The organism is Streptomyces sp. NPDC055103 (assembly GCF_053607625.1).
The window spans coordinates 4,131-115,925 of record NZ_JBSGTX010000018.1; the positions used below are offsets into that span (position 1 = coordinate 4,131).

Genomic DNA, 111,795 nt, shown 5'->3' on the forward strand with positions numbered 1-111,795 from the left:
CCGGGTTCGGGGTCCGGGTTCGGGCGGTGGTCCGGGGCTGGTCCGGGTTCCGGGGTCGGTCCGGGTTCGGTCTCCGGTCCGGGTTCGGGGTCCGGGTTCGGGCGGTGGTCCGGGGCTGGTCCGGGTTCCGGGGTCGGTCCGGGTTCGGTCTCCGGTCCGGGTTCGGGGTCCGGATTCGGGCCAGTCCCAGAAGCCCGGGGCGGTAGCCGGTCTTCGGAGATCCGCACCTTCTCCTCGTGTGGCAGGGGACGGGCGACGCGTTGGTGGATCTGCCGCATCAGCACCCCGAAGGCGAGCATGCTGGCGGTGGGCGGGACAGCGGCGACGATGTAGTCCAGATGTGGCACCGGACCGGGCGTCGCGCCGCTGACGCCGAGGACGTTGAGAGCGATCGAGCCGACGGATCCGGTAGCGGTCACGCCGATCGCCCACCAGTCCGTCACCCGGCGCAGGCCCGCGCGGAACATCAGCAGCTCACCCGCCACGATGAAGGCGTCGAGGGTGGCCGGCCAGGCCCACTGCCGGATGGGCGAGCTGTCGAGGCCATGGCGCGCGGCCACTTCCGCCAGGTGCGCGTAGGAGAGCCAGAAGCCGGACCCCGTCAGCACCGCGATCACCATCACGGCTGCGGTCAAGGCGTATCGGTCCGCAGTCTCCTCGGTCAACAGGGTGCCTTTCGTTTGGTGGTGGAAGCGTGGATCGGGCGGATGGGGCGGCTCATGCCGCCTTCTGCAGGGCGTTGATCAGGTCGTCCGTCTGTGCCTGCCGGGGGACAGGGCAAAACGTTTCTTCCGTGGCGGCGGCCTCGTCGTCGTCCGGGTCCGCCGGCGTCCAGTAGCGGTCGCGGTCCGTGATGGCGTGGCCGGCGTCTCGCAGAAGGTCGCGGGCATGGTCGAGGTCGACGGCGAGGACGTAGGAGAGACGCTCGGGGGTCCACTTGCGGACGTAGGCGTGGCGGGCGACGGCGTCTCGTTCGGCGGCGGTGAGGAACACGTCCCGGCCCATGATCGCGGCGCGCACTCGGGCGTAGTCGAGGCGCTTGGCGACCTTGGCGTGCCACGGCCGGCGCTCGTCTCGGGTCAGTCCGCCCCACATGCCCCAGCGGATGTCGTTGTCGAGGGCGTGGGTGAAGCAGTCCTGGCGGACGGGGCACCGGTGGCAGAACGACTTCGCCTCGGCGATGTCGGAGAGGGCGCGCGGCGCCGAGAAGAACAGCCGGTCGGCCTCGTCGGCTTCCAGGTCCCGGCAGGCTCCGCGGGCGTGCCAGGAGATGTCGGCGATGCCTCGTACGGGCGGGGTCGGGCTGCTGGCGTTGGTGGTGATGTGGCGCATGGGTGTCTCCAGGGGATGCCGCCGGGCAGGCAGGAGCGGCGCGGCACGCGAAGGTGGTGGTCGGCGCGCGGCTGGGGCGGGCGGCGAGAAGCAGGTGAGGGGTTCCGGGGCCGTCAGGCGGCGGCGCGGAAGCGGCGGTCGGGGCCGCCGAGGTGGACCGGGGTGCACATGCCGGACAGGCGGGAGAGGACGCGGTCGCCGATCTTGTCGCGCAGGACAGGCTGGCGAGGGTCCATGTGCTCGGTGCGCACCGGCGGCAGGTTGGTCGTGATGATCGTCGGTCGGCGGTGCTCCGAGCGCCAGTTGAGCAGGCGGAAGGTGATCTCCTCCGTCCACTCGCTGCTCTTGGCGGCGCCGAGGTCGTCCAGCAGCAGCAGCGGTACGCGGACGATCCGGCGCAGCAGGTACTCGGGATCGAGCCCGTTCCGGGCCCGCATCGCGCCGTAGAGGTCCGCCGCGGTCGTCGCCTCCCACCGCACCCCGCACCCCGCAGCGGTCAGCGCGCGGATCGCCCCGTACGCCTCGTGGGTCTTGCCGGCGCCCGTGGGCCCCCACAGCAGCAGGCTGCGGCCGTGGGTGATCTCGCGCTGACCGGCCCGACCGACGTGGGGCGCAAGGGCGTTGGCGGCGTGGCCGACCGCCGCGTCGGCGATGGAGCGTACCCAGCGGGCGACGTCCGGATGTTCGGCCTGAGCGGCGCGGTACTCGTACGGGATGCGCTCCTGGGCGGCTTCCAGGGCCGGGTTCGGCTCAGGACGTTCGGCGAGCGGCGCAGTGACGTTCGGGTCGATGCCCCGCTCGGCGAGCTTGCGCTGCATCCAGGCCATCGCCGGGTTGTCGGCGGCCGTCTGAGGGTCGTCGAGGCGAGAGCGGATCACAGGGCGACTCCGAAGGTCCCGGTCGGGGCGGTGGGATTGAGGTACGGGGTGTAGGCGGCGGCGGCCCAAGGGCCCGCGCCGGAGGCGGAGGACGGCGCCGAGTTGACCACCTCGTTGACGAGGCTCGGCAGGACGCTCGGGTGCAGGCCCTTGGCCCGCAGGCGGTCGAGCGCGGGTCGCAGCGAGCCGGGCTCGAAGCCCTCGTCCAGCAGCTGGCGGATCTCCTTGCCCAGGTGGCCGAGGAACGTCTTCGGCGGACGGCGGCTGCATCCGCGGAGGTACTCCGCCATCAGCCGCTTCGCCGACCACTCGCCCGCCTCGGCGGACTCCAGCACCTGCTCCGAGGAGGGGACAGGCGCGGGCGCCTCGCGCCCCCTACGGGAAGATCCAGGATCCAAGATCCTAGATCCAGTACCGGAACCCTCAGTGAATGTGGCCTCCGTCACGTCATCAGATCCGGCGATATCGCTCTGACCTGCGACTTTTTCGGATCCTCGCCAGAGAGCAGGCCCTTCCGGCGAAGTGGCCTCCATCACGCGAGGGGCTGAGGGAGTGATGGGGGCCTCTTTGGCGCCAGGGGTCGGCGGATCGGCCAGCATGAGGTCGTCGTGAGGGCTCATGAAGGCGGGCGCCGCCAGGTCGCCCTCGCGGCGGCCGAGGTGGCCCTGCGCCGGGCACGCGCGGGTGCCGCATTCGCCGCACGGCTTCTTGGCCTCGTGGAGAGGGCAGCGCGGCAGCCGGGACACCGAAGGGCGGTTGATCTTCTGGTGACGATCCCACGTGACGATGTGCAGCCACGTCTTTCCGTCGCATCCGGTGTATCGGCAGATCAGGCCGCGTTCGGCCAGCTGCTCCAGGTCGTGGGCGACATGTGCTGGGGTGTGGTCGGGGCGCAGGGCCCACAGCCGCCCGGCGATCACGGCTGGCAGGTCGCGGTGCCGACCCGCGTCATCGGCCTGGGTGAGAAGGCCGATGAAGGTCAGTACGGCTGTCACTGGGACGGAGGCGAGGTCCTCCGACTCCCAAGCCTCTGGCTTGATCGTGCGGATGCGGGCCATCAGACCTCACCGCCGTGCCGGCGTGCCGGACGGTTCGTGACAGCCGCGACCGCGGTGGGCTCCACGGGCCCGGTCCCAGAGGACGGGGTTCCGCGCAGGGCCGTGCTCATGCAAGACTCTCCTTGTAGTACAAGCCGCTCCGGTGTTGCCCCGTAGGAAGGGCCGGTGCGGTGGTGATGGGTCGCCTGTCCGCCGTTGGCTCGGCGGAAAGGTAGGACTCTTCGCATTCCGGCGCCCGGGAGTTGGCTCTCCTGGGCGCCGCGGCGTTTCTAGGTGCTTGCTCGGATCCTCATATCGCTCTTTCGCCGGTCGCCGGGCTGCCCGGCGGGGGACGACGAACATACGTAGAGCGCCGGCGCAAGTCCATACTTTGCACTAGTTTTCGTCACTGTCCGTGTGGGGTGCGGTGCCCCGAGGTGAGGGGTCAGGGCCGCAGGAGCCCGCCTCCGTCTGCCGCTCAACGGAAATGATCTTCTTTCTCCTTGCCTCGACGGCGGGGTGATCGCGCCGCCTATCTGGTGATGTCCAGGATTTAAGCCCGCTCGGGATTCATCGTCAACGCCATCTCAAGCCGCATTTACGCGCGTAGAGGGTGGTGCTGGCGGGAGGCCCTGGGGAGTGATCTGGCCCCCAACTTGCCTTTCCTGCAAGGAGGGATGGGGGGAGGGTTTCCGTCGAGGGTTGGTCGTGAAGAGGACGTAAAGGTGCCAGGGGTGCGCGGAGAGAAAAAACCGGCAATTAATTGCCGGTTTTGGAACCGGAAAATCCTTGCCGGTCTATTGTCCGATTCGGGCGGATCGCATCTCTATTGCCCCTGGGGCTCTTCCCTACGTGAGCGTAGGTAGATGTGGGGCGCGTCACCCTCTGGAAGGAGGTGATCGTGGCCACCGAAAATGATCTCGTACTCTGGAGTAGAGGCAGGGGAGGGCCGGCGCATATCGCGCAAGGTCCCCCCTCTTTTTGTTGCCTCCGCTCGGGGAAGGTAGCCCTCAATGCGAGGGGAAGCACACGATGATCGAGGAGAGCGGATGGGCGCGACTGAGCCCCTCCACCCGGGCCCCGGGAGCGGCGGGGAAGGCGCGGAGCGGACGGCCGGCAGGGAGCGCGAAGGGCAGGAGACCCCGTGGGCCGGACAGGTCATGGGCTTCGCCGGCCAGCTCAAGACCTGGCGCAAGGCGGCCGGGCACCGTCGGGGGCGGAGAGTGACCCAAGAGGAGTGCGCGACCGCGGTCGGCAGGTCGGAGAGGTGGTGGCGAGCCCTCGAACGCGGTGATGGCCGTAATCGCCTCGACCGCTCCCAGTGCGACAGCCTCGCGGAACTACTCCAGCTGGATCGGGATGAGTACATCGCCCTGCTGCTCTACAACAACCTGACCATTGCCGCTGCTGACAGCGGGGCCACGGCAGATCCGCGAGTTCGCAGTGGCCTGCGCCTGCTAATCGACAAGCAGATGCCGGCTCCCACCTACCTGTGCGACGCCCACTGGAACATCATCGGATTCAACCCGGCGATGGCTCAGTGGTGGCCCTGGGTCCTTGAGCCTGGCGCCAATCTCATGAGGTGGGCGCTCACGTCAGGCGAGGCGCGCGTCCAGTATCACGACTGGGAACGGCATGCTCGCGAGTACGTCCGCATGCTGAAGTTCGCCCTCGCCCGCGGGAGCGACTCGGCCGAACTGATTGAACTGATCGGCGACGTCTGCAAGGACGAGGATGTACGGGGTATCTGGGAAACGACGAACGAGCTGACGGAGAACCGGGACGGGCACATCTTCCGGATGTCTATCCCGGCGATGGATTGGGAACCGATCGACGTCGTCTCCCACGTCTTGTATCCGGCAGCACTTCCCGACTGCCGCATGGTCGTAATCACCTGGTGGACAAACGAGGATGGCGAGGAGGAGGCGCGCGACGTGGACACCGCACTCGGCGCTGCAGGAGAAGGGTCGCAGGTTCAGCAGCCGGCTCCGCCGGCCGCCGCAGCTCGACGTCGGATCGCTCACGCGATTACTGGACGGATATCCGTTCCCACGGCAGAAGAAGCAGCCGCGCTGGCCGGGGCTGACGCCGTTCCCCTCCCGGTGCTCAGCCGGCTCATGGGTGACGGGTGCCAGCTCACCCTGTCCCCCTCTGCCCAGTCGGTCATCTGGGCGGTGAAGGAGGAGGACGGAGCCTGGAGCGTCTCGGAGGTCTCGGTCTACACCGCGATCGTGAAGCTTCCTCACGCTGCCACCGAACCCGAAGCCCGGGCGGAGATGAAGACCCTGGTCAGGGCCAATCTGCCGGCCGACCCCAAGGAGGCGTCGGGACGGATCCAGGAGCTGCTGCCCCAACTCCGGAACAGGATTCACTTCCTGGAGCAGATCGGGCGGGACCTGTACGAGCAGGACCCGACACTCCCGTACATCTGGGATCCGACCGACGAGATCTGAGCGGGCCCGTTGGACCGCCGGAGGTCAGCCACAGTCGGGGGGCGGCCTCCGGCGTTCTCCGGCCTTCGCGGACGCGAGTCCTCCTCAGGGACCACCAGCTCGGACCTGTCGTTGACAGGCGAAGTTGGGCGGTAGCGCGGGCCGGAACGGAGGGACTACACCTAGGGCTCACCAGTTGCTGGTCGGCCTCGGCGAGCTGGGACAGCCCCGGCTGCATGGCGGTGAGGGGGATCGCGCCAGCAGAGAGGCCACTTTGCCCCCTTGTGCACATCTGTTCGAAGCTGCATCGTCGCAGGGCAGCACTGTGCGTCATCAGCCCCTTCGTCGGAAGTGAGCGAGGACGATCATGGCAAGGCAGGAACATCCCACGAGCGACGCGGTCCCCGGGCTCCTGATCGCGGTCGAACAGCTGGCCCGCGTGCAGGACCGGTTCGACACGCAGGAGTCCGACCCGACCGGCACGTCCGCCGGCGACGACGGAGAGAACCGCGACGGCCTGAACCACCCCGAGGCGTAGGCCGCCGCCGCTTCCCGAACCTGGCCCGCCGCGCCGAGCGGCGGGCCCGGCCCGTCGTAAGACCCGGAGGATATGTGCAGCACCAGCTCGTTCACGCCATCGAGACCGCACTCGGCTGGGACGGCCCCGCCCCGATGGGCTCCGCCTTCGTCCGAGGCCGTATATCCGATTCCGCTCTCCTGCCGCGGCTGATGACTCCGGCCCGGCTCCTCGACACGGTCATGCGCCGCGGCCTGTCGAACCCCCAGTTCCGTGTGTTCCAGAACGGGCGCGAACTCCACCCCGGCGAGTACTTCACCGACACCGTCACCCGGCGCGGGCAGGGCATCCGCTTCACGAACATGACCCGACTCGGCGCCCTGATGGGCGAGGGCTGCACCCTGGTCCTCGACGAACTCGACTTCTTCGACCCCACCCTGGAGGTGGCGTGCCGGGCGCTGCAGTGGTGGTCCCACGAACTCGTCCAGGTGAACGCGTACCTGACGACGCAGGACGCCGCCGGCTTCGCGCTGCACTGGGACGACCACGACGTCGTGATCGTCCAGGTGGCCGGCGAGAAGTCGTGGGAGGTACGAGGAACGTCGCGGTCGGTACCGATGTACCGGGACGCCGAACCGAACAACACCCCGCCCGATGAGGCTGTCTGGAAGGGCACCCTGCGTGCCGGGGACGTCATGCACATCCCCCGAGGCCACTGGCACCAGGCCACCCGCACGGACCGCGCGGACGGCTACAGCCTGCACGTGACGTTCGGCTTCGTGAAGCGGACCGGGGTGAACTGGCTGGCCTGGCTGGCCGACCAGTGCCGCCGCGAAGAGGTCTTCCGCACCGACCTGGACCGCTGGGGCGCCTCCGAGGCGCAGGCCGAGCAGACCGCCGCGCTCACCTCCGCGACGGCCGGCCTGGCCGATCGATTCGGGCCCGCCGCCTTCCTCGCCGCCCGGGAGCAGGAACGCCCGGCCGCCCGGCATGTGCAGACCGCCGGCCTGTTCGGGCCGCCGACCGCCGTGGTGTGCGTGACGGAGTTCCCGCCGATCCTCGAGTCTGATGGCGACCACGTGGCCGTCACGGCAGCGGGCAAGCGCCACACCTTCCACGGCAAGGCCCTGCCCGCGCTGCGCCTGCTCCTCTCAGGCGCACCGGTGGACGTCAACCGGACGGCCATCGACACCGGCATCGATGCGGGGGAACTCGCCGACATCCTGCTCCGGGAGGGGCTGTGCGCGGAGCTGACCGACGAATTGCGCTCGGGCTATACCGGGCTGGTCCCACCCGCTCAGTCCTCGAACGCGCCCTAGAAGTCGGCGTCACCGCGGTCGATACGGCCTACAACTACGGCCGGTACCAGGGGCACCGGGCGCTCGTGGAGGCGGCGGGCGACCTGCTTGGCCGGTTCGAGGTCTCCACGAAGGTGGGGTACTTCCCCGGTGGACACGACCTCGCGCCGGCCCGGCTGCGGGCGGCGGTCGCAGAAGCCGGCGACGTACTGGGGCGAGCGCCGGACACCGTGTTCGTCCACAACCCGGAGCACGATCCCGATGCCTTGCCCGCCGCGTGCGAGGCGCTCGCCGCCTGCCAGGCCGACGGGCTGTGCCGGGCCTGGGGGGTCGCCACGTGGAACCCGCTGCCCCTGCTCCACGCCGCAGTCCTCGTCACGGTCCGGCCCGATGTGCTGATGGTGCGGGCCGGGCTCGCGGTGCCGGGCCCGGTACTCGACGCCGCTGAGCAGCTCGCCATCAAGATGGCCGCCGGAGAGGTCTGGGGTATGGCACCCTTTGCGGGCAACCCGTCAGACCCCGTCTGGTCCGGCCTCGACACCGGAGTGTTCCTGGAACCAGGGCAGGAACCGGTAGCGAGCGCGCAGGCCAGGCTCGCCGTAGCGTTCGCCATCCCCGCCGTCAGCAGGATCGCCGTGGGCACCACCCACCCGGACCACCTCGCCGAGCTCGCCGCCGCCATCAGCGTCGAGGTCAGCACCGACACGGTCCACGCCTACCGCCGGCTGCTGAGGGACCAGGCCGGCGGTCGCGGAAAGGAAGCCGCTCATGCCTCCCACAATGGATGACCTCTCCACGATCGACCACGAGGACGTCCTCGCCGAGGCGGAGAAGCGCACCGGCCACGTCCTGGACCGTAGCCGCGCCCACTACTCCCGGCACAACGGCACGGCCGGGTTCCCGACATCGGCAGGGACGTGGCTGCGCCTGGCGTGGGTGCGGCCCGGCGCGTTCAGTGCGCAGTCGTGGACTGGGCTGGAGGCGTCGGTCGCGCTCCACGACGTCCCCCGGCCGGGGTGGATCGCGGGCGCGACGTGGTACGACCACGGCCGCGAGGTCGTGTGGCGGGCCGACGAAATGAGTCGGGCCTCCGCTCCGGCGCTCTCGCCGAACGGGACCATCGACCGCGACCCCGGCCTCACGGACACGTGGTGGACCGACCTGCGCACCGCCCTCGGCACCCTGGCCCGGTACGAGACCGGCCGGGTGTGTGTCCAGCAGAGCCACCTCTCCCAGCGGATCGCCGAGGTCTACGGTGACCAGGTCGACACCACGGTCTCGGAGTGGGCTTGCGCGCACGGGGACGTCGGGTATGCCAACCTCACCGCGGCCCCGCTCACGATTCTGGACTGGGAGGACTGGGGGATGGCGCCCGTCGGCTGGGACGCGGCCTGCCTGTGGTCCGCCTCCTTGCCGGTGCCGACCCTGGCGGACCGTGTCCTCGCCGAATTCGCCGACGTCCTCGACACCCGCGCCGGCCGGCTCTCCCGTCTGCTGCTCTGCGCGAACGTGACTCGGGCCCACCGCAGGACGGGAAAGGCCGGGCCACTGACCCCCGCCATGGAGGCGACGGCACCCACGCTGCTGACGGCCCTTGCCTGAGGAGCCGTGGCAGAGTCACTGGGTGCGACCCACACCGCGCGCCTGGAGGAGCCCGTCGCCGCCGTCCTGCCTCTGAAACCCCGGCGACCAGCTTCCGGGGGGCTTGAGGGAGTTCGGCGTGTCCTCCGTGGCCGAGCGGTAGGGTTCGGCGTCCACGCTGGAGGTCGCTGTAGGGGAAGGGCGCGGTGATGCGGGAGGAACAAGCCGGGCGGGATTGGGAGCCCGCCGACTTAGCCGAAGTCGTCACCTTGTTCTCGAAGACGCCCCGCCCCTGGTGGGTTGCGGGCGGCTACGCCGTGGAACTTGCTGTGGGCCGACCGTTTCGAGAGCACGACGACATTGACGTCCTGCTGCTGCGCCAAGACCAACTCGCGGTTCAAGAGGTCCTCGCCGGATGGGAGTGGTGGGCTGCGGACCCGCCGGGCTCATTGCGCCGGTGGCTGTCCGGAGAGCTGCTGCCGGTCGGCGTGCACGACGTGTGGTGCCGGCCCGGTCCGGGTGCGCCGTGGCGGATCCAGGTGATGCTTGATGAGGCCGACGGCGAGACCTGGGTCTCCCGCCGCGACGCCCGGGTCCGCCGACCTGTGAAGCGACTCGGGTTAACAGCCGCTGACGGTACGCCGTTCCTGGCTCCGGAGGTTCAGCTGTTCTACAAGGCGAAGGCTCCCCGGCCGAAGGACGAGCAGGACTTCACCGAGGTCCTACCTCACCTCGACCACGAGGCGAGAGCGTGGCTGGGCGAGGCACTTTCTGTCGTGTACGGGCCACACCCCTGGATCGCTACCTTGCAGGACAGGAAGGGAAGTTGATGCCGCAGAAGACCACCCCGCCCGGCCGTTCCTACGCCGCGCACTACGCGGACGTGCATCTGCTCGTCCGCCGGGGGGACGAGCTCCTGATGAGTCGCCGCGTGGAGACGCAGCGCGTATTCCCGGGCATGTTCCAGGTGCCGGCCGGACTCTTGGAAGAGGGTGAGCCCGCTGCCGTGGCGGCTGCCCGCGAATTCGCCGAGGAGACCGGCGCCGCCGTCGACCCGGCCGACGTCCGGTTCGTGCACCTGATGCACCACGTATCGACGCACGCTGGTGACCAGCGGATCGCGTTCTTCTTCGAGACAGACCGGTGGCACGGCGAGATCGGCAACCCCGAACCGGACAAGTGCGAGGACTGGAGCTGGCACAAGATAGCGGCCTTGCCTGAACCGATGGCGCCCTACCTCGCGGTCGCGCTGCGGCACATCGCCACCGGTCTCCCCTACAGCGAGTACGCGTGGCCCTTGGTGTAGAGGCAGGTGGGACGGCCGCAGGGACCCGCTCCCCATGGGGGCGGCTCAGGCCGGTCCCGACTACATGGCGAGTAGGTCCCCGCGGTCGAGGGCCTGGCACAGCACCGCAGCGACCTCCCCGGGCAGCAGGTTCAGGTCGGCGATGGCCATGGAGGTGAGCGAGACTTCTTCGAGGATGTACTCGCCTCGGTCATTCCGGGCGAACTCCAGACCGGTCCGGTTCTCGAAGTCCCACGTGTCGACGTGGGCCAGGTAGAGGAACTCCTTCTCGCCCTTGGCGCCCTCCCAGGGATCAAGTCGTCCTGGAAGTAGGCGGGCAGAATCCGGACGCGCACTGCGTTGGTACTACTGCTGGTAGGTCCAGGCCCGGCCGGTCTGGCGGTACTCCTCGACAGGGATGGGAGCGACGCCCTTCCGCATTCGCGCGGTGTAGAGCAGGCCGTCCAGGTGATCGATCTCGTGGTGGATCAGTCGGGCGAGCCCGCGTTCGTAGGTGGTGGTCACCAGTTGGCCCTCCAGCGTGGTGGTCTCCACAGTGATCCGTAGTGGTCGGGGGACCAGGCCGCGGACGTCGAAGTACGAGAGGCAGCCCTCGTACTGCTCGTCCTCTTCGATGGACCTGTCGGTGATGCGGGGGTTCAGCAGGACGATCGGCGGAGCGGTGGGCTCGGGAGGCTGGACGACGGCGGCGGCCCGTCCGATCGCGATCTGAGGGGCCGCGAGTCCCATGCCCTTGGCGAACGGGTGTACCTGCCCGATCCGTTCCATGGCGGAGAACAACTGCTCGACGGTCTGCTCGGCTGGCTGGCGCTCGGCAGGCAGGTCGAAGAGATGGGCCGGCTCAGCGAGGACGGGGGCCCCGCGCTGTACGACTCCGAGGTCGCGCATCTGCTCGCTGGGCCGCACCTGGGTCACCTGAACTCCCCTTGCTTCATCTCACGTTCGGGTCGGGCCCGGAATTTCCATTCGAGACGGTACCGGGCGTGGAGGGCGGGTGTGGAGGTGCTCCAGGAGAAGATCCGCTTCCCGTTCTCCTCGTGCTGGACAGGTGCCGTCCTGAGCGGGGCGGCTTCGGAGGTCATGGAGGTTTCGGTTCCCCAGACAGCGGGGTCGAGGGTGGCGGGGAAGGCGAGTTCGACGGCCAGGTGCTCGGTGGGAAGGCGGACGGCGCGCTGGAACCAGCGGCCCCACTGTTCCTCGCCCACCGAGTAGGTGTACTCGATCCAGACCGACTCGCGCCTTCCTGCTTGGGCCCGAAGTCCTGCAGCCGCAGGGCGAACAGGGAACCTTCCGCCAGCAGCGCTACGTCGTCCGCCGATGGCCTGATCTGGTCAGCCTCGAAGATGGTCACGTCGGCACGGTACTGGTGCGCCGGCCAGCGTGACGATCAGTTTCGGGGAGGGGGACATTAGTCCGGCCGAGGCTCTTGCCGCATGGGCCTACCGACGACCTTCATGCGCTGCTCACGTCCCTTCAAGGGGTGGCACGCCGGCCTCATTGCCCAAAGCGATGAACTTCGCGGCCTTCTGGGCGAGCAGGGATTCGTAGAAGGCGGGCGCCTCGGTACCGAGCATCCGGTGCAGTGCGACCAAGCTGGTGATCGCGGTGTCGGCGACCTCCTCCTGGACGTGCTCCCAGGTGTGGCTATGTCCCTTCCGGGGATTGGTGGCCCAGGCGCCGATCACGGCCTGGGCCGACTCGCCCACCTCCTCGGTGAGTTTGAGGACCTGTAGGGTCCACTGCTGCTCAGCTGAAATCCCGCGCGCGGTATCGAGGCGAGTGAAGAGGTCGGCGAGTTGGCCGATGGTCTCCCACGGAGTGGTGTTCAAAGCAGACTCCTTGGTGTTGACGGAGGGGAGAACGAGTGTTTGTAGCTGGGGGTGTCGATGTACGTGATATCGGGCTCGTCACATGAGTCCCTGTCGCATCGCGTAGGCCACCGCGTGGGACCGGTTGCGCAGTTGCAGGCGGGTGATGATTTCGTGCAATACGTTCTTGATGGTGCGTTCGGAGTACGAGAGCTTCGCGGCGATGTCCGCCGTGTCGTAGCCCTCCGCCACCAGGCGCAGCACGTCCACCTCGCGCGCCGCGAGGCCGGTGAAGTGCAGTCCGCGCGGGCCGAGGACCTGCCCCTGGAGCCGGCCGACCTCCTCCAAGAGGCGCCCCACCAGGTCGGCAGGGAGGTGTCCGGCGCCCTTCGCGACCGTGCCGATGACATGCACCAGGTGATCGGGGGTCGCCTCCGCGCGCCGGATCACCCCGGCGACCCCGCACTCCGCCGCGCTCACGAGCTTCTGTTCGTCGATGCCCGTCGTCACGAGGACGGGACGGGCCGTGCTGGTGCGCCGGATGTGACGCAGCAGCCGCAGGACGTCCTCGTCGACGGTATCCACCACGAGTACGACGACTTCGGGCGCCGGGTCGGCATCCTCGTTCCAGTCGGCGATGGTGATCTCGGGGCGGGTTCGTAACTGACTCGTCACTCCGGCCTGTGAGATCGGGTCCGGGGCGCGTAGCGCGACGCTGATTCGGTTCGTGTTCACTGTGATCGTCAGATGGCTAGGTTCGGCCGCATGTCGGGCATGTGGTCGGGCGAGAGGCGGGTGAAGTACTCGGTCTGGATGAGTGGTTCACGGTCGACGGGCGCGAGGCGGGAGAGGATCCCGGGCAGGGGGCGTTCCCTGGTGACCTGGCTCCTGTGGGCAAGGATGGCCCGCCACTTCTGGCTGAGATGGCTGCCCACGTCGACCGCCGTGGTGACCTGCTCGTCCGGGACGCGCAGTGTCGTTTTGCCGACCCGCTTCATGATCGCGCTCAAAGTGCCGGCACCCGAGTGCGGGTGCGTGGCCGCGTACAGGGCATGGGGGCGCCAGGGCGGTCCCGCGTCCGGGTAGCGGTGTTCGAGTCCGGCTGCGTGGAAGGCGAGGAGGGTCGCCTGGTGGGTGCGGACGTGATCGGGATGCCCGGTCAGCTGACCGTACGCGTCGTGGGTGATCAGGATCTGCGGGCGTACCGCCCTGATGTGGGAGACGATCGCCTCGGTCAGCTCGTCGATCGGCGTATCGCACAGCCGAGGCCGTGCGGGGGCCGATTCGGGGACGCGCGCATCGGCGTAGCCGAGCATCCGCGGTTCCCCGGCGCCGAGAACAGCCAAGGCATCGGCCAGCTCTGCGGCTCGATGGGTATCAGAGGCCCACGTCGCCGTGACGACGGCCGTGTCCGCTCCCGCGGCGGCGTGCTGCGCCAGGACGCCCCCTGCCAGCAGTGCTTCGTCGTCGGGGTGGCCGAAGACGGCGAGGAGTGAAGGGCGCGATGGCTGGGCCATGGCAGGGCTCCTTTACTGAGGTGGTGGTGGCCGCCGGGCTAGGCGAGGCCGGTGTTGTAGGGCTGGAAGTCGGCTGGCGGGTGGTCGAGGGGGAGGTTCTGGTTCCACGCCGTCAGGCACTGGCTGGTGGGCTCGAAGAGGGGTTGGGGTAGTGCGTCGAGGTTCCAGAACCGCCACGCGCCGATGGTCTTCTCCAGCTCCCGGGGGGCGCCGGACCAACGGGTGACCAGCGCGGGCACGGTGAGCCGGAGGACGCCGCCCACATGGTCAAGAAGCGTGCCGAGCAGCTGCACATCGGCGGGTTCCGCGGTCAGCCCGGTTTCCTCAGCGAGCTCCCGGATCGCTGCTTCGATGAACGTCTCGCCGGGCTCCAACGATCCGCCGGGCAATTCCCACGTTCCGCGCCGGTGGCGCCCCAGCAGGACACCGTCCGGGCCGTGCACGATGATGCCGACCCCCAGCGCCGCGTGGGGCGCGGGCGGCGCCGACGTCCTGGGCCGGCTGCGGATCCGTTCCGGGCGGCGAGCCGCGTACAGCCGGTACGACAGCGGCTGGTCGGCCTGCGGGGAGTCGATCGTCGTGACCGCCTCCATGACAAGGCCGTGGTCGACGAGGAGGTCCTCCCACAGCTGCGGTTCGAGGACCCACATGTGCATCTGGTGCTCGATGTCCGAACCGGGCAGCCGCAGGATCTCCGGGCGGGCGGTGACGGAGTCGGACGGACCGTCGCCGCGGGAGCTGGTGTGCAGCGCGCTGAACACCAGCCGCCCCCCGGGCCTGAGGCTGTTGGCCAGGGCGGGCAGAAGGCGGTGCGGATCCAGGAACGGCACGCCGCTGACGGAGTAGATCAGGTCGTAGGGGTCGGCTTCCCGTAGGTGGTCGACGGCGTCGGCGCACACCAGGCGCAGGCCGGGGGTGTCGGGGTAGCGGGCGAGGGCGCGCTGGTGCTGGGTGGGGGAGGCGTCGACGGCGGTGACGTCGGCGCCGAGGGCGGCCAGGTGGGCGGCGTGTCGGCCGACTCCGGATCCCAGGTCCAGGACGCGCAGGCCGGCGACCTCGCCGAGCACGCTGATTCCGGGTCCGGCCTGCGCCATATCCCAGGCCCATTCGTCCAGCTCAGGCAGGTCGAACGTGCGGTCGAGCTGATGGCGGCCGTAGAGGGTCCAGATCTTGCCGATTTCCTTCTCGACGTCCAGCACGAGGGACTTCCTTCCGTTCGCGGGGCCGGGTGGTCAGGGGCGCAGGGCGTAGCAGCGCAGGACGTCGAGGTCGGTGGTCCGCGAGGCGGACCAGCCGGCCGTGAGCAGTTCGGCGTCTGCGGGCTGGATGCCGAGGCCGAGGAGGTTCGGGTCGGTGGTCGTGCGGCGGCCGGCGATCTCGGTGACGACCCAGAAGGTGCCGCCGGGCGTGAGCAGGCGGCGGACCCGGTTGAGGAAGCCGGGTTTGTCGTCCATCCACCGGTAGACCAGGCGGCAGGTGATGAGGGCGTAGGCCGGGTCCGGGAGCGTTGTGAGGTTGTCGGTGGCGATGTCCAGGCACTGCCACGTCGGTCCGGGCCCGGTGTCCTGGGCGGTGGCGAGGGTGATGGCGCTGGGGGAGCAGTCGATGCCGGTCGTGCGGTAGCCGAGTTCGTGGTGGAGGTGGCGGGCGAGGCCGCCGTCGCCGCTGCCGATGTCGAGGGCGGGGCGGCTCTCGCCGGGGCCGAGGTGCTCGGCCAGCAGCTGTTTCTCGGCCTGGCACAGCGGCCGGTAGCGGCGGCGGCTGTGCCAGAGCGGCTCCCAGTAGGCCGGGGTCGCGGTGGATGCGGTGGCGGTCACGAGGTTCCTTCTCGGGCGGGCGGCACGGCCGTGGGGATGGGCGGGGTGGGCATGGTTCGCAGAGCGCGTACGGGGGAGGCCAGCAGCAGGAGGACCGGCACGATCTGGAGCAGGGCACCGACGGCGAGGACGACCGGCACATCCAGGACGAGTGTGAGTGCGCCGGCGCTCGCGGCGGCCAGCGGACGGCTTCCGGCGGTCACGGTGGTGCTGACCGCCTGCATCCGACCCTGAAAGGCCGGGTCGCACAGGATCTGCCGCAAGGTGCGCTGGCTGACTCCCGCGGCCGTCGCCCAGAACAACTGGGCGGCGAGCGCCGCGGCCAGGACGATCTGCCAGCCGCGGCCGGGCCCGGCCAGAAGGATCGGCACCTGGGCGAGAGGGCTGACCGCGAACCCGATGATGATCACCGGGCCCACGCCGAACCGGTCCGTCATCCGTGAGGTGAGCAGCGCACCGGCCAGACTGCCCATGCCCCCGGCGCCCATGATCACCCCGAACGCGGTCGGGGAGACACCGAGCGTGGTGAGCAGGTAGTACGCCCAGAAGGTGTTCATCAGCGCGAGGCCGAAGGACAGCACGGCCAGGGCCGCGATCACCGTGCGGATCGTCGGCTGCCCGATCACGTAGCGCACGCCGGCGGCGATGTCCCGGGTGAGGCCGCGTGACTTCTCGGCCCCGACGGGGGACACGTGTGGCTCGGGCGCGCGGATGCGCCAGACCAGCCAGGCGGAGGCGAGGAAGGAGGCGGCGTCGACGAGGAGTGACCGTGCGGCGCCGACGGCGCCCACGAGCGCCGCACCGACGTTGCTGCCCGCGCTGTCGGCCACCGAGGAAGCTGCGCCCAGGCGGGAGTTGGCGTCGTGCAGCAGGTGCGGGGCGACGATGGCCGGCAGGAGACTGATGGCGGCGGCGTCGCGGACCACCTTGGCCGCGCCCACCGCGAGCGTCACCCCGCACAGCTGGCCGATGGTGAGCACCCCGGCCAGAGCGGCGGCCGGGATCGTGGTGAGCGCTGCGGCGGCCACCAGGTCCGAGACGAGGAGCTGGAAACGCTTGGCGTGCCGGTCCGACAAGGCCCCGGCCCAGAGAGCGAGCGTGCTGGGAAGCTGGCCGAGGAAGGCGAGCGTCGCCACCTGCCCGGTGGTGGCGCGCAGTTCCAGGACTGCGAGCGCGGGCAGAGCGACGGCGCTCACCCCCGACCCGGCCAGGGTCACGGCCTCGCTGCCGAGCAGGTACCGGTAGGCCGGCAGCGCCCAGGCGGTCGCCTTACGGGTCCCGGCGGCGACCGTCACCGGGGCTCACCCCCCACGGCCGGCTCAGGGGCGATCACGTTTGCGTACCGCTGCCCGGCGGCGTAGAAGCGGAGGATCTCGCGGGTGAAAGGGTGGCAGTCGTCGGGCGGGCTGGCGGGATCGACCCAGACGAGCTCGCTGTGGGTGGCCGGCTCCCTGTTGTGCGGCTCGCCCTCCCACTCCCTGGCCAGGAAGACGACGCCGGTCACCCGTTCCCCGTCCGCGGCGTGAAGGTGGACCAGCTGGCAGAACTCGAGACGGCCCGGGGTAATGAGGACGCCGGTCTCCTCGGCGAGCTCGCGTGCGGCGCCCGCGTCGAAGAACTCGTCGGCTTCGAGCCGGCCGCCGACGACGGTGAGCAGCCCGGGGGAGTGCCACGACCGCGGCTGGTGCCGGACGGTGAGAACCCGGCCGTCGGCCGGCTGGCGCAGCAGGACCATGACGTGCGTGATGCTGCGATGGACGTTGCTCACGGCCGGTCCTCCTTCATGAGCCGCTCCAGGGTCCGCCGGCCTCTGGCGGTGACCTCGGGGTGGCCGTTATCCGGGCCCCAGGCCAGGCAGTTGACCGCGTCCAGCGCGGTCAGGCAGCGCAGTGCATGCCGTTCGGCGCCGGTGAGGTCGCGCCCGTACGCCTGGAGGAACGCTCTCTCGCGGTCCGGGTGGTCGAGCCACTCGGTGACGGCGAGGACGACGAGGTCCTGCACGCGGGCGGCCGGGCGGGACCGCTTTGTTTCCGCAGAGACCGTGTCCCCCGCAGGTTGTGTCGCTTTACAGGGCGGCCGACGACGCGGTCGGTGTTGCGTAGCAGCAGCGCATCGTGTCGCTATCCCTACCCAATGGCGTGACGGATGCCACACGTTACTTGCTCGCTGGCCTCCACACGGCCAGAAGAGAGGGTGCCGGCCTGCGACGGTGCAGGAGTGAAAGCGGCCTCGGGGAAGACGGAACACCAGGCGCGAAGTACAAGCCACTCCGTGCAGCGGGAGGGTGTCTGCGTGAACGTTGGACAACATGAGGGTGCGTGCCGGGCACCGGCACGCACCCTCATGTCTGTCTCGGTCAGGTCAGCAGTGGAACCGGTGTCGCAGAGCGGGATCAGCAGGTGGCTGGCGTCCCGCTCCGCGAGCGAGGCAGGCCCGGCCTTGGCAGGGGCGTTATCGGCAGTCGCGCACGGGGTTGTCCTGAGTCATTGCACATGCCATGCGCTGTCCCCGGACGCTGCCGTAGCGCGCGATGAGGGCGCTGTGGAATCCGGCCCACTGGGAGCGGGTGTCGGCGATGGCCGCCTGGACGGCAGCGCTGAAGTTGTCAGCGATCTGCCCCCTGGGGGTGGTCGGGGATGTGGCCTCCCCAGTGGCGGCGTCGATGGTTCCGTTGTCCTTGTTCAGCACGCCATGGGTGATTCGGTTGCCGCAGCCCCACGGACTGAGGCTGAAGCAACCCGTCGTGAGGTCGCCGGGGATGTCGGAGGCCGACGGTGCCGCGGCGGCCATCTGGAGGAAGGGCGCTGCGCCGGTACGGGCCAGGCCGGGCGGGTTGTTGATGCCGATAACGGAGCTGCTGTCCGACTGGTCCGCCCAGTTGCTGTGCGAGTAGAAGTCCTGCGTTCCGTGCATCGCCCGCCCGAAGCCCTCGATGGCGTTGCACTTGCCGCGGCCCTGCACCCCCAGCACGAAGGTGCAGTCGGAGGAGAGGTCGGTGTCGGGGGTGCTGACGGTGCCCGTGGTGTTCACGAGCGCGTCCGCCTGGTCCACGCCGCGGTTGAACTGACCTTTGAGGTGCGAGATGCAGGCTTGTAGCACCGATGTGGCCTGCGCCCGTGTCCGGGGGTAGCCGGCCACGTTCAGGTAGTCGGCGCCGTCGCAGTGCGCTGCTTCGGTGAATATCTGGTCCATGTCCGGTGCGCCGATGGCACCCATCGTCCCGTTCGCTCCGGCCAATTGGCTCAGGGAGTTGGGCTGGAAGCATGTGCCGGCAGCGCCGGGGTCGTCGCCGGGTGCGCAGGCCAGGGCCGCGCGGGTGATCCGCTCGTGCTCGGCGTTCTGTCCGAAGGTGTTGATGGTGCCGAAGTACATGATCGGCGGTACCTTGCGTCCGGGCTTTACCTTGGACGCCGAGGCGTAGGGCTCGGGCTTCAGCCCAGTCGTCGCCGGACTCGGGAGTGGAGCGGCGCCGGCCGTCGTGGCGAGCCCCAGTATGAGGGCGGTGGCTGCGATTCCGGTCGACAGCGCCGACAGCAGCGGCCTGCCCTGACGGTATGTCATTGTCATGTCGTATTCCCTTAGTTGCGGCTCGTGCACCCCTCCCGGGTGGGGCGGGGCCGGTCGAAATGTGACTATTTTCAGTAGAAAGCAGGGCACCACGCCTCGTGTCCGCACGTGGCCGGCGCGGGCTCGGGAGCGCGCGCCCGGGGTCTGTCAGGCGATGGCGCCGCGCAGCAGGATCGTGGTGATGAAGTCGGGGGCCTGGCGGGGGCCCATGTGGCGTTCGAGTGTCAGCTCCCATGCGGTCTCGGCAAGGCCGCAGAAGGTCGAGGCGAGCCAGGTGGCCAGCATGTCCTTGCGCAGCAGGCCCGCCGTCTGGGCGCGTTCGACGCATGAGACGGTCCGGGCGAAGACCGTCTCGGCCCGGGCGCTGGCCTCGGGTACACCCTGGACGTCCGGTTCGACGTAGACCGGTTCCATAGCTGGGCGAACGGTTGCCGAACCGGTCGGGGGCGGGGTCATGTCCCCGCCGAGGCGGGCGGCGGGGACGGTGGTGTGGTGTATCTCGTCAGCCGGCGATTTCCTTGGCGGCGCTGATACCCGAGAGGTAGGCGCCGTGGACGGTGGCGGAGGATTTGCGGCTGGTCGCCTCGCCGGCGAAGTAGACGCGGTCGGCGATGCTGGCCGCGAGCTGGTCGCGCATCGCGGGGTTGGAGCCGACCTTGTAGTAGGAGTAGGAGCCGCGGGCGTAGGGGTCGGAGGCCCAGCGGGTGATCTGGTGGTCGACCGGGGCGGGGATGTCCTGCCCGAAGATGGTCTTCAGGGTTTGCATGGCGCTGTTGACGATCTCCGTGTCGCTCCAGCCTTCGATGGTGCGGCCGAAGTCTGCGGCGTTGAATCCGAGTAGCACCGGTTCTCCGTTGGCGCGCGTGACGTTGATCCACTGGGCCCACTGGCCGTACTTGTCCACGGGCGGTACGTAGTTCAGCCAGTCGGTGTCGGGCCAGAACTTCCTGGGGAAGCGCAGGTAGCACTTGTTGAGCACGCCCATACCCAGTTTGTCGATCGCGGTGCGCTTGGCAGCGGGGAGACCGGGTGCGAAGGTGACCGTGCCGCTCTGCAGAACGCCGAGGGGCAGGGTGACGACGACCTGGTCGGCCTGGAAGGTGCCCTTGTCCGTGCGGACGGTGACGCCGCCGGATTTCCAGTCGATGTGCTTGACGCGCTGACCGAGGCGGATGGCGAGGCCGTCGGCGAGGTAGTCGGTGATCTGCCCGTATCCCTTGGGGAAGAGCACGTCGTCGCCGTTGAGGGAGTCGTCGCTGTCGAAGTAGAGCGTGGACATCTGGGTCGTGCTGCCGGAGTACTCGTGCTCGTAGTCGTTGAGGGCGTTGTTGACCAGGGCCTTGTCGCCGTCGGGCAGGGTGGAGAAGCGCAGGGTGCGTTCGACGACGCTGCGCATGGGCGCGTCACGGTCCTGCTCGGCCTGGTAGTCGGCGAGGGCGTCGGCGGTCTTGTCCTGCCAGTTCTCAAGGGCCCGGGCCTGGGCGCCTTCGGCTTCCTGGCCGTCGGGAAGGTAGTCGGTGGTGCTTTCCAGGTCGGTCACGACCGTTTTCGCCTTGGCCTTCGCGGCCAGGTCGGTGATGGGGTTCTTGTCGATGCCGTGGATCCACGAGGCGCCGAGGTCGACGGGTGCGCCGTCCCAGTCGTCGCTGGTCCAGATGCGGCCGCCGATGCGATCGCGGGCCTCCAGAACAAGGACGTCCTCTCCTTGGTCTACGAGGTGGCGGGCTGCGGCCAGGCCGCTGATGCCTGCGCCGATGACGATGACCCTTGTGCGCGCCGCGGCGGTGGGCGCGCTGGTGGCTTCGAGGTCGTCCGCCCGGCAGGCGGAGAGCAGGCCCGCGGCGGGCAGGCCGAGGCCGAGACCCGCGAGGACTCGTCGACGGTGAATGGTCACATTTGTGCCGATCTGTGTTCTGGGTGAGGGTGTGGCGGATCAGAAGGGGGCGCCACGGGTCAGGCAGCCGGTTCGGGGCATGTGGCAGTGGAGGGCCGTGCGGGTCGGCGCCTGCGTGGCCACAGGCAGGGGGCGGCCTGATTCGTGCTCCCGGCTGCTACGGAGCTTGGACGCTGCCGCGGTGGGTGTTTATGGATCGCCGCCGGGTGTCGGTTGTGTTCCGCCGTGCCGTTTCCTTCGTCGAACGGGCGTAAGGGGGCGGCCTCCTGCGCAGGGACATGCCCGCCCCGCCGGCGCTCATGACGCCTCCGGAGACGGCCTCAGTTCCACGGGGGTCCCGCGCAGCACGACGTACCCCACTGAGAAGGCGACGATTGCCTCCGCCCACAGAAACGCCGTGTAGTCCAGCAGGCATCCGATCGGCGGCGTACCCGGTGCCGTGTTGCGGAACGCTGCCAGGGCGAAGAGAGTCGCCGCCATCCAGCCCATCGCCGGCCAGACCAGTCCTCTGCGGGTCCCGCCGATCACGAGTGCGCCGACCGCGACGGCGAGCGCCAGGGTCCACATCACGATGAACATCAGGCTCACCATGGCGAACGTGCCGCGGCTTCGGGCAAGCGTGACGTCGAAGCTGGGCTCCAGCCCGTCGCTTCCCGTGGCGCGCAGTGTGAACAGCGGATCGGCCTCGTCCAGCCTCAGTTCGACCGGCACCGGGCGACCGGCCGCTGTAGCGGAGAAGTAGAGTGAGGTCGTGTAGCGGTCGAACGGATAGTTGGCGAACTCGCCACTGGCCAGTTCCACTACCAGATCATGGGCCCCCATGCGCTGGCCGGCCGGGAACACGAGGGAGCGGCCTGTCAGCCCGGGCGTCATCACCTCGATCTCCCGGGCGGGGGTCTCGCCTCGCGAGGACGCCAGCGCACCGTGCGGCTCCACCCACACCCGCACATCCAGGTCATCCCGGTCCGGGTGCACCCGCTGCACTGAGACCTCGATGGACACCCTGTCCTTTGCGCCCACCGCTCCTGTAACCACAGCCCCCGGCTGGCTCTCGAAATCGGCAGCGAAGGCCGCAAGGCCGATGCCACACGCCACAGCCACAACAAGGACCGCCGCTGCGACCCCTGCCCATACGCGCGCCCGCCCTCCTAGCACCCGCCACCACTCCTTGACCATCGAACCAGTAGATCCAACATCCCCAGCGAAACCAGGTGGAAGACACGGGGAAATAGAGAAGACAGCTATATATCGGACATGGTGCAGGAGTTGGAGAGCCTCAGTTCCGTCCGGCCACTGCGTTCGCGATGCGTGCCAGCGCAGGGGTGCGCCGGCACCCGCCACGCTCGAGAGCGTCGGACAGGTGGTAGGCGGCGTAAAGGCCGTGCACGCCCATCCACCGCAGCGGTTCAGGCTCCCACCTGCGTACGCGGTGCCCCACCCAGGGAAGCGCGGTCAGCTCGGTCTTCTGCCCGAGGACGAGGTCGCGCAGGGTACGGCCGGCCAGGTTGGCGGTGGTCACCCCGCTGCCGACGTAGCCGCCGGCCCACCCCAGGCCCGAGGCACGGTCGAGAGCCACGGTGCTACACCAGTCCCGGGGGACGCCGAGCACGCCCGACCACGCCTGCTCCACCGGCACACCGCGGGCGCCCGGAAACATGCGGTGCAAGATCGTCGTCAGCTGTTCGACGGTCCGGCGGGGGGTCGCCCCCACGACGTCGGTGCGGGAGCCGAACCGGTAGGGCACCCCCCGGCCGCCCAGCGCGATGCGGTCGTCGGCGGTGCGCTGGGCGTACATGTAGGCGTGCGCGAAGTCCCCCAGCACCTCCCGTCCCTCCCAGCCGACCGAGGCCCAGAACGATGTGGACAGTGGTGCGGTGACGATCAGTGAGGAATTCATCGGAAGCCACGATCGGCGCTCGCCCGGCAGGTCGGCGGTGAAGCCCTCGGTACAGCGCAGCACGTAGGCCGCCGACACCGTGCCGCCGTCGGTAACGGCGCGGGCAGGCCGGCCGTCCTCGGCGGGAAGGATGTGCGTCACGGCCGTGTTCTCGTAGATGTCCACGCCCGCACGCCGGGCTGCGGCCGCCAGGCCCCGCACCAGCAGAGCGGGTTGGATCCGGGCCCCATCCGGGTCCCAGCTCGCCCCCAGCACGCCGGGGATCGCGATCCGCTCCGCAGCGTGAGCGGCGTCGAGGCGTTGGACGTGCGTCTGTCCGAATGCGTGCTCGGTGGCCACGAACGCGTTCAGGCGCTCGACCTGGGCAGGGGTGCAGGCGACCTCCAGCACCCCGCCCTTGGTCTGGTGAGCATCGATGCCCTCGGCCTCGCAGACGTGCAGCACTTCGTCGACCGTGTCGTTCATCGCCCGCTGCATCGCGATGGCCCGCTCGGTGCCGTAGCGTTCGGCGAAGACAGACCGGCCCGCGAAACCGTTGTAGAGCCAGCCGCCGTTGCGCCCGGACGCCCCGAATCCGCAGGAGTGGCGTTCCAGCACCGCGACGTGCAGCGAGGGCTGTGCCTTCTTGAGGTAATAGGCCGTCCACAGGCCGGTGTAACCGCCGCCGATGACGGCGACGTCGACGTCCAGCGAACCGCTCAGAGGCCCGGCGGCAGCCGCGGGCAGGGCGTCGTCCAGGCCGGCGGCCGACTCCCAGAAGGAGCGCGATCCCGCGGTAAGCGCGGTCGTGGGCATGGCAAAGGCACCTACATCTCTACGAAAGGGCGGCCGTGCCCTGGATTGGTCCCGGCCGGGCACGGTGCGACGGGGAGAAGGGCGGTGGCGCGGTTGTGGGCTGGCCTCGACCGGCGCCAAGAGCCCACTGGGAATCACGTCAGGCCAGGACTTCCTTGGCGGCGCGGAGACCGGACTGGTATGCGCCGTGTGTGGTGGCGAAGGATGTGCGGCTGGTCGCCTCGCCGGCAAAGTGCACCCTTCCACCGACAGCGGCAGCGAGCTGGTCGCGCATCGCCGGTGTCGAGCCGATGCCGTTGTAGGAGTAGGAGCCCAGTGCGTACGGGTCGGATGCCCACCGGGTGACCTGGTAGTCCGCGGGTGCGGGGACCGCACTGCCGAACATCGTCCTCAAAGTGGCCATGGCGCTGTCGACGATTTGCCCGTCGCTCCAGCCCTCGACCGAGCGGCCGAAGCCGCCGGCGTTGAAGCCGAGGAGGACCGGCTGCCCGTTCGCGCGGGTCACGTTGACCCACTGCGCCCACTGCCCGTACCGGGTTACGGGAGGCACGTAGCCAAGCCAGTCGGTGTTCGGCCAGAAGGTGCGGGGGAAGCGCAGGTAGCACTTGTTGAGCACGCCCATGCCGAGCTTGCCGATGGCGGTGCGCTTGGTGGCGGGCAGGCCGGGACCGAAGGCGACCGCGCCGCTCTGCAAGACGCCCAGCGGCAGGGTGACCACCACATGGTCGGCGGAGAAGGTGCCCTTGTCGGTGGTGACGCTCACTCCGGCGGCATTCCAGTCGACACGCTTGACGATCTGGCCGGTCTGGATCGCCAGCCCACTGGCGAGATGGTCGGTGATCTGGCGGTAGCCCCGAGGGAACACCACGTCGCCGCCCTTGAGGTCGGCGCCGCTGTCGAAGTTCAGTGCCGACATCTGGTCCACGCCGCCGGAGTACTCGTGTTCGTAGTCGTTCAGGCCGTAGCCGAGCAGGGCCTTGTCGGAGTCGGGCAGCGAGGACCATCCGACGGCCTTGTGAACCACCGACCGCAAGGACGCGTCCGTGTCCTGGGTGTCCTGATAGGAGGCAAGGGCGTTTGCCGCCCTGGCCGCCCAGTTGTCGAGCGCCCTGACCTGGGAGGCGGTTGCCGGTGCACCCGAGGGCAGGTAGTAGGTCGTGCTGTCGTTGCTCGACGGCACCGTTCTCGCCTTCGCCTGCGAAGCCAGCGTGGTGATCGGGTTGCCGGTGACGCCGTGGATCCATGACGCCCCCATGTCCGCCGGCGAATCCGACCAGCGCCCGCTGGTCCAGATCCGTCCGCCGATCCTGTCCCGCGCCTCCAGGACCAGGACGTCCTCCCCGCGGTCGGCGAGGTAGCGAGCCGCAGACAGTCCGCTGATGCCGGCACCGATCACGATCACGTCGCGCCGTGCTGCGGAAGCCGCGGCCGGAGCGACCCCGGCGGGGACAGCGCCGGCCGCGGTGCCCACTCCCATCGCGCCCAGGGCGGCCGCAGCGGGCACACCCATGCCCAGTGCCTTCAGAAGACTCCGTCGTTGCAAGGTCATGGCGGTCAACCAATCTGCGATCTGACGCGGGATTCGGTCTCGGACGGATGGGTGCTTGTCGTTCCGGCGCGACGCATGGGGCGACGGGAGTTGAGCACGGGTCTGGCACTCCGCTGCGTCGGCGGCGTCGGCAGCCTCACCACAACGCGCGCGAGGCTGCCCGCTGCGTGCCGCACCGCACACGCAACGCCCCTCCTGCCGCGCAAGCCGCCCGACGCCGCACTGCGGGGGACACAGAACGGGCCGCGGGCAAGGACGACGGGGCAGAGGGACACCACGAGAAGCGCTCTGCACCCCAGGAAGCGGACACATCAAAGAATAGATTGAGGCAGCGATGTGTCAATAGATGCATGGATGTTGAATCTCTGGCTCGCCGTCTGTGCCACGCGAAGATGGGCGCTCACCTTGTCGTCGAGCGTGTCCTAACGCCCCGCCGCCAAGGGCGACGGGGCGATGCCACGGTATGCACGAAGCCGCCTTAGCTGGCAGCAGCAGAGGCTCGTCAACCTGGCTGGTGCTGCACAGGCCGCCCTGATCGCCAGCTGTAAGCCGTTCGCCCCGAATAGAAGGCAGAGTCGAACGCCGAGAAGCGAGAGCCCTCAGAAGGCTTCCGTTAGGAACTGCTGAAGCACACGACGGTTCCCCCTGGTCGTGCGTCGGCCGGGCTCAGGCGGCGCGGCGGTAGTAGGTGATCGAGACCTTCAACGGGGCGTCGTCCGAGGGGGCATTGAGGGTGCGGATGATGGCGATGTCCCGGCCGCCGTAGGCCCGGACGCAGAAGCTGCGGTCGGCGCGCAGGGTGGTGAAGGGCAGGGCCGAGGCGGGCTGGGTGTCGAGGCCGGTGAGGCAGTCGGGGAGGGCGAGGGGGCCGTCCGGTGCGATGTAGGCGGTGCTGTCGTCGGGTACGTAGAACTCGCCGGCTTCGCGGCCCAGGTACCAGGCGGGGGTCTCCTGGCTCACCTTCCCGGTCCTCAGGTCGATCTCGTAGTCGGAGTCGGGGGAGGTGAGTTCGACGTTCGTGTAGGGCACGGTGTAGCCGTGGGTGGTGGCCGGCTGCGGGGTGGACGGGGTAGGGCTGCCGGCCGGTGCGGCGCCGGGGGCGTCTGAGGTGTCCAGGTATCCGGAGTCGATCAGGAGGAAGGCCGCCGTCGCGCCGGCGAGGAGGGCGGCGGTTGTCAGGAGCGCGGTGCGGGTGCCTCGCCGCGCGGGGGTGGTGGCTCTGCGTCTGGCGGGGGCCGGCTGCTGTGGCTGGGGGGTCGCCGGGGTGGGGCGGGCGTGTGCGGTCGGGGCGTCGTCCACCGCGCGGGCCGGGTCGAGGACGGTGGCGGGCGGGGGAGGTGTGTCCGGCAGGTCGGTGTGGCGGTGGAGTTCGCTGCTGACCTGCTGGGGCAGCCAGCCGTCGGAGAAGCGGAGTTCGCCGCCGGTGGCGGGGTGGCTGCGGGCGGCTTCGATCAGCCAGGCGGTGCCGGGCCGGTCCTCGGGGTTCTTGGCCAGGCAGTACCGGACCAGTTCGTGCAGTCCGTACGGGAGGCGGGAGAGGTCGGGTTCCTCGTGCACCGCCCTGTAGAGGGCCGCGTGCTCGGGCCCGTCTCCGAAGGGGGATGTGCCCGAGCCTATATACGCGATGAGGGCGCCCAGGGCGAAGACGTCAGTGGCCGGGGTGGCGGGCAGCCCGAGGGCCTGTTCGGGGGCCATGAAGCCGGGAGAGCCGATGCGCAGGCCGGTGCCCGTGAGGGGGCTGGCGTCGGCGGCGCGGGCGATGCCGAAGTCGATCACGCGGGGGCCGTCGGCGGCGACGAGGACGTTGGCGGGCTTGAGGTCCCGGTGGACGACGCCCGCTGCGTGGATCGCCTGGAGGGCCTCGGCGATGCCGACGAGCAGGAGCAGGACGGTCCGCTCGGGCAGCGGGCCGTGGCGGTGGACGACCTGCTGGAGGGAAGGGCCGGGGACGAAGGCGGTGGCGAGCCAGGGGGTGGCGGCGTCGGTGCCGGCGTCGACCACCTGGGCGGTGTAGAGGCCGTGGATACGCCGCGCGCTGGCGACCTCCTGGGCGAAGCGGTACCGGAACTCGGGGTCTTGGGCGAGCTCGGGCCGGATCACCTTGAGCGCGACCGGTCGCCCGCCCGGGGTGTGGGCCAGGTAGACATGGCCCATGCCGCCCGCGCCGAGCCGCGCGCAGAGGCGGTAGCCGCCGATCTCGCGGGGGTCCTCCAGGGACAACGCCTGGAAGGCCGAAGGCGAGGGGGCGGGGGAGGGCTCTGCGGTCACGCTGGCTCCTTGCGAGTCGAGCAGTTGGAACGGGGTGCGGTAGGGACTGGGTTCTGGCCATTGGCCGGAATCGCACCGGATCGTATCCGGCGAAGATTCCCGGCGGAGAACGGCCCCGGCTCGGACAGACGGTTCCCCAAGACGGCAATGACTCCGCGTGGTTGACCGCCGACGTGCCCAGGAGGCGCTGCACGGCCGCGCCAGTTTGGGCACGCCTCTGTCCCCGCCGTGCGCACGGCGGGGACAGAGGCCGATGGCTTTCCTTGTGTGCGGCTTCTCAGCCGGTGATCTCCTTGGCGGCGCGGATCCCTGAAAGGTAGGCGCCGTGGACGGTCGCGAACGACTTGCGGTGGGTCGCCTCGCCGGCGAAGAACACGCGGTCGCCCACGCCGGCCGCGAGCTGGTCGCGCATGGCCGGCGTGGAGCCGAGCTTGCTGTACGAGTACGCGCCGCGCGCGTACGGGTCGGACGCCCAGCGGCTGATCTGGTGGCCGGTCGGCGCGGGGATGTCAGGGCCGAAGATGGTCCTCAGCGTCTCCATGGCGCTGTCGACGATCTCGGCGTCGTCCCAACTTTCGATCGTGCGGCCGAAGTCGGTGGCGTTGAAGCCGAGCAGTACGGGCTGCCCGTTGACGCGGGTGACGTTGATCCACTGGGCCCACTGCCCGTACTTGTCCAGGGCCGGCACGTAGTTCAGCCAGTCGGTGTCGGGCCAGAACTTCTGGGGGAAGCGCAGGTAGCACTTGTTGAGCAGCCCCATGCCGAGCTTGTCGATGGCGTCGCGCTTGGCCTCGGGCAGGCCGGGACCGAAGGTGACCGCGCCGCTCTGCAGGACGCCCAGGGGCAGCGTCACCACGACTTGGTCGGCCTGGAAGGTGCCCTTGTCGGTGGCGACGCTCACGCCGTCGCCGTTCCAGTCGATGTGCTTGACGACGTGTCCGGTGCGGATGGTCAGCCCGGCCGCGAGGAGGTCGGTGATCTGCCCGTAGCCGTCCGGGAACAGTACGTCGGGGCCGTTGATCTTGGTGTCGCTGTCGAAGTAGAGGGTCGACATCTGGCTCACGCTGCCCGAGTACTCGTGCTCGTAGTCGTTGAGCGCGCTGTTGATCATCGCCTTGTCGCCATCCGGCAGCGTGGACCAGCCCAGCGTGCGCTCGACGACGCCGCGCATCGCCGCGTCCCTGTCCTGGCTGTTCTGGTAGGCGGTCAGGGCGTCGGCGGTCTCGTCCCGCCAGCGTTCGAGCGCCTGGGCCTGGGCGCCTTCGGCCTGACTGCCGTTGGTGAGGTACCCGGTGGTGCTCTCCAGGTCGGTCTCGATCGTCCGCGCCTTGGCCTTCGCGGCCAGCGCGGTGATCGGGTTCTTGTCGGTGCCGTGGATCCAGGACGCGCCGAGGTCGACCGGCGCGCCGTCCCACGCGTCGCTGGTCCAGATCCGGCCGCCGATCCGGTCACGGGCTTCGAGGACCAGGACGTCCTCACCCTGGTCGGCCAGATGACGGGCGGCGGCGAGACCGCTGATCCCGGCGCCGATGACGATCACCCCGGTACGGCCCGCGGGGGCAGCCGCGGTGGCGGCGTCGAGGCCGTCCGCCCGGCAGGCGGACAGCACCGCCAGGCTGGGCAGGCCGAGGCCCACACTCTGCAAGAAGCGTCGACGGTGCATCGTCATGTTCATACCGATCTGCGATCTGACAGGGTCTGTGATGAATCTCGAAGCAGCTGGGCGGGCGGGCCCAGAGCAGCCCGGATCTGGTCCGGTTGAGTGCTGCCCCGTCTGGGGTGCGCATCTCTCGCCGTTCCGCTGTGCGTGGCGTGGACCGATCGGGCGTTCGGGCTGAGTGGATCGGGTGCGGGAGCCTCAGTCCTGGCCGCCTCGGGGGCGGGCTTGCGGCCGCGGCGGGAGCGCGGTGCGCCTGACGGCGGTGGAAGCGGGGGAGAGGCAGCGTGTCACGGCGGTAGCCGCGGAGCGGACAGGGCTTTCGGGCAACGGGTGACACCCCCTTCAGTACAATGGGACTGACGCTTCAAAGCATAGATTGATACATCGGTGTGTCAATAGAGGCAAGGGAGTCTTTTCGGCGATGCGTACGGACGCGACAGATGTGCTGGACTCGGCGATCCCAGTGCTCGCCAAGGACAGAGGGGCGTCGATGCAGACCATCGCAACGCGCGCGGGCATCAGCCGGGCGACCTTGGTCCGCCTGTTCCCCACCCGCCAGCACCTGGTGCAGGCGATGGCCGGGAAGGTCCTGGATGACTGCGAGCGGGTCCTCTCCCGGGCTGAGACCGGTACCGCCTCCATGGAGCAGGCACTGGCCGCGCTGGTGCACGACTACGTCCCGTTCGCTCAGCTGTGGAACCTGGTCTACGTCGAGCCGGACGTCCTGGGCGTGCCCGAGGCGAGCGCCCGGGCCGACGTTGTCTTCGGCCGGACCGTCTCGTTCGTCGAACGCGGCCAGGTGGCGGGCCTGCTGCGCAAGGACATGCCGGCCACCTGGCTGGCCTCGACCTTCTGTGGCCTGGCCGAGACCGCTTGGGAGCTCACCCTTGAAGGCCACATGGGCCCTCGCCAGGCCCCGGACTTCATCACCGCCATCCTGTTGCAGGGCGCGGCCGGCTGACCGCACCGGCTTGTGACAGGAGTGCCGAGGCGGTGAGCTGAGCGGTCGGTCGTCAGCCCGCGACCGGGGGTCCAACAGGTACGGGCTTGTGACTGCACTGAGAAGCGGCTCCGGCGGCAACATCGGCGCTCGGTGGCATGGCCCATTTTGTTCGGGACGACGACGAGCAACGAGCTGAGTGATTGTCTCCGTGGCGCCGCACCTCGGCACGGCTGGTAGGGCGTCCGCTGTCCGTACCTCTCGCTGTCGGCGACCGCAGATCGCCCCGTCGGGGCGCCGGGCGGGTGGACGGGATCTTGGGGAGCATCGCTGGCGTGTGTCAGAACAGGCTGTAGCCACGTGGGTGGGTGTCCGCTCACTCTTCAGGGAGCGGTTACGGGTCGCCGCGTAGTGCGAGAAGGATGCAGCCGAGGTGTTGGACGTTGTCCGTGATGCCAGGCCGGGTGCGCAGGCGGGGGGTTCGGGCGATGTCGTTGACGATGGTGAGTACGGCCTGTACGCGGACGCGCGCCTCGGCCGGGGACATGCTCGGGTGGACAGAGCGCAGGAGGTTCAGCCATTCGTCGATGTAGTCGCGCTGGGTCTGGCGGGTCTGTTGCCGCTCTTCTTCCGGGAGGTGCTCGGTCTCGGTGACGATGAGTGTCACCAGGTGGGGGTGGGCCAGTGCGAACCGGGTGTACTTCAGGACGAGGAGACGCAGGGCGTCCGCATGGTCGTGCGCGCAGGCGAGTACCTCGGCCAGGTCGAGCCACAGCCGTTCGGCGCTGCGGTTCATGGCGGTGGCGAGGATCTCGTGCTTGCTGGAGAAGTGGTTGTAGATGCTCTGCCCGGCGATTCCGACGGCGGCGCCGGTGTCCTCCAAGCTGACGGAGGCGTAGCCGCGTTCGGCGAACAGTGCGGTTGCCGCGCCCAGCAGGCTCTCCCGACGGGAGCGGTGGGAAAGCCTCTGGCCGCCGTCTGGGCGGTCGGCGGCGCGATCACCGAGGTGCGGGAGGTCGGCGGTTGCCACGCACCGCACGAGGTCGGCGATCAGGCTCGCATACTCGGGCGTGGGCATCTCGATGTGCTGGTAGGCGATGCTGGCTGCGATGTCGAGCGTGCTCCATGCGAGAAGTTCCGCGTGGCCCGGGTCCAGGTCCGGCCGCAACGCGGTCAGCTGATCGACGAACAGGCGCCGGGCGGTGCGCAGCTGCTCGCCGAGTTCGCTGTGCTGTTCGGGTGGCAGGTGCCGGGCTTCGCGCTGCCACAGCACGCCGAGCTCGCGACGGGCCAAGGCGGCCTCGGCGAACTCGTCGGCCAACGCGCCCAGGTCGCCCGGTCGCGCGGTGTGCAGCCCGGCCAGGTACGTCTGAAGGGCCTCGGCGACGACCGCATGGAGCAGTTCATGCTTGCCGCTGAAGTGCCGGTACAGCGCCGAGGGGCCGATACCGACCGCCGCGGCGATGTCGCTCATCGCCACGTTGGCGAAGCCGTACCGGGAGAACAGCTCGCGTGCCGCGGCGATGATCAACACCCGGCGGTTGCGGGGCCGAGTGCCTGGGGCTGGAGGTGCTGATGCCTCCGTGTCGAGCGTCACTGTCTCCTCCTCGTTCAAGGGCTGGGCCACATACGCGCAGCGCAGCGGACCTGGCGTTCGTCGTCCGCCCAGTATTTCCGGCGCAGCTCCCGCTTGAGAATCTTGCCCGCCCCCGATGTGGGCAGGGTGTCGACGAAGTCGATGCTGCGCGGCACCTTGTAGCCGGCGATGTGTTCACGGCAGGCATGGCGCAGCTCCGCCTCCGCCGCGGACCGGCCGGGTTTGAGCACCACGACGGCGTGTACGCGCTCGCCGTAGGTCGGGTCGGGCACGCCGATGACCGCGCAGGTCGCCACCGCGGGGTGCTTGGCGAGCGCGTTCTCGACCTCGGTGGAGTACACGTTCTCGCCACCGGAGACGATCATGTCCTTGATCCGGTCGACGATGAAGACGTAGCCGTGTTCGTCCATGTAGCCGCCGTCGCCGGTGTGCATCCAGCCACCGCGCAGGGCCGCCTCGGTGTCCTGCGGCCTGCCCCAGTAGCCGATCATTGCGTTGTCGCCGCGCACGACGATCTCGCCGATCGTTCCGCGGGGAACCTCGGTCTCGTCGGGGCTCACGATGCGTACTTCGCAGTGCGGAGCGCTGCGGCCTGCTGAGCGGAGCAGCTTCGGGTCCTCGTGGTCGGCCGGTGTCAGGGCGGTCGCGATCGGGGAGAGTTCCGTCATGCCGTAGAACTGGGCGAAGCCTGTGGCGGGGAACGCCCGGCGGGCTCGTTCGAGCACGGCCTCCGAGATCGGCGATGCTCCGTAGAAGACCGCGCGGAGGCTGCCGACGTCGTGGCCTGGGAGCTCGGGGGCGTCGATCAGCATCTGGATCATGGTGGGGACCAGCAGGGTGTCGGTGACGCGGTGCCGGGACATCGCCTGGAGCACCCCGGCCGGGGTGAAGGCCGGCACGATCACATGCGTCGAGCCGACCAGCATGCCGCCGACCCAGGCGCCGAGGTCGGCCAGGTGGAACATCGGCGCAGCGTGCAGCAGCCGGCCGCCCGGGCCGACGAAGGCGCCTGTCGCGAGGGAACCCAGAGCGGAGGTCAGCACGTTGTCGTGACTGAGCATCACTCCCTTGGGATGCCCGGTGGTCCCACCCGTGTAGAAGACACCGAACAGCTCGTCACCCCCTCTGCGGGCGTCCTCGACCGGATCGCAGGAGGCGAGCAGGTGCTCGTAGTCCAGGGCCCCCTCGGGGAGCGGTCCGTCACCGATGAAGATCACGGTCGCCAGTTCCGCGAACTGCTCGCGCAGCGCGGGCAGCATGCCCGCGAAAGCGTCGTCGATCAGGAGCACGCGCGTACCGGACTCCCTCAGCGCGTAGACGATCTCGACGACGCTCCACCGGACGTTGATCGGGTTGACCACGGCATCGGCCCACGGCACCGCGAGGAGGTACTCGTGGTAGCAGTCGGAGTTCAAGGCGAGAATGCCCACCCGGTCCCCCGACAGCACGCCGAGCGAGCGCAGGGCGCCGGCGAAGCGGGCCACTCGCTCCGCCGATTCGGCGACCGTCCGGACCTGGTCTCCGTAGATCGTCATCGGCCGTCCAGGATCGTGCTGGAGGGCTCTTCGCAGGGTCTGGGTCACGTGCATCAGGCGCTCCTTTGCTCGGTGATCTGATGAGGCGGCTATCCGAGGTCGAGGGAGCGGCCGATGATCTCCTTCATGATCTCGGTCGTGCCTGCGTAGATGCGGGTGACCCGGCTGTCCTGCCACGCCCGTGCGATCGGGTACTCGATCATGTAGCCGTATCCACCGTGGAGTTGGACGCAGGCGTCCACGACCCTGCCTTGCAGTTCGGTGCACCACCACTTGGCCTTGGCGGCGTCGACGGCGGTCAGCTCGCCCGCGTTGAGCGCGAGGATGCAGCGGTCCAGGTAGTGCTGGGCCACGTCGATCTCGGTCGCGAGCTCGGCGAGCCGGTGCCGGATCACCTGCAGTGATCCGATGGGCTTGCCGAAGGCCTTGCGCTCGCGGACGTATGTGACGGTCCAGTCGAATGCGGCGGTCGCCTGGGCCAGGCCGGACACCGCGACCGAGATCCGTTCCTGCGCGAGGTTCCTGGTCAGGGCGGAGAAGCCCTCGCCTTCGGTGCCGAGCAGGTTGGCCGTCGGCACCCGGGCGCCGGTGAAGGATAGTTCGGCGGTGTCCTGGGCGTGCAGTCCGACCTTTTCGAGCTTGCGGCCGCGTTCGAAGCCCGGGGTGTCGCGTTCGACGACGATCAGGCTCAGGCCGCGGTGCGGATGCTCGCCGGTGCGGACCGCGACGATCACCAGGTCGGAGTTGATGCCGTTGGTGATGAAGGTCTTCGCGCCGTCGATGACGTAGTGGTCGCCGTCGCGGACGGCCTTCGTGCGGATGCCGGACAGGTCGGACCCGGTGCCCGGCTCGGTCATGGCGATCGCGGTGATCAGTTCGCCGGAGGCAATGCCGGGAAGCCAGCGGGCCTTCTGCTCGGCGCTGGTGCACTCGAGGAAGTACGGCAAGCACACGTCGGCGTGCAGCGCGGGACCGAGCACCGCCGGAGAGACCGCCGCGCGGGCACCTTCCTCCTGCAGGATCACGTTGTAGCGGAAGTCGTGGATCCCGGCACCGCCGAACTCCTCGGGCACGGCGATGCCGAGCGCGCCGAGGCGGCCCAGGCCGGTGAAGAGTTGCCGGGGCACGATGCCCGCCTTGTCCCAGTGCTCGTAGTGCGGCACGACCTCCTTGTCGATGAAAGCCCGCACACTGTCCCGGTAAGCCTTGTGCTCGGCTTCAAAAAGGGTACGTTTCATGATCTATCCATCTTTCTCGGGCTATCGGGAGCGGGTACGGACGCAGCTGGGGAATGCGCTGGGCCGGTCGGGGCGGTCGAGCGTGAGGGTGGCGACGCCGTTGCCGAGATCGGCGCGGACCATGGCGGTCAGATCACGAATCCGCCGCCGCAGACCAGGGTCTGCCCGCTGACGTAGTCCGACTCCGGGATGCAGAACAGGTACACCGATCCGGCCGCGTCCGTGGGGGTGCCTGCGCGGCCGAGCGGGATCGAGCGCTCCATCGCGTCCAGCAGGTCGGGGCTGACGCCGACCTTGATCTCCTGACCCTGCACGTCGATCGTCCCGTCACCGGCGGGGGCGTCCGTCAGCCGGGTCCTGATCAGCCCGAACGCGACCGTGTTGACCGTGACGTTGTACCGGCCCCACTCCTTGGCCAGCGTCCTGGTCAGGCCGGTGACGCCCGCCTTGGCGGCGGCGTAGTTGGCCTGTCCCGCGTTGCCGCCGAGCCCGGCGATCGAGGAGATGTTGACGACCTTGCGGCAGGGCACCGGTTCACCCGCCTCGCGGGCCCGCTTCGCCGCCGCGGAGATGAGCGGCTGGGCGGCCCGCAGGATCCGGAACGGAGCCTTGAGGTGGACGCCGAGGATGGCGTCCCACTGTTCGTCGGTCATCTTCTGGATGACGCTGTCCCAGGTGTAGCCGGCGTTGTTGACGATGATGTCGAGTCCGCCGAAGGTCTCGGCGGCCGTCTGCACGAAGCGCTCCGCGAACCCCTTCTTGGTCACGCTGCCCACACAGGCCAATGCCCTGCCTCCGCCGGCCTCGATCGCGGCCACCGTCTCCTTCGCGGGCTCCGCGTCCAGGTCGTTGACCACCACGGCCGCGCCGTCCGAGGCCAGCTTGAGTGCGATCTCGCGGCCGATACCGCGGCCCGAACCGGAGACGATGGCAACCTTGCCGTCGAGCTTTCCCATGTGAGTCGAGTTCCTTCCAGCCCAGTGTGATTCGGTCAGTGCAGGGCGACGACGGCGTCGCCGACGAGGGTGAGGGTGCCGTCGTCGAGGGTGACGGTCAGGGCGAGCGTGGCGAGGCCGTCCTTGACGGACACCACGCTTGCGGTGCAGGTCGGACGGCCGTGCACCGGGGTGAGGGCGGCGAAGCGCACCCGGTACGAGCGGATTCGCTCCTGTGGCACCCAGTCGGTGAGCAGCCGGCCCAGATAGGCCATGGAGAGCATTCCGTGCGCGAACACGTCGTCCATGCCGGCGGATTTGGCCACGTCGAGGTCGATGTGGATGGGGTTGTGGTCGCCGGACGCGCCCGCGAACAGTGCCAGCGTGGTCCGCGAGATCGGTGCAGCCCGCAGCGCAGGCAGCTCGGTGCCGGCCTCGACCTGCTGCGGGACGGTCACCGCGACACCTCCGGATTGCGCACCACGATGACGCTCTGCGCCTGGGCGATCAGCTCGCCGCCGCGGCTGACGTCGGTCTGCTTGACGAGGAACTCCAGCGCGCCGCCCTTCTTGCTGGACACGTCCACGATGCGCGGCTGGAGCGTGAGCGTGTCGCCCGCATGGGTCAGCTGGTGGTAAGTGAACGACTGCTCGCCGTGCAGCACCCGGCGCAGGTCCACGTCCAGCGCGGCCAGGTAACCGAACGGGTCGGGCACCTCCAGCTCCAGGCTGAAGAAGAACGTCGGGGGCACCGGCAGATCGGGGTGGCCCGCCTGCCTGGCGGCGTCCAGGTCCGTGTACACGGGATCGGTCTGGCCGATGGCCTTGGCGAAGAAGCGCAGCCTGCCGCGCTCCAGCTGGACGGTGATCGGATCCAGCGGCAGTTTCAGGGCCGCCTCGGCGTCGATCGGCATCGCTCAGCCCATCTTCTCGTACAGCGTCACCACTGCGGCACCGCCAAGCCCGATGTTGTGCTGCAGCGCCACCTTCACGCCCTCCACCTGCCGCGCCTCGGCCTGGCCGCGCAGCTGCCAGACCAGCTCGGCGCACTGGGCCAGCCCGGTCGCGCCCAGCGGATGGCCCTTCGACAGCAGGCCGCCCGAGGGGTTGGTGACCACCCGGCCGCCGTAGGTGTTGTCGCCGTCGCGGATGAACTTCTCCGCGCTGCCCTCCGGCGTCAGCCCGAGCGCCTCATAGGTGAGCAGCTCGTTAGTGGTGAAGCAGTCATGCAGCTCGACGACCTTCACGTCCTCCGGCCCGACCCCGGCCCTCTCGTAGACGGCCTGCGCCGCGGCCTTGGACATGTCGAACCCGACGACCTTGCGCATGTCCATGTCGGCGAACGTCGACGGGTAGTCCGTGGTCATTGCCTGAGCCCTGATCGCCACGTCGGTGCGAAGGCCGTGCTTGCGGGCGAACTCCTCCGAGCACAGCACGGCTGCAGCCGCCCCGCAGGTGGGCGGGCAGCACTGCAGACGGGTCAGCGGGCCGTAGATCCGGGGCGAGGCGAGCACCTCCTCGACCGTTACCGGGTCACGGAACACCGCGTAGGGATTGTTCGCCGCGTGCCTGCGCGCCTTCACCGCGATCCTGGCGAAGGTGTCCTCGGCCAGGCCGTACTCCTTGGCGTAGGCCGAGCCCGCACCGCCGAAGTACCGGGCTGCGAACGGGGCGTCCGAGTCACCATCGACAGCGAGGGCCACCTCGTCGAAGCGGGCGAACGGGCTGGGGCGGTCCTGGAAGTGCGTCGCCAGCGCGCCGCGCTGCATCTGCTCGAAGCCGAGGGCGAGCACGCAGTCCAGCATGCCGCTCTCGATCGCCTGCCGCGCCAGGAACAGCGCCGAGGATCCCGTCGAGCAGTTGTTGTTCACGTTGACGATCGGGATGCCGGTCTGCCCCACGCCGTACAGCGCGGCCTGGCCACATGTCGAGTCGCCATACACATAGCCGACGTACGCCTGCTGAACCAGGCCATAGTCGATCCCCGCATCGGCGAGCGCAGCACGCGCAGCCTCGGCGCCCATCACGTCGTAGGACTCACTGTTCCTGGGCGTCCTGAACGGGATCATCCCGACACCAGCAACGGTCACGCGTGTTGTCACGGCAGCTCCAGCCTTCGACTCCATCTTGGAGCTGAGACTACTCATCGTTCACTTACTACGGAAGAGCTGAGGCAAACGCAAGATTTTCGATCCGATGACAGGGGGTAGACCCTAATGGTTATTCACATGCCGTGCTGCGTCAGGTAGGGAGGCGCGCATCCGAGCCTCATCGCACTGCCTGGGAGTTCACGCGGAATGGGGCTAGCCGCAATACCGCCGTTTTAGGCGGTTTTGTGGTGTGCCTTCGTGGGTGCGGTCATGGTGATGACCGGTGGTGCGGGTCTGGCCGGTTGTTGTGCTCGGGACGGTTAAGGGCTCAGCTGGACACCCTGCGTTTGATCACGCGGGCGGTTGGAGGATCGACGACGAGGGGCGGCGGCTGCTGCGGATCATCCGCCGGGGCACCGGGTCGGTGGTGACCTGGCGGCGGGCCCAGATGGTGCTGCTGTCCGCGCAGAGCATGCCGGTGGCAAAGATCGCCGAGGTGTCATTCACCGGTGACGACCAGGTCCGCAACGTGATCCACAACTTCAACGCCGGCGGCTGGGCTTCGACTCGCTCTACCCCAAGGACTCCGGCGGCCGGGCGGATCATGGTTCACGTCTGACAGACCCGAACCGGAATCAGCAACCCGTGACATGTCCGGATCCGAGAGGAAGTATTCATTCCCCATTGGCGTCGCAGGCAGGTGTCTTACACGAGGGCGATGAGCGCGGGGCCGTGCTCTGGAAGACCATCAGAGGTCTGTGTCCGCCGCGCCCGGGAGCGGCGGACACAGACCGACCGTGCGTCAGCCAGCGTGCGGAGCAGGTACCGTCACCGCCGAGCTACGGGCCTGTCGGTGCCGGGTCAGTGAGCGTCGGAGAAGTTGTGCACGCCCCACCAGCCGGTCCCGTCGTGGTAGATGCCCACGCCTACTTCGGTGAACGAGGAGCTGGTCTGGGCCTTGTAGTGGCCGGAGCTGTGGCGCCACATGGCCTGGAACTTCTCGGCCGCTTCCTGGGCGGTCATGGACTCATTGCTCCACCAGACGATGTTCTCGCCGATCCAGGTGCGCGAGCCGGTCACCAGGTAGTGCGTGTCGGAGTCGCTGGAGTGTCCGAAGCCCGTGGTGCTCATGTGCTGGGCCCACTTGCGGGCGAAGCCCGACAGGTCGGCGCGCAGCGTCAGCGGGGGCAGTCCGACGGTGGCTCGTTCGGCGTTGAGGAGTTGCAGCGACATGGCTTCGGCGTCACTGGTGCTCTGGGAGGTGGTTCGGGCCCCGGGGATCTTCGGGTCCGGTCCGACCGGCCCGTCAGCCGGGGAGGCGGCCTTCGTCTTGGCCGGCCGCGTGGCCGGGGTCTGGGACGCGGTCTTGTGCGCGGAGGGGGACGCGCTGGCGGATGCCGAGCTGCGCGGCGAGGCGGAGACCGAGGCGGACGGGGACGGTGAGGCGGACGCGGAGGCCGACACGGTGGCCGACGGAGGGGCGAGGGCGGGGGCGCTCGGCGCCGGCACGTCACCGGCCGCCGTGACCCGAGTCGCGTCGCGGCCTGCGGAGTTCGCTCCGGACAGCGTGTATCCGGCGATACCGGCCACGACCAGTGCGGCGGCCGCCGAGATCGCGATGGTCCGGCTCCGTGCGGGGGCGGCGCCATGGCGACGGGTAAGCCGGCGGTGCGCCCCGCCGTCCGGTGCCGGGGCGGGCGCGTCCGCCTCGGCCGGGCGCTGCCACGGTCCGTCCCCGTCCTGCCGCAAGAGCGGGATCCGGGTCGTGGGGTTGTCGTTCATGTTGGTCTGCCTCCTGAGGGTGCGCGTCGGTGTTCGTGCCGACGCCTTGGGAGACCTGGCGGACCGGGCCGCGATAACGGAAAAGTCCGAAAGAAATTCGATCCGGTTTTCCTGTTATCCGCCTTGTCGCGACAGGTCTCCGACAGACGGGGGGCCGTGTGATCGAGACGAGTGAGGACAGTGGATGCAGGTCACAAGCGGTATGGACGCCGAGGTGGTCGCGGCTGCGCGCGCCGGGGACGAGCAGGCTCGGCATGGGCTGATAGCCGGGTGTCTGCCGCTGGTCTACAACATCGTCGGCCGGGCGATGAACGGGCATCCGGACGTGGACGACGTGGTGCAGGAGACCATGATTCGCGTGGTGAACGGGCTCGAGGGAGTACGGGACCTGGCCTCGTTCCGGTCCTGGCTGGTCGCGGTCGCGATGAACGAGGTGCGGCGCTGCTGGTCCACCCGGCGGGCCGCAAGCGTCTCCGCCCCGGACGACGTGGCCCAAGTCGCCGACCCGTCCGGGGACTTCGTCGGCCTGACGGTGCTGCGGCTGGGCCTGTCCGGTCAGCGCCGGGAGACCGCTGAGGCGACCCGCTGGATGGACGAGAACGACCGCGACCTGCTCTCCCTGTGGTGGCAGGAGGCGGCCGGGCAGCTCACCCGGGCCGAGCTGGCGACCGCGATGGAGCTGTCCCCGCAGCACGCGGCCGTGCGGGTGCAGCGGATGAAGGAGCAGCTGGAGATCAGCCGTACGGTGGTCCGGGCGCTGGCCGCGACGCCGCGCTGCCCGATGCTGGACGAGGTCGTCGCCGACTGGGACGGCCGGCCGAGCACTCTGTGGCGTAAGCGGATCGCCCGGCACATCCGCTCCTGCGGCGAGTGCTCGGGTTTCGGCCGGGACCTGGTGCCGGCCGAGGGGCTGCTGTCGGGCCTCATCCTGGTGATCCCCACGCACGGCTTCGGCCACTTCTCGCTCGCCAGCGGGTTCGCGACGCCCACCGCGCACGCCTTCGCGAGCTCCACCGGCAGCCACGCCACGGCGGCCCACTCCTCGGCGCACCTGGCGACGCCGACCGCAGGGCCACTCAACTCACCCGCGCCGCAGGCGCTTCAGCAGCCCTCCGCCGGCGGGTCGCTCTCCGACGGCGCGGGGCAGTCGGGCGGCTCGCACCCAGCGGCCGCTCGGCGCGGCGCGAGTCGGCGACTGCGACACGGCGCCCGGCTGGCCGGCGCGCTCGCCATCGCGGCCGTCGCCCTGGCCGTCGCCCGAGTGCTCCCGGAGCAGTCGCCCCATGCCACCGTGCCGGTCGCCGAACCCTCGCCCGGGACCGCCACGGCCATCGTCACACCGCCTCCGGTACCGGTCACCACCGCCAGCCCGTCCCCGACCCCGACCCCGAGCGTCAGCGCCAGCGCCAGCGCCAGCCCGAGGGTCAGCCCGACGCCATCCAGCACCCCGAGCTCCACCGCCAGCGCGCCCAGCCTGGAACGGCAGCTGATCGACCTGATCAACACCGCCCGGGCGAAGAACCGCTGTCAGGCGCTGCACATCGACCCCAAGCTGCACAGCGCGGCCCAGCAACACTCCCAGGACATGGCCGCCAACCACTACTTCGACCATGTCGACCAGCAGGGCCGCCACGCGGACGACCGGATCACCGCGGCCGGATACCAGTGGAGCCTGTGGGGCGAGAACCTCGACCGGAACACCAAGTCGCCCGCTCAGGTACTGAACGACTGGATGGACGGCGCGATCCACCAGGAGAACATGCTGAACTGCCAGTACACCGACGCCGGTGTCGGGATCACCTCGGCGACGGGCGGCCGACTGTGGACACTGGACCTCGCCGCACCAAGCTGACGCCCGCCCGGCCGGCCATCGCCAGCCGCTTCGGTGGCCAGCCCGTCGCTGCCATCGTCGCCGGGCTCGCCAGCACCCTGCTCGGTGCGGGAGTGACCGGGGACGTGCACGACTACCGCGAAACCGTCTCGGTATGGTTCCGCTCCGTCTTCACCCTGCAGCCCGATATCGACGCCATGGCCGCCGCGCCGCTGTCCTTCCAACTTCACGCACTCATCGGCATGCTCGTCTTCGCCATCTGGCCGTTCACCCGGCTCGTCCACGCCTTCACCGCGCCCGTCGGCTACCTGTTCCGCCCCTACACCGTCCACCGCTCCCGAACCACCACCGGGACCCCACCACGGCCGGCGCCCCGCGACTGGGAACGCGCCGATCGTCCATGACCCACGAATGCCGACGCGTCCGCGCCTCTTCAGGCTGCTGGCCGTCCGGGACCCTCGGCAGCCCCGGTCCTACGACCCGAACGGCGCCGTGCTGCTACGGGAGGTCGGAAGGCGGCGGATGTTGCCGATGGCGGTTGCCTGTTCCCGCAGGCGTTCGATCTCCGCATGCTGAGCGGCGAGCCGGGAGATCGCGAGGGCTCTGAAGGTCGTGAGTTTGTCGAGGTCCGCGTCCCGTCTAGCGAGCCTCTCCTTGAGGTCGGCAACCTGAGACTTGAGCCGTTCGATCTGCGCGGCCCGCGGGTCGACGATCTCACCGGCCTGCTGCAGAGCCACAAGGCGCCGCCCAAACTCCTCGCCAAGATGCTGGTAGGGACCCGGCCGGGTAGTACCGTCCCGGTTCTTCTTCGGGTAGAAACCAGTCCGGGTGACGCCAGACTCCAAGGCCAGGGTCTTGAGGTCGCACTTACCGCCCGGCGGGATCTCCCCGCGCAGAAGCCGGTCCATGGCCGCTCGGATGGCTTCCTCGTTGCGCGCGCGGGCGCTGCCGCTGATCCGCCCCATCAGATCTCGTCCTTCCTGGCCACACCTGCGGCGTCGACTTGGTCGATCTCGGCGAGAACCCGCTCGGCACGGGCCACGCTGACTTCCAGCCGGGCCCGCTCGGTCTTCTGCCGACGGCTGAGACTGCCGATGAACACCTTGGCGGTCTCCCGCGATTCCTCCCATACCGGGCGATGGCACGGATGATGCGTGGCCTGGGAACAGCGGGAGGAGTCACACATACCAGCAAGAGGCCGGTCGGCATCCGGAGTACCAGCCAGCCGCAGGCACAGCGCCTTGGCCGGATCGATGAACCAGCAGTAGTTCGCCGTGCCCAAGTGGAGGGTGCGAGCCCGGGCCGAGAGCATGGAGACGACCTCCAGGTCGCTGTCAACGAGCTGGGGTGCCAGCTCGGAGAGCTCGTGGAGCCGTCCGTCCACGCTGGTGAAGAGACTGATCAGATCCCGGGCGCCGGGACCGGACGGCATGATCCCACTCTGATAGTCGCGGTAGACGTCTGTCAGAATGCCGATGTTGCGTTCTTCCTCAAGCTCGTTGATCTCGGCGAGGAACTTCGCCTGAGCACCGCCCGGACGGGCTGCGTACCCTTCCGTAGTGGCCACAGACAGGTGCTTGAGCTGCAGTTTTGCAGCGAGGAGACCGCCAGGACGGTATGCGATCTCCACGGCGAGGGTGCGCCGGAGTGCCCGTGGCGTCACCGCCCCCTCCGGAATGGGGGCCAGTCCCAGCCGCTGCCCGGCCGGCCCGTTCACCCACGCTCTGAAGTTCTGGTAAGTCGTGTCGCAGAAGACCGGATGGAACAGTGAGGTGCCGGGCGCCGCGTCTGGGCCGAGGAGCTGCTCGGCCACCTCGATCGCTTCGTAGACCTCCCGGGTCACCACCCACTCGTCCCGGACGCCGCCGAGCGGCTGGCCCTTGATGAGCTTGCCCGCGAGCCGGTAACGGAAGAGGTCAGGAGCGATTTCCTGGGGCGGCTGGCGGCAACCGACGACCAGTTCGCCCAACTCGCAGTGCCGCATCCCGACGAGTGCGGCCAGCGCCAGGCCGCAGGCCGTTGCCAGGTATCCGACCAGGAACTTCAGATCAAGGGAGAAGAGTGGCTGCGTCCAGGCGGCGTGGCCCTGCCCGTCGGCGCGCTCCACCTCGGCTGCGTGGCGGCCGTATGGAGCGCAAGCCCCGACGAGGGCAAGGGCCCGCTCCAGGTGAGGGCGGAGTTCCGGAAGCCAGGCACCCCGAAACTGCTTGGTCCCGCACTCCCGAGCGAGTGCGCTGAGGGAAACAGCGGCCAGTGGGTCGTGCTCCTCACGCAATCGACGAACACGCGCCGCGTTCACCGAGTCCTGTGTCATCAGTTCCAGAGGTTCTCCGCCTTCAATCCGTCGCTCCAGATTGCGCAAGAACACCCTGTGTCCGGGGTGGGTGGTGGCGGTGATACTGAGGTCCGCGGCCTGACGTGCTCGTTTCGCCTCGGCTTCTCGCAGGATGTGCGGGGCCAGCGTTTGGATCACGTACAGCACCGCGGCGAGCAGGGGCTGCTGAACGTCGGACTCCAGCGGCTGAACCTTGTTCGCGCCGGCGAGTTCGGCCGTCCGGCCCGAGCCCGCAGCGGCACTCGCGCCGTTGAAGGGGCGCAGGTCATCTCGGAACCGCTGTCCGGTGAACAACTCCCGGTACTGCGCGAGCCCGATGACCGCGCCCATCGCGACGGCTCTGGTCGACGGGGAGTCGGCGATCACTTCGCCGTCGTCGCCGAGCTTCTCGGCCCGGAAGTCCGCGTACGCCGTGCAGTGGTAGTTGGTGATCTGGTCCAAATGGGTGATGCCCTGCTCGGTGAGCCACTTGAACCACCGTATGAGCTCGGACAGTTTGCCGTGGCAGGTCGTCAGCGTCTGCACGGTGCGCTCGGCATAGGCGAGGTCACGGACAGCGTCGTGGCGCGGCGCCATCAGCGCCGCGATGTACTCCTTCGCGGTCAGCCTCCACTCCCTGTTGGCGATCGGCGTGAAGTCGAGGGCGCGCTGGTTGGGCCGCAGATAGGCCGGCAGCCCGGTCACAGCGTCGAAGGGCCACCGGTCCTCGTCGAAGTAGGGGCTCGTCACACCCAGCGGCAGGGCGAAGCCGAACAGAGGACACAGCTCGGCGCCGGCGAAGGGCGAGACATCGTGCCTCGGCCTGGGGTTCAACGGGGGCATCATGCGGTGCGCTCCTCGGGGTGCAGGGGGATCTCGTCATCGGTGTCGGTGATCACCGTGGCCAGATGCGCAAGCTCGGCCGGGTCGTAGGAGGCGAGGACCTGCTCGATCCGGTGCACATACGGACCGAACACGGCCATGAACTGTGCGGCCGGCATCTGCTGCCACTGCCGTGCGAAGAACGCCTTCATCCGCAGCAAGTTGGCGGCGTGCCGCGGCGCGAACAGCGAGAGAGGGCACAGCAGGCACACCCATGGGCGGGCCGGGCACGGCTTGTCCTTCGGGCCGTGCAGTCCCGCGAGCGGGTCCGCACACGCCGCGACGAATACGTCACGCTGCCCGCCGACCAGTTCGGCGATGGCCGCGTCGTCCAGGCCGAGCCGGGAGACGAGATCAGGCAGGTTGCCGGCCAGATCCGCCAGGTCGTCGTCACTGAGCACCGTCGGCGGGAGTGCTTTACGTAGAAGATCACCCTGGGCCTCCTCTACGATCGCCTCCAGCGCGTCCTTCTGCGCGGGGGTCGCGGCCGTCAGGTAGTGGTCGCCTTCGACCCGTGGGCTGTGGTTCGGGTCGATCCGCCCGCGCCCGCTGCCGAACCACCGTTTGCGGTCCCGGTGAGACTCGAACGAGGTCCGGATGCTGTGCCGATGGATCCGAAGAGGCTTGCCGTCAGTGCCCTTCAAGCCCGCCCGTCTCACCCATGCCTGGATGGAATCGTGGAGCGACGCTCCCGTCCTCCAGACGCCGAGCTGGGTGTATTCGTGGCGCAGCCACAGCTCCGAGCCTTCGGTCTCCGTGGCGAAGCGGCGCGAGACGGCGGAATGCTCAAGCCACCGTTCCACCAGTCGAACGGCCCGCGGGGACAGGGTCACGCTCTCCTTGGACGTACGGCCTTTGAGGTAGTTCACCAGCATCGTTGCGTCTCCGGCCCACTCCAGGTCCTCGACGCCCAGATCGGCGATGCCGTCGGGGACGATGCCGGTGTACGCGCCGAACAGCAGCTGGTAGGCGATCACCACCGACGGGGAGGGGAACAGCGCAGTGCAGGCATGCTGTGCGGCAGCGCCGCGGCCCATTCGGTAGTAGGCCATTGTCGGCGTCCAACCGGCCCTCTGCCCCAGACTGACCGCGGTTTCCGGCCCATGGCGGACCATCCACCAGCACAGATTCTCGTATGACCAGCCGTGCTGATAGGGATCCCGCCCCGTCTCGGCCGCGGCACGAGCCTGCCGGAACTGCGACCATGCTTCCTGGATCTCTGTCCGGCATGTCTCCTGCAGCCTGCTCCAGACCGTCTCGTCGTACGGCAGCAGTGGCTTGGAGTCCCGCCGGCGGCGGCTCTGGTTGTATGCCCGACCGCCCACCAGTTCGCGGACCTCGGGACGCAGCGCCGGGGTGTCCTGGTCAAACGCCGCGAGCATCCGACGGATCATCGACTCGTGAACGGGGCCGGTCACCCACAGCTGCTCAACGAGGGCAGGACGAGTGAGTTCCGCAGCGCCACCGGCATGCCCGCGCTTGGCCATCGCCGCGGCGAACAGGCGAGTTGCCCGCACGAACTCACGGACAGTGGTCTCCGCGTCCACCTGGCCGTGTGGATGTATCAGTCCGATCAATCCCCTGGCCATGTCGCGCACCAGCTGAGGGTTCTCCTCCTCGGGCAGCTCCACCGTCGCGGTCGTGCCCTTGGTGAACCAGCAGACCAGCCGCGCCGGCTCGTCCAGTAGTTGAGCGGCCATCAGACGAGCACCGCCTCGTCCTCGAACTCCTCATCCGCCTCGTCCTCGGCGAACAAATCGAACTCACGCCCGGCGCGTTCATACGCCTCGCGGTAGATCCGGGTCATGTCGAGACGGCGTAGGTACGATTCTGTAGTGACGACACTGGTGTGTCCAAGGAGGTCACGCAGAACCATCATCGGGTCCGCCTTGCCCAGGTACAGAGCCAGCGCCGCATCCGTGTCGGTAGCGTGGACCATGCGGGCCGCCTCCATGAAATGGCCGCTGACCAGCCACTCCAACGTCCTGATCGCAAAAGTGTGACGGAGCCGGTGCGGGGCGGTGTGAGGGAAACGGGGCTCGAAACGCTCCCGGATCCGGGTCGAGGTCCGCTCGAAGACCGTGGCCCAAGCGGTGAAGGGGGCCCCGTCCGCTTGCACCCCCAGCAGCATCGAGCCGCCATCGGGGGCCACCAGGCGTCGCCGCTCGGACGGCGTTAGCGCCGCCCACTTCACCCGGGTGCCATTCACCCGCCCGCCCCGGGCGTCAGCCTCGCTCACCACCAGCGGCTCCCCCCACCGGGCCGGCGGATTCCAGCGCGAGCCGACCGTGGCCAGGGGCCGGACCGTCGTCCTGTACCGGTGCACGCGAGCCAGGCTCTTGTAGGACGTCCACGTCGTGCGGAACTTGCGCCCCTTCGTGACGCCCTCGGGGACGGAGAAGGAGATCGGCAGCGCGGTCGGCTTCGGAGGAAGAGGGGGGACCTCCACGTCCAACAGGTAGGTGAACTCTTGCGACCGCAGCCCCGAGGAGAGCACGAAGTCACCCACGGCGGCGTTGCGCGTGAGCGTGCGTCCGCGGTACGCCGTGTCGGGTGATCCGTCCGGGCGCAGCCCTGCCAGGCCCAGAACGAACATCTCCGCGAAGTCGGCCTCGAAGTAACGGATCGTGACATGGTGCTTCGGAGTGCGTCGGCGGGCCTGGTTGACTCGTTGGGTCCGCACCTGGTCCCCGTACATGGAGACGGCTTCCTTGTAGGTGAACGGCACCGCGGGTGCGTAACTCTCCTTGTCCGCCCACGTGTAGAAGCGCGACAGGATGCTCATCTGCTGGTTCCACGTGGTGGCCGCGAGCCGACGCCTCAGCGGCCCGCACGACCTGTCGGTCGCGTACAGACTCAGCGCGTCTTTCAGCCGGGCACGCTCGTCGAAGACGCCGATTCCCAAGGTCGCAAGGAACTCGCACCACTCCCGCAGCGTGCGACCGTAGAACTCCCATGAGTTGGGGGCCGGGACACCGTCCAGCGGCAGCCACCGCAGCCAGGTGTTGATCGCCACCGTGTCGCGTACGCCGCGCTCATCCTCGAAGAGAAGGTCGTCATCGACGAGGACCGGCATGAGCTCGGATATCACGGGCCGGCCGCTGAGCCCCCACGACCTCCAGCCCTTCGAGCTATAGAAGATCATCTGCATAGCCGGGACGGTACGTGGGGGACATCAGAGACTGCAAAGCACAAACGCAGGTCAGGGCCTCACCTGCTTCGGCAATGAGACATGACCACTAAGCGGAGACAATGCGCTCGAAGTCGACGAGCGCGAGCCCCGCCTCGGACCACAGCCAGTTCCTCGGCTGGTTGTCGCCGTGGATGTAGCCGAGCGGCACCGGCCCGACGCGGCGGACCTGAGCCGCGTAGTCGCGGACCAGCTGCTGCTCGCCCGGGGTGAGCCGGTCCCCAGCGCGGCCCAGGTACTTCTCCGCGCCATCGGCCGCCGCCACCAGCGACGCTTCGGCTTCCGTCCGGTCGCGGGGGTCGAGCGCACCGGCGTCGTGCAGCCGGGCGCACAGCATGCCGGCCTGCGCGTGCACGGCCCGCCACTCGGCGGCGGTCAGGCCCAGCCCAGGTGCCGGGCCACCGGGCGCCACCGTGAGCAGCAGCGCCAAGTCGTCCGCGCGGCTGGCGAGGAGACGGGGCGCCCGGCCGTGCCCGAGCGCGGGAACAACTCCTCGGTAGGCCCGGGTCTCACGGGCGAAGAATTTCCCCGAGGGCGCGACTTTCACGTACCAGCGTGCCCCGCTCTCGCCGGTGAGCTCCCATACCCGGGAGCGGTGCCAGTCGTGCGAGGCGTCGCGCACGGTCACGACCGGCCCAGTGAGCTGCTCGGCCCAGCGCTGCACGGCGATGGGCAGGGATTTCGTCTGTCTCACGCCGTGCACCTCGCGCTCGGGTGCGACACGTACGGGGAGCGCAAGTCACAGGTGGCGGGGGACGGGCGCATGGGTGCTCCTTGCTGTGGTCTGTCCGCCTGGCAGAGCGCGGCAGGGGGTGGTGGGGTCGGTCAGCGGTCCTGGGAGAGTTCAAGGAGTTCGGCGAAGGTTCCGCCGCCGTGGGTGAGGTCGTCGTACCGGCCCTGTTCGGTGATCCGACCGTGCTCCATCACGATGATGTGGTCGGCGATCTTGGTGTTCTCCAGGCGGTGGGTGACCACGATGGTGATGCGGTCGGCGGCGATGGCCTTGATCTGTTCGAAGATCTGGTGTTCGCCCCGGGGGTCCATCTGGGAGGTGGGCTCGTCGAGGATGAGCAGTTCGGGCCGGCGGTACAGGGCCCTGGAACACGCGATGCGCTGCCACTGGCCCCCGGAGAGCTCCGTGCCGCCCCACAGGTCCCGGGCGAGGAGGGTGTCGAGACCGGCGGGGAGGTCTTCGACGGCGTCGCGCAGGCCGACCGCGTCAATGGCCTCCCACACCGGGGCGTCGTCGTGGGTACGCGGCTGGCCGAGGGTCACGTTCTCACGCAGGCGCAGCGGCCACTGCCCGAAGATCTGCGGCACCAGGCCAGTCAGGCGCCAGACCGAGGCCGGGTCGGCGTCGGCGAGGTCAATGCCGTTCCACGAGACCGTGCCCTTGTCCGCCAGGTAGATGCCGGTCAGCAGCCGGGTCAGGGTGCTCTTCCCGGAACCGTTCGCCCCGACAATCGCGAGAATCTGACCGCGCCGCAGGGTCAGCGAGACGCCGTCGACGGCGGGCTTGTCCTTGCCCGGGTACTGGTAGACCACCTCTTCCAGACGGATCTCGTCCACCGGCGTGGCCAGACGGCAAGGACCCCGCCGGGGCGCGCGGTCGGCGGCCTCGTCAAGGAAGCTCTGCATGTCGCCGAGGTACAGGCTGGTGTGGAATACCGCGGCGCCGCCGGTGACGACCTGGGTCAAGGCGGCGAGCATGGTCTGCACTGCGATCACGGCCGTCGCGGCGACCGCGAGGTCGATCCAGCCGGAGACCGCCAGCCACGCCAGTGCACCCCACGTCGCCGCCAGGCAGATGCCGCCGGCGAGCGCGGACAACAGAGCGATCCGCAGGGTTCGTGGCGCGGCGGCCAGGGTGCGCCGATCGCACCGGTCCGACAGAGCCCGGTACCAGTAGACGAGATAGTCGACCATGGAGTTCGCGCGGACCTCGTCGCTGTACTTGGACTCGGTGGCCCACCAGCGCATCATCCCGCGTACGTTGCGATCCGCGATGTTGCCGTAGTGGATCTCGTAGTCCACCCGCGCGCTCAGCGCGGCCCCGACACCGGCCGGCAGCACGGCGAGCAGCAGCAGCGGCAGCATCAGCGGGTTCAGCACCGACAGCACGCCTCCGGCGGTGACCATGCGGATCACCGCCGACACGAACTGCTGCGCGTCGGCCACCATCACGTGGGTGCGCATCACCCCCATCTCGGCCGCCTCACGCCGGTCGGAGAAACCGTCCTCCGCGTACGCAGCCGCCTCCACTCGGCATACCGCCTCGACCAGCGCCGAATCCATCTCCGTCGTCAACCGCGGCGTGATCCGCCGCCCCGCGTACGAGGCCACCGCTCTCGCTGTCCGAGCCACGGCGGCGGCGACCGTCACCACGAGCAGCGCCGGCAGGGCACCCCGCAGGCGGTCTCCGGCGGAACCGGCTCCGAGCACGGGTTCCATGGCGCGGGCGGTGGCCGTCAGCAGCACGGCGGCCGAGACGCCAGTGACCAGCTGGCAGCCGAGAAGCAGTTGCACGGCCCCCCGGTCGATCCGCCAGGACAGCCGCGCGATCCGGCCCAGGACGGCGGGGATCTGCGCGCACATCCGCCGGAAGGACACCTCGGCGAGCGGGTTGATGGAGTACTGCCCGGTGTAGCTGATCTCCGCCGGCGGCGGAGGAGGCGGTGTGGTCTTGTGCTGATCGTTCACGGGAGTCGAGGTCAACGGCGGTTCCTCCTGGACGGTCGCGTGGGGCGGTCGGGTAGCTCAACGACCGCGCCGGGATATCGAACTGGTGTCTTTCGGTCTCAGCGGGATCCCCGAGATTCGGCGCGTGTCGGAGCGTGGCGGATGCATCGACCCGGGTCTTCCAACGGCGGTGACAAGTAAGGAGGTTGGCCGAATCGCCGAGGGCGACACCCTTTAGCGCGAGACCGGGCGCGTTGTGGAACAACGGCCCCCGCCGGACTTGTAGAGTGCGAACCTCCCCGCACGAACACCTCGCTGGAGCCGCTTCGTGGCCATCACTGATTCCGACATCTCGGACGCTCTCGGTGCTTACCTGGAGCGCCACCCGGACGAGGCCGAGCAGCTGTCCAAGCCCCTGCAGCTCCTCGCGGAAGGCCGGAACTTCGCCTCTCGGCGCAGCTTCCCCATGCACGTGACCGTCGGAGCCCTGCTCGTCCGCGACGGCGCCGAGATCCTGCTCATCGAGCACCTCGCATACGGCCTTACCCTTCAGCCCGGCGGTCACCTTGAGCCGACCGACACCTCGCTGGTCGAGGCGGCGGTGCGCGAGCTGACGGAGGAGACCGGCATGGACCCCCGGCAGGTCTGCGTGGTCTCGCCGACGCCTGTCTACGTCGAGTACGGCAAGGTGCCGCCCCGGCCCGAGAAGGACGAGCCGGAGCACTACCACCTGGACATCGGATACGCCTTCACCACGGTCCGCGGTGATGTCGGACGCATCCAGGAGTCCGAGGTGACGGGCGCCGGCTGGTACCCGCTGGAGGCGGCCGAGCGCCTTGTCGGACACCGCATCAGGCGAGCGGTCGCCGCACCGGCCTAGAGAGGCTGTCCCGAGGCGCCGTTGATCCCGGGCTCTCGTGCCCGGGACGCGCTGGTCGGCACGCTGGCGGCCCTGCTCGCCTTGCTGCCGAACCATGGGCTTCATCCTTCGTGCTCGGGGGCGGTCGGGGTGTCGTTCCTGCCGGGGTGCGGATTCGGTCACTCGAAGGAGGGCTTGCTGTCCCGGCTCCGTTTGAGCTCGTAGAACCCGTCCGTCGCCGCGACGTGGAGCAGGCCGTCCCAGAGCTGGCCGGCGGCCTCGCCGCGGGGGGCCTGCCGGAGCACCGGGCCGAACAGGGCTGTGCCGGCGATCCGGAGAACGGGGGTCCCGACATCGAGGCCGACCTCGTCGAATGCCTCGTGGTGCGAGTCCTTGATCAGGCGGTCGAATTCCGTGCTCGTCGCGGCGGAGGCGAGCGAGGCGGGCAGGTGCGTTTCGGCGAGCGCCTCCGTGATCACGGTGGGGTCCTCGCGGCGCCGCTGGTTGTGCAGGCGGGTGCCGATGGCGGTGTACAGCGGGCCGAGGACGTCCTGGCCGGCGTGCTCGGCGGCAGCCGCGCAGACCCGGACCGAGCCCCATGCCTTCTCCATCAGCGCGCGGTAGTCGTCGCTGAGTCCCTTCCCCTCGCGCTGTTCGAGGTTGAGGTAGGCCAGCGACATGATCCGCCAGTCCGCGCGTACGGGCCGGACCGTCTCGACCTCCAGGAGCCATCGCGAGGTCACCCACGCCCAGGGGCACAACGGGTCGAACCAGAAGGGAACTTCGGTGAGTTCCTGCTCTTCCTTCATCATCGGATTGAGCACGTCCTTTCTCGGATCGGTCGTACGGCGGTCGTGTGCCGAGGGGTTAGACGTCGAAGAGACCGGCCTGCACGGGGAGGTTGGCCTTGGCGGTGCGGCCGGCGGTCTTCACCAGTGCCGCGAGGTTGGCGATCCGCGGGTCTTCGTCCGCGGCGCTGATGAGGCGCAGGAAGACCTTCGCGGTGACGTCGACGTCGGCCGGGGCCCGGTGCCGGTCCGTGGGTTGCGGGATGCCGAAGTGGGTCAGCAGCGTGTCGAGTTTGTAGTTCGGCAGGTTCGGGATGAGCTGCTTGGCCAGCGGGATCGTGTCGAGGAGGTCCGTCCTGGCCAGTGTCGGGCTGTGTTCGGCCTGGTTGTGGAGGACGTTCGCCTCGGTGGCCGCGTGCTGGGCCACCAGCAGATACGGGGTGCCGGCCGTGAGCCGCTGGTCCAGCGCCCCCAGTGCTTCGGCCGGGGTGGGAGCCTGCTGGAGCTGCTCGGCGGCCAGCCCGGTCTGAGCGGTGTCTGCCGGGGTCACCGGGGCGAACTCGGGCGGCCGGATCAGGGACGTGTAGCGCCCGGTCTCCGTCCACGCGCCGTCCTCGAACCGCAGGGCGAGTGCGGCGACCTCGATGGGCTGGGCCGGGTAGCCGGTGGGGGTCGTCGTCTCGAAGTCGATGACGACGAATGTCGTGGCCCGGAAGGCGGGGTCCTGAGTCAAGCCGCCCATGAGTTCTCCTTTCGCGTACGTCCCGCCCTGCCCCGGCCTGCGGCTGCAGTGAGGGGACGGCTGGGGCTCCGGCCGGCGTGGTGCGCGGTCATCGGCCGACGAGGTCGGTGACGGCCCGGGTCGCGGTCTCCAGATCCGGTGCGCTCCAGGGCCGCTCTCCCGTCCAGGTCTCGCTCAGGGACTGGTACAGGTCCGTCATCACCGCCACGTACTCGGACGGCAGCGGCACGGGCTGCGGCCACCGGTCCCTGGGCACACCGGCGGCGATCAACTTGCCGACCGGCACCTCGTTGCCCGTGTTGACGTACCAGTCGCGCAGGATCTGCTTGCCGCAGTGGACACCGGCGAACATCAGGCGGCTCTCGTCCGGCGTGCCGGGGCTGTCGGCGAGTACCAGCTCCTGGTCGCTGGTCACCAGGTACTCGGCCTTGCCGTCGCAGTGGCTCAGCCCGACCTTGGCGGCGTGGTCGGTCAGCACCGCGTTGACCTTCCAGGTGATCTCCCGCAGGGCCGCGAACTGCTCGTCGTCCAGACCCGAGAGGCGCTGGGCCTCGCCGGGGGCGATGAAGCGGTTCACGTCGTCCCGGGTCGTGGCGTACTCGATGAGCGGTCGCTCCAGCTTCGCGCCGACGGCGGGGACAGCGTCGAGTCCGACGTCGGCCGGGGCGAGATCGCCGGCGGCGAGGCGCCGGTGGACGGAGCTGCCCGGCGGGAGCTCGTTGCGGAAGAGCACCTGCAGGGGCAGCAGGTAGCCGCCGCCAGCAGGCGTGAGGGGTTGGCGGACCTGCTCCGGAAGGCGCGCGAGGGTGAACTCGATCCGGTTCGGTGCGATGAACCGGCGGAAGTGCGTCCGCACTCCGGCCTCCTCCAGCAGCGCGAAGTTGAAGGCGGCCATCCGGCAGGTCGCCTCGCCCTTGCCGGGGATCGGATCCGGCATCCGTCCGTAGTGGAAGACGGTGTAGTGGTCGGTGTACTCGAAGACGCCGACGCCTTCACGCGTCGCGGTCGGCTCCTCGATGACGTGCAGGTTCTTGGTCGAGTGCAGGACGGGCATCATGCTCCCGGGGTCGGACGGCATCGTGCCGTCATCGGATGGGCTCGGTGTGCTGGCGCGATGCGACGGGCTGTGCCGACTGTTCGCCGACGGGCGTCAGGTGGCCGCCGACCACCGTGATCACCTGCATGCCGGCGGCGCGGGCGGAGGCGATGCCGTCGGGAGCGTCGTCGACGGCGAGGCAGCGGTCCGGCGCGACGCCCAAGCGGCGGGCGGCGGTGAGGAACAGCTCCGGATCCGGCTTGCCGTGGACGACGTCCTCACGCCGGACCACGGACCCGAACGCCTTCTTGAGGCCCAAGGCGTCGAGCCCCGGATCGACGAGCAGCCGGCTGGCGCCCGACGCCACGGCGCACGGCACCCCGGCACGCCGGGCCTGCCCCAGCAGCTCCACGACGCATGGGATCGGCGTGATCGTGTGCACCGAGGCCAGCAGATGACCGCGGCTGCGTTGGACGATCTCGTCGTGGGGCAGCGACCGGCCACCGGGCAGCGCCGCCAGGAGGTCATGGATGGACAGGCCGACGTGCCCGCTGTACCAGCCGGAGTCCAGGGCGACACCGTACGGCTGCAGGGCCGCGCGCAGAGCGGCCTCGTGCCGTCCGACGGTGTCCGCGAGGACGCCGTCGAAGTCGAGGAGCAGAGCCTTCACCCCCTCGGGGACCGTCAGGGAACACCGGTTCCCTGCGGACCGGTCGGCCGGGCAGAGCGGCAGACGGGCAGCCGTGCTCACGCCGCCTCGGCCTTCGTGGGCTGCCCGCAGCACATGCAGCCCGCGCCCGGCCCCTGCCACGGCTCCACCAGACAGGCGAGATCACCACCGGCGCCCTCGATCCACTCCCGGATCAGGTCGGCAGCCTCGTACTCGTCGACGTGGCGCCGGTCCACGACCCGGTAGCGGACCGGATCGGTGGCGGCGAGAAGTTCGAAGAGTGCGCACGCCTTGCGCATGAACTCCGCCTGCTCGTCGGTGAAGACGCACCTGTCACGCCACTGCGCACGCTCCAGAGCCTTCGAGGCGTCGTCGGTGACGAGGATCGTGAGGTCGGGCAGCGGCCGGTAGGAGGCCGCGAGGCCCAGCAGGTCGACCGCCGTCTTCAGCGCGGCGTCCGGGTCGTCGGGGTGCAGCAGCAGCGCCTGGCACACGGCGGTGGTGTCCACGCTGCGGCCCTCGACCACCGTCTGCCCGTGGACCAGGTCGCGCAGGACGGTGTCGAGATCGTGCCGCTTGATGGCCATGAGGAGCAGAGCCTCGGCCATCGGGGTGCCACCGCGCAGGAACGGGTCCCCGGCGCTGGCCTCGCGCAGGGACTGGAGGAGCGCTTCACCCAGGCCCGGGCGTCCGTTCGCCCGCTGGGAGAACTCGTCCAGCATCAGCGGCTTCGTCTCGATGGCTTCGACGGCGCGGTTGGTGAGGTAGGTCTTGCCGACGCCGTTGAGGCCCTCAGCGGAGATCAGCGGGCCACGGCTGCACAGCGAGCGTGTGGTGGGCATGCGGTTTCCGTTCGCAGACGAGGACGGCGGGCCGTCGGCGGGGACACCGCCGGCTGATCGGGTGGGGTCGCCGGTCATGGGCGCCATGCGGCGGCCTCCCGGGTGATGACGGTGGCGTAGTGGTCGAGGACCGTTTCGTCGTCGCGCTCTGTGAGAACGAGGGCGAGCGTGCGGTCGAGGATCTGGGCGGTCCCGCGGCACGGAGTCCGGTCGCGGGTGGCGAACATGGGCCGGGTGTCGCAGGGCACGAGCCGGAAGGTGCCGGTGGAGCTCAGTACTCCCTGCCGGGCGAGGTGCTCGGCGAAGGCCCGTGGATCCGGCAGGCTGATGCGCAAGAGCGGGGCGTAGCGGTTCCACACCTCGTCCTTCGCCGGCGACAGTGGCGTGAGACCCCGGGCACTGACCAGTGCCTGGAGCAGGTACCCGGTTTGGTTACGGCGGTGCTCCAGCAGGTCCGGGAACCTGCGCAGGTTGGCCTGCGCGAGCGCCGCGAGCGGCTCGGCCAGACGTCCGTTGACCGCGAGCCGTTCTTGAGGGCGGCCACCGGGAGGGGGCGTCAGCCAGTGGCCGCGGAAGGCCCGGACGTGGGTGGCGAGAGCCGAGCCGTCGGTCAGGACGTACCCGCCTTCCCCGCTCCAGAGGATCTTGCCGTCCTTCATGCTGAAACACCCGGCTTCGCCGACCGCGCCTGCCGGAACGCCGCCGCGCGACGAACCGGCGGCCTGGGCGGCGTCCTCGACTACGGCCAGCCCGTGCTGCGCGGCGAACGAGCGGAGGCCGGCCGGGTCGCCCATCCTGCCCCACAGGTGGACCGGGACGATCGCCTTCGTCCGGGCCGTCATCTTCACGGCGGCGTCGCTGTAGTCCAGGTCGAGGGTGTCGGGGTCACTGTCGACGAAGACCGGGGTGGCGCCGAGCTGGGCGATCGGCGCGGCGGTCATGACGACGGTCAGGGCCGGTACCAGGACTTCGTCGCCAGGCCCGACGCCGACGGCGGACAACGCGGCGTGCAGCGCCGTCGTGCCGGAGGACACCGCGACCGCGTGCCGGCTGGTGAACCTCTCGGTGAGGTCCTGCTCGAACCGGTCGGCGAACGACGCTCCGGCGGGGTCGGGCATGCCGGCCAGCGCGGCCAGCATGCCCTCGCCGAGACCTTCCGCCGTAGAGACCGGTGGCAGGGCGGTCACGTTGCCTCCCGGGCGAGGAGGCGCGGCATGCCGAGCACGAGCGGGCCCATGTTCACGCAGTCCCTGGAGAAGTGCGAGCAGTCCGTGCACGCCGGGCGGTTGGTGAAAAGGGTCCTCGCGTCGGCGCCGACGATGCTGCGCTGTTCGGAGGCGGCGGTGGCGGCGATCCGGCGGTCGGAGGGGCAGTCCCACAGCGAGCCGTCGGGCTGGATGAAGAACAACTGCGCCCCGCCGAAGCAGTCTTCGACCCGACCGCTGTCCTGGGTGGCGATCGAGGCGAGGAACTGCCGCGTGTAGGAGGGGCCGGGGAGGGTGAGCCCGCGCGGGTCCTTCTGGAGGCGACGCAGCTGGTCCTCGACGGCGGGGACATCCTCGGCGGTGTGGCAGCGTTCGTCGAAGAGCTTGTGGTCGGCCGGGAGGGAGATGGGCTGCGGCACGTAGTAGTCGACGCCGACGTCCGTCGCGAGACGGGCGACGTCGGTGATCTCCTGAGGGCGCTCGCGCATGACCACGGTGTAGATGCCGACCCGGGGCCCCGCACCGGGGCCCCGCTCGTCGAGCAGGGTACGGATGCCGGCCAGGACCTCGCGGTGTCCGACCCGCCCGGACCGCGAGGGCCGCAGCCGGTCGTTCGTGGCTGCATCCGCGCTGTCCAGGGAGACCGAGACCCCGTCGACGCCGAGGTCGACGAGCCGTCGGGCGATGCCGGGCCGGGTCAGCGGCACGCCGTTGGTCGCCACGACGACCTCACACCCGGCGTCCTTGATCGTCTTGATCAGGCTGAGGGTGGGCAGCCAGTCCAGCGGCTCGCCGCCAGCGAGGACGACCCGCTCGACCGGCGAGTCGGCCAGCGTCCGCGCGAACGCCTCCAGCACGGTGCGGTCGAGGTCGCGGACGGGGATGTGGGACAGCACGCCGAGTCCCTCGGGAAGGGCCTTCTTGTGCTCCTCCAGCTCCCCGAAGTAGCAGTGCGGGCAGGCGAACGAGCAGGGGGAGCGCAACGCCCACAGCAGGGTGATGTCACGAGGCACGATCGACCTCCCGGCGCTCTACGATCGCGCGGACGGCGTCCTCGACAGCCTTTCCGGTCTCCTCCGGGGCGTAGCCGGTCACGTCGATCACCGTGTACCGCTCGGGCTCGGCGGCGGCCAGCTCCCGGTAGAGGCGCTCGGTCTGCTCGATGATCTCCCGGGCGTCGGACGGGACGGTACGGCCGATCCGGGCGGCGAACCGGGCCAGGCACGTCTCCCGGTCGCCGGTCAGCAGGATCGTGGCGTCCGGCATCGGGCGCCAGCGGCGCGCAGTGGCCAGAATCTGGTCGGCCACCGCCCGGGCGGGCGTGGCCGGGTGCTCCGTGTGCAGGATCGCTCCCTGGCACACGGCCACGCTGTCCACGCCCCGGTCCTCGACGATCACGTCGACGCCGTCCAGCAGCTCGGGCCTGAGGCGCTCGACCTCCCGGAACTTCAGCGCCAGCAGCGCCAGCGTCTCCACGACCGGGTGCCCGGTCCGCAGACAGACGTCCTCCGCCGCAGAGAGGGCCGTGACCACCCGGCCGGACAGCGTGTCGGCGGCCTGGTCGGTCAGCTCGTCCAGCAACAGGCACCGCGCACCCAGGGCGGCGGCCGTCGCACGGGCGGCGGTGGTCTTCCCGACCCCGTTGATGCCCTCCACGCTCACCCACACCGGCCGGCCCCGCTCCTCCCCGGCCGCCTGCCGGGGCCCGGGAACCGTCAGGGCGGTCATGCCGGCCTCCGGCACACGAAGAGCAGCTCGGTCGCCCGGTCGGGCACCATCACGGACGACACCGTGTCCAGCAGCGCCTTCGGCACCCGGGCGGCCAGGTCGCGGTACCAGTCGACCGCACCGGTCCCGTACCGCTCGGCGAGCTCGGCGGCCACCTCGTCCGGCTCCGGCGGCAGCAGCCCCATCACCTCCTCCACGACCAGGCCGGCGTCCTCGACCGCGCTCACCACCTCCTCGCACGACCACTCGTAGACGTGGACGCGGTACTGCAGCGGACGCGGCGGCGGACCGAACGCCTGCGGGGTCGACAGGTACAGCACCCCGCCCGGGGCGAGCGCGGCGCCGGTGGCGGCCAGGCTCTTCACCCCAAGCTCGTACGGCAGGTGCTCCAGCGCGGAGGTGTAGATCGCGACGTCGAACGGCGGCAACTGCGGCCACGGCTCGGACACGTCGCACTCGACGAACTCGACCGGGAACAGGACGCCGTACTCCCTCCGCAGCTCGACCAGCCGCGAGCGCGCCTCGGCGAGGTTGGCCGAGCTGATGTCGAGGCCGACGTAACGGCCGATCTTCGGCGCGTAGCGGTGCAGCAGCGGGAGGGCCAGCCCGCGCCCGCAGCACACGTCGAGCACGTTCGCGCCCTCCGCGCACCCCTCGGCGGCGATGAGGTGCTGCATCAGGTTCATCAGACCAGACGGCTTCGCCTCACCGCGGGCGAGCGCGGCGTAGAAGTCGTCCATCTGGTTGGTGCTGTACGGGCCGATCATCGGCGTGCCCGGCCGCGTACGGTACTGCTCGTCCAGGTCAGCGCTGGTCATGCTGGTCCTCCCAGGGAAAGACGACCCAGGTGGTCGTCAGTCGGGCGATGTGGTCGATCCGGTCGTGGGGCTCGGACCCCGCGGGCCAGTTGGCCCGGTTCACGGCGAGCACCGCGGTACGCACCTGAGCGGGCCCAAGGTCGCGCACCATCTGGGCCGTGCGGGCCAGGGTGGTGCCGCTGCCGGCGATGTCGTCGACGAGCAGGACGTCCAGGCCCGCGAGGTCGCCGAGCGACGTGGGGTTCCGGACGGTCGGCAGGGGGGTCTTCGCGGCATTGACGGCGTCGCTGGTGGTGCGGGTGACCTCGACCGTCCGGACGTCGTGGACGCCGAGCCGGTGGGCGATCCACACGGCGGGGATCAGGCCGCCGCGCACGATCCCCACCACGGCCTGCGGCATACCGGCGGCCAGGGTCTGCTGGGCGAGCGTCGTCGTCGCGATCCCGATGTCATCCCAGGTCAGGTACAGCGGGCCCACCTGGTCGGCGCCCTCGGGCGTCGGCGCAAGGGATGCACTCAATGGCTTACACCTCCTTCGAGGTCTGCTCGCAGGGGTCAGGCCGCGTGCAGCTGGTTGGTCGCGAGGAGGAGGAACTGCTGGCTGAGGACCGGGTCCGTGGCGAAGCGCCCGCCGGAGTGCAGAGTCGTGGTGCGGGCGTCCTCCATCCGCACCCCGCGCATGCTCATGCACAGGTGCAGCCCCCGCACGGCGACCGCGATGTCCTTCCTGCCGATCACCCCGGCGAGGTGCTCGGCGACGTCGCGCGTGTAGCGCTCCTGGACCTGCAGCCTGCCGGCGAAGTGCTGGGCGACGCGGCCGAACTTGGACAGCCCCACCACCTCGTCCTCCGCCAGGTAGCCGACTGCGACCTGCAGGTTCATCGGGATCATGTGGTGCTCGCAGAGGGACCAGACGCTCATGCCGCCCACCACGACCAGCTGGCCGCCCAACTGCGACTCGGTGAAGCGGGTGGCCGCCGGCGCGCTGCCCGGGGAGAGGAAATCGTTCCACCAGGCCGCGACCCGCTTCGGCGTCTCGGCCAGGCCGTCCCGCTGCGGGTCCTGGCCCAGCTCGACCAGCAGCTGGCTGATGAGGTCGGCGACCCGGTCGGTGTCGATGCCGGGCCCGGGCTGGCGCGATACGGCCGGCGGCGGCGGGGCGACGGTGGTACTCGTCATGTGGATCTCGCTTTCGCAGGAGAAGAGGAGGGCCGGGCAACCTGGTTGCCCGGTCAGCGGCCCTTGGGGTCGGCGAAGGCCAGGACGTGGAGCCTGGTGGTGAGGTGCCAGTGCCTGGAGGCGACCGGGTCCGCGAGGACCCGGGTCGTTGACGTGATCGCCTCGACGGTGACGCCCTCCGGCATGACCCACACCGGCGCGAGACCGTGCTGGTCCACCAGCTCGGCGATTCGGTCGATGTCGGCGACGGAGGAGGCGACGAACTTGAACGCGGCCCGCCCGGAGGCGGCGAACACCCGGAGCACGGACGGCACGATGCTCTTGGCCTCGTCCATCCCGAAGCTCACCAGCTTCGGCGATACGTTGAACCGGACACCGTCGACCAGCAGCGCGGGGTCGGGCATGAACGTGCCGTTGGTCTCGAACTCGACCCGTCGGCCCTCATCCAGCAATCGCCGCACCAGGGGAACCAGGTTCCGCTGCTGGATCAGCGGCTCTCCGCCCGTGATGACCACGAGCTCGACCGGCGACTGAAGTACCCACGCCAGGAGGTCTGACACGGACTCGCGCGTCGAGACCTCCTGAGGCTTGAACTGGCTCCAGTCCCACGTCTCCTTCGTGTCGCAGGACTCGCACGTCAGGTTGCAGCGGGACAGCCGGATGAAGATCGCCGGATGGCCGCAGCTCGGACCCTCGCCCTGGAACGTGGGCACCTCGACCCCGAATCGCTCGGCGACGATCAGCTGCCCCAGAGGGCCGCCCACGGTTGCCGCAGCGCCGGTCACGGGGCGGCCACGTCGAACCGGGCCCAGCTCCGCTGGGTCTCGCGGACGCGGACGGCGGCCAGCTGCCCGGCGATCTCCGGCGGCATGTTCGTGATGATCCAACCCGCCAGGTGCTGCGCCAACAGCTCGGAGGTCGGCTCGAAGTCGAGGACTTCGTGCAGGTTGTGGTGGTCGAGCTCGTTGTCGAGGTACCGCTTGAAGGGGGCGAGGTCACCGAAGTCCGTCACGAATCCCGGCCCCTGGAGGAAGGCCGCGGAGAGCACGACCTCGACCTGGTAGGTGTGGCCGTGCTGCCGGGAGCACTTGTGCTCGGGCGGCAGGCTGGCGAGGCGATGACCGGCCTCGAAGTCGAACGTCTTGCCGATCGTGAACCTGCCCGAAGGCAGGGGAACAGGGGCAGTCTCCACGGGATTCCCTTTCTCGTGACGGAGGGAGCGAGGGCGTCTGCGGCCCTCTCCGGCGCCTCGCTCGAAAGTCGCCGGTTTCGGTACGGATTCCTGGGGCGTCGGCGGCCCCCGCGCGGCCGGCGGACGCGTCCCGACGAGTGCGGCCCACACGATCCGCCTGCGGCCATCGGCTGGTCCGGCGAACTGGTGTCGCTCAGGGCAGTTGGAGCGCTGCCTCCTACGATGCGCCTCGTGCTGAGGGACAGTCATTGACCGTGTGCTGTAGGAACATTGACTGCTGCGGTCAATGCCCGTCCGCATCCAGAGGGGTGAGGGCGTGGCAGGGCGACGAGGGGGCGGACGGTGGGGAAGGTATCGCGAGCGCGGCGTGCGGAGATCCAGCGGGAAGCGACCCGACTGCGGGCCCAGTGCCAGCGAGACGGCGACAGCCAGGACCGCACCGTCACCGTGCTCCGGGGCGCACTCCCCGAACTCACGGCGCTGGAGGCGTGGCGCCTTGCCCTGGGATGGTCCCGAGCACAAGCGATCCGCGAGGTCGCTCAGGTCTACCTGGCGGACGACCTGCTGCCGCCGGCTCTGTCGCAGTCTCTGCTGTGCCGGTACGAGCACGGACAGGCACAGCCGGGCGACGAATACCGGATCATGATCTCCCGGGCGTACGGGGCACGCCCGGACCAGCTCGGGCTCGCCACGAACCATCTTTGGTGCAGTACGTGCGCGGCCCCGTTGCCGCTCGACTACGGTCGGCGGCAGCGCGAGGAACAGGGCATCGACCGAAAGGCATCCATGACGACCGAGAGCGGGCTGCCCGCCATCCGTGAATCCGTGCAGTGGGCCGTCCTGGACGCGCCCCAGGGCTCGCCGTCGCTCGTCGCCCTGGCCGAGGCCGCAGTGGAGCACTACGCCCTCAACTACAGCAAACACCCGCCATCCGTCCTGCATGACGAGGTCCGGGCTACCCGCAACCTGCTGTCCACCGTGGTCGCCGCAGCCGACCGGGACACCGCCTGCGGCCTGCGCCAGCAAGTCGGATGGCTCTCCGCGCTCCTGGGGAACCTCGCTTACCACCTTGACGACCGCGCCGGCGCACGAGCCCACCTGACCCTGGCGGGAGCCATCGGCCAGTCCACAGGCGAGACATCTCTCACCGCCTGGTCCAGCGGAGCCTTGGCCATGGTCGCCACCTCTCGACGCGACTGGGACCACGCCCGCGGACACGCCGAGCACGGCCTCCAGCACGCCCCCGCCGGCCTGCGGCGCGCCCAACTCCTCGGCTGGGCCCTGCTGCCGACGCTGGCCGCACTCGGTGACGTCTCCCGCGCAGACGATGTCGTCAGAGAGAGCGACGAGATCATGCGGACGGCCGTCGAAATCCCGGGCCGTTTCGGATACGACCGTGCCGAGCATCGCCTCCATGTCGCCGAGGCCCACCTCACCCTGGAGCGCTACGACCGGGCCGCCGACGTAGCCCGCACATCCATCGCGGCAGCCCCCGAACACACTCCGGGATGGGTGGCGGCCACCCTCGTGCTCGCCCTCGCCGAAGCACGCGACGCTCCCGAGGCGGCAACCGGCCGCGCGCTGAACGTCCTGGACCTCATTCCGCCCGCGAGACTCCGAGCCACCGCCCGCAGCCGTCTTGCACGCCTCACCCGAATCCTCGACCCGGCAACGACCGGCGCGGGCGCCGAACTGGCCGAGCGCCTGCGCGCCCTGCCCGCTCCGGTCCGGACGGACGGCACTGCCGCGTAGACGGCCAACGTACGCAGCCCCCTGCCGCCGGAAGGAACGGACCCGGGGCAGCATCGACCTGGTCGGCCGGATCAGCGGGACGATGATCTGCGCGTGGATGCCCTCGGCGCGATGGTGGTCGGTCAGGAGAGACCCGTCAGCGGTCATCGCGCACCTCCGGGCCGGACGTTGCGGCAGACGCTGCCAGGTGCAGGCCAGCCATGGCCAGGACCATGTCCGCCTGGTAGCCGGCCGTACGCGACAGCGGCATGGGCCGGGGTCGGAGGGCGCTTTCCGCCCGGTGATACCAGGCGATGAGGACGGCCTCGGTCTTCGCTCGCAGGGCCTGGAGCTGTTCGTGGTCCGGGGCGGCGGCGAGGAGCTGGTCGGCGTGCCGTAGGAGCATGCCCGCGGCGCGCGCCGGGACGAGGAGGACGAGGTCCTGGTCGCGGCCGGCCTGCGGGGTCTCCTGGATCTGCCGGATCATCAAGGGGGTGATTGAGCGGACCTCCTTCGCGGAGGCCAGGAATACGGTCTCTTCTCCCGAGGCCGCTGCAAGCTCGGTGAAGAGGTTGCCGAGGACGCAGCGGGCGTCTTCGAGGATGTCGACGGCTTCCTGGGGGGAGAGCTGGATGGGGTCGGAGTCCCACATCGGTACCTCGAGGAAGAGGCCGAGGCCCCCGTGCCGGGCGGTGTAGTGGGCGCTGCTGGATCCGGCTGGCTCCCACGCGCGGCCGTCGCCCCCGCCGTGAGAGCGGTCCGGCTCGGTGGCAGCGGGATGCGCCAGGAGGTAGGCGCCTGTTCCGAAGGAGGGCATTTCGACGCAGTCCGACGGGGTCTGCTCGATGCGCAGGCCGTACCGGGCCGCCAGGTCTCCCATGATCTTGGGGAGGGCGGGCTCGGCGCGGGAGGCCATTGCCCACACGCCGCCGGAGTCGCTTCCGTGAAGCGAGACGGTCAGCGCCGGCCGCACGTCGTCGATCACCCTCATGAGGGCACGAGTCTCCGGCAGGGTGGCTTTGAACGAGGGGGTGGGGAAAGTCCACTCGGGCTGGTGGCGGGCCTGGGGCCGGTAGAGGCCGCGGTGGTAGTCCTCCAGCGTCGGCGGCCAGGTCTTCGCCCACCAGTGCTCGTTGGCGGCGACGCCGTCGGGGTCGGCGCATCCCACGAGGTGCCAGGAGACTTCTTCCCGCGCCTGGGAGTGCTCGGTGAGGTACCGGGCCAGCGTGGTGACCACGGTCAGGCCGATCGGTTCGTTCGGGTGCGGGGCGCCGAGGACAAGGACGTGTTTCGGGCCGCCCTGGACGGTCAGCATCAGCAGGGGGCGGTCGGCCCGGGAGCGGCCGATCTCGCGGAGGGTGCAGATGGCCGGCTGCCCGGCGGCGATCTTCCCCAGTTCCTGGTCCAGCTCGACCAGGGTGGGCGGTCGGTCGCCGATGTACGAGGTGATCGGGTGGCGGGTCACGACCAGAGCTCCCCGGTGTGGCCGTCGCTGTGAGGCAGCGGCGGGGTGGTCGGGTGTGCCGGGCCGTTCGTGCGGAGTGCGTAGCGGTAGGTGCGGGCGGTGACCGTCGTGGCGTTGGCCGCGTTGTGCTGCGGCTGCTCTTCGACAGGCGCCTGGTCCGGTACCGCTGCGGCCCCCAGCACTGGGGCGTGATGGACCTCTTGGGCGATCGCGCTGGCCGCGAGAGCGAGGCCGGCCAGGTTCGCCCCGATCAGGGTGAGTCCGGCCGGAACACCGTGCGGTGTGCGGACGATCCGGCTGTGCTGCGCTGTACGGGCGGATAAGAGAGCTTTCCGTAGCGATGTCACGTCTGATGCTCCTTTCCAGGGGCGAAGGCGGCCTGGGCGGGCAAGGCGTCCAGGAGGGTCGTGTGCTCGCCGCCGGCGGCCATGGAGCTGATCGCCAGGGCCGCGTTGACAAGGGCGATGTGACTGAACGCCTGCGGGAAGTTGCCCAGTTGGCGGCGGGCGTGCGGGTCGTACTCCTCGGCGAGGAGGCCGACGTCGTTGCGCAGCGACAGCAGGTGGCCGAGGATCGCGGCGGCGTCGTCGGCGCGGTCGATCCGGACGAGGCCCTGAGCCAGCCAGCCGGTGCAGATCAGGAAGTGCGCCTCGTCTCCGGGCAGACCGTCGATGCCCGGGTGCTCGCCCTCGGTCCGGTAGCGGAGCAGCAGTCCGTTGTCCGTGCCCAGTTCGCGCTGGACCGCTTCGATCGTGCCGATGAGCCGCTTGTCGTCGGCCGGCAAGAAGCCGTAGGCGAGCATCGCGTGCAGGAGTGAGGCGTCGAGCGCGGTCCCTTCGTCGTGCTGCAGGAAGGTGTTGCGCTCGGGGTCGTAACCCTTCTCAAGGACTCGGGTGCGGACCGTCTCGGCCAGGTCCCGCCACCGGTCCGCCGGGCCGGTCGTCCAGCCGCGATCGATGACCCTGGCCGCCCTGTCGAAGGCCAGCCAGGCCATGACCTTGGAGTGCGTGAAGTGGCGGCGCGGTCCGCGGACCTCCCAGATGCCCATGTCGGGCGCGAACCAGAGCGGTTCCAGCTCCGTGGCGAGCTCGACGATGGTGGCGGCGATGTCCGGCGCGGCGTCGGGGCATGCGAGCGCGAGTTCGTACAGAGTGTTGGCGACCTCCCCGTACACGTCGAGCTGGAGCTGGTCGGCCGCGCCGTTGCCGATCCTGACCGGTGTCGAGCCCTCGTATCCCGGCAGGTGGGGGAGATCCTTCTCGGGCAGTTCGTGCTCGCCGCCGACCCCGTACATGATCTGCCTGCGCCCGGGGGTGCCGGCGCAGGAGCGGACCATCCAGGCGTACCAGTCGAGGGCCTCGTCGAGGTATCCGTAGAGGATGAAGACGAGGGCGGCGAAGGCGTTGTCACGGAGCCACGAAAAGCGGTAGTCCCAGTTCCGGACCCCGCCGATCTCCTCGGGCAGGGACGTGGTCGGCGCGGCGACCATCGCCCCGGTGGGGGCGTAGATGAGCGCGGCCAGGGTCAGCAGGGAGCGGACGACCGCTTCGCGGTGCGGGCCGGTGTAGGTGCAGCGGGCCGCCCACGCCGTCCAGTGGTCGAGGGTGCGCTTGAGCAGGGCGTCGGGGGCCGGCCGAGGCGGCGGACTGTCGGTGCCCTGCTGCCATGCCAGGGTGAGCGCGACCGTCTCCCCCTCCGTGACGGTGAAGCGGGTGTGGATGTCGCCGGCGTCAGTCTGGACGGGGGTAGTGCTGGTGAACCACAGCCGCCCGCTGTCGGCTTCGCCGAGACCGATGGCCACGCGCCGCTCGTCGAGGAGCCCGAGGCGGGGGAGGTCGCGTCCGTATCCCGGCCGGGGCCGCAGCAGCATCTGCATCGGCACGTCGCCCTGGACTCCGGTGACGATACGGACGAGTTGCGGCGCCTCGGCGCCGGGGACCATGAAGTCAGTGACCTTCACCGTCCCGGTCTCGCAGGCCCATTCGGTCTCCAGGACCAGCGAGTCGCCGGCGTACCTGCGGACCGGCACGGGTTCGGCTGCGCCGGGAAGAGCGGTGGGGGCGAGCTGCCAGAAGCCGTGCTCGGAAGTGCCCAGCAAGCGGGCGAAGCACGCGTCGGAGTCGAACCGGGGCAGGCACAGCCAGTCGATGCTGCCGTCCCGCCGGACCAGGGCCGAGCCCCGCTGATCACCGAGCAGGGCATAGTCGTCGATCAGCCCCGAACCGTTCTGGGTCGGCGCCGGCGGAGCGACGCGGAGGCGGGGGCCACCGGGCTCGTCCCGGCGGACGAGGAGACCGGCGGCCAGCAGGGGCCGGCACACCCGCGCCATCCGGCGGGTCCCCAGTCCGTGCCGGCGAGCCAGCAGCCCGGTCGGCAGCGGCACCCCGATGCGGTAGTCCCCGGAGAGGATCCGGTCACGGATCTCCCGCACGAGGAACGTGTCCTTGGGGTGCGGCTCGTCCGGGCGCGGGCGCCGCGCCTGGCCCTGGCGCGGGAGGATGATGTCGCCGTCCGCGTCGAGCTCCCCCAGCGCCTTGCGGGTGAGCTTCACCGTCCGGCCTATCTCGCGAGCCAGCCTCTCCACCGGAGGAAGCGCGGTGTCGTAGGGCGCCCGGCCGACCAGGTCCCGCAGCGCGGCACACGCTGCGGCGAGATCCTTCTGCCAGGCACGAGCTCCGGAGTTGGAGAGCGCGGTCACGCGGCCACCGCCGTCGTGGGGCGGTGCGGGGCGACGATCTGACCGTCGGGCAGCAGCTCCCCGGTGTCCTCGAAGAGCAGGACCCCGTTGCACAGCAGACTCCACCCCTGCTCGGGATGGGAGGCCATGGAACGGGCCGCCTCACGGTCGGCGGAGTCGGCGGTGGGGCAGACGGGCAGGTGCTGGCACATGTGAAGTCCTGGTTCGACAGGAGGGACAGAAAGGGTGAGAGAGCCGGTCTCGGCAGGCGGGCCGACGGCGGAAAAGGGAGGTTGTTTCGTCCGGGCGGGAACGCGCTGTCTCCGGTCCGGCGGGAGCACCGTGGGCGGCGAGGAACGTAGCGCGTTCACGCGGCACCCGCCCCGGCCCCGCCCGCGGTGACGGACTGCCGGCCGTACGCGCCCGTGCAGTGCTCGGAGTCCGGGGCCGTGCTGGTGACGACCGCCCAGCCGGCGGCGGTGACTTCCACCAGGCCGCGCGCCGCCAGGTCCGCGAGCGCCAGGTCGACGTGCTCATTGGGAACCCGAAGCCGCGTCGCCATGGAGAGCCGGCCGACCCGGACGCCCGATGGCAGGTCGCCGCTGTGGATCCGTCGCTCGATCTCGGCGGCCACCGAACCGACCGAGGGACAGGGCGGCAACGTCTGCCGGAGTACCAGCAGCATGTCCCGGGCGTTGCCGACCAGGACGCACAGGTCCGTGTAGTTCTTGGTGCCGGACCGCTCGGGCGGCGTCAGCACAGAGATCCAGGCGTCCCAGCGTGCTCGGTCCGCGGGGGAGTCGGTGCGGTCGCGCCGGGACCGCGCCAGTCCCAGCCACGGCCCGGTCGCCGCCCAGACGCGATGGTGCGCCCCCGCGATGGCCTCCGTGGTCCAGACGCGGCCGGCGGTCACCCGACGCAGGGAGGAGAGGTCTTTCTTCAGCATGGTCGCCGTCTGCACGACGGCGGGGTCCGCCGGCCGGCGGAGCGGGAGAAGGGACACGGTCACTCCGGGGTCGAGAGCAGGGGCGGCGAGCTCGGGGGAGGTGTTGGTCACGGCTCTGCCCCCGCTCGTCCGGCGGAGCCGATGAGAATGTGCAGCGCGCGCTCCACGGCGTCGGGGTACTCCGCCCACGTCCACCCGCCCCGGCGCCTCGCCACCTGCAGATCGGCTAGGAGAAGAGCCTCCCGGGCCTCCCGCGAAGGATCGAGGACGTACGTCCCGGGTGTCTCGGACAGCTGGTGGGGGCGCAGCAGTCCCTCCAGCGTCAGCTGGAGGAAGACCAGTTGGATCGTCGTCCGTGACGTGTCGAACTCGACGGCGAGAGACTGCTGGGTCGGCATTCGCTGGCCGTGCTGGTAGACGTGGTCGGTGAGCCGCTTCCGGATCCCCTGTACGACCAGGTCAGTCGCAGTGCTGGTGCCCTGCGGCGGCTTGCCTGCGGGACCAAGGGCCCGTACACCGGGAAAACCGTCGAGGGCGACCATCCCCTCGTCACGCAGGACACGGGTCACGGCCGTGGTCATGAGGTGGGACTCGCCGAAGCGGACCCGCAGGCCGGTCTGGGTGCGCACAGTTCCGGGCGGCCAGAGGCCCGAGCGCAGCTCCTCACGGAGGGTGAGGAGCATCGGCTGGTTGGGACCCGCTCCCATTCCGCGGGTGGCGGGGAGCTGTTGCATGCCGGATCCCGCCCGGTTGTCGGGACCGGGCACACGGGGGGCCGGTGCGGAGAGCGCCAGGACGGTGCTCCTCCGCGGCCTCGAAGAGGTCCGCATGGTCAGGGCGCTCCCTTCTGATCGTCTCGGGCGTACGGGTCGGTTGGGGGTGGCGGCGCAGTTCCCGCGTCGCCGGAGCGCCGGTCCGGCAGGCGGGGCGCGATCTCCAGGAGGAAGAGGACCGCGCCGCAGAACCCGCTGACGATCACGACTCCCCACCACGTCATCGCTCTCCTCCGTATCTGCTGACTGCTGCCGCAAGAAACCGGCAGACAGGACACCGCCACGCACCGATCGACGGCCATATCGCCATAAATGGGGTGCTCTTGGAGTGACGGGTGCCGTGCCGGCCTCGGACCTGCCGTGCCGTTGAGGGGAGGGCCGGCCGCGAGCTCCCCCACGGAGATGCGGCCGGGGCGCGGTCAGGTGCGCCGCCTCCCTCGGGTGAGGAAGGCCCCGGTTCAGGTCCGCGCCATCAGGACGGCGCGGGATGTTCCCTCCGCGTCAGGCTGAGGCGGGGTCGTTCTCACGCTCGGCCGCCCGTACGGCTTCGTCCGCGGCCTTCTCCAGGGCGTCGTGGAGGCGCTCGGCCTGAGGGTCTCCCAGCGCCTCCTGGGTGCGGAGGTTCCCGAACCGGTCCCAGTACCGTCGGGCCGTCTCGTTGCGCATGATCATCGAGGCGTAGAGGCGGAGCTGGTGTCGGCTCACGAGGCCGAGCCGGTCGCGCAGGCTGAGGCTGCAGATCAGGTGGTTGGCGGACATCAGCCCCATGTACTCCTCGGCCTCCATGCCGGGGGGGCGCCCACTTCGCCGCCACGCCGGGGTCCGTGAAGACCTTCTCCAGCCAGTTCAGCTGGTTGCGGGCGAGGTCGATGTCGACCCGCTCCCGCTGGTGCTTTGCCTCCTGGCGCAGGCGGGCCACGCCGACGCCGGCCACAGCCGCGCCCGCGAGCAGTACCGCGGTACCCATCCTCATCGGATAGTCCTTTCGATCAGAGGTTGCTGGTGGTGTTGCCGCCCGGGTCGGGCGGGGTGGATGGGCCGGCGTCCAGGGCGGACAGCAGCCCTGCGGCGAGGCGCGCGAGGTTCTGTGCCCGGCGGACGACGGCGTCGGCTGGGAGGACGAACGGCGGACCCGGCGACGTCAGCGGCTGGTTGAGCCGCCGATGCGCCTCGCCGAGGACGGGCGGCGGCCCGCCGGGCGAGCCCAGCAGCACACGTGCCTGTACCGCGTCGCGCAGGTACACCCCGTAAGCGTTGAGCTGGTGCACCGCAGCGACGGCCTCCACCAGCGACGGCTGGCCCTCCCCGTCCGGTGCCCACGCCAGGACCTCTTCCACGAGCGTCCGCGACTTCTGCCTGAAGAGGCCGTCGGCCGTTTTCGGAGCGGTAGAGGCGGTCATGCCGCGTCCACCAGGACGGTGCATGTCGCCGAGTCGAAGCACGGGTCCGTGGCCAGGCGGTCGCGCAGCGTCCGCAGCGCGCGGTCGGCGGGCGGCAGCCCCACCGCGGCCCGGCGCGCGTCGAGGTCGCCGACCGGTCCGGACACCGCCTGCCGGCAGGGCCCGTCGGGACCGAGACAGTACTGGGTGCCGTAGAGCTGCGGCAGGCCCGAGTTCACGAGACACCGGTCGTAGAGATGAGCCCACTGACTGAGAGAGGCGGTCCCCCGGCCCACGGCCTTGCGCATCAGCCGCGAGGCGAGCTGTTGCACGTCAGCCCGGGTGTCAGCGCGAAGGGCGAGGCGCCACGCGGCACTCGCGCCCTCTTCTCCGACGAGCGGCACGTCCGGCCACCCGTAGTCCGCGACGGCCCGCGCTAGGACCGCGGCGTTGGCGTGATCGATGTGGCGGGCCGCTCCGATCTGCTGGTCGACCGGCTCCGTCCGGACCAGGCGCGCCCACTGTTCGTCAGCCCTTCCCGCCCGGGCGATCAGCTCACGCGCGAGGTGGGGGTGCATCGGGGCGGTAGTCATTACGCTCCGGGTCTGTGACAGGTGGTCGGCGCTCACGCGGCATCCCCGGCGAGGTCGAGGACATCCAGCACGGCGGTGGCCACGCACGCGAGACGCCAGACCTCGATCTCCCGCTCCGCCGGCCAGTCGTGCAGCGCGGCGGTGACGGTGTACCCGAGGACGGCGTGTGCGTCCGGGTCGTCCGGGTGCCGGCGGGCGGCGAGCGGAAGGAGGTCCGCGGCGGAGGCGACCAGACTCTGGCGCACCTCTCGGAGTGATTCCGCGTCGGGGACCGAGCGGCGGTGCCACCAGACCTTGGCCCGGCGGCAGCTCTTCCGGAGGCCATCACGGTCGAGATTCGTACCGGAAGGTGCCGCACTGCGCAGCCGTCCGACCAAGTCCTGCAGCGTGGGCGGCCCGCTCACCGGGGCCGGCGGTACCGGGCGGACCACCGCTCGCCTGCTGTGCTGGACGGAGAGGTACCCCTCCTCGTGCAGCCGGTGCAGGGCCCGGCTGACGATCGACCTCTCGGCAGCGAGGAGCCGGGCCAGATCCTGCTGGACGGGCAGGTACGACATCAGGGGATAGACGCCAGTGGACACCAGTACGCGCAGCAAGTCGGTCGCGACGGTGAACTGGTCGTACGTACTCCTGGGGCCTGCCACCAGGACTCGGTTCGAGTAACGGACCACGACCAGGCCGTCGGCCACGAGGTCCTGGAGAGCGAGGTCCACACGCGTTCCGGAGGCCGAAGTGAGCCCTGCGTCCGCCAGGATGCGCATACGCGACAGCAGGGTTCCAGGCGGAAGGGCGCCGCCGGCAATCCCCCTGCGCACGCGGTCCGCGATCTCGCTCACGCTCGGCCCCGGCAAGAACGCCTCCACCAACTCCCGCAGCAGCGACCGCGCCGCCGAGCTCGCCGTCACGAAGTCGGCTCCGGAACTGGTGCGCACCTCGTCGATGAGGCTCCGCCAGCGGGCCTGGTCGCCGGGCGAGCCCTCTGCGGCCTGCAGACGCCCCTCGGCGACCGGAAGCCAGGGCGTCACCAGCCGCAGCACGCTCTCTGTGTCGCCGACGGACATCCCGTCGTGCTGCTTCCCCAGCCGCCTCAGCGCCGTCAGATCCGACCGGAGCCGGAGGAGCGTCGGGTCGCCGACGGGCTCGGCGCTCTGCGGGTCGGGGGCGGCTTCGAAGTCGGCGGTCATGATGCTCCGGCAACGGGACGAGAGGAGGGAACGGGTGGGGTCGACGAGCACGGGGAGAGGGGGCGTCATGGGGCGTCACCCCTCACGAGGTCCAGGAGATCCAGCAGCACCTGGGCGTAACGGCGCAGGTAGCCGAGCGCGTCATCGCCCTCGGGCATCCCCCGGTGGAGCGCACGTGCCTGCGAGATCAGCCGGGTCGGGACCGGACGGACCCGAACCGTCGCCCGGGTGATGGTCGGCTCGGTCGCCCGCCTGAGCTGGAAGCTGATCCAGGCCACGTCCTCATCGGAGAGCGCGCTGGCCTTTAGGGCCACCTCCTCGCGGCGTCGGGGCCGGAAGGGGAGGCGGCCAAGCAAGGCACTGGTCGCGGACGGGGCTGCTGGACGCGCCGGCGCGTGGCAGGGATCCATGGCCGCGTCGATGGCGGCGAACAGGCCCTCTTCGTCGTCCGGCGGGTCGGCTGCCATAGACCTCGCGAGGGAGGTCCGGAGGCGCTCCAGAGTGGTCTCGTCCCTGCGTGCGATCAGCACGCCTGCTCCTGGGGGTGGGTCGAAAGGCGGGCCCAGGTGGTGCGGTTCTTGTCGCTGACGCCCCACTCTTTGGCGAGCCTCGTTACCAGGAGGAGACCTCGGCCCCCTGTCTCCGAGGCTCCTGCGGGCTTGAGCCGGGCCGGCTTCGAGGTCCCGTCGGTGACCTCGACCACCAGCTCGTCGCCGCAGTGCTCGATGCGCAGTCCGACGACCTCCTCGCCGCCGTACAGGACCGCGTTCGTCACCAGCTCGGACACGACGACGAGCGCGTCATCCGCCACCGCCGCGGGGATGCCGCCCCACCGTTCCATCGCTTCCGTCGCAACCTGCCGAGACGTTTGGACACACGTCGGCGAGCTGGGCAGGGACACGGCGACGGCGTTCGGGTGCGGCGCCACGCGCGAGGGGGGCCGTTCATGGGTCCGGAGGGTGTGCTCATGTGCCATGGGGGGCTCCTCAGGCGTACGAGGCGACGGACTGCTCGGGGACCGTGCGGTGTGCGGGTAGGGCGCCGCATCGCAGCGTCAGCAGGGGGGCGAACGGCTGGTTGCTTGGTGGCGCGACTGGAGTATGTCGCCGTCCGGCACGCCGTGAAACTCTCACCGTGAGAGTGTCCGCATGAGCGGATCACGCATATGCCGCTGCCGAAACCGTGCCGTGTACCTTGCCTTGTGGCCGCCCCGTACGAGCGGGAAGGATGGCGGCACTCGCGTAAGGGGAGTACGCCATGCTGACACCGACAGGGCCAGCCGCCTTGGCTGATGTCCCCGGGTGGGAAGGCCCGACCACCCGTCTTCGCCTGCTCGGCATCCGCCTTGCGGCCCTTCGGAAGCAGTCCGGACTGTCCGGAGAGGAAGCCGGGGCCGGAGTTGGGATCTCCAAGGCCACTCTGAGCCGGTATGAGCGTGCGAAGACCAAGGTGCGGTGGCCGCTCGTGGACCAGCTGTGCAGGCTCTATGAGGCATCGGACGAGGAGCGTCTGGAGCTGGTCGACCTAGCCAAGAACAGCCAGGACACCGGCGGATGGTGGATGGACTTCGGCGGTGATCTACCGGAGCACATGCGGCTTTTGCTGGCCCTGGAGGACGAGGCGACGCACATCCGCCAGCTCGCCGGCGGAGTGATTCCCGGCCTGCTCCAGACGATGGACTACGCCAAGTCCATCAAGGCGACGCCAGGGTGGTCCTTGCCGGAGGATGACCTGGGGGACCGTCTGAGCCTGCGGATGCGGCGGCAGCAGATCCTTGACCGTGACGTGCCGCCCCGGTACGAGGTGTTCCTCGACGAGGCCGTGCTACGGCGCAATGTCGGTAGCCCTGAGGTGATGGCGGCCCAGATGTCGCAGCTCCTGAAGCGCGGCAGCCAGGACACCATCGCGATCCAGGTCCTCCCCTTCGAAGGTGGGGTCTACAGCGCGGGACTCGGCAGCCACGTGATCTACGGTGGATTCGGTGGGCCCGCCCTCGACGTCGTCTTTCTGGAGCACCAGACCGGTGGCGTCTTCCTGGAGCACACCGAAGCGCTTGAGGAGTACGCAGGCGGCCATGCCTACCTGCGCCAGGAGGCGCTTGACCCATCCGCTTCGGCGACCCTCATCGCCGAGGCGCGTGATCGATTCCTGCATCTCGCAAGTAAGTAGAGGACACGTGGAAGACCAGCTCGAATACTTCACCAGCTCGTACAGCGGCTCGCCCAACAACGAGTGCGTGGAGTGCGCGTTCGCGGGGGACGGCCTCCGAGTACGTGACTCCAAGCGGCCCGACGGCGGCACGCTCCGCGTGGGCCACGAGGCGTGGGCGGCCTTCACTGCTGCGGTGGTGGACCGAGGCGCGATCTGACCCCTGCCCGCCTGTGCCGGCCCGGCGCCTCCCAGGAAGGCGCCGGGCTTCGTCGTACCTGCGACTTTCCCGCCTGGGCGAGTGGAGTCTGCCGGTTTTGCCGAACTCGCCGACCGGAGTGGGGTATTCAAAGAATCTGCCCATGCGGACAAGCCTCTTGTCCGCATGGAGAAGCCGAAAGGGGGAGCCATGGCACAGAGGCCGGTACCGCTGGACGAGAACCATTCGGCGCGAGCCTGGTGGGGCAAGGAACTTCGGAACTGGCGCCGAGTCCGCCAGCTCTCCTCCAAGGCCCTAGGCGACTTGGTACAGCTCAGCGCCACGTACGTTGAGCGAATCGAGAAGAACACGCGGCGGGCCAACGCACGGTTGGCGGCCAAGTTCGACGTCGCGCTCGACGCTGGCGGAGCCTTAACCCGACTGTGGCGGCACGTGGAACGAGAGGAGCAACGGCAGGACTCCCATGCGGACAAGGGCGCGGCGCTCCCCGTCGCGGGCGGCATGGAAGACTGGGTCTCGGGCAGGGTGGGAGAGATCCCAATCGCCGACCTAGAGGGGATGTCCGTAGTGGACCGCCGCAAGCTGATGACCTTGCTCGGGGGCCTCGGCGTTGCCGCCACGGCCCTGCCCACTGGTCCTGGCCGCCCTCGGCAGGTGCGCGCGGAGGACATCCAACAGGTCCGGGCCGCCTCCACCACCCTGTCCCAGTGGGACGCCAAATTCGGCGGGGACGGACTCGTTCAGAGTGCTGCCGAAGGGGAGATGGCCAAAGCGCGCGCCCTTCTGGAGCTAAGCTGCCCTCCATCGCTCAGGCAGACCCTGTTCACGGACGTCGGCCAGCTGGCGATTGTGCTCGGCGCCGCGGCGTTTGACCGGCTCCAGCACGACGAAGCCGCTGAGCTTCTGGAACTGGGTCGCCAGTGCGCCGAGGAAGCTGACAACTGGAGCCTGCGGGCCAGCGCCCTCAACTGGAGCGCGCGGCAGGAGATCTGGCGCGGTCGACCGGAGGAGGGTCTCACGCTCGCGGAAGTGGGCCTGGTACGGTCCGATCGACTCACTCCGCGCGAGCAAGCGATGCTCCACAATGCCAGGGCGCGAGCTTTGGCCAAGATGAAGCAAGCCAAGGAGGCCCGTGCCGCAATCGGCCTGTCCGATGACATCGTGGCCCAGGCGAAGAGCCTCAGGGACGAGGCTCCCTGGATGCTCTTCTACGACCACGCCCAGCACCTGGGAGACACGGGGCACGCACTTTTCGATGTGGCGATGTCTGGGGGAGACAGGGCCGCCGTCGAATTGGCGCGGCACCGGTTGGAGGGCGCAGTCGTCGGTCACACTCCGGCATTCGCTCGGTCCCGTGCACTTTCCGGGACCAAGCTCGCGACGCTGCTGATGTCGACAGGCGAGCCGGATCGCGCTGTGACGGTGGCTACCAAGGCCCTCGACGAGGTCGGGCGCCTGCGCTCCCGTCGTGCCGCTGCCGACGTCGTCTCCCTCGCGCGAGCCGCCGCCCCATTCAGCCAGAGGCCGGAGCTCGCCGAGCTCCGAGCCAGAATCGGTACCGTACTCGCATGACCATGGCCGACATCGAGCTCTCCCGGAGGGCGCTAGCGGAGGCCGTGGCGGCGCGAGGGTTCTCCGCCCAGGGCGCCACGCTCATCCGGTTGGGCGAGAACGCACTGTGGAGGCTCGCCTCCGACGTCGTCGTCAGGATCGCCAGACCTGGTCAGGACGAGGCCGCTATTCGCGAAGTCGCCGTGGCGCGGTGGTTGGCTTCAGCTGGTGTGCCCACGGTGGAACCTCTCGCGATTGACCAGCCGGTGATCGCGAGCGGTCGAGCGGCCACCTTCTGGGAATTCCTTCCCCCGCATGAGGCTGGCACGGAGGCAGACCTCGCCGGCCTCCTGGCCCAGCTTCACCGCCTCCCCCTCCCCAGCTTCGCGATCGGCCGGCTCAACCCGTTCGTCCGGATTGAGGAACGACTCGCTGCCTCCCGCGCCGTGGCTGAGGAAGATCGTGCCTGGCTCCTGAACCGTCTCCGCGAGCTCGAAGGCCAATGGCGGGACCGGCCCGCCGGTCGGGGGGACTGCGTGGTCCACGGAGACGCATGGACGGGGAACTGCGCGGTGATCAAAACTCCTACGCGACGCGCCGTCCTCCTCGACTACGAACGAACATCCGTCGGCCCCCCGGAGTGGGACCTCACGTCGACCGCCATCGCGGCCGACACTTTCGGGAGCCTATCCACCGACAGATACCGGGCCTACTGCGACCACTACGGGTACGACGTCATGGACTGGCCCGGCTACCCGACGCTCCGCGGAATCCGTGAACTCCGCCTCGTGACCTTCGCCCTGCAGGTCGCGGACTTCGATCCGTCGGCGAGGGCCGAAGCGGTGAACAGAGTTGACTGCCTACGAGGACGGAAGGGCCCGCGGCCCTGGGGTTGGCGTGCTGTTGGTTGATCAACCGCTTGCTCCCCGGCGCGGTGCTAGCCGATGGGCTGTGTCCGGGCAAGGGGATTCAGGCCTGGTACTCGGCCGGCGGCGGCACGAACCGTGCCCCGAGGCAGGTCGAGAGTCGGCGACCGAGCAGGACGGCGGCGAGCACGGCACTGCGTGACAAACCGACGACGCGCGAGGGCAGCCTGGGATTCCGATCGACCGAGGAACCACGAACCACCGTGCAACAGAATGCGCATGCCGCCTATCTTGTCGATTCTCAACCTCGCCGCGCACTGGCCTGGCTTTGTGTTCTGCGCGGGTGCGCTGTTTGGTGTGGGCGTCGTGGACGGACTCAGCGGTAGTTGCTCCACCAGTGGCCGCATCTGCTGGGTGGCCGGCGGACACACCCTGGCACCATAGGTGCCCGTCCTCGTCCAGCGCCTTCGCGGCCACCACTGCAGCGCGGTCCGTGTCGCCAGTCGCAATCAGCGGTGTCGCTACCTTGGCCCCCCGGCTCGCCGAGAAGGCCGGCTAGACATGGCGATACCTTGCGTGCCCCCGAGGTGGCAGGTGCGGGGTGCAATATAGGTGACAATCCCCGGTTTCCGAAACCGGGGATTGTGCGGACTATCGAGCGTGTTCGGCGATCGCTGCACTTGGCGGTGGAGCATCGCGAACGGCCGGAGTCCTGAAGGCAGTGGATCAGCACTGGCCTGTGCACCCTTGAGGGGCATCGTGAAACCCAACCTGTCCATTCTTATCTGCTCGCATTGCCCGGTTATTCTGCAGCGCCCAGATGCCCGTGAAATGCCTGGGTCTTTTGCCTTGACCATCGTTCACCTGGATTCTGTAGCGATAGATTTTACCGCGCCTCCGGAGTCACCTGAAGGAAATCGGGGCGTGGTGCTGTGACCCATGACGAGTGGCTGACTCGGTGGCTCGAACGAGCCCCTGAGCTAGGTGCGGAGCAAGCCGAGCGGATACTTGAGCTCATGGGCCTCGAATCGGCCGATTAGCGGAATACAGGCTCGACGCGTGATGCGTCGAACCCCCCACCCTTCCCCCCGGGTGACGGGTGAATGATCACAGCCGTCAGAATCTCTCGCACGATGAGCCGCTGACGTTCCAGGGAGATGCCGCCCCAACCCTTCTTCAGGAGCTCGGGGGACAGGGCCTTGATCGTCGGGGGGATCAGTGACATGGCTCGCTCCGCCTTCAGCTCGTCCCTGCGGGCCTCAAGGTCGTCCAGGGCCGCCACGTAGGAAGAGGCCCGCACCTTCTTGGCCTCCCAGAGGGATTTGAGTTCCTTGATCTGGTCCAGGACGTCCTGGAACTCCTCCTCCTTCTCCCAGGGCTTCTGTGGGGGCTCCAGGGTCTTCCGCTCCTTCGCGGCCTTCTCGACCATGCCGAAGATCAGATCCTTGATCAGCGTGTCCACTCGCAGGCCGGCGATACCCATGGCGCCGCACTGGTCGGGGTGCTGTTTGTTGCAGTTGTAGTTGAAGGCGTCGGTCTTCTTGCCCCGGACCCACGTCGGCTTACCCACCATGGGGAACAGGCATCGACCGCAGCGCACAATCCGGGACAGGAAGTACTTGACTAGCATCTTTTCGCCGGGCTCGAGCGCCCCGGACTGGATGGCCTGAAGGGCTTCCCACTTATTCCAGTCTGGCTCACCCGTTGCGTCCACGACCAACGGCGCCCAGGGGCCCATGACGTAGGTGCCCTCGTCGTCCATCTGGGGTTTGCCCTTATAGATCCGAATGCCGAAGTTCCGGGCTCGGAAAATCAAGGTCTTTGTGCCGGCCCACGTGAAGGGCTTGCCGGTGTTCGGGTTCACTGCACCGTTCGCGTGCAGATGATTCATGCATGTGGCTATGGCGTCGCCTGCCATATGCATGTCGATGATCTCGTTCGTCAGCTTCGCGGCCTTCGCGTCGAGTTTTTCGCGGTCCTCGGTGTCCCACCCGAAGGCAAGGGTGCCTCCGTGGTACTCACCCTTCGCGGCCTTGCGCTTGTTCTCTCGGATGAGGCGCCGGGATGTGTCTGAGGACGACTTGTTGGCGATCGAGACGAACAGGCGAGCCGAGAAGCGGCCATCGGCCGTCGAGAGATCGAAGTTCTGACCCGACATGGTGTCGAAGATCAGCCTCTTCTTGGAGTCCTCGTAGATGTCGATGGACTTTTCGAGATCCCGAGGCTGACGAGCCCACCTGTCGATGTCGTATGACAGTATTCCCGCGATCCGGACCGCCCGCAGGTCCTTCAGAGCCCTCTGGAAGTCGGGGCGGTTCACGTTCTTCTTGAAGGCGGAGAGGTTGTTGTCCTCGTAGAAGACGATCTCACGGTCGTGCTTCCTGGCCAGCCAGCGAAGGTCGTCCTTCTGCTTGAGGACGCCCTTGCGCTCCAACTCCTCCGCTTCCGCCTGGGTGATCCGGCCGTCCTTGAGGGCGGCCCTGATGTCCGCGAGGTCGGCATCCGAGATGCGGCAGTACCCGCCCAGCGGAAGATCCGGGTGGGCGAAGGGCCTGTCGTCTATCTCGTGCCCGATCACGTTCGTCTCCACGTCGTCGCAGGAGGCAGCCTTGTAGGTGGAGAGTAGACGATCCTTATGGAGGTGTGTCAAACTCCGGATGGGCCGGGTACGCGTGGTAGCAGTTCGTCCAGACGCGGCCCGCCTGGATCGCGCGGCCCGCGCGGTAGGCGGTGTTCGTGTCGCGGGTCCAGACGCCCGCGCCGAGGCCGTAGAGCGTGTCGTTGGCCGTGCGGATCGCGTCGTCGAAGTCGGTGAAGGACGTGACCGCCACCACCGGGCCGAAGATCTCCTCCTGGAAGATCCGCATGCGGTTGTCACCCTCGAAGATCGTCGGCTGGACGTAGTAGCCACCCGCCAAGTCGCCGTCGTACGAGACAGCTTGACCACCCGCCAGAATCTTCGCGCCCTCCTGCTGGCCGATCTCCAGGTACGAGAGGATCTTCCGGAGCTGTTCCGCGGAGGCCTGTGCGCCGATCATCGTCGCCGTGTCCAGGGGGTGGCCCGGGACGATCTGTTCCGTGCGGGCGATCGCCGCCTCCAGGAACTCGCCGTAGTGGCCGCGCTGGACGAGAGCACGCGACGGGCACGTGCAGACCTCGCCCTGGTTCAGGGCGAACATCGTGAAGCCTTCGAGGGCCTTGTCGCGGAAGTCGTCGTCCGCCGCCCACACGTCGTCGAAGAAGATGTTCGGGGACTTGCCGCCGAGTTCGAGCGTGACCGGCTTGAGGTTCTCGGCGGCGTACCCCATGATCAGGCGGCCCGTCGACGTCTCGCCGGTGAAGGCGATCTTCGCCACCCGCGGTGAGGACGCGAGCGGCTTGCCGGCCTCCTCGCCGAAGCCGTTGACGATGTTCAGGACGCCCGGCGGCAGCAGGTCCGCGACCAGGCTCAGCCAGAAGTGGATGGAGGCCGGGGTCTGTTCAGCGGGTTTCAGGATCACCGGGTTGCCCGCCGCCAGCGCCGGGGCCAGCTTCCAGACCGCCATCAGGACGGGGAAGTTCCACGGGATGATCTGCGCGACGACGCCCAGCGGCTCGTGGAAGTGATACGCCACGGTGTCGTCGTCGATCTCGCTCAGCGAACCCTCCTGGGCCCGCAGCGCCCCCGCGAAGTAGCGGAAGTGGTCGATGGCGAGCGGGATGTCGGCGGCGAGCGTCTCCCGGACGGGCTTGCCGTTGTCCCAGCTCTCCGCGACCGCGAGCGCCTCCAGGTTGCTCTCCATACGGTCCGCGATCCTCAGCAGGACGTTCGCGCGCTCCGCCGGTGCCGTCCGGCCCCACGCGGGGGCCGCCGCGTGTGCCGCGTCGAGCGCGCGCTCCACGTCCTCCGCCGTGCCCCGGGCCACCTCGGTGAAGGCACGGCCGTCGACCGGGCTCGGGTTCTCGAAGTACCGGCCGCGCGCCGGGGCGACGTACGCGCCACCGATCCAGTGGTCGTACCGGTCCGCGTACGACATGAGCGCGCCCTCGGTACCGGGTGCGGCGTAACGGGTCATGGGCATGGCCTCCCTCGGGCGCGCCGGCCGTCCCTGGCCGGCGCTCATCGCCGAGTCTGCGCACCCGTATGTTGCAAGCCCGTTGCACCCAAGGTCAGTTCGGCCTCCAAGGAGTCGAGCTTCGCCCGTACGGGAGGGAGCTGAGGCGCCGGGACCGCCGCGCACAGAGCCCGCCAGATCGCCACGTCCTCCTCACCCCACGCGCTGTACGCCCAGTCCGCGAGCAGCCCCGGGTCGCCCCGGTCCACCAGCGCCGCCCGCATCCGGTCCGCGAGCCGCTCCCGCAGCCGTACGACCCCGGGCGCGAGCGAGGCCGGAAGCAGCGGGCCCGCGTACTCGCCGGCCGCCGCCGAGACGGCCCCCGAGGCGAGCCGCCGGTCGACCGTCGCGAAGTCCGCGTCCACCAACCCCGCCAGCCGGTACGGGCGCGAACGCAGCACGTCCGGGCCGAGGATCGCGCGGAGCCGCGACAGCTCCGCCCGCAGCGTCACCGGGGCGACCGACTCGTCCTCGTACAGCAACGTCAGGAGTTCGTCGCCGGCCACGCCCTCCGGGCGGTGCGCGAGGACCACCAGGATCTCGCTGTGCCGGCGGGACAGACGGAGCCGCCGCCCGGCCACCGAGAGCACCGCCTCGTCGCGGCCGAGCGCGGAGAGCCGGAGCCCGTCCGGCCGGGCGGGCGGGCCGAGCAGGGCGAGCTGGGACTCCGCCGCCCGCGCCACCGCCTGGACGAAGCCGAGGCCGTGCGGATGCGCGAGCCGGTCCCCGCCCGTGATGTCCACCGCGCCGATCACCCGCCCGGACAGCGGATCGTGCAAGGGAGCGGCGGCGCACGTCCAGGCCCGCACCGGCCGCCGGAAGTGCTCGGCGGAGACCACCTGCACCGGCCGGTCCACGGCGATCGCGGTCCCGGGAGCGTTCGTCCCGGCCGCCGACTCCGACCAGCGGGCCCCGGCCACGAAGTTCATCGCCCGGGCCTTCCGCAGCGTGCCCGGATGGCCCTCCACCCAGAGCATCCGCCCGGCGGCGTCGCAGACCGCGAGCAGATGCTCCCCGTCCGTCGCGTACGTCCCCATCAGCTCCCGGATCACCGGCATCGCCGCCGACAGGGGGTGGGCGTCCCGGTGCGCGGCCAGCTCGTTCTCGTCCAGCTCGACCGGCGCCGCGCCCTCCTCGTTCACCCGCGCCCGTACAGAACGCCGCCACGAGGCGGCCACCAACGGCCGCACCGGGTCCGGGCCGGGGCCGGTCGCCGTACGTCCGTGCGTCCGAGCCGCCACCCCGGCCACCCACGCATCGCTCAACTCGGCCTCCCCGCCGAGGTCGTCCCGGTCGTCGGGGCCCATCGTCGTGCGCGTACCGGCCGCCGACAGGCGCCCCGGCACCACGGCATATGCGCGGTGTCCGGGACCGGCCCCCGGCGCCTCGCGCGGAGCACGCCGAGCGCAGCACGTAGAGTGGTCCCGGGCCGTGACTGGCGCTTGAGGTGGATCACCACCGGGGAGCGGCCCGGGCGGAGCGCACCCGGAGGGTGTGACCGTGCCGATGCCGTGCGCCTGGGCGAACCACCCGTCAGACACGACGCCCAGGAGTCGCCATGTCCACCAGCACCGCCACCCTCATGGACGGCACCGCCCTCGCCCGCCGTACGGTCGAGGAGACCGCCGCGCGCGCCGCCGAGGTCACCCGCCGCACCGGTGTCACGCCCTGCCTCGCGACCGTCCTCGTCGGCGCCGACCCGGCCTCCGTGACGTACGTGAAGATGAAGCAGAACCGCTGCGCGAGGGCCGGAATCCGCTCCCGGCACGTCGAGCTGCCCGCCACCACGACCACCGAGGAGCTCGTCGCGGCGATCACCGCGCTGTCCGAGGACCCCGAGGTCCACGGCATCCTGCTCCAGCACCCGGTCGGCCCGCACATCGACGAGCGCGCCGCCTTCGAGGCCATCGCCCCGGAGAAGGACGTCGACGGCGTCACCATGGCATCCTTCGCCGCCATGGGCTTCGGTCTGCCCGGCTTCGTCTCCTGCACGCCCGGCGGCATCATGCGTCTCCTCGACGCGTACGAGGTCGAACTGAGCGGCAAGCGGGCCGTCGTCGTCGGGCGCAGTGCGATCCTCGGCAAGCCGGCCGGTCTCCTCCTCCTCGGCCGCGACGCGACCGTCACCTACTGCCACTCCCGTACCAAGGACCTCTCCTCCGTCATACGTGAGGCCGACATCCTGGTGGCGGCCGTCGGCAAGCCGAACTTCATCAAGGGCGAGGACATCAAGCCGGACGCCGTCGTCATCGACGCCGGCTACAACCCGGGCAACATCGGCGACGTCGACTTCGCGTCCGCCGCCGAGCGCGCCTCCCTCATCACCCCGGTCCCCGGTGGCGTCGGCCCCATGACCATCGCCGTGCTCCTCGCGCAGACGGTCGAGGGCGCGGAGCGCCAGCTCGGTCTCTAGGGCCTGTCCGACGCCCATGGCCAGACAGGCCATGGGGCACCCATGGCGGGTACGTCGGCGGACGGCGGTGGGATGCCGCGGGGCGGTGGCGACGTCTCGCCTACGCCGGCGAGAAGCGGTCGGCCGGGACGGGCTTTTCCGGCGATCGTCGGACAATCGGTGGCCGGCGATGGTCACGATTCCGTACAGGCCGTGCTGGACGGCCCCGGATCGCTCGCCTCACGGCCGCCGACAGGCAACCCTGGTGACTGTGCCGCACCAGCCGACCGCCCTTCCACCACCGGACCGCCGACCGGCTGATCCCCACTCAGCCGCGCCCCACTCCGCTCCGTCCGACCCAGCCCCGCCCTACTCCGCCGTGCCCCAGCCAGTCGCTTCCGACGCCGGCGAGCCCTACTCCGCCGAGCCGTACGCCGCCGAGCGGCTGACCGCCGTGGCCTGGTCGCGTGTCGTACGTCTCGGGGCGCCCCGGCCGGGGCCGGCGGCGCGGCGGGCCCGCTGGTTGGGCGTTCCCCTCGTTCCGCTGGTCCTGGCCGGGCTGGTCGTAGGCGGGTTCATGGCCGTCGGTGGCGGGGAGGCCCGGGAAGGATCGGCCGACGGGCGGCCGGGCGGCGGCCCGGTGGCCGTACCGTCCCCGGTCGTCAGCGGGCAGGACGCCGTCGGGACGACCGCCCCGGGGGCCGACACGCCGTCGAACGACACGGCATCGACCGACGGGCCGTCGACCGGCGCGCCCGCGACGGGCGGTGCCGTGGCCGACACGCCGACGCCCACAGCGCCCGACGAGCGCTCCGCCCCGCACGGGGAAAGCGCTTCTCCGCAGACTGCCCGGACGCCCGGCACCGCCTCCGACGAGACCCGGTCGACCCCGTCGACAGCCCCGACGGGTACGCGTCCCGCCACCCGGCCCGTCTCCTTCGAGGCCCTGCGCGTCGGCGACTGCTTCGACATCGACCGCGCCACGCCGGGCACCGCCCTCCCGCGCGACTGCGACACGCCGCACGACGCCGAGCTCGTCGCCCGGCCGCGCCTCACCGGTACCTACGCCGACGACCAGCGGCTGCGCGAAGCGGCCACGGAACTCTGCCGCGAACCGCTCCGCGCCAAGGCCGCCCGCCAGCCGCTCGGCACCCGGTGGACGACGTTCGTCCAGTACCCCTACCGCACGAGCTATCTCCTCGGCTCCGACGCCGTCGCCTGCAGCCTGGTCGTTCGGGCCGCCACTGGCGACAAGCTCACCGGCCTCCTCCAGTAGCGAGGTCGGCCCCGAGGGCCGTGCCGCCCCCGGCGGTGCCTGCGGCCGTGGCCGTATCTGTGCCTGTGCCTGTGGCCGTGCCCATGGCCGTGGCCAGGGCCGACGCCGGATCGCGGTCCGCCGGGCCCGCGGGGGACCAGCGGCCGGCCGCCTTGCGGTACGGCCACCAGCGGTCGTCCGGGCCGAGCCGCAGCTGCGCCTCCGCGCCCACGACCGTCCAGCGCGCGCCGGCTGTCCGCCGCAGCACCGGGCGCTCGTCGTCCTCCCAGGCCTCGGCGAGCCGGGCCGCGGCCCGGGCGAGGGTCTCGGCGTCCGGCGTCCACTCCTCCTCCAGTACGGCGAGGGCGGCGCCGCCGCCGAACCGCCACGCGCGCGTGGCCGCGTCCAGATCCGCCCGCGACCTGCCCGAACCGGCGGCGAGCCGCGCCGTGATCCAGGCCGCGGGAGAGCCCGCCGCGAGGCGCACCGCGTCCTGAGCGACCGTCAGCGGCGGCTCCGCGAGCTCCGGTCCGCCGCCGCCCCCGAGCGCCGCGACGAGCAGCCGGTGGGCGCGGGCCGCCGCATCCGACGCGAGGTACTCCAGCGCCGTCGGGTCGACCCCCGGCTCGGGCTCCGTCTCCGTGTCGAGGGAGGGCGGTTCGCCCGGCGCCGAAGGGGCCCCGGGCGGGGCGGGCAGCGGCGGCAGGATGTCCCGCGCCGCGTACGCCTCCGCCGCCGACACGCCCGGCATGCCGCCGGCACCCTCCGGGGGCGCCCCCTCCCCGGACGCGCCTCCGGCTCCGTTCCGGCCGCCGCTCGTCGAGGGCGCCGCCGCCCGCCGCGCGCTACGCGACTGGAGCTGGTCGAGGAGGGTCCGCTCCCCGCGCCCCCGCATCAGGAGCAGGACGAACGGGTCCTCGTCGAGCAGCCGCGCCACCTGGTAGCAAAGCGCCGACGTGTGCGGGCAGTGGTCCCAGGCCTCGCAGCCGCACTCCGGATCGAGGTCGCCGACGCCCGGCAGCAGGTCGAGCCCCGCCATCGCCGCGTCCTCCACCAGGTGCGGCGGCATCTCGCGGTCGAGGAGCGCGGCGATGTGACCGGCGCTGTCCACGGCCAGATCGAGGAGCCGCTCCCACTCCTCCTCGGTGAACTCCCGCACCAGCACGTCGCTGCGGTGGGCCGTCCCGTCGCGGTCCTTGACGATCGCGGTGATCCGGCCGGGCAGCACCGACACGGCGCCCACCGCCCCCGCGCGCGCGTGCCTGCGCCCCGCCTTGAGCTGCTGGCCGTCGAGCGCCGTGTCCTCCAGCGCCTTCAGCCATGTCCGGCCCCACCAGGTCCTGGTGAACGCCCCGCCCTGCGCGGGCGGCAGCGCCTCGAACGTCCGCTCGTCGCCCCCGTGCCCGAGACCGTGCCCGTGTCCGTACCCGCTCATCGTCCGTCCCCTCGCAGCCGTACGAGCTCTGCCAGCTCCGCGTCGGTCAGTTCGGTCAGTTCCGGCAGGGTGTCCCCGCCCGTCCCGAGAACGGCGTCGGCCAGTTCCCGTTTGCGGTCGAGCATGGCGGCGATCCGGTCCTCGATCGTGCCCTCGGCGATCAGCCGGTGCACCTGCACCGGCCGGTCCTGACCGATGCGGTACGCACGGTCGGTGGCCTGCGCCTCCACGGCCGGGTTCCACCAGCGGTCGTAGTGCACGACGTGCTCGGCCCGCGTGAGGTTGAGCCCGGTCCCGGCCGCCTTCAGCGAGAGGAGGAAGACGGGCACGTCACCGGCCTGGAACCGCGCCACCATCGCCTCGCGCTCGGCGACGGGCGTACCGCCGTGCAGGAACTGCGTCCGCACCCCCCGCGCCGCGAGATGCGTCTCCAGGATCCTGGCCATTCCCACGTACTGGGTGAAGACCAGGGTGCTCGCGCCCTCGGCGAGGATCGTGTCGAGGAGTTCGTCGAGCAGCTCCAGCTTGCCCGAGCGGCCCTCGATCCGCGGCCGGTCCTCCTTGAGGTACTGGGCGGGGTGGTTGCAGATCTGCTTGAGGCCGGTCAGCAGCTTCACGACGAGCCCGCGGCGCGCCATCCCGTCGGCCTCGGAGATCGCCCCCAGTGTCTCGCGCACCACCGCCTCGTACAGGCCGGCCTGTTCCGGCGTCAGGGAGACGGTCCGGTCGGTCTCCGTCTTCGGCGGCAGCTCGGGCGCGATGCCCGGGTCCGACTTCCGGCGGCGCAGCAGGAACGGGCGGACCAGCGCGCCGAGCCGTTCGGCGGCGGCCGGGTCCCCGCCGCCCTCGACGGCGGCGGCGAAGCGCGTACGGAAGGCTCCGAGGCTGCCGAGCAGCCCCGGTGTCGTCCAGTCGAGGATCGCCCACAGCTCGGAGAGGTTGTTCTCCACCGGTGTGCCGGACAGCGCCACGCGCGCGCGTGCCCCGATCGTCCGCAGCGCACGCGCGGTCGCCGAGTAGGGGTTCTTGACGTGCTGCGCCTCGTCCGCGACGAGGAGCCCCCAGCTCCGGCCGGCGAGCCGCTCGGTGTCGAGCCGCATGGTGCCGTACGTGGTGAGGACGAAGCCGTCGTCGGCGACCTGCTCCAGGTCGCGCGCGGCGCCGTGGAAGCGGCGGACCGGCGTGCCGGGCGCGAACCTCTCGATCTCGCGCTGCCAGTTGCCCATGAGCGAGGTCGGGCAGACCACCAGGGTGGGCCCGGCGGAGGAGGGGTTGGTCTGCCGGTGCAGATGGAGCGCGATGACGGTGATCGTCTTGCCGAGGCCCATGTCGTCGGCGAGACAGCCGCCGAGGCCGAGGGAGGTCATCCGGTGCAGCCAGTCGAGCCCGCGCAGCTGGTAGTCGCGCAGGGTCGCGGCGAGCGCGGCGGGCTGCTCGACCTCCGCGCGGCCGCCCTCGGGGTCGGCGAGCCGCTCCCGCAGGCGCTCCAGCCAGCCGGATGCCGCCACCTCGACGGGGCGGCCGTCGATCTCGGTCGTGCCGGTGAGGACGGCCGACAGGGCGTCCACCGGCGTGACCTCGCGGTCCCGCTGGGCCCTGGCCCGCAGCACCTCGGCGGGATCGACGAGGACCCAGCGGTCCCGCAGCCGCACGAGGGGACGTCCGGCCTCGGCGAGCCGGTCGAGCTCGGCCCGGGTCAGCTCGTGCCCGCCCACCGCGAAGCGCCAGTTGAAGGCGAGCAGGGCGTCGGCGGAGAGGAGGGACGGCAGGGAGCCGCCGACGGGGCCGTACGCTCCGTCCGGCGTGGCCGCGTCGCCGTCACTGCCGGATACGCGGCCATCCGCGCCGGGTACGCGGCCATCCGTGCCCGGCGCGTTGCCATCGGCACCGAAGCCGGCGGCGATTCCGTGCCGCGTGCCGCGTGCGTCGTCCTCCGCGACCGATGGGCCGATCACCGCCTGGGCGGTGAGCCGGTCGGAGAGTCCGCGCGGCCAGTGGACCTGGACGCCCGTCGCCGCGAGGGCCCGGGCCGCCGGGCCCAGGAGCTCCGCGACCTCCTCGTCGGCGAGTTCGACGGTGTCGGGCACGGCCGCCGTCAGGAGCGGGGCCAGGGGCGGCCAGGCACGGGAGGCGCGCCGGAGCGCGAGCAGCGCGTCCATCCGCGCCCGGGGGCCGAACGCGCCGGCGGTCGTGCCGGTCCCCGCCCACACCTCCGCCGCGTCCGCGACCAGCGTCGGGTCGGCGACGCCGTGCAGCTGGAGGACCGCGCGGAAGGCGGGCGCCTCGCTCGCCGCCTTGGGCTCGCTCGCGTCGGCGGTGAAGCCGGGGAGCTCGAGTCGGAGCGACAGTCGGACGCCGGCGTCGTGACCTGCCGCCACGTCGGCGGCCCAGGCGCGCTGTTCGGGGATCGGCTGCGGCGCGTCGGCCGCGAACGCGGGTCCGCCGGCCGCGAGGGAGGCCGCGGGGGTCCGCGGCAGCGTGTCGGCGACCGCGTCGGCGAACGCGCGAAGCAGCGCCTCGGGTTCGGGCAGCAGCGGCTCGTCGGGGGAGAGCGGTACGGCGTGGGCGCTCGGCGGCATCGAGGCGGCGAGGGTCCGCAGACGCGCCAGCTCCTCGGGGCCGAGCGGCCCGGCCCGCCACCCGTCGAGGTCACCGGGGGTCAGACCGGGCAGGAGCAGTCCCCGCGCGACGAGGTCCAGGGCGAGAAGGGACGCGGCACCCCAGAACGCGGCGGCGGGCGAGACGGCGGGCAGGGCGCCGTCCGCGTACCGGACGCGGGCGCGGGCGAGCAGCGGCAAGGCGTCCCGCACGGAGAGGGCGTGCGCGGCGACGGTCACGGGCTTGAGGCTGTCGCCGTCCACGACCGTGAGCTCGGCGTTCGCGGGGACGCCGGCCGACAGGGCGTCCCCCTCGGGTGACCAGAAGGCGATCCGTCCCGCGCGGGGCGGATCGGCGGGAAGGAAGACGGCGGGGCGAAGAGTGAGTTCGTGGGCGGAATCATCGGGTCCGTACGACAGCGACAACGCATTCCTCAAATTTGACTACTGGCGACCGAGCCGCCGAGGTTACCCCAAGCGGCCATGCCGACGCGTACGCCCCGCGCGTGATCCACGCCACAGTTCACCTGGCCGTGCGGAGGGGTGGGGCTCACCTCGTCGAGGGGTGGGGCGAACCCCACCCCCGCACCCCGGTGCGCCCCCCACGGTGGACGGGTGGTGACGCCATGGCCCCGGAACATCACCGATCCGTAGCTTCAGTGGAGGCGCCCACCGATCCCACCAGCACCCCGACCCACAGAAACCGGAGCCCGCCATGTCCCAGGCCACCGTCCTGCCCCCGGCGCTCGCCCCCGCCGAGGCTCCCGCCCCTGCTCGGGGTGCCGTCCGCGCCAAGGGCGGCAGCGAGTTCACCCCGCTCCTGCGGACGGTCAGGGAACAGGGCCTCCTGGAACACCGCCCCGGCTGGTACGCCATCGGGATCGTCGTCAACCTCCTCGGCATCGCCGCCGTCGTGACCGGACTCGCCCTGATCGGCTCCTCCTGGTGGGCGCTTCCGCTCGCCCTGCCCCTCGCGCTGCTCTCCGCCCGCGCCGCCTTCGTCGGCCACGACGCCGGCCACGCCCAGATCACCGGCAACCGGAAGGCGAGCCGGATCATCCAGCTCGTCCACGCCAACCTCCTCCTGGGCATGAGCCGGGAGTGGTGGAACGACAAGCACAACCGCCACCACGCGAACCCGAACCACCTCGACAAGGACCCGGACGTCGCCGCCGACATCCTCGTCTTCGCCGAGCACCAGACCGCCGGCCGCACGGGACTGCACGGCTTCCTCACCCGCCACCAGGCCTGGCTGTTCTTTCCGCTGACGACCCTGGAGGGCATCGCCCTCAAGGTGTACGGAGTCCAGGCCCTGCTCGCGAAGAACGGCCCCTGCCGCACCCGGCGCGAGCGGCTCGTCGAGGGCGCCCTGCTCCTGGCCCACTTCGCCGGCTACACGGCCATGCTCCTCACCCTCCTCGACCCCCTCCAGGCGCTGGTCTTCGCCCTCCTCCACCAGATGCTGCTCGGCGTCCACCTGGGCATGGCCTTCGCCCCCAACCACAAGGGCATGGAGCGCCCGGACGAGCACGCCGACGGGGACAGCTGGGGTCACCTGCGCCGCCAGGTGCTCACCTCGCGCAACATCCGCGGCGGCGCCCTCACCGACTGGTTCCTCGGCGGACTCAACTACCAGGTCGAGCACCACCTCTTCCCGAGCATGCCGCGCCCCCACCTCCGCCTGGCCCAGCCCGCCGTGCGCGCCCACTGCGCCGCGCTGGGCGTGCCGTACACCGAGACCGGCTTCGTCGAGTCGTACCGCCAGGCCCTTGGTCACCTGCACGAGGTGGGCGAGCCCCTGCGCGCCGAGCGGGCCGAGGGCGCCGAGTAGAGTCAGCGGCGATCACACGCGATGTGATCATCGGTGCGGGTGAGGTGTATGCGCCGCCCGCGACGACCGAACAGCACGGCGGAGAAGGGGACCTCCTCAGTATGAGCAACGGCACCGTCCAGACGGTCAGCAGCAACGGCACGTACACGTTCACCAAGCCCAACCGGGAGAGCATCACCCTCCTCAAGGGCCTCGGGGTGGAAGGCGATGTGCACGCCGGTGTGACGGTGAAGCACCGTTCGCGCATCGCGAAGGACCCGACCGTGCCGAACCTGCGTCAGGTCCACCTCATCCACGCCGAGCTCTTCGAGGACATGGCGGGTGCCGGCTTCGAGGTCGCGCCCGGCGACCTCGGCGAGAACGTCACGACCCGGGGCATCGACCTCCTCGGCCTGCCCACCGGCACCCTTCTCCACCTGGGCGCCGAGGCCGTCGTGGAGGTCACCGGACTGCGCAACCCCTGCGTCCAGATAGACAACTTCCGGCACGGCCTGCTCAAGCAGGTCCTCGGCCGCGGCGAGAACGGCGAGGTCGTCCGCAAGGCGGGCATCATGGGCATCGTGCTGACCGGCGGGGAGGTGCGGCCCGGCGACTCGATCCGGGCCGAGCTGCCGGAGGGCCCGCACCGCCCCCTGGAAAAGGTCTGACCCCGCTCCTCGACGCGACAGCACCCTCGGGCTCTCCGTCCGGCCAGCCCTTCGCCGGAGTCGTCCCTAAAGCCCTTCCGTCCCAGCCCTTCCGTCACTCCTCCAGAGCGCAGGAGTCGACCACGTCACCGCCCGCCGGCCGCGCGATGGTACGGTCCGCGGGCGGCGGCGTACCCTCCTCGACCCAGCGCGTCAGCGCGTCGAACGCGGAGCGGTAGCACGGCAGGATCGGACGCAGCCGGTCCGGATAGGTGTCGTACAGGCCGTCCGTGTGCGTCCCGTCCTGCACCGTGTAGTACCGGTGCAGCCCGCCCCGGCCCCGCGCGTCGACCATCCCGGCGTACACGTCCGAGTCGGTGGCGATGGGCAGCAGGGTGTCCAGGTCGCCGTGGAGCGTGATGAGGGGCTTGCCGATCCGGCCGGTGAGCGCGACCTTCGCCACCGCGCGGTGGACGGACGCCGGCCGGGTGGCGTAGTCGTACGACGCGTCCGAGGCGCAGGGCGCGAAGATCTCCTCCACGGTCCGCCCCGCCGTGGCACCCGGACAGGCCGGATCGTACGAGGGGTCGAACTCGGCGCGGAAGACCTTCTGCGTGAGCCCCCAGTACGCCTTCTCGTGGTACGGCCAGAGGAAACGGGACCCAGGTGCGAAACCCGCCTCGACCAGGTCCTCGTCGGAGGCCAGGCCGAGGGAGCGGGCCACCGTCACCGGCAGACTCGTCAGCAGGTTCGGACCGTCCGCGGTCCACAGCACGCCCTCCCAGTCGACCCCGCCGTCGTACAGCTCGGGCCGGTTCTCCAGCTGCCAGCGCGTCAGGTACCCGGCGTTGGAGATGCCGGTCATGTACGTACGCTCCGGGGCGCTGCCGTACCGCTGCCTGACGGCCTTCTTGGCGGCCCGCGTCAGCTCGGTGACGCGGCGGTTCCACTCGGCCACCGCGTCGCCGGGGGCCCGTCCGTCGGTGAAGAAGTCCGGGCCGGTGTTGCCCTTGTCGGTGGCGGCGTAGGCGAAGCCCTGGGCGAGGACCCGGTCGGAGATGAGCGCGTCCGTGGAGTACTGACGCCGGGTGCCCGGGGCGCCGGTGACGACGAGCCCGCCGTTCCAGTCGTCGGGCAGCCGGATCACGAACTGCGCGTCATGGGCCCAGCCATGAGTGGCGTTGAGCCGCGAGGTGTCGGGGAAGTAGCCGTCGATCTGGATGCCGGGCACCCCCGAGGGGTTACGGGTCGCCTTCGCCGCGAGGCCGGCCTGGTCGGCCAGGTCGGTGTACGGCGTACCGGCGAGCCCCGCGGTCGTCAGATCGGTCAGGCACGCGGACCGCTGGTGCTCGGCGCCGGGGACGTGGAGCCGTTCCTGACGCGCGCAGTGCGCGGAGGCCGGGGTCTCCGCACCGGCGGGGCTCGCGGGGGCCAGGACGGTGACCCCGGCCAGGAGCGCGGTGAACAGGGAAACGCCTGGGAGCAGGCGCATGGTGAGCCTCCGTGGGGACGACGGAAAGGGGGTGCGGCGCACCATCGTGCGGCGCATCACCACCGCCGGACCATGGTCCGGGACCACACCTACGGCCGTCGTCCCATGGGGGAGGCGTACTGCTGGGCATGCTGTTCGGGGTGTTGCCAGGTGTGTTGCTCGGTGTGGACGGGTTCAGGACGTACGGACCGCGATCGCGTCGAGCCCGTCGAGCAGAGCGGGCAGCTGTGCGCCCCTGGCCACGGGCAGCACCTCGCGCGGCAGATCGTCGAGGAGGACGAAGGCCATGTCGCCGGTCCGGGCGACGAAGGACCAGCCGGGGCCGTCCGCGCGCAGGACACGGGCGCCGGCCTCCGCCGCCGACAGGGAACGCACCCGCCCCACCGGAGGTGCCTCCTCCAGATAGCCGCGGAGCTCGCTCAGGGCCTTGCGTACACCGTCGTACGGGTCGGGGTCGGGGCCGGTCACCGAGGAGGCGACCGCTGCCTCGGACCGCTCCGACGTCCCGTCGCCCTGGGCGACCTCGTTCCCCTGGGCGTCGTCGTTCCCTTGGCCTTTGTTCGTTTGGCCTTCGTCGTTCACCTGGGCACGCCAGGCCTCCCAGTGGAGTGCCACCTCGTCCGCGCCGAGCCGGCGCTGGGCCGGTCCCCACACGTCGCCGGACGGCGGGACCAGCGGGGCGGGATCACCCTCCTCCGGCTCCGGGTCGTGCGGGGCGGGGACGCCCGGGGCGGCCGTGACCACGTCGAGCGGCCAGCCCGGCAGCCCGGTGACCACGGAGTTCTCGTCGGGGGAGAGGTCGTAGGCCATGCCGCAGTCCCAGGAGGAGATGGCCACCGCGACGAGCGACACGTCGTCGACGACGACCGTCCAGCGCGCGCCGAGCCCGTCCTGGCCGAACAGGATCCCGTACCCGTCCGCGTACGGCTGGAGCCCCAGCGCGGCGCAGGCCGCCGGATAGTCGTCACCGAGCACGCTCGGGAAGCGCGCGGGCGTCAGCAGCGCCGCGGTCAGCACATACAGAGCGTCGGCGTCGGCTTCGGCGTCGCCACCGGCGGCGTGCGCTTCGGCGATCGGGTCCGTCCCGGCCACGGCAGCCTCCCCATCTGGTCGTCGGCGCACCTTAACCAGTGAGTAACCCGCGCGTCGAGGGTGTCCGGGCGCGGATCTCACCCGGCGTCTCCGCCTCGGCCGCAGGTCCCTCAGCCGTCCCGGAGGCCGAGCAGCGAGCGGGCCACGGTGGTCGGCGACTCGTCGCGCTCCCGGGCGAGGGCGATCAGCGCCCGGCAGGCCAGCTCGTTGACGCCGAAGGAGAGCGCACCGGGGGAGACCCGGCCCGCCGCCTCCTCCGCCCGGGCCGGGTCGTCCTCGGCGCACGCGGCCACGTACTCCGCCGCCGCCTCGAAGAGGTTGTGGCCCTGCCGGGCGCGCGGTGGCGGGGGCGCGGCGGTCTCGGGCGCCCGCCGGGTGGAGGGGAGGAGCCTGCGGAGTCGTTCCGGAACACGTGCCATCGCCCGCCGCCTCTCCCGGGCACGACTGCCCGGCACCTCCACCGTAGACAGCGAAGTGCCGGGACAGAAGGGCGCGTGGGGACCGTTCCGGTCAGGACCGATCAGAGAACGCCCTACGCGCGGGCGAAGACCGCCGTCAGGGTGTGCCCCTCCTCGTCGAAACTGACCGCCGTCTCGCCGAGGTCCCGCTCCTCGTCACCGCCGTACGGCTCTCCGTCGAGCAGCCAGTCCACGAACACGTACCCGGGATCGGGCACCGCCGTGGCCAGGACGGTGTCCCCGTCCGAGTACGGGCCGTCCTGCGAGAGGGAGACGGTGCCGCTGCCGCCCTCGCACTCCACCCTGAGGGCGTGACGCTTCTGCTCGAAGAGCCCGGTGAGTTCCATGTCCTCCGTGCCGACGTCGATCGCGACGGTGTCGTCGTCACCGGCGTGCGACCCGTCGAGCTGCCAGCCCGCGAAGTCCCAGCCCGCGGCGGGCACGGCCTCGTAGAGGAGGTCGGCGCCCTCCAGCTCGGCGCGCTTGGCGGGGGCCTTCTTCACGGTGCCGCTGCCGCTGGTCTTCGTGGTGACCGTCGACGTCGGGGTGGTGCCCTTCTTGAAGAGCGCCACCAGGGAGTGGTCGCCGGCCGGCACGCGGAAGCCGGTCGCTCCGCCCGAGGCGGCCTTGCCGTCGAGCTTCCAGCCGCTGAACACGTACCCCTTGGCGGCGACCGCCGAGTGGACGGTGGACGTGCCCTGCGGGTACGGGCCGGGGAGTGCGGGCCGGACGGTGCCGGCGCCCGCGGGTGAGACCGAGGAGGTGACCGCGCACATGGCGTCCGAGGTCTTCGCCGCGCGGTAGGTGGCGACGGCTGAGCCCGTCTTGCTCAGCACGTCGGCGGAATCCGCCTGGTTCGGCTTGCCGAGCGGGATGCCGATCGCCTCGCCGCGGTACTTCTGGCTCGGGTTGGTGAAGTGGTTGATGCGGGTGCAGGCGCCCTTGGTGGCCTTGCGGCAGCTGGACTCGTACGCCATCAGGGACGACCAGTCGCCCTTGGTGGGGAAGTACCCGGTGGCGCCGTTCTCGGGCTGCACGGGCTGGGTGACGCGGTCGTGGTCGGCGCTCAGGTTGTGGCCGATCTCGTGGCCCATGGAGTAGTTGCCGATGGCGGAGCGCCCGACGACGCTGTAGCCCCAGGCGGCCGTGGACGGGCCGGGGGCGGGCGGGGTGTAGCCGAGCCCGCCCGCGGCGCGGCCGGCGGCGATGACCGAGACGAGGTCGGCGCCGTACTGGTCACGTTGGCGGGGGACGCTGTCGGCGACGCCGTCGGTGGGCAGCGCGAGCGCGCTGAGCAGCTTGTTCGTGACCCCGTCCAGTGAGGCGGGCACGGTCACCAGGGTGGTGCCGACGAGCCGCAGCCGGACCTTCGTGCCGCTCGCGAAGAAGGCGTCGTTGGCGAGCGCGACGCCCTTGGCCGCGAGGGCCTTGATCTGGGCGTCGCCGCCGGCCTCGGTGCGGGCGCCGGGGGTGTACCCGACGAGGGTGTCGATGAGGGCGTACCCCTTGCCGCCTTTGCAGGCCGCGGCGGCCGCCGCCTGGAGAGCCGCGCGGGTGTCGTCCTCGGCCGCGGACTTGTTCCCGTGGTCGGCCTCCGCGGCGATCGCGGCGGCGGGCGGGGCGCCGGTGGCCGGTTCGTCCTCATCGGTGAGGGGCGTGAGCTGAGCGACCGTCACCCGGCCCGGACCGAGCGGCTCGATGGCGTAGAGGTCGCCGCCCAGCATGAACTGTGCGCTCAGGATCTCGTTGCCGGGCGTCTTGTCGCAGCCGCCGTCCAGGGTGAGGACGACGTCCTGGTCGACGGCGCCGGCGACGGTTCCGTGCCAGACGAGGGTGGAACCGATCATGGAGCGGCCCTCCTCGACGGCCTGCACGGTCACGTCGCCGAAGAGGGGAAACGTCACTTCCCGGCCGTAAACGCTGCCGCACACGGGGGCGAGGGCGGCGGGCATGACCCGCGCGACCCGGCCCCTGACGTGCTGGGCCCCGAAGTCCTCGGCCGCGTCGCCCTCGACCGCCCGCACGCCCGCGCCCGTGTCCGCCGGTGGGCGGGTGCTCGCGGTGATCCGTTCGCCGGTGTCCGGGGTCAGGGCGCCCGCCGTCACGGCCTCCCGCACGTTCCGTTCGTGCGCGGCCGTCCCGGACGCACCGGCCTCACCACCGTCCCGCGCCGGGGCGAAGCCGGTCACGGTGGTGACCCCCAGCACCATCGCGCCGAGGGCCACACCGCCCGTCCATCTGTAGCGGGGCATCTCTTCCTCCTGTTCTCCCGGGGCACGTGTTCGTGCGGACGACGAGTGCGTCGAGTCCGTCACGTGCGACGTCGAGTCCGTCGAGCCCGTCGAGTACGTCATGCACCTGGTTGACCTGCAGAAACTGGGGAGAGAGTTCCTCGCACCGGCAGCGTGATCACCCGATCGTCAGAAGAATCACCCTGGACGACGGGGTGTCCGGGCCGTCCTTCCTCCGCATGGCGGCTCGCCCGGGCGTGCCGCGGCGCGCTCCGGCGTGCTCCGGCGATTCAGCCTTCGCGGACGGCCAGAGCCAGGTAGCGCGCGTCCTCGTCCACGTAGCTGACGAGCCGCCAGCCGGCCTCGGCGAGGAGGGGGCTCAGCCGGGGCTCGGCACGCAGGTCGTCCGGCGTGATCTGCCGGCCGTGCCGGGCCGCGAGGGCAGCGCGGCCGATCGGGTGGAACAGTGCGAGGCGACCGCCCGGACGGACGACCCGGGCGAGTTCGCCCAGCGCGGCGACGGGGTCGGCCAGATGGGAGACGAGCCCCGCCGCGAAGACGGCGTCGAGCGCGCCGTCGCGCACCGGCAGGCGGCCGACATCGGTGAGCAGAAGCACCCCCTGCCCGGGAGTGCCGCGTCCCGCCCGTACCGCCTCGGCGAGCATCTCGGGGGTCAGGTCGGCGCCGAGCACGGTGCCGGTCGGGCCGACGGCGGCGCGGAGCGGCGGGAGGGCGCGGCCGGTCCCGCAGCCGGCGTCCAGCACCGCGTCACCGGGGCGCAGACCGAGCTCGCTCACGGCGGTGGCGTAGGCGGGGCCGTCGTCGGGGAACCTGCTGTCCCAGCCGGCGGCGCGCGTACCGAAGAACTCTCGGACGTGTGTGGGGTCATCGCTCATGCGCTCATGATCCACCAAGGTTCCGCCACCCGGAGGTGTGAACGTTCTGTGTGCACGTTCGAACTCGGCGTGATCGTTCGGGACCATCTCTCTGTCATATTCCATCAGCTTTCGAAATGCGCCCCGGGTGCGCCCCCCGATGCGCACTAGCGTCCCTGAGCCATGGGACACCTGGACCACGCCACCTTCGGATGGCTGACACCCGCGCTGTCGTACGCGATGGCCTGCATCGGCGCCGCCCTCGGGCTGCGCTGCACCGTACGGGCGCTCGACGCGACCGGCCGATCGCGGCGGAACTGGCTGCTCACCGCAGCCTCCGCGCTCGGCACCGGCATCTGGACGATGCACTTCGTCGCGATGCTCGGCTTCGGTGTGACCGGCACCGACATCCGCTACAACGTTCCCCTCACCATCCTCAGCCTGGTCATCGCCATGGCCGTCGTCGGCGTCGGTGTGTTCGTCGTCGGTTACGGCCGTGACCGGGTCCGGTCGCTCCTGATCGGCGGACTGACCACGGGCGTCGGCGTGGCGAGCATGCACTACATGGGCATGGCCGCGCTCCGGCTGCACGGCCAGGTCCGGTACGACCCCCTGCTCGTCGCCCTCTCGGTCGTGATCGCGGTCGTGGCCGCCACCGCGGCGCTGTGGGCGGCACTCCACATCCACGCACCGGCGGCGGTGGCCGGCGCCTCGCTCGTCATGGGCGCGGCCGTCAGCAGCATGCACTACACGGGCATGCTCGCGGTGAACGTCGACGTCGTCCCCTCCGCGGCCGTTCTTCCCGGCGCCACGGTCATGCAGTTCATCTTCCCTCTCGCCGTCGGACTCGGCTCGTACCTCTTCATCACCTCCGCCTTCGTCGCCCTCTCCCCGACGGCGGGGGAGCGGGCCGCGTACGCCTCGGCCGAGCGCCTCACCGAACCGGACGAGCGGGCGGTGGACGTCGCGCCCCCGGGCTTCCGCGCCGCCGAGGCCGCCCGCCGACCCTGACCTGACCTGACCTGACCTGACCTGACCTGACCTGACCTGACCGGAACCGCACCCGACCTCACCCGACCCGACCCGACCTGAACTTCACCTCGACCGTCAGCTTCACCTTCTCCGTCACTCTCACGTCGGCCTTCACCCCGTCATCCCCGCCCCGTCATCCCCCCGCCTTCCCCCTCCACGGTCCTCCGCTCACGCAGGACCGCCGCACCAGAGTCAGACGCAGCCGGAACGAGGAGCCCATGCGAACTCCCCGCAAGACCAAGGACGCCGAGGCGACGGCTCCGCCGCCGGCGGCCGCGCGCGGGCGACGCGCACACGCCGGGCCACCCGCCGAGGAGCCGGTGCCGCACCGCACCGCCCCCGAGGCCTTCCCCACCCCCGAGGCCTTCCCGACCGCCGGTGGCACGCCCGCCCCGCCCGCGCCGGGCACCCGAAGGGGAGCGGCCTCGGACACCCCCGCCTCCGACACCCTTGTCGCGGATGCCCTCGCCCCCGAACCCCACACCGCCGGCGGCCGGGGTCGCCCCACGCGAAGCGGACTGCGTCCCCGAACGGTCCGCGCGAAGATCGTCTCGCTCCTGATGGTCCCGGTCGTCTCGCTCCTCGCCCTGTGGGGGTTCGCAACCGTCACCACCGCCCAGGACGTCGCGCGGCTCCGCCAGCTCCAGCGCGTCGACGCCGAGATCCGCGAACCCGTGACCGCCGCGATCGGCGCGCTCCAGGCCGAACGGCGCGCCGCCGTACGCCAGGTCGCGGCGCCCGGCGCCGCCCGGGCCGCCGAGCTCAAGGACCGGATGGCCCGCACGGACGCGGCCCTCGACCGCCTCCGCCTCGACGGTGAACACACCGTCGGCGACACCGGGGACCTGCCCGGCGACGTCCCCGCACGGGTGAGCGGCTTCGTCGGCACGGTCGAGGGCCTCGCCAGGCTCCGTACCGCGGCCGTCGACGGGCGCGCCGACGGGGACCAGGTGTACGCGGAGTACACCGCAGCCGTCTCCGCGGGCTTCGCCGTCGGAGGCGCCCTCACCGGCATCCAGGACACCCAGCAGGGGTCCGACGCGCGCGTGCTCCTCGAATTCGGCCGCGCGAACGAGATGCTGTCCCGCGAGGACGCCCTTCTCGGCGCCGCCCACCTCACCGGGCACCTCACCCCGGAGCGGCTCCGCGTCTTCGCCGGAGCGGTCGAGACCCGGCGTACGCTCATCGCCTCCGCCACCGCCGACCTGCCCGCCGCCACGCGCGCGGAGTGGGCCCGCCTCGCGGCGGGCCGCGACCACGCCCGCCTCGTGCGCGCCGAGGACAGCGTCCTCGCCGCGGCGTCCGGACGCCCCGCCGCCCAGGCCGTCGCCTCCGCCGACTGGGACGACACCCTCACCGCCGTACGGAGCGGACTCACCGCCTTCGAGACGGGGGCGCGCTCAGCTGCGGCCGACCGCGCCGACCCCTTCGCGGGCGGCGTCCTCAGCATGGGCGGAGCGGCGGTCCTGCTCGGCCTCGCCGCCGTCGCCGCCTCCCTCGTCATCTCCGTCCGTATCGGCCGAGGCCTCGTCGTCGAACTCGTCAGCCTCCGCAACACCGCTCTCGGGATCGCGCGCCGCAAGCTTCCCGCCGCCATGCGCCGCCTGCGCGCCGGGGAGGAGATCGACGTACGTGCCGAGGCACCGCCCGGTCCCGTCTCCCAGGACGAGATCGGCCAGGTCGGCGAGGCGCTCACCACCGTGCACCGCGCGGCTCTCTCCGCGGCCGTCGAACGCGCCGAACTCGCCAGCGGCATCTCCGGGGTCTTCGTCAACCTCGCCCGCCGCAGCCAGGTCCTCGTCCACCGCCAGCTCAACCTCCTGGACAGCATGGAGCGGCGCGCCGACGACCCGAACGAGCTCGGCGACCTCTTCCGCCTCGACCATCTCACCACCCGCATGCGCCGCCACGCCGAGAGCCTGATCATCCTCTCCGGCGCCGCCCCCGGCCGCGCCTGGCGCATGCCCGTCCCCCTCACCAACGTCGTCCGCGCCGCCGTCTCCGAAATCGAGGACTACGCGCGCGTGGAGGTGCGCCGACTGCCCGAGACGGCAGTCGTCGGCGGCGCCGTCGCCGACCTGACCCACCTCCTCGCCGAACTGATCGAGAACGCCGCCCAGTTCTCCCCGCCCCACACCAAGGTGCGGGTGAGCGGCGAACCCGTCGGCAACGGCTACGCCCTGGAGATCGAGGACCGCGGGCTCGGCATGGGCAGGGAGACCCTCGCCGAGGCCAACGCCCGCATCGCCCAGTCCGAGGCCCTCGACCTCTTCGACAGCGACCGCCTCGGCCTCTTCGTCGTCAGCCGGCTCTCCTCACGACACGACATCAAGGTCCATCTGCGGACCTCCCCGTACGGCGGGACGACGGCCGTCGTGCTCCTCCCGACCGACCTGCTCCAGGGCACGCTGCCGCCCGGGCGCGGCACCCCGGCGACCACCGGTCCGGGCCCCGAGGGTGCGGTGGCCGCCGGCCCGGCCGGGAACGCCGGGCCCCCACGGCCACCGGCCGACCCGACCCGCGGGAGCGACGCCCGTACGGGCGACCCGCGCGCGCGGGACCTGCGTGTGGGCGGCTCCGCCGCGGACGCCTCGCGCGCCGCGCGGGAACACGAGGAGGCACAGCGCGCGGAGGCCCGCCGCTTCGGCCGCCCCCAGGGCCCCCGGACACCGACGCCGACCCTCCCGCTCGGCCCCGCAGCGGCGCCCCGGGGAGGCACCCCGCAGCCGCCGGCCGGCCCGCAGCCCATGAACCGGCCCCAGCCGACGGACCGCCCCCGCCCCCCGTCCCGCCCGCAGCCCCTGTCCCGGCCCACGGCGGTTCCCGCGCTGGCGGCGCGGCCGCAGCAGGCACCCCCGCCCGCCGCTGTCACCGCCCTGCGACAGCGAGGTCCCTCCGGACCGACAGCGCCCGTTCCGACAGCGCCCGTTCCGGGTCCGAGCGTTCCCGGGCAGGCCGCGCCGGCTTCGGCGTCCGTACCACCGACTCCGCCGCCGCCACGGATGCCGACTCCCGCCCGGCCGCCGACGGCTCCGGCCGGGCACGGCGTGCGCGGCCCGGCAGGCGACCACGGGGATCTCGGGGACCTCGGCGACCACGGTGATCCCGAGGGTGATCTTCCGCGCCGCGTACGGCAGGCGAATCTCGTACCGCAGCTCCGCGAGGCACCCGCGCCGGCCCCGGTGTCGGTACCCGCCGCACCCGGCGCCGACCCCCGTACCCCGGAACAGGTCCGGGACCGGATGGCCGCCTATCAGGACGGCTGGCAGCGCGGCGGCGGCGCGGCGCCCGGCAGCAGGCGCCCCCTCGGGACCGGCTTCGGCGGCGAGTCCCCCGACGCGCCGCACCACGACCTCATCCATCCCACGGCCCCCCGCTTCGAAGGAGACGACGCATGATCGACCACGAGAGGATCTCCCATCACCGGTCCGGTGAACTCGACTGGCTCCTCGACGACCTCGTCATGCGGGTCCGCGAGGTCCGCCACACCGTGGTGCTCTCCAACGACGGACTCGCCGTCGGCTCCTCCAGCGGACTCAGCCGGGAGGACGCCGAGCACCTCGCCGCCATCGCCTCCGGCTTCCACAGCCTCGCCAAGGGTGCGGGACGGCAGTTCCACACCGGCGGCGTCCGCCAGACGATGGTCGAGATGGACGACGGATTCCTCTTCGTCGCCGCGGCGGGGGACGGCTCCTGCCTCGCGGTCCTCAGCTCGGTCAGCGCCGACATCGGCCTCATCGCCTACGAGATGGCCCGCCTCGTCAAGCGCGTCGGCGAGCACCTGCACACCCCGCCGCGGCTCACGGTGACCCCGCCGGCCGCCGGCTGACCCGGAGACCTCCATGAACGAGGACAGCACCGGCGGCGGCCCGTCCGCACCGGGCAGTCAGTGGTACGACGCCGACGCCGGGCCGCTCGTACGTCCGTACGCGATGACCGGCGGGCGGACCCGACCGGGGCCCAGCAACGTGCGGTTCGACCTCATCGCCCTCGTCGTCGTCGACGACGACCCGCCGGGCGCGGCCGAGGAAAGCCTCCTGGGCCCCGAACACCGCTCCCTGCTCGCCCTGTGCCGGGCCGAGACGCAGTCGGTGGCCGAACTCGCCGCCGACGCCGACCTGCCCGTCGGAGTCGTCCGGGTCCTCCTCGGCGACCTCCTCGAATCGGGCTTCGTCCGTGTCAGCAGGCCCGTACCCCCCGCACAGCTCCCCGACGAAAGAATCCTGAGGGAAGTCATCGATGGCCTACGAGCGCTCTGAGAGCACCGGTACCGGCACGGGCGACGGCGTGGACACCACCGCCCTCGCCCTGAAGATCCTGGTCGCCGGCGGATTCGGCGTGGGCAAGACCACCCTGGTCGGCGCCGTCAGCGAGATCCGGCCCCTGCGGACCGAGGAACGGCTCAGCCGCGCCGGCGAACTCGTCGACGACACCGGGGGAGTCGACCAGAAGACCACCACGACCGTCGCCATGGACTTCGGCCGCATCACCATCCGGTCCGGGCTCTCCCTCTACCTCTTCGGCACTCCTGGGCAGGACCGCTTCTGGTTCCTGTGGGACGAACTGTCTCAGGGCGCCCTCGGGGCCGTCGTACTCGCCGACACCCGGCGCCTCGAGGACTGCTTCCCCGCCGTCGACTACTTCGAGCACCGCAAGATTCCCTTCGTCGTCGCCGTCAACTGCTTCACGGGAGCCCGGACCTACGGCGCGCACGACGTCTCCCGCGCGCTCGACCTGGACCGGGGCACCCCCGTGGTGCTGTGCGACGCGCGCGACCGCGACTCGGGGAAGGAAGTGCTCATCCGCCTCGTCGAGTACGCCGGGCGCATGCACACCGCCCGCCTCCTCGACAGCGTCGGCTGAGGGCACGCGGCGATCCGCACCCGGTCCGTGCCCGACGCGCGCCCGACGCAGGCCCGGGGCCCTGTGTCCGGTGACGGGCGGCGCGCGCAGGCGCGGTGCGGGTGCTTGCTCTGTCCACGACAGTGCGTAAGGCTTGCCACGACACGCGGAGCCTGACGACTTGCGGGTCGACGGGGAAGTATCACCAAGGGGGAGGACCACGCATGGCGCTGGACAAGGGACTGGACTGGCTTCTCGACGATCTGACCCAACGGGTCGGGTTCATACAGCACGCGCTGGTGCTGTCGAACGACGGTCTGGTGACGGGCGCGAGCAGTGGTCTCGCGCGGGAGGACGCCGAGCACCTGGCCGCCGTCTCCTCGGGCCTGCACAGCCTGGCCCGGGGCTCCGGCAGGCACTTCAGGGCAGGTCGGGCCCGGCAGACGATGGTGGAGTTCGACGAGGCGCTGCTCTTCGTGACGGCGGCGGGCGAGGGCAGCTGCCTCTGCGTCCTCAGCGCGGCGGAGGCGGATGTCGGCCAGGTGGCGTACGAGATGACGCTGCTGGTCAACCGAGTCGGCGAGCACCTCGGAGTGGCGGCACGCCAGCCGGGACGGCCGGGCGACACCGCGTTCTGAGTTCTGACGGCGGGTTGTCCACAGGGCGTTGTCCACAGGCCGCACCGATGTCGTCACTCTGCGTTACCGTGGCTCTTATCGGAGTACGAGAGGCCACGGGTGTACGGGGGAGGACCACGTGATGACGGTGGACGAAGGCGCGCGCACGGTGACACCGGGCCAGGCGGCGGAGGAACTGGAGCTGAGGCGCGTCGAGTTCCGGCTCGCGGCGCAGCTGGGCCTGGTGAGGACGGTGCCGGTGGGCGGCGGGGAGCGACGGCGCGTCGAGCGGGCGGAGATCGACCGGCTCAGGGCCGCGCCGGACTTCCCCGAGGGCCTGCGCGAGCGGGTCCGAGCGGTGGGAACCCGGGAGGCCGCGGCGCTGCTCGCGGTGCCTCCTGACCGGTTCACACGACTGGCCAGGACGGGACACCTCAGTCCGGTGCGGTTCTATCTGAACCGCTACCGGGCGGTGGTGTGGATGTACCTCGCGGCCGAGGTGACCGCATTCGCCCTCGACCATCCGGCCCTGCTCACCGGGCGATTGCCCCTGGACGTGCGCGAACGTCTCGACGCGGGCGAGGACGCGAGGCCGCGGAACTGGCGAGCTCGACGGCTCGCCCTGCTGCTCCGGGCCACGGACGATCCCTGGGGCCGCGCGGCCGCCGTCGCCTCGATGCTCCACCCCGTCCACCTGGCCGAGGTCGTCGTCGATCCGTACGAGCGCGCCCACCTCGACCGGTTGCGCCCGCCGCCGCAGTCCGGCCACGCGGCGTCGGCGGCGGCAAACGCGGTCGCCGATCGGCTCGCGCTGGCCGACGAGCCGGACGAGGTCCTCTGGCACCGGACGAGCCTGGCCCTGGCCCTGGAGGAGGCGCGCGCGGACCGATCCGCCCCGCACCCCGGCGAGGCCGGGACCCGCGTGCCGCTGCCGTCGACAGCCGCGAAGCCGCTGTCGCCCGCCGCGCCACTACGGCCTGAGGGGGCGCTACCGCCCGACGTGCCACGACTGTCCGACGAGCTGCGAACGCCCGCCGTGCCACGACGGCTGGACGTGCCACGACCGTCCGATGAGCTGCGACCGGCCGATGAGCTGCGACCGGCCGACGAGCTGCGACCGGCCGACGAGCCGCGACCGGGGCCGGCCGACGCGGCGCTGCCGGGTGTGCGGCCCCCGCGCGCGGGGATTCCGTGGGACACCGAGGCGGTGACCGAGGAGCTTCCCGCGGGGCGTCCGGGGCCGGACCTGTCGCCGCGAGGTGGCTCCCCCCGCTCCCGGCTGCTCGACAGGCTCCTCCGCAGGACGGCGGGCCGTGCCGCGCGCGGCAGGAGAGGGAGGCGCCCGGTGGCCTGGCCCTGACACGGCACCGGAGGGGTGTCGGCGTGCGCCGGGGACGGCGTGTGGGGAGGATGGGCCCATGCTGCTCGCCCGTGTCGCGGAGGTGTCCCGGGAGGTCGCCGCCGCCTCCGCGCGCTCGCGCAAGATCGGCCTCCTGGCCGAGCTGTTCGCGGAGGCCGTGCCCGAGGAGAGCCCGCTCGTCATCGCCTACCTCGCGGGCCGACTCCCCCAGGGGAGGATCGGCGTCGGATGGAGTGTCCTCAAGAACGTCGTTCCGCCGGCCGTCCCGCCCGCCGAGGAGCCCGGTCTCACGCTCGGCCGCGTCGATGCCGCGCTCTCGGAGCTCGCCGCCGTCTCCGGGGCGGGCGCCAAGGCGGAGCGGGACCGGCTCGTCCGCTCCCTGTTCGCCGCCGCCACCCGTGAGGAACAAGAGCTCTTGCTCCGGCTCCTCACCGGGGACGTACGGCAGGGGGCCCTCGACGCCGTCGCCCTGGAAGGCGTCGCCAAGGCCGCCACCGTGCCCGCCGCCGATCTGCGGCGCGCCGTCATGCTTGAAGGGTCGCTGCCCCCGGTCGCCCAGGCCGTGCTGGCCCACGGTGCCGCCGCGCTCGACCGGTTCACGCTGCGGGTAGGGAGCCCGGTGCAGCCCATGCTCGCGCACATCGCCGCCTCCGTCACCGAGGCGATCGTCGCCCTGGGCGCCTGCGTCGTGGATGAGAAGCTGGACGGCATCCGCGTCCAGGTGCACCGCAGGGGCGACGACGTGCGGGTCCACACCCGTTCCCTCGACGACATCACCGACCGCCTTCCCGAGGTGGTCGCCATCGCCCGCGCCGTGGCATCCGACGCGTTCATCCTCGACGGGGAGGTCATCGCCCTCGACCCCGTGACCGGACGTCCCGCGTCCTTCCAGTCCATCGCCGGCCGGGTGGGCTCCCGTGCCGACGTCGCCGGTGCGCGGGCGGCCCTCCCGCTGATGCCCGTGTTCTTCGACGTCCTCGCCGCCGAGGGCGAGAGCCTGATCGACCGGCCTGGCCGGGAGCGGCACGCCGTCCTCGCCGGGCTGCTTCCCGCGTCCCAGCGGGTCCGCCGGCTCGTCGTCACGGACGCGGCCGATCCCGCGCGGGTCCAGGACGCCGAGCGCTTCTTCACCGAGACACTGGAGCGCGGACACGAGGGCGTCCTCGTGAAGGCCCTGGACGCGCCCTACGTGGCAGGCCGGCGGGGCCGCACCTGGCTGAAGGTGAAGCCCGTCCACACCGTCGACCTCGTCGTCCTCGCCGTCGAGCGCGGCCACGGGCGCAGGACCGGGCTGCTCTCCAACCTTCACCTCGGGGCGCGTGCCGAGGGCGGCGGTTTCGTGATGCTGGGGAAGACGTTCAAGGGGCTTACCGACGAGATGCTTCGGTGGCAGACCGAGCGGCTCGGTGAGCTCGCCGTGGCCGACGACGGGTTCACCGTGCGGGTGCGGCCCGAGCTCGTCGTCGAGATCGCCTACGACGGACTCCAGACCTCGACCCGCTACCCGGCCGGCGTCACCCTCCGCTTCGCCCGCGTCGTACGCCACCGCCCCGACAAACCGGCCTCGGAGGCCGACAGCGTCGAGGCGATCACCGGCCGGCGCTGAGCGAGAGGCGACGGGACGTCGCGGGACGCCGTGCCGCGAGGGATGCTGGAGGCGTGGCACGAGCGTGCGTGGCGCGAAGAGCGCCGCGAGCCGCGAGGAGATGAGCGACGTGTACGACTTGCACATCGACACCGACGTCACGGTGCAGCTGAGCGACTGCTGCCGGGAGGACGCCCAGGCCGTGTCCGACGTTCTCGACCGTGTCTATCAACTGGAGGACATGGAGACCCCGGGCCCGAAGGCGGCACAGGGCCCGGCCACCACGGTCTGGGTCGCCACGTTCGACACGGCGGCCGGACGGCAGGAGGACGTGGGCCCCACGCATCTGTCCGCGCCCGTCGGCGCCACGCTCACCGGCGGCTACCACGCCGTCGACGAGGTCGAGCGCGTGCTCGCCACCGGCTTCGACGTCCGGTCCCTGCAGTCGGTCTCCGGCGACCAGGAGACCGAGGCGCGCCTGCTGCTCGCCTCCCGCTGAGCGACGAGGCGCGGACGCCCCGGGCGGAGCGGACGGGCGCCGTCCGGGGCCCGCGCATGCCCGCAGACGTCCGGGGAACCCCCCTGTGATCACCGGTATACACCGTGTGTAGAGTCCTTGACGTCGCATGATCCGTCCTGACCAGGCGGTGGCGACCGTACGAAGTCATCACAGGGGAAAGCGGGTTCCACCATGTTCCGATTCAGGCCGGGCGGCCGCAGGGGGACGGCCGTCGTCGTGCTCGCCGCCGCGTCGCTGATGCTGACACTCGCCGGGTGCGGAGTCGACCGGGTCACTCCGCAGGAGGCCCGGGGCAAGGCCGGGGCGGACGGTAAGGCGGGCGCGGGCGGGAGCGCCCCCCGCGTCGACTGCGCCAAGGCGAAGTGCATAGCCCTGACGTTCGACGCCGGGCCGGGCAAGGACACGCCGCGGCTCCTCGACGTCCTCAAGGAGAAGCAGGTCCCCGCCACCTTCTTCCTGCTCGGCAGGAAGCACGTCGACCGCTACCCCCAGGTGGTCAAGCGCATCGCCGACGAGGGGCACGAGGTCGCCAACCACACCTGGAGCCACCGGATCCTCACCGACCTCGACGAGGCCGAGGTGCGTGAGGAGCTGACCCTCACCCAGACCGCCATAGAGAAGATCACCGGACGCGAGCCCACCCTGATGCGCCCGCCGCAGGGCCGCACCGACGACATGGTGTCCGAGGTAAGCAAGGAGCTCGGCCTCGCCCAGATCCTGTGGACCGTCACCGCCAAGGACTACTCCACCACCGACTCCGCTCTGATACGTCAGCGGGTGCTCGACCAGGCGCAGCGCGACGGGATCATCCTGCTCCACGACATCTACGACGGAACGGTCCCGGCCGTCCCCTCGATCATCGACGAGCTCAAGCGCCGGGGGTTCACCTTCGTGACGGTGCCGGAACTCCTCGCCCCCGGCAAGGCCGAGCCCGGAGTCCTCTACGGCCCCGAGAAGGACTGACGAGACCTGTCGAAACCGGGTGAGGTGACTCACATCGCCCACGCGGGAACATTCGGGCAAGGTTTACCGTTCGTACGTATGTGACTGCGAAGGGGCCCGGTCCCCAAGGTCCCCCCCCAGAGGTGACCGCTCTTCGCAATCACGGCTATCGGCCCCGGTTGGAATCCCCCGTCCAACCGGGGCTTTGTCGTACCCGGATCCCCGCCCCGGTCCCCCAGGGTGTTCCCGGGACGTTCCGCGCGGCAGCGCGACGGCGCCTGAGCGGCGCGCAACCCGGCGCGTTCGACTCGTTCGAGTGAGCCTCGGCATGGCCGGGCCGGGCCCGGGCAGTGATCTTCCCGGGCCATCCGGAAGATCAACCGGATCCCGCCGACCAGGGACGTTCGAAGGGGGACCCCATGCTCCGCACGCTTTTTGCCCGCCGCGTGCTCGTCGCCGCGGCCGCCTCGCTGTTCATCTCCGGCTGCACCGTCGTCGGACCGGAGAGTTCCGGGAAGCCGGGCGTTCCGGCCTCCCGGGCGGCCCAGGACGGTCTTCTGAAAGCGGCGGAGCGCCGGCTCGTCGTCGACTGTCTCGCGGACCGGGGCCTCACCCTCACGGCACGGCCCCGCGCCCCGGACGAGGACCGGACCCTCCAGGCCGCGCTCTTCGGGGCGGGGCCGCGCGAACTGTCCGTCACGCTCGCCACCGGCGCCACCGTCACCGCCCATGACGACGGCTGTCTCGCCGCCGCGCGCGGCCGACTCTACGGCGACCCCGGTGGCTGGTTCCGGGCCCAGGTCACCGTCGACAACCTCCGCGCCGAGGCCCAGGCCCGCATGCGCGACGACCCCGCCCTCCAGGAGGCGCTCGCCCGCTGGACCCGATGCGCGACCCCGAGCGGTCGCCCACGCCCCGCCACTCCCGACCCGGCCGTCGCGGCCCGCTGCGCCCAGGAGAGCGGACTCGACGACGTCCGTGCCCGGCTGGAGGCCGTCGAGCTGGTCGTCGTGCGGAACCTGCACCGCGACGAGCTCACCGCATACCGGCAGCTGCGCGACCGCGCACTGCTGCGGGCAGTCGAACTGCCCGCACCCACTCACCCGCAGAAAGGCCACGACCACTCGTGAAGCGCATCCTCGCCCTCTCCGCGGCGGCCCTGCTCGCCGTCACCGCCGGCCTCGCCCTCTCCAGCTCCGCGGGGGCCGCCGAATGCCCCAGCGGGGAGTTCTGCGTCTGGCAGGACTCGAACTTCGGCGGCCAGCGTGCCAACTGGGCCGGAGACGACGGCTGGTGGGAGAGCTGGATCTCCGACACCGACTCCTCCTGGGCCAATCACGGCATCTCGGGCCCCGGGATCAAGGACCACGTACAGGTCTACGAGAGCGCCTGGCAGGGCGGGAGCATGACCGTCTGTCTCGCCCCAGGGCAGGAGGTCGGCTACAACGGCGCCGCCAACGACCGCGGCGACTCACACATCTGGTCGACCGGCTGCTGACGGACCCGTCCCGGGAGGATCAGTCGCGGACGAAAGGGCCGCCCGGGTGACGCGCGCAGACGGGAGGTGTCAGCGCTCGGCGCCGAGCCACAGGTCAGGACCGAAGACCTCGTAGTGGATGTCAGCCGCGGCCGTTCCACGGCCGAGGAGGTCGCCGCGCACCGCGCGGAGGAACGGCAGCGGCCCGCAGAGGTACGCCGTCGTGCCCTCGGCGAGGTCGAGCGCGGTCACATCGGCGCGGCCCCGCAGGGCCACGGAGTCCTCGGCCTGGTCCTCGTACCAGAGGTGCAGCGTCGCCTGCGGCAGTGCCGCGACGAGACGGTGCAGCTCGGCGGCGTGCGCGTGGGACGCGGGGGAGCGGTCCGCGTGCACGACGGCGACCGGGCGGGTCGAACCGGTGGTGGCGAGGTGGTCGAGCATCGCCAGCATCGGGGTGCTGCCGATGCCGGCGGAGGCGAGAAGCAGCGGGCCGTCGCCCTCGGGCAGAACCAGATCGCCGAACGGCGCCGACACGTCCACGGCGGTGCCCACGCGGCCGTGGGCGTGCAGCCACGAGGAGACCTCGCCCGCCGGGTCGCCCTCGACCCGCTTCACCGTGATCCGCCACTGCGGGTGTCCGGGAGCGGCGGAGAGGCTGTACTGGCGGATCTGCCGGGCGCCGTCGGGCAGGGTGACCTGGACGCTCACGTACTGACCCGGCCGGAAGGCGGCCGTCGGAGTTCCGTCGGGGTGGCGCAGGACGAAGGAGACGGTGTCGGCCGTCTCCTCGCGGCGCTCGGCGATCTCCATGGGCCGCCACACCTCGCCCTCGGGGACGCCGGCCTCCTGGTAGAGCCGGGCCTCCACGGCGATGAGCGCGTTGGCCATCAGCCAGTAGACCTCGTCCCAGGCCTGGGCGACCTCGGGGGTGACCGCGTCGCCCAGGACCTCGACGATCGCGGCGAAGAGGTGCTCGTGCACCGTCTTGTACTGCTCGGCGGTGACGCCGAGCGAGGCGTGCTTGTGCGCGATGCGGGACAGCATGACGTCGGGGCGGCTGTCCGGGTGGTCGAGCAGCGCCACCGCGAAGGCGGCTATGGAACCCGCCAGGGCCTTCCGCTGCTCGCCGTTGGCCTGGTTGCCCCGGTTGAACAGATCGCGGAGCAGCTCGGGGTGGGCGGCGAACAGCCGCGCGTAGAAGCGCTCGGTGATCTCGTCGAGCGCGCCGCCGACGGCGGGCAGAGTGGCACGGATGACCGGGGCGGCCTGCTCGGACAGCATGGGAACTCTCAATCTGGTAGATGATCTGCGTATTTAAAGGGGTGCGTGCGCTGAGGAAGGGGAGCGCACGCGGTTCAGGTGGAGGGGTGTCGAGTGAGGGAGAGGAGCAGCGGCCCCGTCGGTGAGGCGACGAGTTCCGCCACGGTCAGCGGGTCGAGCGCGCGGTAGAACGCCTCCTGCGCCTCGCGCAGCGCACCCCGCAGCCGGCATGCCGTACGCAGGGGGCACGGAGGATCGCCCTCGCAGCCGACGACCTCCTCCTCACCCTCCAGGGTGCGGGCCAGCCAGCCCACCGAGGAGCGCCGGCCCAGCTCCGTAAGGGCCAGGCCGCCGCCACGGCCGCGCCGCGCCTCGACCACGCCGAGATGCTGGAGCCGTGTGACCACCTTCGCCATGTGGGCGTAGGGCACGTCCATCGACTCCGCCACCTCGCGCGTGGTGACGGACTCGTCCTGTGCGATGACCGCCAGACGCATCACGGCACGGAGCGCCAGGTCGGTGAACTTCGTCAACCTCACGATCCGACACTATCAAAGCGGTATTTCGCATACGCATTAAGGGGGGGGTGCCCCTATCTCTTTGGTCAAGGTCGTGGGTCAGGATTGCGGCATGACGACCTGGTTCCGGACCTACTACGAGGACGAAGATCTGTGGCTGTATTTCGAGGCCGATGACGAAGGCTGGGCAGCGCGACAGGTCGAGGTCCGGGGGAAGGATTCGCGGCCAGTGACGGCGGCCTCTCTGGAAGAGGTCCTGCACTTGCGTGATCACGACGATCTCGCGGCGATGTTCCGCTATGAACGACAGTTCGGCGTTCTCGCAGAAGGCCCCATGGACGGCTGGCAGGACCAGCCCCAGGCGGCCGAGATCTCCGCGGAGGAGTTCGAGCGGCTGTGGACTGAAGCACGGCGGGCTCTCGGCAATTCAGCCTGACCTGGCTGGTTGGGGTTCGTAGAAGGTTCCGTCGCGGAGCATCGCGAAGAGGACGTCGGCCCGCCGTCTGG

The 111,795-nt window shown here is 70.8% G+C and carries 106 protein-coding genes, 2 pseudogenes and 1 riboswitch; of the genes and pseudogenes, 34 read left to right on the forward strand and 74 right to left on the reverse strand.

Going from position 1 to position 111,795, the window contains the following annotated elements; genetic code table 11:
• From ACWFR1_RS14100 to ACWFR1_RS14115, 4 genes are all read right to left on the reverse strand, one after another.
• Nucleotides 1-620: DUF2637 domain-containing protein (locus ACWFR1_RS14100; protein WP_453550619.1), on the reverse strand; the 620-nt coding region annotated here is incomplete at its 3' end.
• A 97-nt stretch (nucleotides 621-717) separates the two neighbouring features.
• Nucleotides 718-1,332 carry a WhiB family transcriptional regulator gene (locus ACWFR1_RS14105; RefSeq protein WP_391094574.1) on the reverse strand — a complete coding sequence of 205 codons (615 nt, stop codon included), beginning with the start codon at nucleotides 1,330-1,332 and terminating at the stop codon, nucleotides 718-720.
• Between the two features lie 113 nt (nucleotides 1,333-1,445).
• On the reverse strand, nucleotides 1,446-2,150 hold the full coding sequence (locus tag ACWFR1_RS14110) for an ATP-binding protein (protein ID WP_434975968.1): 705 nt from the start codon (nucleotides 2,148-2,150) through the stop codon (nucleotides 1,446-1,448).
• 56 nt (nucleotides 2,151-2,206) lie between these two features.
• Nucleotides 2,207-2,545 carry a hypothetical protein gene (locus tag ACWFR1_RS14115; RefSeq protein ID WP_453550391.1) on the reverse strand — a complete coding sequence of 113 codons (339 nt, stop codon included), beginning with the start codon at nucleotides 2,543-2,545 and terminating at the stop codon, nucleotides 2,207-2,209.
• 1,751 nt (nucleotides 2,546-4,296) lie between these two features.
• On the opposite strand from ACWFR1_RS14115, the gene ACWFR1_RS14120 reads away from it, so the two are divergent.
• The 7 genes from ACWFR1_RS14120 (at nucleotide 4,297) to ACWFR1_RS14150 (ending at nucleotide 10,381) form a co-directional block, all read left to right on the forward strand.
• On the forward strand, nucleotides 4,297-5,700 hold the full coding sequence (locus tag ACWFR1_RS14120) for a helix-turn-helix transcriptional regulator (protein WP_453550393.1): 1,404 nt from the start codon (nucleotides 4,297-4,299) through the stop codon (nucleotides 5,698-5,700).
• Between the two features lie 346 nt (nucleotides 5,701-6,046).
• Entirely contained in the window at nucleotides 6,047-6,217 is a 171-nt protein-coding gene (locus ACWFR1_RS14125) for a hypothetical protein (RefSeq protein ID WP_453550396.1), read from the forward strand.
• A 74-nt stretch (nucleotides 6,218-6,291) separates the two neighbouring features.
• Entirely contained in the window at nucleotides 6,292-7,515 is a 1,224-nt protein-coding gene (locus ACWFR1_RS14130; RefSeq protein WP_453550398.1) for a JmjC domain-containing protein, read from the forward strand.
• Entirely contained in the window at nucleotides 7,437-8,282 is an 846-nt protein-coding gene (locus tag ACWFR1_RS14135) for an aldo/keto reductase (protein WP_453550401.1), read from the forward strand. Before ACWFR1_RS14130 ends, ACWFR1_RS14135 begins: the two co-directional genes overlap by 79 nt.
• Entirely contained in the window at nucleotides 8,263-9,096 is an 834-nt protein-coding gene (locus ACWFR1_RS14140; RefSeq protein WP_453550404.1) for an aminoglycoside phosphotransferase, read from the forward strand. Before ACWFR1_RS14135 ends, ACWFR1_RS14140 begins: the two co-directional genes overlap by 20 nt.
• Before the next feature lie 188 nt (nucleotides 9,097-9,284).
• Nucleotides 9,285-9,905 carry a nucleotidyltransferase domain-containing protein gene (locus ACWFR1_RS14145; RefSeq protein ID WP_381528542.1) on the forward strand — a complete coding sequence of 207 codons (621 nt, stop codon included), beginning with the start codon at nucleotides 9,285-9,287 and terminating at the stop codon, nucleotides 9,903-9,905.
• The gene (locus ACWFR1_RS14150) at nucleotides 9,905-10,381 is read left to right on the forward strand and encodes an NUDIX domain-containing protein (RefSeq protein ID WP_376425094.1); all 477 of its coding nucleotides are present in this window, start codon (nucleotides 9,905-9,907) and stop codon (nucleotides 10,379-10,381) included. Before ACWFR1_RS14145 ends, ACWFR1_RS14150 begins: the two co-directional genes overlap by 1 nt.
• 345 nt (nucleotides 10,382-10,726) lie before the next feature.
• On the opposite strand, the gene ACWFR1_RS14155 is transcribed toward ACWFR1_RS14150, so the two are convergent.
• The 18 genes from ACWFR1_RS14155 to ACWFR1_RS14240 form a co-directional block, all read right to left on the reverse strand.
• On the reverse strand, nucleotides 10,727-11,296 hold the full coding sequence (locus tag ACWFR1_RS14155) for a peptide deformylase (RefSeq protein ID WP_453550407.1): 570 nt from the start codon (nucleotides 11,294-11,296) through the stop codon (nucleotides 10,727-10,729).
• Nucleotides 11,293-11,586, reverse strand: a complete 294-nt coding sequence (locus ACWFR1_RS14160; protein WP_453550410.1) for a hypothetical protein — start codon at nucleotides 11,584-11,586, stop codon at nucleotides 11,293-11,295. Before ACWFR1_RS14160 ends, ACWFR1_RS14155 begins: the two co-directional genes overlap by 4 nt.
• Before the next feature lie 258 nt (nucleotides 11,587-11,844).
• Nucleotides 11,845-12,210 carry a MazG-like family protein gene (locus ACWFR1_RS14165; protein ID WP_453550412.1) on the reverse strand — a complete coding sequence of 122 codons (366 nt, stop codon included), beginning with the start codon at nucleotides 12,208-12,210 and terminating at the stop codon, nucleotides 11,845-11,847.
• Between the two features lie 78 nt (nucleotides 12,211-12,288).
• Nucleotides 12,289-12,864, reverse strand: a complete 576-nt coding sequence (locus ACWFR1_RS14170) for a response regulator transcription factor (RefSeq protein ID WP_453550623.1) — start codon at nucleotides 12,862-12,864, stop codon at nucleotides 12,289-12,291.
• 68 nt (nucleotides 12,865-12,932) lie between these two features.
• Nucleotides 12,933-13,706 (reverse strand): PIG-L deacetylase family protein, encoded by a 774-nt coding sequence (locus tag ACWFR1_RS14175; RefSeq protein WP_453550415.1) that lies wholly within the window; start codon nucleotides 13,704-13,706, stop codon nucleotides 12,933-12,935.
• A gap of 38 nt (nucleotides 13,707-13,744) precedes the next feature.
• Nucleotides 13,745-14,905, reverse strand: a complete 1,161-nt coding sequence (locus ACWFR1_RS14180; RefSeq protein WP_453550417.1) for a bifunctional class I SAM-dependent methyltransferase/NUDIX hydrolase — start codon at nucleotides 14,903-14,905, stop codon at nucleotides 13,745-13,747.
• A 33-nt stretch (nucleotides 14,906-14,938) separates the two neighbouring features.
• The gene (locus ACWFR1_RS14185) at nucleotides 14,939-15,523 is read right to left on the reverse strand and encodes a class I SAM-dependent methyltransferase (RefSeq protein ID WP_453550419.1); all 585 of its coding nucleotides are present in this window, start codon (nucleotides 15,521-15,523) and stop codon (nucleotides 14,939-14,941) included.
• Entirely contained in the window at nucleotides 15,520-16,818 is a 1,299-nt protein-coding gene (locus ACWFR1_RS14190; protein WP_453550422.1) for an MFS transporter, read from the reverse strand. Before ACWFR1_RS14190 ends, ACWFR1_RS14185 begins: the two co-directional genes overlap by 4 nt.
• Nucleotides 16,815-17,291 carry an NUDIX domain-containing protein gene (locus tag ACWFR1_RS14195; RefSeq protein WP_453550424.1) on the reverse strand — a complete coding sequence of 159 codons (477 nt, stop codon included), beginning with the start codon at nucleotides 17,289-17,291 and terminating at the stop codon, nucleotides 16,815-16,817. Before ACWFR1_RS14195 ends, ACWFR1_RS14190 begins: the two co-directional genes overlap by 4 nt.
• Complete coding sequence (locus tag ACWFR1_RS14200) at nucleotides 17,288-17,524, reverse strand: hypothetical protein (protein ID WP_453550426.1); 237 nt, start codon at nucleotides 17,522-17,524, stop codon at nucleotides 17,288-17,290. Before ACWFR1_RS14200 ends, ACWFR1_RS14195 begins: the two co-directional genes overlap by 4 nt.
• Nucleotides 17,525-17,974: 450 nt before the next feature.
• Nucleotides 17,975-19,084: a CinY protein gene (locus tag ACWFR1_RS14205; RefSeq protein WP_453550428.1), complete on the reverse strand. Its 1,110-nt coding sequence runs from the start codon at nucleotides 19,082-19,084 to the stop codon at nucleotides 17,975-17,977.
• A 153-nt stretch (nucleotides 19,085-19,237) separates the two neighbouring features.
• Entirely contained in the window at nucleotides 19,238-19,504 is a 267-nt protein-coding gene (locus tag ACWFR1_RS14210; protein ID WP_453550430.1) for a hypothetical protein, read from the reverse strand.
• 88 nt (nucleotides 19,505-19,592) lie between these two features.
• Nucleotides 19,593-20,984: a flavin monoamine oxidase family protein gene (locus ACWFR1_RS14215; protein ID WP_453550433.1), complete on the reverse strand. Its 1,392-nt coding sequence runs from the start codon at nucleotides 20,982-20,984 to the stop codon at nucleotides 19,593-19,595.
• A 297-nt stretch (nucleotides 20,985-21,281) separates the two neighbouring features.
• Nucleotides 21,282-22,160 carry a DUF4436 family protein gene (locus ACWFR1_RS14220; RefSeq protein ID WP_453550436.1) on the reverse strand — a complete coding sequence of 293 codons (879 nt, stop codon included), beginning with the start codon at nucleotides 22,158-22,160 and terminating at the stop codon, nucleotides 21,282-21,284.
• Between the two features lie 100 nt (nucleotides 22,161-22,260).
• Nucleotides 22,261-23,676 carry an NAD(P)/FAD-dependent oxidoreductase gene (locus ACWFR1_RS14225; RefSeq protein WP_453550438.1) on the reverse strand — a complete coding sequence of 472 codons (1,416 nt, stop codon included), beginning with the start codon at nucleotides 23,674-23,676 and terminating at the stop codon, nucleotides 22,261-22,263.
• 139 nt (nucleotides 23,677-23,815) lie between these two features.
• Nucleotides 23,816-25,186 (reverse strand): flavin monoamine oxidase family protein, encoded by a 1,371-nt coding sequence (locus ACWFR1_RS14230; RefSeq protein WP_453550440.1) that lies wholly within the window; start codon nucleotides 25,184-25,186, stop codon nucleotides 23,816-23,818.
• A 705-nt stretch (nucleotides 25,187-25,891) separates the two neighbouring features.
• Nucleotides 25,892-27,493 carry a serine/threonine-protein kinase gene (locus ACWFR1_RS14235; RefSeq protein WP_453550442.1) on the reverse strand — a complete coding sequence of 534 codons (1,602 nt, stop codon included), beginning with the start codon at nucleotides 27,491-27,493 and terminating at the stop codon, nucleotides 25,892-25,894.
• A gap of 277 nt (nucleotides 27,494-27,770) precedes the next feature.
• Nucleotides 27,771-29,156, reverse strand: a complete 1,386-nt coding sequence (locus tag ACWFR1_RS14240) for a flavin monoamine oxidase family protein (protein ID WP_453550445.1) — start codon at nucleotides 29,154-29,156, stop codon at nucleotides 27,771-27,773.
• Nucleotides 29,157-29,643: 487 nt separating this feature from the next.
• Here ACWFR1_RS14240 and ACWFR1_RS14245 point away from each other — a divergent pair, with 487 nt between their 5' ends.
• A complete protein-coding gene (locus ACWFR1_RS14245; protein WP_453550447.1) occupies nucleotides 29,644-30,114 on the forward strand; it encodes a TetR/AcrR family transcriptional regulator in 471 nt (156 codons plus the stop codon).
• Between the two features lie 373 nt (nucleotides 30,115-30,487).
• Here ACWFR1_RS14245 and ACWFR1_RS14250 read toward each other — a convergent pair whose 3' ends face one another.
• The 7 genes from ACWFR1_RS14250 to ACWFR1_RS14280 all read right to left on the reverse strand — a co-directional run bounded on the left by ACWFR1_RS14250 (nucleotide 30,488) and on the right by ACWFR1_RS14280 (nucleotide 37,499).
• Nucleotides 30,488-31,627, reverse strand: coding sequence for a TetR/AcrR family transcriptional regulator (locus ACWFR1_RS14250; RefSeq protein WP_453550450.1), 1,140 nt, complete (start codon nucleotides 31,625-31,627; stop codon nucleotides 30,488-30,490).
• 77 nt (nucleotides 31,628-31,704) lie between these two features.
• A complete protein-coding gene (locus ACWFR1_RS14255; RefSeq protein WP_453550453.1) occupies nucleotides 31,705-33,279 on the reverse strand; it encodes an acyl-CoA synthetase in 1,575 nt (524 codons plus the stop codon).
• A 35-nt stretch (nucleotides 33,280-33,314) separates the two neighbouring features.
• Nucleotides 33,315-34,463 (reverse strand): acyl-CoA dehydrogenase family protein, encoded by a 1,149-nt coding sequence (locus ACWFR1_RS14260; RefSeq protein WP_453550455.1) that lies wholly within the window; start codon nucleotides 34,461-34,463, stop codon nucleotides 33,315-33,317.
• A 128-nt stretch (nucleotides 34,464-34,591) separates the two neighbouring features.
• Nucleotides 34,592-35,419, reverse strand: a complete 828-nt coding sequence (locus ACWFR1_RS14265; RefSeq protein WP_453550458.1) for an SDR family NAD(P)-dependent oxidoreductase — start codon at nucleotides 35,417-35,419, stop codon at nucleotides 34,592-34,594.
• 35 nt (nucleotides 35,420-35,454) lie between these two features.
• Complete coding sequence (locus ACWFR1_RS14270) at nucleotides 35,455-35,856, reverse strand: MaoC/PaaZ C-terminal domain-containing protein (RefSeq protein WP_453550460.1); 402 nt, start codon at nucleotides 35,854-35,856, stop codon at nucleotides 35,455-35,457.
• Nucleotides 35,853-36,311: a MaoC family dehydratase N-terminal domain-containing protein gene (locus ACWFR1_RS14275; RefSeq protein WP_453550463.1), complete on the reverse strand. Its 459-nt coding sequence runs from the start codon at nucleotides 36,309-36,311 to the stop codon at nucleotides 35,853-35,855. The genes ACWFR1_RS14270 and ACWFR1_RS14275 overlap by 4 nt, the downstream gene beginning before the upstream one ends.
• Nucleotides 36,312-36,314: 3 nt before the next feature.
• The gene (locus ACWFR1_RS14280) at nucleotides 36,315-37,499 is read right to left on the reverse strand and encodes a lipid-transfer protein (protein ID WP_453550466.1); all 1,185 of its coding nucleotides are present in this window, start codon (nucleotides 37,497-37,499) and stop codon (nucleotides 36,315-36,317) included.
• Between the two features lie 358 nt (nucleotides 37,500-37,857).
• Between ACWFR1_RS14280 and ACWFR1_RS14285 the strand changes: the two are divergent.
• Nucleotides 37,858-38,084: pseudogene (locus ACWFR1_RS14285) on the forward strand (helix-turn-helix domain-containing protein); the annotation flags it as partial.
• Between the two features lie 264 nt (nucleotides 38,085-38,348).
• On the opposite strand, the gene ACWFR1_RS14290 reads toward ACWFR1_RS14285, so the two are convergent.
• Complete coding sequence (locus ACWFR1_RS14290; protein ID WP_453550468.1) at nucleotides 38,349-39,269, reverse strand: CAP domain-containing protein; 921 nt, start codon at nucleotides 39,267-39,269, stop codon at nucleotides 38,349-38,351.
• A 184-nt stretch (nucleotides 39,270-39,453) separates the two neighbouring features.
• Between ACWFR1_RS14290 and ACWFR1_RS14295 the strand changes: the two genes are divergently transcribed.
• Nucleotides 39,454-41,121: a sigma-70 family RNA polymerase sigma factor gene (locus tag ACWFR1_RS14295; RefSeq protein ID WP_453550471.1), complete on the forward strand. Its 1,668-nt coding sequence runs from the start codon at nucleotides 39,454-39,456 to the stop codon at nucleotides 41,119-41,121.
• Nucleotides 41,091-41,504, forward strand: a complete 414-nt coding sequence (locus tag ACWFR1_RS14300; protein WP_453550474.1) for a respiratory nitrate reductase subunit gamma — start codon at nucleotides 41,091-41,093, stop codon at nucleotides 41,502-41,504. Before ACWFR1_RS14295 ends, ACWFR1_RS14300 begins: the two co-directional genes overlap by 31 nt.
• Before the next feature lie 69 nt (nucleotides 41,505-41,573).
• Here the strand turns inward: ACWFR1_RS14300 and ACWFR1_RS14305 are convergent, their stop codons facing one another.
• From ACWFR1_RS14305 to ACWFR1_RS14330, 6 genes are all read right to left on the reverse strand, one after another.
• Entirely contained in the window at nucleotides 41,574-42,065 is a 492-nt protein-coding gene (locus ACWFR1_RS14305) for a hypothetical protein (protein WP_453550476.1), read from the reverse strand.
• Nucleotides 42,065-44,260, reverse strand: a complete 2,196-nt coding sequence (locus ACWFR1_RS14310; RefSeq protein ID WP_453550478.1) for a site-specific integrase — start codon at nucleotides 44,258-44,260, stop codon at nucleotides 42,065-42,067. Before ACWFR1_RS14310 ends, ACWFR1_RS14305 begins: the two co-directional genes overlap by 1 nt.
• Complete coding sequence (locus ACWFR1_RS14315; protein ID WP_453550480.1) at nucleotides 44,257-45,996, reverse strand: hypothetical protein; 1,740 nt, start codon at nucleotides 45,994-45,996, stop codon at nucleotides 44,257-44,259. Before ACWFR1_RS14315 ends, ACWFR1_RS14310 begins: the two co-directional genes overlap by 4 nt.
• The gene (locus ACWFR1_RS14320; RefSeq protein WP_453550483.1) at nucleotides 45,996-47,447 is read right to left on the reverse strand and encodes a site-specific integrase; all 1,452 of its coding nucleotides are present in this window, start codon (nucleotides 47,445-47,447) and stop codon (nucleotides 45,996-45,998) included. Before ACWFR1_RS14320 ends, ACWFR1_RS14315 begins: the two co-directional genes overlap by 1 nt.
• A gap of 88 nt (nucleotides 47,448-47,535) precedes the next feature.
• Nucleotides 47,536-48,180, reverse strand: a complete 645-nt coding sequence (locus tag ACWFR1_RS14325) for a phosphotransferase (protein WP_453550486.1) — start codon at nucleotides 48,178-48,180, stop codon at nucleotides 47,536-47,538.
• A 131-nt stretch (nucleotides 48,181-48,311) separates the two neighbouring features.
• A complete protein-coding gene (locus ACWFR1_RS14330) occupies nucleotides 48,312-50,081 on the reverse strand; it encodes an ATP-binding cassette domain-containing protein (protein WP_453550625.1) in 1,770 nt (589 codons plus the stop codon).
• A gap of 412 nt (nucleotides 50,082-50,493) precedes the next feature.
• Between ACWFR1_RS14330 and ACWFR1_RS14335 the strand changes: the two genes are divergently transcribed.
• A complete protein-coding gene (locus tag ACWFR1_RS14335) occupies nucleotides 50,494-51,045 on the forward strand; it encodes an NUDIX hydrolase (RefSeq protein WP_453550489.1) in 552 nt (183 codons plus the stop codon).
• Between the two features lie 158 nt (nucleotides 51,046-51,203).
• Here ACWFR1_RS14335 and ACWFR1_RS14340 read toward each other — a convergent pair whose 3' ends face one another.
• The 13 genes from ACWFR1_RS14340 to ACWFR1_RS14400 form a co-directional block, all read right to left on the reverse strand.
• On the reverse strand, nucleotides 51,204-51,833 hold the full coding sequence (locus tag ACWFR1_RS14340; protein ID WP_453550628.1) for a mycothiol-dependent nitroreductase Rv2466c family protein: 630 nt from the start codon (nucleotides 51,831-51,833) through the stop codon (nucleotides 51,204-51,206).
• A gap of 58 nt (nucleotides 51,834-51,891) precedes the next feature.
• Nucleotides 51,892-52,554, reverse strand: a complete 663-nt coding sequence (locus ACWFR1_RS14345; protein WP_453550491.1) for a 3'-5' exonuclease — start codon at nucleotides 52,552-52,554, stop codon at nucleotides 51,892-51,894.
• 88 nt (nucleotides 52,555-52,642) lie between these two features.
• Nucleotides 52,643-53,632 (reverse strand): phosphoribosylaminoimidazolesuccinocarboxamide synthase, encoded by a 990-nt coding sequence (locus ACWFR1_RS14350; protein ID WP_453550494.1) that lies wholly within the window; start codon nucleotides 53,630-53,632, stop codon nucleotides 52,643-52,645.
• Between the two features lie 7 nt (nucleotides 53,633-53,639).
• The gene (locus ACWFR1_RS14355) at nucleotides 53,640-54,341 is read right to left on the reverse strand and encodes an HAD family hydrolase (RefSeq protein ID WP_453550496.1); all 702 of its coding nucleotides are present in this window, start codon (nucleotides 54,339-54,341) and stop codon (nucleotides 53,640-53,642) included.
• Complete coding sequence (locus ACWFR1_RS14360; protein ID WP_453550498.1) at nucleotides 54,338-55,102, reverse strand: dTMP kinase; 765 nt, start codon at nucleotides 55,100-55,102, stop codon at nucleotides 54,338-54,340. Before ACWFR1_RS14360 ends, ACWFR1_RS14355 begins: the two co-directional genes overlap by 4 nt.
• Before the next feature lie 74 nt (nucleotides 55,103-55,176).
• Nucleotides 55,177-56,289 carry a DegT/DnrJ/EryC1/StrS family aminotransferase gene (locus ACWFR1_RS14365; protein WP_453550501.1) on the reverse strand — a complete coding sequence of 371 codons (1,113 nt, stop codon included), beginning with the start codon at nucleotides 56,287-56,289 and terminating at the stop codon, nucleotides 55,177-55,179.
• Nucleotides 56,286-57,320: a radical SAM protein gene (locus tag ACWFR1_RS14370; RefSeq protein ID WP_453550503.1), complete on the reverse strand. Its 1,035-nt coding sequence runs from the start codon at nucleotides 57,318-57,320 to the stop codon at nucleotides 56,286-56,288. Before ACWFR1_RS14370 ends, ACWFR1_RS14365 begins: the two co-directional genes overlap by 4 nt.
• On the reverse strand, nucleotides 57,310-58,035 hold the full coding sequence (locus ACWFR1_RS14375; RefSeq protein ID WP_453550506.1) for a thymidylate kinase: 726 nt from the start codon (nucleotides 58,033-58,035) through the stop codon (nucleotides 57,310-57,312). The genes ACWFR1_RS14370 and ACWFR1_RS14375 overlap by 11 nt, the downstream gene beginning before the upstream one ends.
• The gene (locus ACWFR1_RS14380; RefSeq protein WP_453550509.1) at nucleotides 58,032-58,853 is read right to left on the reverse strand and encodes a class I SAM-dependent methyltransferase; all 822 of its coding nucleotides are present in this window, start codon (nucleotides 58,851-58,853) and stop codon (nucleotides 58,032-58,034) included. Before ACWFR1_RS14380 ends, ACWFR1_RS14375 begins: the two co-directional genes overlap by 4 nt.
• Complete coding sequence (locus ACWFR1_RS14385) at nucleotides 58,840-59,373, reverse strand: phosphoribosyltransferase (protein WP_453550511.1); 534 nt, start codon at nucleotides 59,371-59,373, stop codon at nucleotides 58,840-58,842. Before ACWFR1_RS14385 ends, ACWFR1_RS14380 begins: the two co-directional genes overlap by 14 nt.
• 35 nt (nucleotides 59,374-59,408) lie before the next feature.
• On the reverse strand, nucleotides 59,409-60,032 hold the full coding sequence (gene folE / locus ACWFR1_RS14390; RefSeq protein ID WP_453550513.1) for a GTP cyclohydrolase I: 624 nt from the start codon (nucleotides 60,030-60,032) through the stop codon (nucleotides 59,409-59,411).
• A 53-nt stretch (nucleotides 60,033-60,085) separates the two neighbouring features.
• The gene (locus ACWFR1_RS14395) at nucleotides 60,086-60,817 is read right to left on the reverse strand and encodes a 7-carboxy-7-deazaguanine synthase QueE (RefSeq protein ID WP_453550516.1); all 732 of its coding nucleotides are present in this window, start codon (nucleotides 60,815-60,817) and stop codon (nucleotides 60,086-60,088) included.
• The gene (locus tag ACWFR1_RS14400; RefSeq protein WP_453550518.1) at nucleotides 60,814-61,224 is read right to left on the reverse strand and encodes a 6-pyruvoyl trahydropterin synthase family protein; all 411 of its coding nucleotides are present in this window, start codon (nucleotides 61,222-61,224) and stop codon (nucleotides 60,814-60,816) included. The genes ACWFR1_RS14395 and ACWFR1_RS14400 overlap by 4 nt, the downstream gene beginning before the upstream one ends.
• A 342-nt stretch (nucleotides 61,225-61,566) precedes the next feature.
• Between ACWFR1_RS14400 and ACWFR1_RS14405 the strand changes: the two genes are divergently transcribed.
• Complete coding sequence (locus tag ACWFR1_RS14405) at nucleotides 61,567-62,976, forward strand: Twin-arginine translocation pathway signal (RefSeq protein WP_453550520.1); 1,410 nt, start codon at nucleotides 61,567-61,569, stop codon at nucleotides 62,974-62,976.
• 136 nt (nucleotides 62,977-63,112) lie between these two features.
• Here the strand turns inward: ACWFR1_RS14405 and ACWFR1_RS14410 are convergent, their stop codons facing one another.
• The 13 genes from ACWFR1_RS14410 to ACWFR1_RS14470 form a co-directional block, all read right to left on the reverse strand.
• On the reverse strand, nucleotides 63,113-64,420 hold the full coding sequence (locus tag ACWFR1_RS14410) for a M14 family zinc carboxypeptidase (protein ID WP_453550522.1): 1,308 nt from the start codon (nucleotides 64,418-64,420) through the stop codon (nucleotides 63,113-63,115).
• The gene (locus ACWFR1_RS14415) at nucleotides 64,417-64,767 is read right to left on the reverse strand and encodes a hypothetical protein (RefSeq protein WP_453550524.1); all 351 of its coding nucleotides are present in this window, start codon (nucleotides 64,765-64,767) and stop codon (nucleotides 64,417-64,419) included. The genes ACWFR1_RS14410 and ACWFR1_RS14415 overlap by 4 nt, the downstream gene beginning before the upstream one ends.
• Nucleotides 64,764-66,725 carry a glycoside hydrolase family 15 protein gene (locus tag ACWFR1_RS14420; RefSeq protein ID WP_453550631.1) on the reverse strand — a complete coding sequence of 654 codons (1,962 nt, stop codon included), beginning with the start codon at nucleotides 66,723-66,725 and terminating at the stop codon, nucleotides 64,764-64,766. Before ACWFR1_RS14420 ends, ACWFR1_RS14415 begins: the two co-directional genes overlap by 4 nt.
• 389 nt (nucleotides 66,726-67,114) lie before the next feature.
• A complete protein-coding gene (locus ACWFR1_RS14425) occupies nucleotides 67,115-67,309 on the reverse strand; it encodes a DUF5999 family protein (protein ID WP_453550526.1) in 195 nt (64 codons plus the stop codon).
• 155 nt (nucleotides 67,310-67,464) lie between these two features.
• Entirely contained in the window at nucleotides 67,465-68,154 is a 690-nt protein-coding gene (locus tag ACWFR1_RS14430; RefSeq protein ID WP_453550528.1) for a hypothetical protein, read from the reverse strand.
• Complete coding sequence (locus ACWFR1_RS14435; protein ID WP_453550530.1) at nucleotides 68,151-68,777, reverse strand: GntR family transcriptional regulator; 627 nt, start codon at nucleotides 68,775-68,777, stop codon at nucleotides 68,151-68,153. The genes ACWFR1_RS14430 and ACWFR1_RS14435 overlap by 4 nt, the downstream gene beginning before the upstream one ends.
• 98 nt (nucleotides 68,778-68,875) lie before the next feature.
• Nucleotides 68,876-69,040: a hypothetical protein gene (locus ACWFR1_RS14440; protein WP_453550532.1), complete on the reverse strand. Its 165-nt coding sequence runs from the start codon at nucleotides 69,038-69,040 to the stop codon at nucleotides 68,876-68,878.
• A gap of 277 nt (nucleotides 69,041-69,317) precedes the next feature.
• The gene (locus ACWFR1_RS14445) at nucleotides 69,318-69,575 is read right to left on the reverse strand and encodes a DUF6082 family protein (protein WP_453550534.1); all 258 of its coding nucleotides are present in this window, start codon (nucleotides 69,573-69,575) and stop codon (nucleotides 69,318-69,320) included.
• A gap of 230 nt (nucleotides 69,576-69,805) precedes the next feature.
• Nucleotides 69,806-70,216, reverse strand: a complete 411-nt coding sequence (locus ACWFR1_RS14450; RefSeq protein ID WP_453550537.1) for a hypothetical protein — start codon at nucleotides 70,214-70,216, stop codon at nucleotides 69,806-69,808.
• On the reverse strand, nucleotides 70,213-70,788 hold the full coding sequence (locus tag ACWFR1_RS14455; RefSeq protein WP_453550540.1) for a DUF6624 domain-containing protein: 576 nt from the start codon (nucleotides 70,786-70,788) through the stop codon (nucleotides 70,213-70,215). Before ACWFR1_RS14455 ends, ACWFR1_RS14450 begins: the two co-directional genes overlap by 4 nt.
• A gap of 32 nt (nucleotides 70,789-70,820) precedes the next feature.
• Nucleotides 70,821-72,041 (reverse strand): GntR family transcriptional regulator, encoded by a 1,221-nt coding sequence (locus ACWFR1_RS14460; RefSeq protein ID WP_453550542.1) that lies wholly within the window; start codon nucleotides 72,039-72,041, stop codon nucleotides 70,821-70,823.
• Entirely contained in the window at nucleotides 72,038-72,502 is a 465-nt protein-coding gene (locus ACWFR1_RS14465) for a hypothetical protein (protein WP_453550545.1), read from the reverse strand. The genes ACWFR1_RS14460 and ACWFR1_RS14465 overlap by 4 nt, the downstream gene beginning before the upstream one ends.
• Nucleotides 72,496-72,900 carry an ATP-binding protein gene (locus ACWFR1_RS14470; protein WP_453550634.1) on the reverse strand — a complete coding sequence of 135 codons (405 nt, stop codon included), beginning with the start codon at nucleotides 72,898-72,900 and terminating at the stop codon, nucleotides 72,496-72,498. Before ACWFR1_RS14470 ends, ACWFR1_RS14465 begins: the two co-directional genes overlap by 7 nt.
• 329 nt (nucleotides 72,901-73,229) lie before the next feature.
• On the opposite strand from ACWFR1_RS14470, the gene ACWFR1_RS14475 reads away from it, so the two are divergent.
• The 4 genes from ACWFR1_RS14475 to ACWFR1_RS14490 all read left to right on the forward strand — a co-directional run bounded on the left by ACWFR1_RS14475 (nucleotide 73,230) and on the right by ACWFR1_RS14490 (nucleotide 76,802).
• Nucleotides 73,230-74,141, forward strand: coding sequence for a helix-turn-helix domain-containing protein (locus ACWFR1_RS14475; protein WP_453550548.1), 912 nt, complete (start codon nucleotides 73,230-73,232; stop codon nucleotides 74,139-74,141).
• A gap of 7 nt (nucleotides 74,142-74,148) precedes the next feature.
• Entirely contained in the window at nucleotides 74,149-74,340 is a 192-nt protein-coding gene (locus tag ACWFR1_RS14480) for a DUF397 domain-containing protein (protein WP_453550551.1), read from the forward strand.
• Between the two features lie 189 nt (nucleotides 74,341-74,529).
• The gene (locus ACWFR1_RS14485; RefSeq protein WP_453550553.1) at nucleotides 74,530-75,912 is read left to right on the forward strand and encodes a helix-turn-helix domain-containing protein; all 1,383 of its coding nucleotides are present in this window, start codon (nucleotides 74,530-74,532) and stop codon (nucleotides 75,910-75,912) included.
• Complete coding sequence (locus tag ACWFR1_RS14490; RefSeq protein ID WP_453550555.1) at nucleotides 75,909-76,802, forward strand: phosphotransferase family protein; 894 nt, start codon at nucleotides 75,909-75,911, stop codon at nucleotides 76,800-76,802. The genes ACWFR1_RS14485 and ACWFR1_RS14490 overlap by 4 nt, the downstream gene beginning before the upstream one ends.
• Before the next feature lie 991 nt (nucleotides 76,803-77,793).
• Here ACWFR1_RS14490 and ACWFR1_RS14495 read toward each other — a convergent pair.
• The 3 genes and pseudogenes from ACWFR1_RS14495 to ACWFR1_RS14505 form a co-directional block, all read right to left on the reverse strand.
• Entirely contained in the window at nucleotides 77,794-79,347 is a 1,554-nt protein-coding gene (locus ACWFR1_RS14495; protein ID WP_453550636.1) for a recombinase family protein, read from the reverse strand.
• A 58-nt stretch (nucleotides 79,348-79,405) separates the two neighbouring features.
• Nucleotides 79,406-80,812, reverse strand: a pseudogene (locus ACWFR1_RS14500) (aldehyde dehydrogenase family protein); the annotation flags it as partial.
• A gap of 44 nt (nucleotides 80,813-80,856) precedes the next feature.
• The gene (locus tag ACWFR1_RS14505) at nucleotides 80,857-82,158 is read right to left on the reverse strand and encodes a GAF domain-containing protein (RefSeq protein WP_453550558.1); all 1,302 of its coding nucleotides are present in this window, start codon (nucleotides 82,156-82,158) and stop codon (nucleotides 80,857-80,859) included.
• 114 nt (nucleotides 82,159-82,272) lie between these two features.
• A riboswitch (ZMP/ZTP riboswitch) is annotated at nucleotides 82,273-82,381 on the forward strand.
• Between the two features lie 28 nt (nucleotides 82,382-82,409).
• On the opposite strand from ACWFR1_RS14505, the gene ACWFR1_RS14510 reads away from it, so the two are divergent.
• Nucleotides 82,410-83,264, forward strand: a complete 855-nt coding sequence (locus ACWFR1_RS14510; RefSeq protein WP_453550561.1) for a bifunctional 5,10-methylenetetrahydrofolate dehydrogenase/5,10-methenyltetrahydrofolate cyclohydrolase — start codon at nucleotides 82,410-82,412, stop codon at nucleotides 83,262-83,264.
• Between the two features lie 358 nt (nucleotides 83,265-83,622).
• Complete coding sequence (locus ACWFR1_RS14515; protein ID WP_453550563.1) at nucleotides 83,623-84,519, forward strand: hypothetical protein; 897 nt, start codon at nucleotides 83,623-83,625, stop codon at nucleotides 84,517-84,519.
• On the opposite strand, the gene ACWFR1_RS14520 is transcribed toward ACWFR1_RS14515, so the two are convergent.
• Both ACWFR1_RS14520 and ACWFR1_RS14525 read right to left on the reverse strand, forming a co-directional pair.
• A complete protein-coding gene (locus ACWFR1_RS14520) occupies nucleotides 84,500-85,933 on the reverse strand; it encodes an SWIM zinc finger family protein (RefSeq protein ID WP_453550566.1) in 1,434 nt (477 codons plus the stop codon). The two genes, ACWFR1_RS14515 and ACWFR1_RS14520, sit on opposite strands and share 20 nt — an antisense overlap.
• On the reverse strand, nucleotides 85,930-88,956 hold the full coding sequence (locus ACWFR1_RS14525; RefSeq protein WP_453550569.1) for an SNF2-related protein: 3,027 nt from the start codon (nucleotides 88,954-88,956) through the stop codon (nucleotides 85,930-85,932). Before ACWFR1_RS14525 ends, ACWFR1_RS14520 begins: the two co-directional genes overlap by 4 nt.
• A gap of 289 nt (nucleotides 88,957-89,245) precedes the next feature.
• Here ACWFR1_RS14525 and ACWFR1_RS14530 point away from each other — a divergent pair, with 289 nt between their 5' ends.
• Together ACWFR1_RS14530 and ACWFR1_RS14535 are read left to right on the forward strand one after the other, a co-directional pair.
• Nucleotides 89,246-90,361 carry a fatty acid desaturase family protein gene (locus tag ACWFR1_RS14530; RefSeq protein ID WP_453550571.1) on the forward strand — a complete coding sequence of 372 codons (1,116 nt, stop codon included), beginning with the start codon at nucleotides 89,246-89,248 and terminating at the stop codon, nucleotides 90,359-90,361.
• 101 nt (nucleotides 90,362-90,462) lie between these two features.
• A complete protein-coding gene (locus ACWFR1_RS14535; protein ID WP_453550574.1) occupies nucleotides 90,463-91,008 on the forward strand; it encodes an MOSC domain-containing protein in 546 nt (181 codons plus the stop codon).
• A gap of 94 nt (nucleotides 91,009-91,102) precedes the next feature.
• Here ACWFR1_RS14535 and ACWFR1_RS14540 read toward each other — a convergent pair whose 3' ends face one another.
• The 5 genes from ACWFR1_RS14540 to ACWFR1_RS14560 form a co-directional block, all read right to left on the reverse strand.
• A complete protein-coding gene (locus tag ACWFR1_RS14540) occupies nucleotides 91,103-92,479 on the reverse strand; it encodes a tannase/feruloyl esterase family alpha/beta hydrolase (RefSeq protein WP_453550576.1) in 1,377 nt (458 codons plus the stop codon).
• A 174-nt stretch (nucleotides 92,480-92,653) separates the two neighbouring features.
• Complete coding sequence (locus ACWFR1_RS14545) at nucleotides 92,654-93,571, reverse strand: hypothetical protein (RefSeq protein WP_453550578.1); 918 nt, start codon at nucleotides 93,569-93,571, stop codon at nucleotides 92,654-92,656.
• 110 nt (nucleotides 93,572-93,681) lie between these two features.
• Nucleotides 93,682-93,990: a hypothetical protein gene (locus ACWFR1_RS14550; RefSeq protein ID WP_453550580.1), complete on the reverse strand. Its 309-nt coding sequence runs from the start codon at nucleotides 93,988-93,990 to the stop codon at nucleotides 93,682-93,684.
• A 113-nt stretch (nucleotides 93,991-94,103) separates the two neighbouring features.
• The gene (locus ACWFR1_RS14555; RefSeq protein ID WP_453550583.1) at nucleotides 94,104-96,281 is read right to left on the reverse strand and encodes an InlB B-repeat-containing protein; all 2,178 of its coding nucleotides are present in this window, start codon (nucleotides 96,279-96,281) and stop codon (nucleotides 94,104-94,106) included.
• 269 nt (nucleotides 96,282-96,550) lie between these two features.
• Nucleotides 96,551-97,156, reverse strand: a complete 606-nt coding sequence (locus ACWFR1_RS14560) for a class I SAM-dependent methyltransferase (protein ID WP_453550585.1) — start codon at nucleotides 97,154-97,156, stop codon at nucleotides 96,551-96,553.
• Nucleotides 97,157-97,318: 162 nt separating this feature from the next.
• On the opposite strand from ACWFR1_RS14560, the gene ACWFR1_RS14565 reads away from it, so the two are divergent.
• The 12 genes from ACWFR1_RS14565 to ACWFR1_RS14620 all read left to right on the forward strand — a co-directional run bounded on the left by ACWFR1_RS14565 (nucleotide 97,319) and on the right by ACWFR1_RS14620 (nucleotide 109,531).
• Complete coding sequence (locus tag ACWFR1_RS14565; protein ID WP_453550587.1) at nucleotides 97,319-98,146, forward strand: MHYT domain-containing protein; 828 nt, start codon at nucleotides 97,319-97,321, stop codon at nucleotides 98,144-98,146.
• A 239-nt stretch (nucleotides 98,147-98,385) separates the two neighbouring features.
• A complete protein-coding gene (locus ACWFR1_RS14570; RefSeq protein ID WP_453550590.1) occupies nucleotides 98,386-101,565 on the forward strand; it encodes a nitrate- and nitrite sensing domain-containing protein in 3,180 nt (1,059 codons plus the stop codon).
• Nucleotides 101,562-101,996, forward strand: coding sequence for a roadblock/LC7 domain-containing protein (locus ACWFR1_RS14575; RefSeq protein WP_024756831.1), 435 nt, complete (start codon nucleotides 101,562-101,564; stop codon nucleotides 101,994-101,996). The genes ACWFR1_RS14570 and ACWFR1_RS14575 overlap by 4 nt, the downstream gene beginning before the upstream one ends.
• A 13-nt stretch (nucleotides 101,997-102,009) precedes the next feature.
• Entirely contained in the window at nucleotides 102,010-102,426 is a 417-nt protein-coding gene (locus ACWFR1_RS14580; RefSeq protein WP_453550592.1) for a DUF742 domain-containing protein, read from the forward strand.
• A complete protein-coding gene (locus tag ACWFR1_RS14585) occupies nucleotides 102,407-103,030 on the forward strand; it encodes a GTP-binding protein (RefSeq protein WP_453550595.1) in 624 nt (207 codons plus the stop codon). Before ACWFR1_RS14580 ends, ACWFR1_RS14585 begins: the two co-directional genes overlap by 20 nt.
• Nucleotides 103,031-103,233: 203 nt before the next feature.
• The gene (locus tag ACWFR1_RS14590; protein WP_376406580.1) at nucleotides 103,234-103,647 is read left to right on the forward strand and encodes a roadblock/LC7 domain-containing protein; all 414 of its coding nucleotides are present in this window, start codon (nucleotides 103,234-103,236) and stop codon (nucleotides 103,645-103,647) included.
• A gap of 121 nt (nucleotides 103,648-103,768) precedes the next feature.
• The gene (locus tag ACWFR1_RS14595) at nucleotides 103,769-104,986 is read left to right on the forward strand and encodes a DUF6397 family protein (RefSeq protein WP_453550597.1); all 1,218 of its coding nucleotides are present in this window, start codon (nucleotides 103,769-103,771) and stop codon (nucleotides 104,984-104,986) included.
• A 58-nt stretch (nucleotides 104,987-105,044) separates the two neighbouring features.
• Nucleotides 105,045-106,592, forward strand: a complete 1,548-nt coding sequence (locus tag ACWFR1_RS14600; RefSeq protein ID WP_453550600.1) for an ATP-dependent DNA ligase — start codon at nucleotides 105,045-105,047, stop codon at nucleotides 106,590-106,592.
• 64 nt (nucleotides 106,593-106,656) lie between these two features.
• Nucleotides 106,657-107,070, forward strand: a complete 414-nt coding sequence (locus tag ACWFR1_RS14605) for a hypothetical protein (RefSeq protein ID WP_453550603.1) — start codon at nucleotides 106,657-106,659, stop codon at nucleotides 107,068-107,070.
• A 192-nt stretch (nucleotides 107,071-107,262) separates the two neighbouring features.
• Nucleotides 107,263-108,054, forward strand: coding sequence for a polysaccharide deacetylase family protein (locus ACWFR1_RS14610; RefSeq protein WP_453550605.1), 792 nt, complete (start codon nucleotides 107,263-107,265; stop codon nucleotides 108,052-108,054).
• A 398-nt stretch (nucleotides 108,055-108,452) separates the two neighbouring features.
• The gene (locus tag ACWFR1_RS14615; RefSeq protein ID WP_453550606.1) at nucleotides 108,453-109,163 is read left to right on the forward strand and encodes a hypothetical protein; all 711 of its coding nucleotides are present in this window, start codon (nucleotides 108,453-108,455) and stop codon (nucleotides 109,161-109,163) included.
• A complete protein-coding gene (locus ACWFR1_RS14620) occupies nucleotides 109,160-109,531 on the forward strand; it encodes a peptidase inhibitor family I36 protein (RefSeq protein WP_453550608.1) in 372 nt (123 codons plus the stop codon). Before ACWFR1_RS14615 ends, ACWFR1_RS14620 begins: the two co-directional genes overlap by 4 nt.
• A 69-nt stretch (nucleotides 109,532-109,600) precedes the next feature.
• On the opposite strand, the gene ACWFR1_RS14625 is transcribed toward ACWFR1_RS14620, so the two are convergent.
• Both ACWFR1_RS14625 and ACWFR1_RS14630 read right to left on the reverse strand, forming a co-directional pair.
• Nucleotides 109,601-110,791, reverse strand: a complete 1,191-nt coding sequence (locus ACWFR1_RS14625; protein ID WP_453550611.1) for a globin domain-containing protein — start codon at nucleotides 110,789-110,791, stop codon at nucleotides 109,601-109,603.
• 74 nt (nucleotides 110,792-110,865) lie between these two features.
• Nucleotides 110,866-111,309 carry an RrF2 family transcriptional regulator gene (locus ACWFR1_RS14630; protein ID WP_453550613.1) on the reverse strand — a complete coding sequence of 148 codons (444 nt, stop codon included), beginning with the start codon at nucleotides 111,307-111,309 and terminating at the stop codon, nucleotides 110,866-110,868.
• 91 nt (nucleotides 111,310-111,400) lie between these two features.
• Between ACWFR1_RS14630 and ACWFR1_RS14635 the strand changes: the two genes are divergently transcribed.
• Entirely contained in the window at nucleotides 111,401-111,724 is a 324-nt protein-coding gene (locus ACWFR1_RS14635; protein WP_453550616.1) for a hypothetical protein, read from the forward strand.
• Nucleotides 111,725-111,795 lie beyond the last annotated feature (71 nt).

Excerpts from the sequence above, each read along its gene's own strand:
- ACWFR1_RS14105 (WP_391094574.1), bottom strand. The coding sequence starts at position 1,332 with ATGCGCCACATCACCACCAACGCCAGCAGCCCGACCCCGCCCGTACGA.
- ACWFR1_RS14110 (WP_434975968.1), bottom strand. The coding sequence starts at position 2,150 with ATGCAGCGCAAGCTCGCCGAGCGGGGCATCGACCCGAACGTCACTGCG.
- ACWFR1_RS14120 (WP_453550393.1), top strand. The coding sequence starts at position 4,297 with ATGGGCGCGACTGAGCCCCTCCACCCGGGCCCCGGGAGCGGCGGGGAA.
- ACWFR1_RS14125 (WP_453550396.1), top strand. The coding sequence starts at position 6,047 with ATGGCAAGGCAGGAACATCCCACGAGCGACGCGGTCCCCGGGCTCCTG.
- ACWFR1_RS14140 (WP_453550404.1), top strand. The coding sequence starts at position 8,263 with ATGCCTCCCACAATGGATGACCTCTCCACGATCGACCACGAGGACGTC.
- ACWFR1_RS14145 (WP_381528542.1), top strand. The coding sequence starts at position 9,285 with ATGCGGGAGGAACAAGCCGGGCGGGATTGGGAGCCCGCCGACTTAGCC.
- ACWFR1_RS14150 (WP_376425094.1), top strand. The coding sequence starts at position 9,905 with ATGCCGCAGAAGACCACCCCGCCCGGCCGTTCCTACGCCGCGCACTAC.
- ACWFR1_RS14175 (WP_453550415.1), bottom strand. The coding sequence starts at position 13,706 with ATGGCCCAGCCATCGCGCCCTTCACTCCTCGCCGTCTTCGGCCACCCC.
- ACWFR1_RS14205 (WP_453550428.1), bottom strand. The coding sequence starts at position 19,084 with ATGACATACCGTCAGGGCAGGCCGCTGCTGTCGGCGCTGTCGACCGGA.
- ACWFR1_RS14210 (WP_453550430.1), bottom strand. The coding sequence starts at position 19,504 with ATGGAACCGGTCTACGTCGAACCGGACGTCCAGGGTGTACCCGAGGCC.
- ACWFR1_RS14220 (WP_453550436.1), bottom strand. The coding sequence starts at position 22,160 with ATGGTCAAGGAGTGGTGGCGGGTGCTAGGAGGGCGGGCGCGCGTATGG.
- ACWFR1_RS14225 (WP_453550438.1), bottom strand. The coding sequence starts at position 23,676 with ATGCCCACGACCGCGCTTACCGCGGGATCGCGCTCCTTCTGGGAGTCG.
- ACWFR1_RS14230 (WP_453550440.1), bottom strand. The coding sequence starts at position 25,186 with ATGGGTGTGCCCGCTGCGGCCGCCCTGGGCGCGATGGGAGTGGGCACC.
- ACWFR1_RS14240 (WP_453550445.1), bottom strand. The coding sequence starts at position 29,156 with ATGCACCGTCGACGCTTCTTGCAGAGTGTGGGCCTCGGCCTGCCCAGC.
- ACWFR1_RS14245 (WP_453550447.1), top strand. The coding sequence starts at position 29,644 with ATGCAGACCATCGCAACGCGCGCGGGCATCAGCCGGGCGACCTTGGTC.
- ACWFR1_RS14255 (WP_453550453.1), bottom strand. The coding sequence starts at position 33,279 with ATGCACGTGACCCAGACCCTGCGAAGAGCCCTCCAGCACGATCCTGGA.
- ACWFR1_RS14260 (WP_453550455.1), bottom strand. The coding sequence starts at position 34,463 with ATGAAACGTACCCTTTTTGAAGCCGAGCACAAGGCTTACCGGGACAGT.
- ACWFR1_RS14265 (WP_453550458.1), bottom strand. The coding sequence starts at position 35,419 with ATGGGAAAGCTCGACGGCAAGGTTGCCATCGTCTCCGGTTCGGGCCGC.
- ACWFR1_RS14275 (WP_453550463.1), bottom strand. The coding sequence starts at position 36,311 with ATGCCGATCGACGCCGAGGCGGCCCTGAAACTGCCGCTGGATCCGATC.
- ACWFR1_RS14290 (WP_453550468.1), bottom strand. The coding sequence starts at position 39,269 with ATGAACGACAACCCCACGACCCGGATCCCGCTCTTGCGGCAGGACGGG.
- ACWFR1_RS14295 (WP_453550471.1), top strand. The coding sequence starts at position 39,454 with ATGCAGGTCACAAGCGGTATGGACGCCGAGGTGGTCGCGGCTGCGCGC.
- ACWFR1_RS14305 (WP_453550476.1), bottom strand. The coding sequence starts at position 42,065 with ATGGGGCGGATCAGCGGCAGCGCCCGCGCGCGCAACGAGGAAGCCATC.
- ACWFR1_RS14310 (WP_453550478.1), bottom strand. The coding sequence starts at position 44,260 with ATGATGCCCCCGTTGAACCCCAGGCCGAGGCACGATGTCTCGCCCTTC.
- ACWFR1_RS14315 (WP_453550480.1), bottom strand. The coding sequence starts at position 45,996 with ATGGCCGCTCAACTACTGGACGAGCCGGCGCGGCTGGTCTGCTGGTTC.
- ACWFR1_RS14320 (WP_453550483.1), bottom strand. The coding sequence starts at position 47,447 with ATGCAGATGATCTTCTATAGCTCGAAGGGCTGGAGGTCGTGGGGGCTC.
- ACWFR1_RS14330 (WP_453550625.1), bottom strand. The coding sequence starts at position 50,081 with ATGTGCGCGCAGATCCCCGCCGTCCTGGGCCGGATCGCGCGGCTGTCC.
- ACWFR1_RS14340 (WP_453550628.1), bottom strand. The coding sequence starts at position 51,833 with ATGAAGGAAGAGCAGGAACTCACCGAAGTTCCCTTCTGGTTCGACCCG.
- ACWFR1_RS14345 (WP_453550491.1), bottom strand. The coding sequence starts at position 52,554 with ATGGGCGGCTTGACTCAGGACCCCGCCTTCCGGGCCACGACATTCGTC.
- ACWFR1_RS14350 (WP_453550494.1), bottom strand. The coding sequence starts at position 53,632 with ATGCCGTCCGACCCCGGGAGCATGATGCCCGTCCTGCACTCGACCAAG.
- ACWFR1_RS14360 (WP_453550498.1), bottom strand. The coding sequence starts at position 55,102 with ATGCCCACCACACGCTCGCTGTGCAGCCGTGGCCCGCTGATCTCCGCT.
- ACWFR1_RS14375 (WP_453550506.1), bottom strand. The coding sequence starts at position 58,035 with ATGACCGCCCTGACGGTTCCCGGGCCCCGGCAGGCGGCCGGGGAGGAG.
- ACWFR1_RS14380 (WP_453550509.1), bottom strand. The coding sequence starts at position 58,853 with ATGACCAGCGCTGACCTGGACGAGCAGTACCGTACGCGGCCGGGCACG.
- folE (WP_453550513.1), bottom strand. The coding sequence starts at position 60,032 with ATGACGAGTACCACCGTCGCCCCGCCGCCGCCGGCCGTATCGCGCCAG.
- ACWFR1_RS14425 (WP_453550526.1), bottom strand. The coding sequence starts at position 67,309 with ATGTGCCAGCACCTGCCCGTCTGCCCCACCGCCGACTCCGCCGACCGT.
- ACWFR1_RS14435 (WP_453550530.1), bottom strand. The coding sequence starts at position 68,777 with ATGCAACAGCTCCCCGCCACCCGCGGAATGGGAGCGGGTCCCAACCAG.
- ACWFR1_RS14440 (WP_453550532.1), bottom strand. The coding sequence starts at position 69,040 with ATGACGTGGTGGGGAGTCGTGATCGTCAGCGGGTTCTGCGGCGCGGTC.
- ACWFR1_RS14445 (WP_453550534.1), bottom strand. The coding sequence starts at position 69,575 with ATGTCCGCCAACCACCTGATCTGCAGCCTCAGCCTGCGCGACCGGCTC.
- ACWFR1_RS14450 (WP_453550537.1), bottom strand. The coding sequence starts at position 70,216 with ATGACCGCCTCTACCGCTCCGAAAACGGCCGACGGCCTCTTCAGGCAG.
- ACWFR1_RS14455 (WP_453550540.1), bottom strand. The coding sequence starts at position 70,788 with ATGACTACCGCCCCGATGCACCCCCACCTCGCGCGTGAGCTGATCGCC.
- ACWFR1_RS14460 (WP_453550542.1), bottom strand. The coding sequence starts at position 72,041 with ATGACGCCCCCTCTCCCCGTGCTCGTCGACCCCACCCGTTCCCTCCTC.
- ACWFR1_RS14475 (WP_453550548.1), top strand. The coding sequence starts at position 73,230 with ATGCTGACACCGACAGGGCCAGCCGCCTTGGCTGATGTCCCCGGGTGG.
- ACWFR1_RS14485 (WP_453550553.1), top strand. The coding sequence starts at position 74,530 with ATGGCACAGAGGCCGGTACCGCTGGACGAGAACCATTCGGCGCGAGCC.
- ACWFR1_RS14490 (WP_453550555.1), top strand. The coding sequence starts at position 75,909 with ATGACCATGGCCGACATCGAGCTCTCCCGGAGGGCGCTAGCGGAGGCC.
- ACWFR1_RS14505 (WP_453550558.1), bottom strand. The coding sequence starts at position 82,158 with ATGGGCCCCGACGACCGGGACGACCTCGGCGGGGAGGCCGAGTTGAGC.
- ACWFR1_RS14510 (WP_453550561.1), top strand. The coding sequence starts at position 82,410 with ATGTCCACCAGCACCGCCACCCTCATGGACGGCACCGCCCTCGCCCGC.
- ACWFR1_RS14520 (WP_453550566.1), bottom strand. The coding sequence starts at position 85,933 with ATGAGCGGGTACGGACACGGGCACGGTCTCGGGCACGGGGGCGACGAG.
- ACWFR1_RS14530 (WP_453550571.1), top strand. The coding sequence starts at position 89,246 with ATGTCCCAGGCCACCGTCCTGCCCCCGGCGCTCGCCCCCGCCGAGGCT.
- ACWFR1_RS14535 (WP_453550574.1), top strand. The coding sequence starts at position 90,463 with ATGAGCAACGGCACCGTCCAGACGGTCAGCAGCAACGGCACGTACACG.
- ACWFR1_RS14540 (WP_453550576.1), bottom strand. The coding sequence starts at position 92,479 with ATGCGCCTGCTCCCAGGCGTTTCCCTGTTCACCGCGCTCCTGGCCGGG.
- ACWFR1_RS14550 (WP_453550580.1), bottom strand. The coding sequence starts at position 93,990 with ATGGCACGTGTTCCGGAACGACTCCGCAGGCTCCTCCCCTCCACCCGG.
- ACWFR1_RS14555 (WP_453550583.1), bottom strand. The coding sequence starts at position 96,281 with ATGCCCCGCTACAGATGGACGGGCGGTGTGGCCCTCGGCGCGATGGTG.
- ACWFR1_RS14560 (WP_453550585.1), bottom strand. The coding sequence starts at position 97,156 with ATGAGCGATGACCCCACACACGTCCGAGAGTTCTTCGGTACGCGCGCC.
- ACWFR1_RS14565 (WP_453550587.1), top strand. The coding sequence starts at position 97,319 with ATGGGACACCTGGACCACGCCACCTTCGGATGGCTGACACCCGCGCTG.
- ACWFR1_RS14570 (WP_453550590.1), top strand. The coding sequence starts at position 98,386 with ATGCGAACTCCCCGCAAGACCAAGGACGCCGAGGCGACGGCTCCGCCG.
- ACWFR1_RS14575 (WP_024756831.1), top strand. The coding sequence starts at position 101,562 with ATGATCGACCACGAGAGGATCTCCCATCACCGGTCCGGTGAACTCGAC.
- ACWFR1_RS14580 (WP_453550592.1), top strand. The coding sequence starts at position 102,010 with ATGAACGAGGACAGCACCGGCGGCGGCCCGTCCGCACCGGGCAGTCAG.
- ACWFR1_RS14585 (WP_453550595.1), top strand. The coding sequence starts at position 102,407 with ATGGCCTACGAGCGCTCTGAGAGCACCGGTACCGGCACGGGCGACGGC.
- ACWFR1_RS14590 (WP_376406580.1), top strand. The coding sequence starts at position 103,234 with ATGGCGCTGGACAAGGGACTGGACTGGCTTCTCGACGATCTGACCCAA.
- ACWFR1_RS14595 (WP_453550597.1), top strand. The coding sequence starts at position 103,769 with ATGACGGTGGACGAAGGCGCGCGCACGGTGACACCGGGCCAGGCGGCG.
- ACWFR1_RS14600 (WP_453550600.1), top strand. The coding sequence starts at position 105,045 with ATGCTGCTCGCCCGTGTCGCGGAGGTGTCCCGGGAGGTCGCCGCCGCC.
- ACWFR1_RS14610 (WP_453550605.1), top strand. The coding sequence starts at position 107,263 with ATGTTCCGATTCAGGCCGGGCGGCCGCAGGGGGACGGCCGTCGTCGTG.
- ACWFR1_RS14615 (WP_453550606.1), top strand. The coding sequence starts at position 108,453 with ATGCTCCGCACGCTTTTTGCCCGCCGCGTGCTCGTCGCCGCGGCCGCC.
- ACWFR1_RS14625 (WP_453550611.1), bottom strand. The coding sequence starts at position 110,791 with ATGCTGTCCGAGCAGGCCGCCCCGGTCATCCGTGCCACTCTGCCCGCC.
- ACWFR1_RS14635 (WP_453550616.1), top strand. The coding sequence starts at position 111,401 with ATGACGACCTGGTTCCGGACCTACTACGAGGACGAAGATCTGTGGCTG.